This window comes from Natronomonas pharaonis DSM 2160 (assembly GCF_000026045.1).
Classification (GTDB): Archaea; Halobacteriota; Halobacteria; order Halobacteriales; family Haloarculaceae; genus Natronomonas; species Natronomonas pharaonis.
Window position 1 is genome coordinate 444,950 of record NC_007426.1, and the last position, 108,463, is coordinate 553,412.

Genomic DNA, 108,463 nt, shown 5'->3' on the forward strand with positions numbered 1-108,463 from the left:
GTCGATGAGCGCCCCATGGTCACAGTTACCGTTCTCGGCAGCGGTGGTAACTTCCCGCTTCCGACCCCGACCTGTGAGTGCCGACTCTGTGTCGAGGCCAGAAGCGAGGGGATTCCATACGCTCGACACGGCAACAACCTCTACATTGAGGACCTGTCGGCGGTCGTGGATGCCCCCGAGTTCGTCTTCGAGAACCTCAACCGGGCTGGCGTCGACGAGTTCTCGTATCTGTTCTTGACGCACTGGCACCCAGACCACACTGCCGGCCTCCGGGTCGTTCAGTCCCGCCCTGACGCCAGCTTGTTCGATGACTCCGACCGCGGCATCATCGATACCGCGCGGTCGGACGTGCCGACGCTCGTGACCACCGAGCGCGTCTTCGAGCGGACCTGCGAACTCTACGACGGCCTGCGACACTTCTCGGAGATGGGGTACGTCGAGACGCACTTCTTGGACGACGACCCTCTCGTTGTCGATGGGATTCGTGTCGAGGCCATTCCGTACTCACTGTCCGGGAACAGCGATATGGACGCGACGGCGTTCGTCCTCTTTGACGGGGACACGACGGTTGTTTTAGCTCCCGACGACGCTCGATATCTCGACGAGGCCGCACTGCCGGACGATATCGACCTCGCGGTCTTCGAGTGTGGCTACTTCGAGCAAACGCCCGATGGAACGCCCATCTTAGCCGACGCTGACGCTGCTGTCTTCGACGACGAACTCACTCATGGGGAAGTACTCGCCCGCATCGACCGGCTCGCTCCGGAGCGAACGCTGCTGACTGAAATCGAGCACATCTACGCTCGGAGCCACGACCAGCTGCAGGCGCTCGCCAACGGCTACGACGGCATCGAGTTCGCCTACGACGGGGCGACTGTCGACGCCAGCGACGGGTTTTAACCGGCCACGGCTCGACCCCGTTTGGTATGCCAACTGCCGTCATCGTCGGTGCCTCGTCGGGCATCGGACGGGCGCTGGCCGAAGAGCTGGCCGACGACTACGAACTCGGACTTGCCGCCCGACGCCTCGACGAACTCAGGGCGGTTGGGGAATCAATCGGCGGTGCACATGTCGCGGCTATCGATGTCACCGAACCGAACGCCCGCGAGCGCTTCGATGCGCTGGCCGACTCGCTGGATGGGGTCGATGTCGTCGTCATCTCGGCCGGTATCGCACGGTATAACGATGCGCTTGAGTGGGACCCCGAGCGGGAGACAGTTGCGGTCAACGCTGCGGGCTTTACCGCCATCGCGACGGCCGCAATCGACCATTTCGAAGCGACTGGCGGGGGCCAACTCGTCGGCATCTCTTCGGTCGCTGCCGAGGTCGGCAGTCCGACACTACCCGCCTACAGCGCTTCTAAGGCCTACGTCTCGCGGTATCTGGAGGGGCTCCGATACCGGGCCGGCGAGGACATCGCCGTCACCGATGTCCGACCGGGGTTTGTCGATACTGACATGTCGCCGGATGCCGACCGCTTCTGGGAGTGCTCGCCGGAGACGGCCGCCGCCGGCATCGCCCGCGCCATCGAACGCGAGCCAGCGGTCGCGTACGTCCCCCGCCGCTGGTGGCTCGTCTCGAAGCTTCTCGGTGTCCTCCCCGACCGGCTGCGTGCCGAGGCGATGTAGCTCGGTTCGGCGTCCCGAAACGCTCCGGGGGTATTTCCCTGCTGCATCCCTTTCGGTGGGTATGCGCCGCCGGACGTTCCTGTCGACTGTCGCCGCCGGGACCATCGCCGCCAGCGCCGGCTGTTCGAGTGAGGAACTCGGTCTCGGACTCGATTTGGACAGCCCCACAGGTGTCATCGAGGCGTTTCTCGACGCTGTTGACGACGAGGAGGAGCCGGCCGACCAGTACGTCCACCCCGACACAGACTTCGAGGTTGACGACAGCCGAGCCGCCGATGCCGTCGCCGACACTGCTGTCACTGAGACCATCGAACCGGTCGAACAGGACGACGACGTCTCCGTCGTGGCCGTCGAGTTCCTCGGTGACCACCACGAGGACGTACAGTTCGAACTGCGCCGGGACGGCAACGCGTGGCGGCTGTGGGACGAGACGACGGTTGAGTAGGTCTATGTCAGCTTCTTCTGTAGCTTAATGCTCGGAACATATGGGTCCTCAGGCGCTCCGGCGTCGATTTTGTGTTCTCTCTCAAATCCGAGCGCCTCGTAGAACCCGACGGCGTTCAGTGATGCGAGGACGGTGAGCCGTTCTACGCCTTCTCTTCGGGCGATGCCTTCGAGCTTCTCAACGAGTGCCCGACCGATCCCCCTTCCAGTATTATCAGGGTCGACAAACGTTGCTGCCAGTGTTTTTCACTGACATGAACACTCCCCCAACCAACGACAGCCCCGTCTTCTTCAGCAACAATGGGGTGGCATGCATTGTCGGTGAACTCAGCATCGGGAATTATATCAGCCCCAGGGTCCGGCGGAGCCAAGCAGTTGAGCTGTTCTTCGGTGTACACATCGCGCCCATTCTGCCGAAGCGATGTCGACTGGATGCGAGCCATCTCGGCAGCGTCCGCAGCTGACGCCTCCCGAAGTGTCACCATTGCAGGCATCTAACACCCGCTGTCAAAATCAAATTTCGGGCGTATATTTTCTGCTGCGACGTCGCTGACGGCCACCGCAGGTGTTACGACGAAACGAATCGTCGGTATGGTTGACTGACGCGGCCAGCACCCTCAACCGTCGCCCCAGACATCCGACAGCGGGTGGTCGTCCATCCCGTTTTCACCCGTTGACTGGCCCGTCTGCGACCGGCGCGTCCGCGACCGGCTGTCGGCATCGCCGAGCGCCGCTTCAGGGTCGAACGACGGCAGGTCGGGCTTCGACATCCGGTCGACCTGCTCGGCAAACCACGACGGCATCGCGCCGCGCGCACGCTCGAAAAGGTCCAAAAGCGACGTGTCGGCCAGATACGTCGCGCCGTAATCGTCCGGCGACCGGACGACTCGACCGCAGGCCTGAATCACCGTTCGGAGCGCGGTTCGGTAGTACCAGTTCCACTGGCCGTCTTCGAGCCGCCGTGCGACCCGTGAATCGTTGGTGTTCGGGTAGGGTGCCTTACAGAGCACCTGCCAGCGACAGTAGTCGCCGTTGAGGTCCAGCGCCTCCTCCATCTTCACCGAGATGAACACGTCCGGGTCGTCGCTTCGCTTCCAGCCCGCGAGCGCCGCATCCCGGTTGTCCCGGTCGTGGCCGCGGACTCGCCCGCCGACGCCGAACTCGGAGAGCAGTTCGCGAAGCTGGTCGGCGATGGCATACGAGTGGGCGTGAATCAGTCCCTTCTCGTCGCCGTGGGCTGCCATCAGTCGGACGACGGTCCGGGCGAGCTTCGGGAGCGTCTCCTCGCGGTGCTCGTAGGTCATTTTCCCCTGTGTCACATCGTAGAGCGGCCGGTTTTCGACCGGGAAGGTGTGCGGCACGTCGACGAGCGCGACAGTGTCGGGATTGAGGCCGGCTCCTCGGCAGAACGCCTCCTTGTCCAGTATCGTCGCCGAAAGCAGCGCAAACCGGTTGCCGCGGTCCCAGACCGTGTGATGGAGGTATCGCGCAGGGTCGAGCGGCTTGACCGTGACGGCCCCGCCTCGCGGGTCCTTGCGGGTCCCGCGGTCCGACTGGTCTGCGACCCAGACGGTCGGGCTATCGTCGTCCTTGCGGTCGTCGAGAAACCACTGGAGGTCCCGACGGAGCTCGGCCAGTCGGTCCCGTTCGGCCGCTTCGTCCGGCGTCAGTTCAGCCCGCCCGCGAAGCTCCGTTTGCCGCCGTGAGCAGACATCCAGCAGTCGCTCGGCGTAGCCATCGACGTCCGCGATACCGTCGACATCGGGTGGCCGGCAGGCGTCCCAGACCGGCACCGTCGACGGCGACAGCTCGATTGTCGCGTACATCTCCGCCCATTCGGCGAGCCCGTGGGCCTCGTCGACGACGACGACATCGCGCTCGCCGAACACCTCGCTGCCGGCTGTCTGCATGAAATACGCCAGTGTCATCGCGGCGATCGGGTTCTCAGAGGCGGTTGCCCGGTCGGCGAAGTACGGACACCGGTGTCTGACCGGACAGTCGAAGCCGCGCTCGCGGGCACACGGGGCCTGATTTACCGGCGTCGTTGTCTCTCCCGGGAGGATACAGGAGTAGTTTGGCTTCCCGCGAATGACACTCAGGTCGTCGAGTAGGTCGTCGCCGGCCACGTCATCGAGCTGTGACACCTGCGGCGTGGTGTAGTACGCCCCCGTCGCCAGCCCCGGCGGCCCCTCGCCGTCCTGTCGAGCACAGCCGGCGATAGCCCGCGCTAGCAGTGACTTGCCGCTGCCGGTCGGCGCACGAACCAAGACGACATCGTTGCCGGCCTCGAAGGCCGCCCGGATGTCGGCAAGCGCCTGCTGTTGTGCCCCCCGAAACGAGGGGGCTGGAAACTCCGCGACGATTCGCGATGGGTCCACGGCGAACCGAACGGCGGCGACCGGCTAAAGCCCTCGCCTTCGGGGCCGCGCCGGGAGAAAAGCAGCGGGCTACGTCTCGTTGCCGCGTGCCAGCGCCGCTAACAGCGCCTCAAGCTGAAGCTGCTCGCTTGCGCCGGCGGTGATGCGGTAGTCGGCCTCACCGATGCGCTCCATCAACTGTACTGCTTCCCGCTCCTCGAGGTCGAACTCCCACACCGAGCGGTGGAGTTGGTCGATAATGTCGCCGCCGGCGATGCCGACATCGGTCAGAAGCGTCTCCAGTTGCGAGCGGGCGGCGGTGAAATCGCCGTCCATCGCTTCGGTGACCATCTCGCGTATCTCTTCTGGCCGGGCCGTCGAGGTGATTGTGTAGACGGCCTCCTCGTCGACCGTACCGCCCATGACCGCCGCGGCCTGCAGGCCGTTGATCGCCTTCCGCATGTCGCCGTCGGCCGCGTAAACGAGCGCGTCGACGCCGTCGTCGGTCAGTTCGATGCCCTCCGTGTCGGCGATGATGCGAATCTGCTCGTCGACGGCCGCGTCGCCGAGTGGCGAAAAGCGAAACACCGCACACCGCGACTGAATCGGGTCGATAATCTGGCTGGAGTAGTTACACGAGAGAATAAACCGGGTGTTGTCGGAGAACTGTTCCATCGTCCGGCGGAGCGCCGACTGAGCGTCGCTGGTGAGGGCGTCGGCCTCGTCAAGGAAGATAATCCGGTGGTCGTAGCCGCCGAAGGACGCTCGTGCAAAGCTCTTGATGCGGTCCCTGACGACATCGATACCGCGCTGGTCGGAGGCGTTTAGCTCAAGAAAGTTTTCCCGCCAGTCGTCGCCGTAGACTTCCTTTGCGATGGCTGTCGCCGCCGTCGTCTTGCCGACGCCGGCCGGTCCCGCAAACAGCAGGTGGGGCAGGTCGTTTTGTGCGATATACTGTTTGAGCCGTTCGGTGATGCTTTCGTGGCCGACGATGTCGTCGAGCGTCTGCGGTCGGTACTTCTCTATCCATATCTCCCGGCCGCCGCCGTCGGCGTCGCCCTCGCTCATGTTCGGAGGGTGGCCCGCGTCGGGCATAAACCCCCCGAGACGGACGCTTCGCTCCGGCTGCGAACGGCACGCTGAAGCCGTCCGAGGACGTAGCTGTTGTATGCGCGTCACTTGCGACATCGTCGGCGAGGACACTCGCGAACTCGATGTCGACGAAGCGGCCACGTACGGCGACCTGCTTGAGGCCGTCGGCCTTTCCAGCCACGAAGCGTCCGTGCTCGTCGACGGGAGCCCGGTTCCCGAAGACCGCACGGTTGACAGCGACTCGGTCCGCATTCTCCGACTTATCAAAGGCGGATGACGACTGTCCGTTCGGCGACGCCGGGCGAGTATCCGGCTGTTCGGTCGATACTCAACGCAGCGATGCTTACGGTCCCGTCCGGACTGCTCGCCCGTGGGTCGGTGCTTGTCGCCTGCGACGACGACCGGATACTCGGCGGGCTCGTTCTCGTCGGCGACAGCATCGAGGCGGTTGCGGTCCGCCCCGGCCGGCGTGGTCAGGGACTTGGCACCGCCCTCATCGAGCGCGCTGCCGCTCGACGGCCGCGTCTCCGGGCCGGGTTCGACCCGTCGGTACGACCGTTCTACGACTCGCTTGGGTTCGATATCACCTGCGACGACGGCCGGTGTGAGGGCGTTCTGGACGCCGGTTGACCCTCACGCCGCGTCAATGCCGTCCAGCCGGACTGTTTCGCCGGCACTGACGCCGAAGGCGTCGTCACCGCGGCCGCGATTGACCGCTAGCTCGACGTTGCCGTGGCTGCCGACGGTTACGACCGCCGTCCCGGTCGCTGCATGGTCGTACGAGTCGACGACCGGCCGCTCCTCACCGTCGACGACGACGCGGTCGCTGTCACCGAGAACTGTGCCCGGAACGTTCGTGATGACGTTGCCGAAGTCGTCGACAGCGAGCACTGCAGCGGTCACAGCGTCGCCGTCGAACTCGGGTGATGGGAGCGTGAGGTCGACGACCGACGAGGCAGGCGAAAGGCAGTCGAGTTCGGGAAGCCGGTCGATGCCCGTCTCGTGGACTGCGGCCGCCCCCGGCGCGAAGACATCGCGGCCGTGGAACGTCGAACTGCGGGGGTCGCCCATGTCGAGTTGGTAGGCATCGATGTCGGCGCTGTAATCGTCGTCGCCGCCGGCGAGCGCCCGTGCTGGGGGGAAAAGCACGCCGTTGTCCGGTCCGACGAGCACGTGGTCGCCGGCTCGGACCACAAGCGCGTCGCGGCCGGTGCCGACGCCAGGGTCGACAACGATGAGATGGACCGCTGGCGGAAACTCCGGAAGCGTCTGGGTCAGCCAGAAGGCTGTCGACCGGACATCCTGTCGCGGAAAGTCGTGGGCAACGTCGACCAGACGGGCGTCACACTGCTTGAGGATGACACCTTTCATCGCCGCGGGGTAGGGGGTCCCGAAATCAGACGAGAGCGTAATCATCAGTTGTCGCCGTTCGCGTCGGTCGCAGTTATCTGCCGGATACGGTCGACGCCGTCGATCTCGTCGATGACGCTGACGACGGCGTCCGGAACGAGGGCCTCCCAGTCGCCGCCGGTCGCCATCCGTTCGCGGACCTCGGTCCCGGAGAACTCCTCGCGCTGGTACATCGGTGACTGCCGGACCTCGATGCCGGCCTCCTTGAACAGCCGGACAACGAGCGGATTGTTCGAGTAGGCGACATCGAACCGCGGGCTCATCGACTGGACGTGGCTGACCCACACGGAGTTGCGGTTGAGGTCCTCGATAGGTACCGCGTAGGTGGTCGTCTCGAATTTGTCCAGTGCCTTCGTTATCATCATGATACGCTCGCCGGCGGTAAACGGGTTTCTGACGGTGTGTGACTGGTCGGCGCTGCCGATGCCGACGACGAGCTCGTCGACCTCCTCGCGTATCCGGTCGACCATCGCGTGGTGGCCTTCGTGAAACGGCTGGAACCGTCCGATGTAGAACCCCCGCGTCATACCTGGGTGGTTACGGTGACCGTTGATAAACCCGACGAGTCTCTCCCGTGCGCTCGGCCCTCGGCCTGAAACGGCCGCTGTCTGCCGGTTTCACAAAAAACGAGGGTTGTCTCGGGGAGAAAGTATATCAATTGACGACCCTTCAATACGGGTAGCAGCGACACGTTTCTATGAGCAACGAAAAGGATGCGGACGAAACGACCGACGCCGACGAGCGTCGGACACCACGCGAGGAGCCGGCGTCGTCCGGGGAGCCGGCCCCCGAAGACCGTCCCGAACAGCCTGACGGGGCTGTCGAGGAGCCGCGTGCGTCCGACGACTCGGTGACCGACGCCCCCCGTGACCCGGGACAGCGCGGGGCGGACGAACGCCTCGATGAGGACGAGGACCTCCTCGACGGCTCCGACCTCGGCAGCGATGTCGAAGTCGAGGGCGACATCGAGATCGACGAGGAAAACGAAGACTCCCTCCTCGGCGGGCTGCAGATAGACTCCAGCGACGATATCGAGGTGCCTGACCGTCTCGTCGATCAAGTCATCGGACAGGACCACGCCAGAGATATCGTCCTCAAGGCGGCCAAGCAGCGCCGCCACGTGATGATGATCGGCTCGCCCGGGACGGGTAAGTCGATGCTCGCCAAGGCGATGAGCCAGCTGCTCCCCAAAGAGGAGCTGCAAGACGTACTCGTCTACCACAACCCTGACGACGGCAACGAGCCGAAGGTCCGGACGGTTCCGGCCGGCAAGGGCGACCAAATCGTCGATGCCCACAAGGAAGAGGCTCGCAAGCGCGACCAGATGCGGTCGTTCCTGATGTGGATCATCATCGCCGTCGTCTTCGGCTACGCTATCCTCATCGCCCAGCAACTCCTGCTCGGAATCATCGCCGCGGGTATCATCTACCTCGCGTTCAAATACATGAGCCGCGGTTCCGACGCGATGGTGCCGAACCTCATTGTCGGCAACGCTGACCAGCAGGTCGCGCCGTTCGAGGACGCCACCGGCGCCCACGCCGGCGCACTGCTCGGCGACGTCCGCCACGACCCCTTCCAGTCCGGCGGCATGGAGACACCGAGCCACGACCGTGTTGAGCCCGGCGCTATCCACAAGGCCAACAAGGGTGTGCTCTTTGTCGACGAGATCAACACCCTCGACATCCGGTCCCAGCAGAAGCTGATGACCGCCATCCAGGAGGGCGAGTTCTCGATTACCGGCCAAAGCGAGCGCTCCTCGGGGGCGATGGTCCAGACAGAGCCGGTGCCGACCGACTTCGTCATGGTCGCCGCCGGGAACATGGACGCGATGGAGAACATGCACCCGGCGCTGCGCTCCCGCATCAAAGGGTACGGCTACGAGGTGTACATGGACGACACCATCGAGGATTCCCCCGAGATGCGCCGCAAGTACGCCCGTTTCGTGGCCCAGGAGGTCACAAACGATGGCCGCCTGCCCCCGTTCACCGACGAGGCTATCGAAGAGGTCATCCTTGAGGCACGGCGTCGCGCCGGTCGAAAAGGCCACCTGTCTCTGGAGTTCCGGGACCTCGGTGGTCTCGTCCGCGTCGCAGGCGACATCGCCCGTGCGGAGAACCGCGAATACACACAGCGGGAGGATGTCCTGCAGGCGAAGGCGCGCTCCCGGTCCATCGAACAGCAGCTCGCCGACGAATACATCGAGCGCCGCAAGGACTACGAACTGACAGTCAACGAGGGCGATGTCGTCGGTCGCGTCAACGGCCTCGCGGTCATGGGCGAAGACTCCGGTATCGTACTGCCGGTCATGGCCGAGGTGACGCCGTCGCAGGGTCCCGGTGAAGTCATCGCGACCGGCCAGCTCAAGGAGATGGCCCAAGAAGCCGTTCAGAACGTCTCGGCTATCATCAAGAAGTTCTCCGATGAGGACATCTCCCAGAAGGACGTCCACATCCAGTTCGTCCAAGCCGGCGAAGGCGGCGTTGACGGCGACTCGGCGTCGATTACGGTTGCCGCTGCGGTCATCTCGGCGCTGGAAGGCGTCCCGGTCAGACAGGATATGGCGATGACCGGCTCGCTTTCGGTCCGTGGTGACGTGCTGCCGGTCGGCGGTGTCACGCACAAAATCGAAGCCGCCGCCAAATCCGGACTCGACACCGTCATCATCCCGAAGGCCAACGAGCAGGACGTGATGATTGAAGACGAGTACAAGGACGAAATCGAAATCGTCCCCGTCTCCCACATCTCCGAGGTGCTCGACGTGGCGCTGGCCGGCGAACCCGAGAAAGATTCGCTCATCGACCGCCTGAAGTCGATTACCGGCTCCGCTCTCGAACAGCGCGAGGTCGGACAGGCGGGCAGCCCGAGCCCCCAGTAACGCGTGACTCGCTGGGTCGCCTTCGCGGCCCTTACTGCCGCGGTCGTCGGCGTCATGCTCGCCGCCGCCCGGGCCTCGACGCGAGCGCTTTCTACGACTGACACCGCTGACACAGCGGCTGGACTGGAGTCGCTTCCGGACGGAGCCGACCACCTCGATGCGACGACCGCCGAGCGACAGCACCCGTCCTCGACTCCGTCTCCAGACGCGCTCCCGACGCAGGCGCTGCTTTTGAATCTCGCGGTTTCCCACGGCTTCCTCGCTGCCGTGCTGGCGGCCGGCATCTGGCTCGCGAACGTGCCGTTGGCGTCGCTCGGCGTCGGTGCTGGGCCCGTCACCGGCAGCATCGCGGTGGCGGTCGGTCTCGCGGTCGGTGCCGCTATCGCTGTCGTCAATACCCTGCTTTCAGTCGTTGCCAGCCGACTGAACGTCGACCCCAGCGAGCAGCTTCGGTCGCTTCTGGCTCCCGAAACGACGCTGGACTGGGCGCTCCTCTGTTTTGTTGTTTTCCCCATCGTCGCCGGGTTCGAGGAACTCCTCTTCCGTGGTATCCTCGTCGGCGCCTTTGCCGTCGGGTTCGACCTTTCGCCGTGGCTCCTTGCGGTCGTGTCGTCGGCGCTGTTTGCGGCCGGCCACGGCGCACAGGGGCGGCTCGGCGTCGTTGCGACGGGCGTGTTGGGGTTCGTACTCGCGGCCGTCTTCATCTCCACCGGTAGCCTGCTCGTCGTCGCCGTCGCTCACTACGTGGTCAACGTCGTCGAGTTCCTCGTCGCCGAGGGGCTCGGGTGGACGCCCTAACCGTCGCCGTCGGCGGAGACGTCGGCTTCGAGCAGCCCGCAAAACGGCGGCGCGCCGGTCTCGACTTCGGACCGGAACTCGTCCGGAATCGCGTGCGTCTGCCGGTAGAACTCCGATTCGGTCTCCGGTGTCAGGAGCTGCCCGTCGCCCTGCTGTAGCAATGCCGGAGCCGTCGATTCGAGCCCCCACTCCTCCCGCTCGACCCAGTCGGGACCGAACCGGAAGAGGACGCCGAAGGAGAACTGCCCGCTCTTGACGGCGGCGGCCTTCGAGGGGAACCGGTGGGACTCCTCGGCCTCGAACTCGGCGTCGCTCATCCACGCGACGACCGCCCCCTCTTCGAACAGCACGAGATACATGTCCCACTCGCGGCTCGCATCGAAGACTGCCCAGACGCTCCGGGGGCCGACCGTCCCGAAGTCGACGCTGAACGCGTCAACGTCGCGGCCGGTCTCGTCGGCGGGCTCCCAGACGAACCGACCCTCGTGGGCCGGCACCTTGAGCCCGCGGTGGTGGTAGACAAGCCCCTCGATTTCGGTCTCGGAGGTGACTGCGTCCCAGATATCCAACGCCCCCTCCGCGCGCAGCCGGTCGAAAAACTCCGGGAACGAGCGAATCTCTCGCTCGAACTCCCCCTGCGGCGGGCGTTCGAACTCCTCGGCCATCAGCCGCTCACCTCGGTTCGCCGTCGACGCGTGTCGCTCATACCCGTATCTGGGGGTGCCGACGCCGATTAGTGTTTTCCTCGCGGACGCGTAGGCTTTTGCCCGCCGCGAACGTGGGGGGCCGGCATGGAACGCTCCGATGGGGACCACGGCCCGGTTGACGGGGATGCGGCTGCCGACGACCGCCGGCTGGTGGCCGGCTGGCAGGGCCGATACTACGAGGATTTCGCTGTCGGTGATGTCTACAAACACCCGTATGGACGGACGGTGACTGAAACGGACAACGTCTGGCTGACGAACCTGACGATGAACGTCAACCCGATGCATTTCAATGCGGCCTACGCGTCCGCCACCGAGTTCGGCGAACGGCTCGTTGACGGTCTCTACATCATCGCTTTGGCGGTCGGCATGAGCGTCGCCGACGTTTCGGCGAACGCAACGGCGAACCTCGGCTACGACCGGGTTCGCCACCACGCGCCGGTGTTCCACGGCGATACGATATTCGCCGAAAGCGAGGTGCTCGAAAAGCGCGAAAGCGACTCCCGTGCCCACGTCGGCATCGTCACCACGGAGCTACGCGCCTACAACCAGGACGACGAACTGGTGTTGTCGCTGGAACGGACGCCGATGGTGCTGAAACGCGAGGCGGCGGAGCCGTCGGCAGCCCGGCCGACCGGTTGGCCGGATGGGGTGGGTACCCAACCGGAGGATGTCGCTGGCGAGGTCGTTGGCCGCCGTCGGCGGGAGGACCGCTCGTAGCTGCGGGCGACGGACACCACGCGACCTTGAGACCGCCGTCTCGTGGCGGCGCTAGAGCTCTTCCAGCGAGCGGAGCCGTTGTTCGACGGCCGCTGGGGCTGCGCCCGGCCCGTCGGAGACGCGGTGGTCGCCGACGACAAGCGGCGCTGGGTTCTCGGCCAGCGCCGTCCGAACCAGCCGCCTGTCATCGTTTTCCTCGGGGTCGAGTCCCGCCGTCATTTGCGTAAGCGCCTCGACAGTCGTTGTTTCACCGTACGGCACCGACCGGAGTGTCTCCAGCACCGACCGCTGGTCTGTCGGCATGGTCATCGCGACCTCGACATCGGCGAAGTCGTCCGCCTCGCCGTCGAGGTAGACTTCGATTCGGTCCAGTAGCTGGTGGTCGGTCTCGGCGTCTGCATCCGGTGTCTCGGGGAACGAAACCGACAGCACCCGCCCACCGGCGACACCGACCTGTACGTGTCGTTGCAGATACGGTGACTCGCGGGCGTAGATGCCGGCTTCCGGTGTCACGTCCATACCCGACTTCCGCGGGCCAGCGGTTTGAACCTTCCCGGGTTGCCGCCGGTAGACAGCGATGTGTCTTTTATTCCCGGGGCCGTCAGGCTCCAGTATGGACCTGACAGACCGCCCCCGTCGACTCCGGGCTGACGGCGTCCGCGACCTCGTCAGCGAGACGGAACTGCACGCCTCCGACCTCATTGCCCCTATCTTCGTCGACGCGACGACCGACGAGCGGGTCGAAATCGAATCGATGCCCGGCCACGAGCGCGTCCCGGTCGAGGAGGCCGTCCCCCGAACCGAGGAGGTGCTCTCGACCGGTGTCGAGTCGGTCATCGTCTTCGGCGTCCCCGAATCCAAAGACTCTGAGGGAAGCCGCGCGTGGGCCGACGACGGCGTCGTCCAGCGGGCTGTCCGTGCGATAACCGACGAGACGGACGCCTACGTCATCACCGACGTTTGCTTCTGTGAATACACCGACCACGGCCACTGTGGCATCCTCGAATCGGACGCGGCGGAGGACCCACACCTGACGATGGACAACGACGCAACACTGGAACTGTTGCGGCGGACGGCCGTCTCCCACGCCGAGGCCGGCGCGGATATGGTCGCTCCCTCCGGAATGGTTGACGGGATGGTCGGTGCCATACGGAACGCGCTCGATGCCGCCGGCTACGAACAGATACCGGTGATGTCCTACGCGGCAAAATACGAGTCGGCCTTCTACGGCCCGTTTCGGGACGCTGCGGACGGCGCTCCGTCCTTCGGCGACCGACGGCATTACCAGATGGACCCGGCCAACGCCCGCGAGGCGCGCCGCGAAGTACGCCTCGATGTCGAACAGGGTGCAGACGTACTGATGGTGAAACCGGCGCTGCCGTACCTCGACATCGTCTCCGAACTCCGTCGGGAGTTCGACCGGCCTGTCGCCGCCTACAACGTCTCCGGCGAGTACGCGATGCTGCACGCCGCTGCCGACCGTGGCTGGCTCGACCGCCAGTCCGTTGCCCACGAGTCGCTGCTGTCGATCAAGCGGGCCGGCGCAGACCTGATTTTGACGTACTTCGCCGAATCCGTCGCTGAACGTCTCTGAATTCACCGCTCGGCGCGCGCGCCGCTTTTCGGGCGGATAACTACGCAATTACCTCTTAGACGGGTGACCATGCGTCCACAAATACGCCCAATATTCGGCTAGATAGTTGACGTGCAATGGCCTTATACGAATATTATTGTACCTAATTTCTGACGCCTGTCCACATAGGACGTAACGAAGTTTTCAATCTCAACTCCAACATTTATGTAGGGCTGTTCCATGAGGTTCTCCCGTGATGCACGAGACAAACATGGTGCAAATTAGAGTAAGCATGGACGTATACCAACCAATATGCGGATTTGACTCGGGGGTTGAAACATGATTGAGGCAACGCTGTTGCAGGTCGAGGGCGCAGAGGCTGTCGTCAACTCGGTTAACTACTCGTGGATACTGACGGTCACGTTCCTCATCTTCTTCATGCACGCCGGCTTCGCGATGCTCGAAGCCGGGCAGGTGCGGGCGAAGAACGTCGCCAACCAGCTGACAAAGAACATGCTCACCTGGAGTGTGGGTGTCGTCACGTTCTTCCTCATCGGGATGGGTGTTTCAAACCTCACCGGTCAGGTGACCGGTGTCGGCGAGATGGGCTCGCTCTCGATGTTCGGTGCTGGCGGTGAATCAACGCTTGGCTGGATTGACTGGCTCTACAGCGCCGTCTTCGCGATGACGATGGCAACCATCGTCTCCGGAGCGGTCGCCGGCCGTGCGAAGCTCCGCGCGTACGTCGGCTACACGTTCCTCGTCGCTGCCATCATCTACCCCGTTGTCGCCGGTCTTGGCTGGTACGGTGGCTGGCTCGGCGAGACGCTCGGCTTCCACGACTTCGCGGGCGGGATGATAGTCCACGGCGTCGGCGGTATCGCTGGCCTCGTGGCGGCATACGTGCTCGGCTCGCGTATCGGTCGGTTCAACGACGACGGTTCGGCGAACGTCATGCCCGGCCACTCGATGACATTTGCCGTTCTCGGGACGTTGATGCTCTGTTTCGGCTGGTACGGGTTCAACGTCGGAACGGCTGCGACGGCACTGAGCCTCGGGGACAGTGCGTTCCTGCTCGGCGGCGACGGCGGTAGCTGGGTCGCCGGCCGCGTCGCCATGGCGACGACTCTCGGCATGGCGATGGGCGCAATCGGTGCTGGTGCGGTCGCGCTTCTGAAGACCGGCAAAGTCGACACGCTGTACGTCGCAAACGGTATGCTCGCCGGTCTTGTCGGCGTGACCGGTACCGCTGACGTGCTAACACCGATGGGCGGTATCATGCTCGGCCTCATCGCCGGCGCACAGCTGCCCATCGTCTTCGAGTTCGTCGAGAAACGACTCAACATCGACGACGTCTGTGCAGTCTTCCCCGTCCACGGTAGCGCGGGTATCCTCGGCATCGTCCTCTACCCGCTGTGGTCGACCGGCGGCACACCAATCGGCGCCGGTGTCGTCCCCGGCGGAATCCTCTCGATTGAAGCGTCGATGTTCGCACCACAGATTATCGGGACGCTCGTCATTACCGCCTGGACGGTCGCTGCGACTGCGGTTGTCTGGGGCGCGTTTAGACTTGCCGGTCAGGCCCGCGTTTCCAGAGAACACGAACAGGAAGGACTCGACCTCTCCGAGCACGGCACCGACACCTACCCCGAGTTCGGCGGTCGGGACGCGGTCGCGACCGACGGCGGGTACACGGAAGCGGTTCGCTCCAACAGCGACCACGAAATCCGCACTGATGGCGGGCAGCCCAACGATGGCGGCATCAAGATGGTGATGGCGTTCATCCGCCCAGACAAGCTTTCGGATGTCAAGCAGGGTCTCGCCGAGGTCGGCGCACCGTCGCTGACAGTAACGAACGTCTCCGGCCGCGGCTCCCAGCCAGCAAAGAAGGGCCAGTGGCGCGGCGAGGAGTACAGTGTTGACCTCCACCAGAAGGTGAAACTCGAGTGTGTCGTCGCCGACATCCCCGCGGAAGATGTCGCCGAAGCCATCGCCGAGGCCGGTAAGACCGGCGACCCCGGCGACGGAAAGGTGTTCATCCTCCCGGTCGACGAGGCCTACCAGATCCGGACCGGCGAGGTCGGGACGGACGCCGTCTGAACCGATGGGAGAGCGGCTCGACAGGCAACTCGTCGCGGCGCTGTGCCGTGACGCTCGCGCCGATATCACCGACATCGCGGCTCCAACCGACGCGGTCGCGACGACGGTACAGAAACGCCTGCGGGCGCTCGAAGACGACGGCGCAATCGACGGGTATGCCCCCCGGCTCAACTACGAGCGACTCGGCTACGAGACGGTCATCTTCCAGCTTTCGGTGCCGCTGGGGTCCGTTGACGATGTGACCGACCGCCTCAGGGCGACTGAGGCGTTTGTCACCGTCTATCAGACTGACGGTGACCGGACCGTCTTCGCAGTCGGCAAATTCGAAGACGAATCGGCGGTCGCCGCACAGCTCCACAAGCTCCACGACGACCCCGATATCCGGGATGTCGACACCAGCCCGGTCCAGTCGGTCCACGCTGAGGGCGACTGTCCGATTCCGCTGGAGTAGCCGCTCGACGCCGTCTTTCACATCTCGACAATCAGTACCTTCCTTCAAGCCAGCCACCCACGTCCGTCACCGCAGCCGGTGTCGTTCCATGGCCGACATCGTAGCGCTCGAACCGTACCTCCGCCCCACCTTCTCCGAGCAGCTCGGCGGCCCGCTGTGCTCGCTCCGGAGGGATGACCTGGTCACGGTTCCCACAGCCGACGAAAACTGGCGTTCCGTCGGCGTTTTCGACTTCGTCGTGGTGTGCTTCGGCCAGATAGCCGTTTAGTGCGACAATCCATCGGTACGCCTCCGGCCGCTCCAGTAGTGCCGACAGGCTCGTGATTGCTCCTTGGCTGAAGCCAAGGAGGCCGACACGGTCGGCGTCGAGGTCGTAGGCCTCGATGGCGGCATCGACGAAGTCATGGACTAAATCGAGGCTTCGACGGAACCCCTCGGGGTCCGGTTGGCTGGCGTGGAGCCCGCCTGCCGAGAGGTCGAGGTCATACCACGTGTAGCTGTCCGGGCCGTCCATCGGCTGCGGCGCACGGACGCTCAGGACGTGCAGCTCGTCAGGAAGCTGTGCCGCAAGCGGTAGCAAGTCCCGTTCGTTCGTTCCTCGGCCGTGTATCAGGACTATCGCGGGCGCGTTCGAATCGACGGTTCCCGGCCTGCTTACGTGGACGAGCGGCAGTTCTGCCGAAGCATCCGACTGCGGAGTATCCATGCGTTTTCTTGTGGTCCCTTCGTCAAAAGCAGCCGGTAACCCGCGCCCCACGACAGCAGTACCCGTGAGACAAGCTACCACAGGCTTTATTGCCGATGTCATCTAAGAGGGTCGTGTATGGCAGCCACGAACGATATCTTCGACGACTTTCTGGACGACCGGGGCCACGAAACCGAATCTCCGACGTGGGAGGAGGACTATAACAAGAAGCGGTGTCCGGACTGCGGCGGCCTCCACGGCCTCGATGCGTCCGTCTGTTCGGTCTGTGGCTGGCAGCCGACCTGACCCGTTACAACCGCCGTAATCGAGGCTGTTTCCCGCGCTGGGACCGAGCAGTCGTTTTATACTCGTGGACTGCGTTAGACGAATAATGGCTGATTCCACCCACGTAACACGACTCTTCGGTGGACCGGGGAGCGGGAAGACGACCGCTCTGCTCGACCGCGTCGACGAGATGCTCGACGACGGGGTCGATGTCAACGACATTCTGGTTGTCTCGTATACCCGCGCCGCCGCCGCTGAGGTTCGTGAGCGACTGGCCGAGCGGCTTGATTGCACCCCGAAATCACTCCGCGGCAACGTCTGTACGATGCACGCGAAGGCTTACGAACTGCTGAACCTCTCGCGTGGCGACGTTGTCGGCGAGCAACACAAAGAGGAGTTCTGCGAGGAGTACGGCCTTGAATTCGAGGACGAAAACAAGTCCGCCCGCCGTCGGTCCGCGCGGTCGACGACGCTGGGCAACAAGATCATCGCCACCTCCCAATGGCTCCAGCGGACCGAACGCGATGTCGCTGACTGGTACGATGTCCCCTTCCAGTGGGACGACGAGGAGGTCCGGCTACCGCCGGAGATTGACGATGAAGCCCAGACCGGCAACAAGTACACCCCGACGTGGCCGAGCGATGATGACCGCGTCGACATTCCCGAAGCCATCCGCGCATGGCGGACCTACAAGGGTGAACACGACATCGTCGGCTTCGCCGACATGCTCGAACGCGTCCAGCAGCGGTCGCTGCTGCCGAACGTCGACCACCTCGTTATCGACGAGTTTCAGGACATCACGACGCTGCAGTACGGGGTCTACGAGGAATGGAAGCCCCACATGGAGTCGGTGCTCATCGCCGGCGACGACGACCAGGTCGTCTACGCGTGGCAGGGGGCGGACCCGAACCTGCTGCTCGATGAAGACGTCGACGACGATGTTGTCCTCCCGAACAGCTACCGGCTTCCCTCCCGGATTCTCAACATCGTCAACACGCAGATTAGCCACATCGACAAACGACAGGACAAAGACCTCAAGCCCCGCAAGCAGGGCGGCCGCGTTGAGGCCGTCTCCTCGCCGTCGATGCTCGATTTGGTCCGGAACGTCCGGATGACGCTGGAGGAAGACGACGGCAGCGTGATGGTCCTGTTCCGGGCGCGCTACCAGATGTTCCAGTTCATGGACGAGTTCATCGGTGAGGGTATCCCGTTCGTCTCGCTGACCGACCAACGGATGTGGACCGACCGCCTGCAGGGGTATGTCGACGCCATCGAAGCCATCGACGACGGTGAACCGATTGACGGACTGCAGGCCCAGCGGCTCGGCGAGATGCTCGCCGACAGCGCCTTCGGCACCGGCGAGCGAGACGACTACTTCGATGCCCTCGACGCCCGGCAGGAGACCGAAGGGGTCGACGACCTCGCCCAGATGACGCTGCCGTCCGACTTCGTCGACGAACACGCGCCGTTCGCCCCGGGACCGGCCGCGGCGGCTGACATGCTCACGCGGGTGTCGAACTTCCAAGAGCGGTCCGTTGACGCGTACTTCAGCGGCAACTACCGGGGGATGGCGGCCGACCGGGTCCGCGTCGGGACGATTCACTCCGCGAAGGGTCGCGAGGCCGACCACGTGTTCGTCGCGACTGACCTCACCGAGAAGGTCGTCGAGCAGATGGCCGCCTCGGTCGAAGAACCCGAGGCCGTCCCCGGCGCTGAGGAATTCACAAAGCGGTCCGACCCGGTGCCGACGATGACCGACAACGAGCGCCGTGTCTTTTATGTCGGAATGTCGCGCGCCCGAGAACGGCTCGTGCTGCTGGAGAACCTCGTCGATGGTGCGCCGACGCTGCCGATCGACGTGCTGTTGAACGACGAACCGTCGGAGGAGTCGCTTGACGTGATTCTTGAACGTGCACAAAAACGCGGCGCGGAGCTGAAGGCGAACTAGTCGCGCCGCAACCTGCCGCCGATTCGACGCAGTCGTCCGACAGTCCGGTCTGTGAGCCGGAGATAGACGTACTCGCTCACCGCCACGATAGCGACAGCCGCAGCGAGGAAGGCGACGCCGTGGAGGTGATTTCCTTCGATGAGGTTGAACACACCAACCAGCCCGACCGGTCCGGCGACGACGAGCGTCGCCGCAAGCTGTAGCGTCCGAACAATGCCGAGCGTCACGGCTTGTCTCCGCTTTCGTTTCCGTCTCCGTCCTCGACTGCGTCGACGGCACGCGCTGCAAGGGCTGATTTCAGGCTCGGCCTGGCGTAGACGCCGACTGCAACCCCAACGGCGACAGCGAGGAAGCCGGCCCCGGCGACCGGCCGGCCGCCGACGAGAAACTCGATGCCGAGCAGCCCAATGGGGGCTGCGAGGGCGACGACGCCGAAGAGCGTGAGCGTATCAACCAGTCCCATCGCCAGCCAATTGACCGTCGCCGGCCAAAAGCCCGCTGCTTGCCGTTGTCCGCGCTCTCGCCGTGACCGAAGGAGTAACCAGCCTTCGGGCCTAACGCGCTAGCAATGAGTCAACAGGCCGAGCCGCTGAACGTCGAGGCCATCCGGGAAGACTTCCCCATCCTCCAGCGGGAGTTTGACGACACCCAACTCGTCTATCTCGACAACGCGGCGACGACACAGACGCCGGAGCCGGTCGTCGAGACGATTGCCGACTACTACCGGCGATACAACGCCAACGTCCACCGCGGCATCCACCAGTTGAGCCAAGAGGCATCCATCGCCTACGAGGAGGCCCACGACCGCGTCGCGGAGTTCATCGGTGCCTCCGGCGGCCGCGAGGAGGTCATCTTCACGAAAAACACTACCGAGTCGGTGAACCTCGTTGCCTACGCGTGGGGGCTCGAAGAGCTCGGTCCCGGCGACGAAATCGTCCTGACCGAGATGGAACACCACGCTAACCTCGTCACGTGGCAACAGATAGCAAAGCGAACCGGCGCGGAGTGCAAATACATCCCGATTACCGACGAGGGGCGGCTCGATATGGATGCCGCCCGCGAACTCATCACCGACGAGACGGAGATGGTCGCGGCGGTCCACGTTTCGAACACCCTCGGCACCGTCAACCCGGTCTCTGAGTTGGCTGCCATCGCCCACGACCACGACGCCTACATGTTCGTCGATGCGGCCCAGTCCGTGCCGAACCGCTCCGTCGATGTCGAGGCTATCGACGCCGACTTCCTTGCCTTCTCGGGCCACAAGATGTGCGGACCGACTGGCATCGGCGTCCTCTACGGTAAACAGCACATCCTGGAGTCGATGGAGCCGTATCTCTATGGCGGCGAGATGATTCTGAAGGTGACCTTCGAGGACTCGAAGTGGAACGAACTGCCCTGGAAATACGAAGCCGGGACGCCGGTTATCAGCCAGGGTATCGCGCTGGCAGAGGCGTGTGACTACCTCGACGACATCGGGATGGACCGCATCGAGCGCCACGAAGCCCGGCTCGCCGAATACGCCTACGACCGCCTGACGGAACACGACGACGTCGAGGTGTACGGACCTCCGGGCGACGACCGGGGCGGCCTCGTCGCCTTCAACGTCGATAGCGTCCACGCCCACGACCTCTCCAGCATTCTCAACGACAGCGCCGTCGCCATCCGTGCCGGCGACCACTGCACGCAGCCGCTCCACGACGTTCTCGGCGCAACCGCCTCCGCGCGGGCATCTTTCTACATCTACAACACCAAGACAGAAGTCGACAAACTCGTCGAGGCGGTCGACGATGCGCGACAGCTGTTCAGCTGAGTGAGACCGGTCGATTCGGTTTTACTTGCGCTCACCGTACGCCGTATATGGACTCGACCAGACGCCGCATGCTCGGAGCCATCGCCGGCAGCCTATCCGTCGTCGCCGCCGGCTGTCTGGGCGGCGACGATGCCGGTGACGCTCCCGACGGCGTTCCCCAGCGCATCCACGAGTACGTCCACACTACGCAGGGCTACGAGGAATCGATACCCGACCGAACCGGCCAATCGGAGCTTCGGGTGGCTGTCGGTGCTGGGACAGGCGGGCTTGCGTTCGACCCGGTCGTCGCCCGTATCGACGCCGGTACGACCGTCGTCTGGGAGTGGACTGGTCGCGGAAGCACCCACAACGTCGTCTCCGACGACGGCTCTGATTTCAGCTTCGAGAGCGCCCGCCACGCCGAGGCGGGAACGACGTTCGAACAGCCCTTCGACGAGCCCGGTATCGCGCTGTACGTTTGCACCCCGCATCGCGCCCAGTCGATGTTCGGCGCACTCGACGTCGTCTGACCGTCGCGGTTGCCGACCGTTCGGCGCAGTAGCGCCGCGACCGGTGGGCTTTTGCGGCTCGTTACCGTTATAGAAACCAGCAATGGGAATCGGCTCGGACATGTACCGCCAGCAAATCCTCGACCACTACAAGAACCCGCGCAACTACGGGGAACTCGAGGACGCGGACATCGAGCACGTCGGCGAGAACCCGATGTGCGGCGACACCATCAAGATGTTCCTCCAGCTGGCTGACGACGGCGATACGATAGAGCGGGTGAGCTTCATCGGCGACGGCTGTGCCATCAGCCAGGCCTCGGCGAGCATGCTCTCCGAGGAGCTTCGCGGCGAGTCGCTCGAAGCCGTCCGTGAGATGGACCGTGACGATATCATCGACATGCTCGGTGTCGACCTCAGCCCGATGCGCATCAAGTGTGCCGTCCTCGCCGAGAAGGTCGCCCAAGACGGCATTGCGATTCATCAGGGCGACGCCGAAATCGACGAGACGACGACCGAGTAGTCGCTCACATGCGAATCACGATTTTCGGTGCTGGCAGCCTCGGCAGCCTCGTCGGTGGCTTGCTCGCCCGCGAGCACGATGTCGTCCTTGTCGGTCGCGACCCACACGTCAGCCGCAGCCGCGACTCCGGCCTCACCATCGACGGCGAACTAGCAACCACTGTACAGCTGGACGCCCGCCGTGATGTCCCCGACCGGGTCGGACTCGCCGTTATCTGCGTGAAAGCGTTCGATACGACGACTGCCGCCGAGGCGCTGTCCGGGGCCGACATAGACGCCTGCCTCTCCTTGCAGAACGGGCTCGGCAACGAAGCAACGCTTGCCGACCAGCTTGCCGTACCGGTGCTTGCCGGCACCTGCACCTACGGCGCGCTACTGGAATCGCCGGGTACTGTCACCTGTACCGGCCGCGGAACCGTCGTCCTTGGTGCGCGGGACGGCGGCTCCTTGCCGCTTGCCGACCGCGTCGGCGACGCCTTTGCGACAGCCGGTCTCGACGTGACCGTCGCCGAGGACATGCCGCGACGGCTCTGGGAGAAACTGGCGGTCAACGCCGGCATCAATGCCACGACGGCGCTGGCCCGCGTCGACAACGGTGTGCTCTGTTCTGACGACGGCAACGCCGTCGCGACAGCGGCGGCGCGGGAGACGGCAGCCGTCGCTCGTGCTACGGGCATCGACCTGCCGACATCGACAGCCGTGGAGGCGACCGAACGCGTCGCCGCGACGACCGCTGCCAACGTCTCCTCGATGCGGCAGGATGTCCGTGACGGTCGCCGTACCGAGGTCGACGCGATAAACGGCTACGTCGTCGACAAAGGAAACGAGTTCGGTGTCGAGACGCCGACGAACCGAACGCTCTGTCGGCTCCTCCGTGCGTGGGAGCGCGGCCGCGGGCTTCGGCCGTGATTGGTTTTCCAGCGAGCAGAAGCCAACGGCGAGCAAACCACCCAATCCGGCGGGCCGAACGCCGGAGCTAGAGGTCGTATAGTTCTCCGAACTTCGCCTCGGCGTACTCGAGGAAGTAGTCAGCAGTTAGCGGCTCGCCGGTTGCCCGCTCGATTACGTCGCCGGTCGTGTACCGGCGGCCGTGCTGGTGGATGTTTTCGGTGAGCCACTCGTGGAGAGCGTCGAACTCCCCGGCCGCAATCTGTGATTCGAGCCCGTCGATAGCTTCGTCGGCGGCCGCATACAGCTGGGCGGCGAGGACGCTCCCGAGCGAGTATGTCGGGAAATAGCCGAAGGAGCCGTGGCTCCAGTGGATATCCTGCAGACAGCCCTCCGCGTCGGTTTCCGGCCGAACGCCGAGGTACGACTCCATTCGGTCGTTCCACGCGGCGGGGACCTCTTCGACGTCGAGGTCACCGGCGAGCAGTTCGCGCTCGATTTCGAAGCGCAATACGATGTGAAGGTGGTAGGTTAATTCGTCGGCTTCGACCCGAATGAGATTGTCGTCGTACACCCGATTTGCGGCCTCGTAGGCCTGCTGTGGCGTGAGTTCGGTGTCGTGGTGGTCGTTGAACCGGTCGACAAACAGCTCCCAGAAGGGTTTGCTACGGCCGACGTGGTTTTCGAAGAGCCGCGACTGTGATTCGTGGACCGATAGTCCGCGGTGTTCACCGAGCGGTGAGCCGTATGCGTCCCGTGGCAGCCCGAGGGTGTACGTCGCGTGGCCGAACTCGTGGATGGTCGAGGCCAGCGAGTCGAGCGGCTCGGACTCGTCGAACCGCGTTGTCACACGGGCGTCGAACTGTGTCCCCGTCGAGAACGGGTGCGGTGCCGTATCCAGCCGGCCGTGCTCGAAATCATACCCCAGCGTCTCAAGGGCCGCCTCGGTCACTGCGAACTGGTCGTCTTCGGGGAACGTCCCTTCGAGAGCGTATAGCTCCGTATCCGACGCTCCGATTGCGTCGATGAGTGGAACGAGGCCATCCCGCAACTCTTCGAGGACGCGCTCGGCGGTCGAAAGGTCGAGATACGGCTCGTACTCCGCAAACAGCGTCGCGTAGGGGTCGGCGTCGGGGTCGATATGCTCGGCGTAGCGCCGCTTGAGGTCGAGCAACTCCGCAAGCGTCGGCGCGAAGGCATCGAAATCATCGGCTGCTTTCGCCTCGTTCCAGACCGGGTGTGCCTCCGAAGTCGCCGTCGAAATCTCCTCGACGAGTTCGGTCGGTACCCTCGCTTTCCGCTCGTGCTCGCGGCGAATCTCGCGGACGACAGCGGCCTCATCGTCAGTGAGGTCGACACCGTCGAGCGCATCGAGTGCGTCCGCTGTCTCCTCGTCGACGAGCACGTCGTGGGCAACCGCCGACACCGCACCACGCTGTTTCGAGCGGGCCGGCGTGCCGCCCTCGGGCATCATCACTTCCTGGTCCCAGCTTAACACCCCGTTGGCGTCGCTGAGGTATGTCGCCCGGCGGTAGCGTTCCAGAAGGTCGTCGTACGCCGTCGGTGTCGATGCGTCGGCGTCCGAACCGGCGCTATCGGGGTTCGTCATGTGTTCCTGATAGGCCGCGTCGGTCAAGAAGTCACGGTTCAGTGCGGTCTCGGTCGGACGGCGCGGGGGCTGGCGAGGATGCCCGCACGGCGGCTGTCACTCCAGATAGCCGAGGTCCCGCAGCCGTGATTTCGCCGTCTCGTCCATACGCCCCAGCGGGTCCCCCCCGTCGCCCTGTGTGTGTCCGTCCCACCCGACAGCGACTCGGTCTTCAAACCGACAGAGCGCCGCCTCGGTCGCTTCGATAATCGGGTCGTCGGCTGCTGCTTCGGTTGATTCGCCGCTGTCGCTGTCGAGTCGGTAGCCCTCGTCGGAGAGCCGCTCGTTGCGGATGTACTTGCCGTCCGGTCGTCGAGCGGCCCGCATCCGCGAGTAGAACCGCCCGTCCTCGTCGAGCTCGATGCCGGCGGCTGCGGCCTTCCGCTCTAGCTGTTCCAACTCGACGACTGGTCGGTCGTATTCGATGAATCCGTAGTCGCCATCTTCGATGTCACGCCCAGGTCGGCACAGCGACCGCTCCGGCTCGAAGGGCCGTGCGCCGACCGACGATGCCGCTTCGGCCGCGCCGGCAATATCCAACACCGTGTCGTAGAGGTCGAGCAACTCGACTTGCTGCCGGTCACGCCCCGGCTCGATGCCCGGCGCGTCGACGAGAAGCGGGACGTTCACCAGCGGCTCATAGACGGCGAACTCGTGGCCATACCGGCCGAATTCGCCGTGGAGCTCGCCGTGGTCGGCACAGACGACGACGGCGGTGTCGTCCCACCGGCCGCTCGTCCTGAGGAACTCGAAGAGCCGCCCCAGCTCGGCGTCCAGATGGCGGAGCTCGGCGTCGTAGAGCCGGCGAATCGCTTCGAACTCCGCCTCGTCGACCTCGCGTGCGCCGGCGTTGTAGGCTTTCGAGTTCTGACAGACAGCCCCGGGGTCGACATCCGGCGCGAACTGCTGTCGGTACTGTTCGGGTGGGTAGTACGGCAGGTGTGCATCCATCAGGTTCAGGAATGCGAACCACGGGCCGTCGGCCCCCTCGATGAACTGCTGGGTCCGGTCGACGATGGCCGGCGTCCGCGAGGCGGCGCGGCCGCGGGCGGCGAGCCGTTCGTGGACAGCGTTGCCGGCCGCGACGAGTCGGTCCGCCAGTGGCCGCAGCCGGCTGTCGAGCACCCACGACCAGAGGTCGGCCGCCGCCGTCGCGAGAACCGACCCCGGAAGCGCTTCGAAGAAGCTGTCCTGTTCGTCGAACCCGGCGGTAAGCCGCGTGTAGGGCGTAATCCACGCGTTCGAAGAAAAACAGGTCGTCGTGTATCCGGATGCCGAAACCGCCTCGGCCAGCGTCGCCGTCTCTGCGGACAGATACGGCGACTCCTGTGTCGCGCCGTGGACGCTCGGATACTGACCGGTGAACAGCGAGGCGTGGGCCGGCAGCGTCCACGGTGCCTGCGAGACCGCCTCTTCGTAGACGCGTGCCTCGTCGGCAAACGACGCGAGCGCCGGCGTCGTCGGCCGGTCGTAGCCGTACGGCGTCAGGTGGTCTTTCCGAACCGTATCGAGCACGACGACGAGCACGTTCGGGTCGGCGGCCATTCTCGGCTTGAACCTGCGACGCTTCCGACTATAAGCCTGTGGAGCAGCCCCCGGTTCGGTAGCGGCCCGGCGTCACCGACAGCTCTGTTTCCGGCTCAGACCGTTGGACGGGCACGACGACACCGTGGTCTACAGGCTATGCGGAACGTCAAAAGACGAGAGGAAAACGCTGTGGCCGACACTCAGAACGGCGCGTCCGGCCCTTCGTCGCTGTCGTCGTCGCTTGTGGTCTCGCCAGGGAAGGACGGCGACACCTGCCCGCCGGCCATTCCTTCGCTGCCGCCGTCGGAGCCGGTGTCGGCGTAGACGGTGTCGATTTCGGGAATCTCTTCGGTCATGCGGCTCTTGATGGCCTGAATCGTCATCGGCGAGATGCCACAGCCGGAACAGGCGCCGCCAAGCATGATGGTGACCTCCCCGTTCTCGCGGTCGAGGTCCTGAATCGCGGCGCTGCCGCCGTGCATCTGAATCTGTGGGAAGTTGCGGCGGAGGAAGTTGCTGATGCGTTCGCGGAGTTCCTCGTCGCCGTCGGCGGTTTCAGTGCTCATGTTCCCGCGTATGCGGTGCAGCCGTATGAAGATTTGGCTCCCGGACGCGGGCCGGAGATTCACCGGCTCGACGGCTCGCTGCCGAGAATTCGCCTCTGTCTGACGAGCGTCTGACGGGTGTTTATACTACCGCACATCCCCATTCCGTGTATGCCGACACGCCGTCGAGTGCTCGCCGTCGCGGCCGCCGCAACCGCGACCGCGGGCTGTACTGCGCTTGGGGATGGGGAAAACGACGAGACCGGTGACGCCGACAGCGTCCGGCTGGAGGACCTGTCGGTCCAGAACAACCACGACGAGGACCACCAGATTCAGCTGGCCGTCGAGGCCGACGGTGACGTGCTCCACCTCGGAACCTACGAACTCGACGCCGACGGCGGCAGCGAAACCGTCGACGGCGAGTGGAGCGACGACACCGACTCCTACCGGGTTCACGCGCGCCTCGACGACGGAGCGATACAGACGGCCGACGTGACCGAAGGTGTCGGCGAGGGGACCGACTGTGTCCGCGTGCTGGTCCGCGTCGACGGGACCGGCGACCTCGCCGTCTGGAACGGGGCCAACTGCGGCGACGATGCCGACCCGGAGAATCTCTGACGGCGGCTACTCGCCGAACGTCCGTTCCAGCTCGGCTTCCAGCTCACCGATGTAGGTTTCGAGCACGGACTCGAACGTTTCTTCCTCGACCGCCACGCCCGTCAGCCGGTCGTAGGGGTCGTCCGGTAGCTCGACGTAGAACCCCTCCGCGTCGTCATCGTAGAACGGCTCGGACTCGTTGAGGACCTGCTGGTCGATGGCGTGAATCAGCGTCGAGTCGTACTCCTCGTTCAGCCGGTTGAAGACGTTCTTGTAGGCCTGCTGCAACTGCGGAAAGAGGTCGACGTATTTCTGTTCGTCGAAGGTTTCGGCGTCCATGCCCTCCGGTTGGTGGCGGCCCCCCAAAAGCCGGTCGGACCCGACCGGGCGACTGCCGACGGGACGCAACCGCTTTGTGCCGACGGGATGAGGAGACGTTATGTTCCGGAGCGGCAGTTTCGTCGCCGACCGCATCGACCCGACAACAGCGGCACAGCAACAACCCAACGGCGTCGATTTGACGCTTTCGGCGGTCTTCGAACAGGCGTCGCCCGGCCGTATCGACCAAGACGGCAAATCCATCGGCGACCGGCAAGAGCTGTCGGCCGACGACGGCGTCTTTCGCCTCCAGCCCGGCGGCTACATCGTCCAATACGGCGAGACCATCTCGATACCCGAAGAGCACGTCGGCTTCGTCTACCCCCGGTCGTCGCTGTTGCGGAACTCCTGTATGCTCAATACGGCCGTTTGGGACGCCGGCTACGAGGGGAAAGGCGAGGGGCTGTTGGAGGTCCACCACGAAATCGAAATCGAGGCCGGCGCACGCATCGCCCAACTTGTACTCGCCGGGGCCGACCACGAGGGGACCTACGACGGGAGTTACCAGGGCGAACGAATCTGAGCGCGCAAACGCCGCCGTTTAGTCGCTTCCGCACCCACCGTGTGTATGAGCGTTCGAGCCGAGTTCGACGCGTGGGCGGCCGACGGCCGCGACCGCGGGATGGAACAGCGCCACTGGCACACCGCAAAGCACGCGCTGGCGCGCATGCCGGTTGAGGCCGATGAGACGGTCCTCGATTTAGGATGTGGCAGCGGCTACGCGGCCCGCGCGCTCCGGGACGCCAAGGACGCCGGCCGCGCGTACGGCCTTGACGGCTCCCCGGAGATGGTCCGCAACGCCCGCGAGTACACCGACGACCCGCAGGTCAGCTACGTTGTCGGCGATTTCGGTTCGCTGCCCTTCGCGGCCGACAGCATCGACCACGCCTTCTCCATGGAGGCGTTCTATTATGCGGCCGACCCGGTCGGAGCGCTGAACGAACTGCGACGGGTGCTCCGGCCCGGCGGTACGTTCTACTGTGCGGTCGACTACTTCGAGGAGAGCGTCCACACCCACGAGTGGCAAGAGGGAATCGATATCGACATGACACTGTGGGACTACGAGCAGTACCGCGAGGCCTTCCGCGAGGCCGGCTTCTACGTCGCCGAGCAGGACACGATTCCGGACCGCGAGACGGAAATCCCACCCGAAGATGAGTTCCCGACCGACGACTGGGAGCGCCGCGAGGACATGGTCGAGCGGTTCCGGGAGTTCGGAACGCTCCTGACTGTCGGCGTCGCGCCGGCGTGAGTGTCGGGGGCTACTGGTCGTCGCGCTCGCCGGCCGGAACGACGATTTCGAGCCAGTTTTCCTGTGGCGGCAGCGGGCACTCGTAGGCGTCGCTGTAGGCACAGAAAGGGTTGTACGCGAGATTGAAATCCAGCGGCACGGTCGCGCCGTCTTCGAGGTCACCCTCGTAGTGTAGCTCCATGTACCGGCCGGCCGGATAGGTCTGCTGGCCGGTCGTCTTGTCGCGGAAGGGAACGAAAAGCGAGCCGTCGCCGCGCTGGTCGACCCGCTGATAAGCGACGAGCGTGTGCTCGTCCCGATTGTCGCTTGCGTCCGGCACCTCAAAGGTGAGCCGAGCGACGCGCTCGTAGAGCCGTTCGCCCTCGGCTGTCGTCTCCATCGTAATCGTTTCGTCGCTGTCGTCGACCTCGACTGTCGCCGCAACGCGGTAGTCGGGATTCGGCTCGAAGTAGTCGAGCCCGTCGAAGCTCTCCCGCTTTTCGGGCGGCAGCGGCGACGACCGCGCTGTGGCGAACTGCTCGTCTTTTTGCTCCCGATACTCGGTCAGTTCGGCCCGCCAGGCGTCGACGTCGAACTCCATACCGGCTGTGGGGCGTTCGGACGGAAATACTGTCCGGGCCTGTCGCCGGCTTCGGGGTCCGACATGTCTTTAGGCGAAGCCGCATCACCTCCGTTCGTGTCTTCCGCCCCGGACTGGCGGCCGATATTCGGCCACGACGACCCCTACGACGACCAGCGAGACGGTATCGAGACCGCCATCGAGACCGCGGCAGACGACGGCTTTCTGGCGCTGGAGGGGGCCTGCGGGACCGGCAAGACGATGCTGGCGTTGACCGCCGGTATCCATCTGGTCCGGGACCCCGACTCGTCGTTCGAACGCGTCTTCGTACTGACGAGTGTCAAACAACAGCTCCGGCAGTTCGAGGCGGACATCCGCACCATCAACGGGAACCTGCCGGACGACTGGCATCCCGTGTCGGCGCTGACCCTTGTCGGGAAGGCGGATGTCTGTCCGTACAACCTTGCGGGTGCCGGCGGTATCGACGACACTAACGTCTACGAGCGATGTGAGGGGCTCCGCGAGCGGACGCGCGGGCTCACAGACGAGGCGACGACCGCCGGCAGCCTCGCACAGCAAGCCCGGAGCCAGCAGGTCGGCCTTGGCGATTCGGCAGGCGAAGCCTCCTATCTCGAGGCCGCCGGCGAGCCGACCCCATACCCGCCGGAGATGCCCGCGGCCGGCGATGCCGATGTCGAGTTCTGCCCCTTCTATGCCGGCTTTCTCGACGACCTCCCGGAGGATGGCGACCCGATTGAGGCGGTTCCCTTCGACCCGACCGACCGCGGTCTCATCGAAACCGATGACCTCGTGGAACTGTCGGCGAGCCGCGGCAGCTGCCCGCATTCGGTGATGGGTGCGCTGCTCCCAAACGTCGAGATACTCGTCGGCAACTACTACCACGCCTTCGACCCGACGACCGTCGAGGCGTTTACCGGCGGTCTCATCGACGAGGAGACGTTCGTCATCTGTGATGAGGCCCACATGCTCGAACCGCGCGTTCGCGACCTCGTCGGCGACAGCGTCTCCGACCGAGCGCTTGCCGACGCCGCCGGCGAACTCTCGCGGGTCATCGAGACGGTTGCCGCCGTCGAGGAAGCCGGCCAATCGGCCGAACATGGCCCCGAAGCGCGCGCTCGGGCCGAGACCGTCCGGCAGGAGCTAAACGGCACCGACGTAACGCTCGGCGAACTCCGTGATACCCGGCGGCTCTTGGGAGCGCTCGGTGACCGCCTCGACGAGCGCGTCACGGCGTCCCTCGACCGTCGCGACCCGGGCTGGCGGCAGCATCTCCCGGACCTCGATGACGACGAACTCCCGCTTCGGGACCCCGAGACGCCCGAGACGGACGAACTGACCCGCTGGGCCGAGGAGAACGGCTTCGACGAGCGGCTGTGGGTCCGCGCCGAGGCCGTCTGTGCGGCCGCGGCGACGGTGCTCAACACGCTCGACGAGGACGACAAACGCCGGGCGGCACCGGCCGTCGGTCGGACGCTCGCCCGCTGGCGGCGCTGTGACCACACTGACTACTTCCGGGCTATCGACCTCGAACGGACGTGGGACGACACCCGCCCGGCGGAGTCGTGGCGACGGGCCTACACGGCGAGCTACACGCTCCACAACTGCTTGCCAGCCGACGAAATCGGCGAGCGGCTGGCGGCTTTCGGCGGCGGTGTTTTGATGAGTGCGACCCTGGAGCCGCTGGATGTCTTCGCCGAGGTGACCGGCCTCCGACACCTCGAACGCGAGGCCGACCGGCCAGTCGTCGAGCGAACCTACGGGCTGGAGTTTCCCGAGGCCAACCGGGCCTCCTTTGCCGTCGATGCGCCGAAATTCACCTACGAGAACCGCGGTGACCCGGGCGACGAGACGCCGACAAGACAGGCCCACGCTCGCGCCATCCGGCAGGTCGCCGCCGCCCCCGGTAACGTCTTGGTCTGTCTGCCCTCCTACCGGGAGGCCGAATGGGCCGCCTCCGTACTCTCGGCGCTCGACAAGGAGGTACTGGTCGATGAGGCGACAGACGACGTGGCGACAGAGCGGCTGAAGCAGTCGTTCTTCGAGGGCGAGCCGAAAGTACTGGTGACGAGCCTCCGTGGGACGCTAACCGAGGGTGTCGACTACCGCGGCGACCGGCTCTCGGCGGCTATCGTCTGTGGCGTTCCCATCATCAACACTGCGAGCCCGCAGACGAGAGCCGTTCGGACCGCCTACGACCGGGCCTTCGGCGACGGGTTCAAATACGCCCTGTCGGTGCCGGCCGTCAGGAAGGCCCGGCAGGCGGTCGGCCGTGTCATCCGCGGCCCCGACGAGTGTGGGGTCCGCGTGCTGTGTGACGAACGCTACGCCCGGGAGTCGTGGGACAGCGTTCGCGACCTGCTCGGCGAGGCCGAACGCGAGGAGTTCCAGCCTGTCGGCTCCGATATGCTCGATTTCGCCCTCGAGCAGTTCTGGGACGACGCCGCGTAGCTCTTTCGGCGACACAAACGGTTTTGCTCCAGCCCGTCGATTCGCCTGTATGTCATCCCTCCGTCACCGGCGGTACGTTCTCGGTGGTTTGCTGGCGGCAATCGGCGTGCTTGCAGCCGCAGTGCTCTGGAACGTCGTCGGCACGGTCTTCTTTGCGGTTACTGTCGCGTACGTTCTCTACCCCGCTCGCCAACGGCTCGTCAACCGGGGCGTCCCACGTCGGGTTGCAAGCGGGCTGCTCACGGCTGCCGCCTTTTTAACGGTCGTCGTGTTGCTTGCGCCCATCGCGTGGACCATCTTCAGACAGCGTGGGGCAATCCTTGAGTTCCTCAACAATCTTCCCGACGAACTCCCCGTTGAGGCGTTCGGCTTTGTCGTCACCATCGACGTTGCTGACCTCGTCGACACGACCGCGGATACACTACAGTCGATTGCGATTTCGCTGGCCGCCGACGCCATCTTTCTCGCACTGCAGCTTCTCATGTTCGCGCTCGTGCTCTATGGGCTGTTGTTGCGGCCGAACGCCGTCGGGCGGGCGGCGTTTCGCGTGACGCCGAGCCCCTATCACGATATCCTCGTTGCCCTGCATCGGCGTATCGCCGGGACGCTGTATGCGCTGTATGTCATCCAAGCGGCGACGGCCGTGATTACGTTCCCGCTTGCGCTCATCGTTTTTTATCTGCTTGGGTACCCCGACGTGTTCGTGCTGGCGGTGTTGGCGGCGCTCTTGCAGTTCATCCCGATTGTCGGACCCGGGATGTTGGCCGCAGGGCTGGCCGGCCACGACGTGCTCGTCGGGATGCCGCATCGGGCGGTCGGCGTCATCATCCTCGGTCCGCTGTTTGTCGGCCTGCTGCCGGACCTGCTCGTTCGGCCGCGGCTGGCGGCCAGTAAAGCAAAGCTGCCGGCTAGCCTCTATTTCGTCGGGTTCGTCGGCGGCGTGCTCACTGTCGGCGTCATCGGCATCATCGCCGGGCCGCTCGTTGTCGCACTGCTTGTCGAGGCTGTCAATCTACTGAGCGAGCGCAACCAGTCAGCCGCCTAACGCTCCATCTCCCGTTCGAGCTCCCGGAGCTTTTCGATGCGTGTTTCGGTCGGCGGGTGCGTCGATGCCAGCTTGGCGATAAACCCCTTGCTGATGGGAATAATGAAGAAGGCGTTCATCTCGGCCTGCTCGCGGAGGTCTTCCTGTGGGACCTCGTCCATCCGGCCGGAGATTTTCATCAACGCCGTCGCCAGCGCCGACGGCTTGCCGGTGATGGCGGCCGCGCCCCGGTCGGCCGAGTACTCCCGATAGCGGCTGAGCGCGCGGATGAGCAGGAACGAGAGCACCCACACCAAAAGCGAGACGAGTATGGCGACAATGAGCGGTGCCTGATTGCGGCCGCCTCGGCCGCCGCTGAAGAGCCACCCCCACCGGACGATGAGGAAGGCAATTGTCGACAGGAACGAGGCTATCGTCATCACGGCGACGTCGCGGTTCTTGATGTGCGCCAGTTCGTGGGCCAACACGCCCTCAAGTTCCTCGTCGTCGAGTGTCTGGAGCAGCCCCGTGGTCACACAGACCGCCGAGTTCGACGGCGACCGCCCCGTCGCAAAGGCGTTCGGCGTCTGGTTGTCGGCGACGGCGACTGTCGGCTTTGGCAGGTCCGCCTGCTGGGCAAGCCGGCCGACCTTGGCGTGGAGCTCCGGATACTCCTCTTGGTCGACTGTCCGTGCGCCCATCGACCGCAAGGCCAGTTTGTCGCTGAAGAAGAACTGGGCGATAGAGAAGCCGCCGAGCAGTATAGCTGGAACGAGCAGCCCCTCGAAGTACAGCGTCAACACGCCGACAAAGACGAGATAGAGGGCAAAGAGCAAAAACATCGTCAGGCCCATCCGGGCTCTGAGCCCCCAGTCGGTCTCCCATTGCATACCCACCCCTTCGGCTCGAAGAATAAAAACAATCGCGGAGCGGGACGCGGGCCGCGACAGCTTAGCTGATTGCAGGCGCTAAGCCCCCCTTCCTCAACGAGCACCGCAGTCCGCACCAGCGGACAAGGAGCGTTAACGAGAGCGGAGCTCTCGTTTGCACATCAGAACGCTTTGCGTTCTGAGGACGCAGTAGGGAGGGGATACAGCGTTCACGAGAGCAAGCTCTCGTGCAGCCCATCAGAAACGTAGTTTCTGAGGACGTCCCCAGAAATCGGAGATTTCTGGTGTGCGAACGAATCGCTCTGCGATTCGTCCACGCCGTCTTCGTTTCACTTTCACTTTGTGCCGGGTATTCACAGCACTACCAGTCGAAGACTGGAAGTGTGATGGCAACTACTCATCGTCTCGGCTTAGAGTCCGACAAAAAGGACGGTCGAGATGAATCACGCCGTCACCACCGAGTAGGAGTGGGTCACTCCGAATCCACGCCTGTGGAGACTGCGCTCCCTGCGCGGATGGTCGGCGTCAGCCGAGCATCCGTGAAAAAGCGTGTCGCGGAATCAGGAAGCCCCACCCTCAGCGAGCGCATCAGCGCGAGCAGGGTGGGGTAGTTCACGTGCCGTGCTGCCAGCTATCCATGTACTCGGCCTGCTCGGAGGAGAGGTCGTCGATGTCGATGCCTTCGGCGTCGAGTTTTATTTCAGCGACTTCCTTGTCGAGTTCGTCCGGTACCTCGTGGACGCCAGCCCCGTACTCGTCGGTGTTTTCAACCATTTCACGGACTGATACGGCCTGAATACCGAAGCTTTGGTCCATCACTTCGACGGGGTGGCCGAGCGCAACCGGGGCTGCGAGATTGACGAGCCGGCCGTCAGCGAGGACGTTGATGCGGCGGCCGTCATCGAGCTTGAACTCTTCGACGCCATCTCTGACCTCCTCGCGGGAGACGGCGAGGTCATCAAGCGCATCGAGGTCGATTTCGACGTTGAAGTGGCCGGCGTTGGCGAGGACGACGCCGTCGGACATCCGCTCGAAGTGCTCTTTGACGATGACATCGCGGTTCCCCGTCGTCGTCACGAAGATATCGCCCTTCGCTGCGGCCTCGTCCATCGGGCAGACCTCGTAGCCTTCCATGTGGGCCTCCAGCGCCCGGCGGGGCTCGACTTCGGTAACGACGACGTGGGCGTTCTGGCCGGCGGCCTTTTTTGCGACCCCGCGGCCGCAGTAGCCGTACCCGGAGACGACCACGGTCTTGCCGGCAAACGAGAGGTTCGTCGTCATCGCGATGCTGGACAGCGACGCCTCGCCGGTGCCGTGGACGTTGTCGAAAAGCCGCTTCATCGGCGTGTCGTTGACCGCGAACATCGGGTATTTTAGCTCGCCGTCTTCGTCCATCGCCCGGAGCCGGTGGACGCCGGTGGTCGTCTCCTCGCAGCCCCCGACAATGGAGTCGATAAGCTCCGGGTAGTCCTCGTGAATCGCCATCACGAGGTCGCCGCCGTCGTCGACGGTGACGGTCGGCTCGTGGTCCAGCGTCGCCTCGATGGCGGCGTAGTAGGCGTCATCGTCGACGCCGCGTTTTGCATAGGAGGTAATCGCGTCGTTGGCGTCGAGTGCGGCGCTGACATCGTCGTGGGTCGAAAGCGGGTTGCAGCCGGTGATGGCGACCTCCGCGCCCGCCTCCGCCAGTACCTCGGTCAGGACTGCGGTCTTTGCCTCGACGTGCATCGCCATGGCGACGACCTCGCCGTCGAGCGGCTGTTCGGCGTTGAACTCCTCTGCGATGGCGGTCATGATGGGCATGTGCTCTCGTGCCCACTCGATTTTCTTCCGCCCGGACTCGCGAGCCACACGGGGCTCGTCGAGCTGTTCGGTAATCGTCGGCTGACTCATACCGGCACCAAGGGCGACGGCGGGAAAACGCTACCGAAGGCTGCAGACCGGGCGTCGGCCCTCAAAAAGCCGGCCAGTCGGCTGCTGACGTCGCTACCGTCCCGGTCCGCTACCGGAATTCCCCCCGGAGCCGCTGCCGGAACCGCGTTCGGGTGTTGTGGTTTCCTCGTCGTCGTCGCCGTCGGTCGCCTGTCCGGAGCGGTCGCCGTCAGCCGGGCCGCGCCGGTCGTCGGTGCTGTTTTGGTCCGGCGCATCGGTGGCTGGGCCGCCAGCCTGTTCGTGCCGGTCCGTGCTGCCGGGTCCTCGCGGCGCATCCGCGCCCGGTCGTTCAGCGTCACCTCCGGGGCCAGCGTGGCCGGGTCGCTCCGAGTCAGGGCCAGCGTGGGCTGGCGGCCCCCACGGTCCGCCCGTGGAGGCGTTGCCGGGGTTGTGGTCGGTGACGAAGTCGGACACCTGCTGGCCGACGGTCGCGTTCGTCTCGTCACCGTGCAGGAGCTGGTGCACGAAGGCCGACACCTGCTGGCCGAACGCTTCATCGTCGGCCGCAGCGGTCAGCGTCGCTTCGGTCGTTGTGGTCCGGTCGTCGTCGGTCGCCGCAACGGTGACATCGACTGTCGATTCGGGCGGCGAAAGCGAGACGGTTCCGTTCGCGTCGGTCGTGTGCGTCCCCGTCTCGTCGTAGGTCACGTTGCTCGTGTCGGTTTCGTTGTCCTCGGCGATGCTGACGGTCACCGTCGCGTTTTCGACGGCGTCGCCGTCGTCAGTTACCGTAAGTACAACATCGTCGGGTTGCTCAACATCGACTGCGAGGGCATCGGCGTCGTCATCGGCTGCAACGACGCCGGCTCCAGCCACCGTGGCAAGCAGCACGGCTGTGAGCGCAACGACGAGGCCTGTTTGTGCTGTGGTCATCGTGAGTATCGCTTCGGTCGAACGGTAGATAAACCGGGCCGCTCGTTCGACCGGTTCACGGCCGTTTTCCGGAGCGAAACAACGGCTGCTGTTGGCTTGAGAACGTTTATACGCTGCTCTGGGCGTTCAATCGCCCTCGGCACGACTGACGAGCTCTGCCGCGTGCCGTTCGGCCTCCCGCTTGACCGCTCCCGCATCGAGTGTGCGGACCTCGCGGTCCTCGACGATGACCTCGCCGCCAACGACGGTGTGTCTGACATCGCTGCCACGGACCGCGTAGGCCAGATGGCTCACGAGGTCGTGGGACGGGGTGAGATGTGGCGCATCGAGGTCGACGATGGCGAGGTCAGCGAGCGCGCCGGCTTCGACGCGGCCGGCATCGAACCCGAGTGTCTCCGCGCCGCCGGCGGTCGCTGCGTTGACGATGTCAGGTGCAGCGACCGCGGCGGCGTCATCAGCGCCCAACTTGCCGACCATCGCCGCGTCACGCATTTCGTCGACGACGTCGAGGTCGTTGTTCGATGCCGGCCCGTCGGTGCCGATACCGACGGTGACGCCGGCGTCGAGAAACTCCTGTACCGGCGCGATGCCGCTTGCGAGCTTCATATTCGAAGCCGGACAGTGGGCGACGCCGACGCCACGCTCGGCGAGTAGCTCGATTTCGGTTTCATCGACGTGGACGCCGTGGGCGATGAAATCTCCCTCGTCGAGCAGTCCCAGTTCGTCGGCGAACTCCAGCGGGCGAACCCCGCGTTCGTCGACGATGGGGTCGACCTCGTCAGTTGTCTCGTTGGCATGGTAGTGAATCGGGACGCCGGCATCGCGCGCTCTCGGAACGAACTCCGCAATCAGGTCCGGGTCGGCCGTCGTCAGCGAGTGGGGCATCAGCGCCGTCCGGACCCGACCGTCGGCCGCGCCGTCGAGTTCGCGGGCGACGGCGAGCCCCTCTTCGAAGTCGGCGCGGGCGTCGGCTTCGTCCTTGCCGACGGTGACGATACCGTGCCCGAGGCGGGCGCGGATGCCGGCTTCCTCGACTGCGGCGGCGACCTCGGGGACCTCGAAGTACATGTCCCCGACGGCTGTGACGCCGTTTTTGAGTAGCTCGACGAGCCCGAGCCGGGTGCCGGCGCGGATATCTTCGGGCGTTAGCTCCGCCTCGACCGGCCAGATGTCCTCTTGGAGCCACCGGTCGAGCGGCTTGTCGTCGGCGTAGCCACGCAGCAGTGTCATCGCAGCGTGGCAGTGCGTGTTAACGAGACCGGGAACGACGAGACAGCCCTCAGCGTCGAGCGTCCGGTCACCCGCCGCCGTGTCGCCGACGGCGAGTATCTCGCCCGTCTCGCTGTCGGCGAGAACGTCGGCTGTTCGAACCGTAAGCTCCGGCGTAAGAACCTGTCCACCGGTAATCTGGAGTGTGCTCATACCCCCGATTCGTCTGGAGGCCGGTTGAAACTGCCGACCCGTGTCAGCATAAGATAGCGCGGAGCCCCCTTCCTCAACGAGCAGCGCAGTCCGTGTAGCGGACAAGCAGCGCAGTAGGGAGGAGAGGAGCGCGTCATGTCCCTCCACTAACACTGCTCTCTACACTCGGCCAACTCCCCTTCCCCCAACACCTAATAAAAATTTAACTGAATAGAAAACATTGAAAAACGTATGGAAGTGCGTCGGACGCTCCCTGTCAAACTCCTCGTGGCCGACAGCAACAGAGACGCACTTCTCGAAACCATCGACCAGTACAAAGACTGTGCGAACGAAACCAGCGACCACTGCTGGGACGAAAACGACTACAAAAAAACAGCCAAGTACGCTGTCAAAGACGAACTGTACCACGACCTCAAAGCAGAGCACGACTTGACGGCGAATCTCGTCCAGCAAGCCATCTTCCAAGCCGTCGAAGCCGTCAAAGCTGGTGTCGAACGACTCGAAAAGAACGAAGACACTAGCCAACCCGAGTTTACCGCTGACACCGCTCGCTACGACAAACGTGCTGCGACCTTCCACGACGACCATGTTTCCTTGTCGACCGTGGACGGGCGTATCGAGGCTGACTATGTTCTCCCGGTAGACGAGACAAACACACCGTTCGAAGAGTACCTCAACGGCGACGAGTGGGAGTTCCGCACCAGCACACTCCACTACAAGCCCTTCGACGACGAGTTCTGGCTGCACATCGGCTTCAAACGGAACAAGGAAGCCACCGACAGCACCCAACCTGACGCCGCTGTCCCCGAGCACAACACAGTCCTCGGGATCGACCTCGGCGTCGAAAACCTCGCTGTCGCATCAACCGGGACGTTTTGGACGGGCGACGAGCTCGACCACTGGCACCGTGAGTTTCAACAGCGGCGGGGTAACCTCCAACAAGTCGGCTCACAGGAGGCTCACCGCACGCTCCAACGTGTGAGCAAGAAAGAAACGGCCTACTACAAGCAGTATCTCCACGTCGTCGCCAACGAGATTGTCGAGGAGGCGGTCGAACACGACTGTTCGGTAATCGCCTTCGAGGATTTAACTGACATCCGCAAACGAGCACAGGGAGCGACATGGCATCATCGCTGGCGGTTTAACCGCCTGTATGAGTACGTCGAGTACAAAGCGAAGGCTTACGGGATCGACGTTGAGGAGTTAGAACGGAGCCCACAGGCGAAGACGGTGCCAGCCTACTACACATCCCAGCGATGCAGCAGTTGTGGGCTTACCCACGAGGACAACCGCCCCACGCAAGCGCACTTCGAGTGCCAGAAGTGTGGCTACGAGAATCATGCCGACTACAACGCCGCCAAGAACGTGGCAGTACGCTGCTGTCGGCGGCTACTCCGTCGCAACCAGACTGGGGGCGACGGAGGCGCACCCGTAGACGTCGCGCTGAATGGCGGGACGATGACCGTGAACGTGTAAGCTGGGCGAGACCGACGGTCTCGCTAGCGATGCGGGCGGAACGCCCGCAGAGCACTGAAGCCCCTTGGACGGGGAGCCGGGCCTCTCCGTGCCACCGCTCGGTGGCTAGAACGGGAGTCCACGTCAAAGCCCCACCCTCAACGAGCGAGGTTGTCAGACCGAGCGAAGTAGGGTGGGGTAGTTTACACGAGTAGCTGGATGTCGGCCTCTTGCATCTCCTGGAAGGCCGAAGCAGCACCGACGCCGGTCGTCACGCCGTCGTAGAAGTCGTCCTCGTCGTACCCGAGCAGGTCGATGGTCATCTGACAGGCCTGCAGGTCGACGCCGCTGTCGAGGGAGGTTCGGACGAGCTCTTCGACCGTCGCAACGTCGTTGGCCTCGATTTTTCCGCGCATCATTCGCGTCGTCATCCGGTCCATCCCGGGCAGCGCCGCGATAGCGTTCGGGACTGGCATGTTCGGATTCCCGACGGAGCTCAGCTTGAGGTTCTTTGAGTTTTCCTCGTGAACGATGTCGAGTCCCCAGAACGTGTGGAAGACGGTGACGTCGTAGCCGAAGGCGGCGGCTGTGCTCGCAAGGATGAGCGGCGGATACGCCATGTCGAGCGTCCCCTTCGTCGCGATAATCACCATCTTGTCGGAGTCGGCCTCTCTCTCGGCCCGCAGGTCTGCGAGTTCGGTCTCCAGGTCGTCGATTCGCGCTTGGAGTTCGGCGACCGCCTCGGGCGAGACTGCTGTCCCGTCGTTGGGCTCCTCCGACGGCTCGGCGTCGGCTGGCGTCTCCGTGCTCATGGTCACTCGGTCTTCCGGAGGTAATGCTTGTAGACGGCGGCTCCGTCCTCTTCGGCCTCCTCTTGGTCGAGTAGCTCTGCCCCGTCAGTCGAGTCGGCCCAGCCTTCGATATCGCTGAGGCTCCCGGCGTCCGTCGCGACCACTTCCAGTGTGTCGCCGGCGTCGAGGTCGTCGAAGGCGCCTTTGGTTTTGATGACCGGCATCGGGCAGTTCTCTCCTTTCACGTCGAGGGTCTCGGTTGCGTCGGTACTCATAGATGACTCCCTTGTATTGGGGTTACCATACAATATCAAATCTAGCACAATAAACGTATCGGTAACTGAAGTCGGGCTGGCCCCTCGATAACCCAACGAGCCGATAGAATCGTTACATGTGCGGAAATACAGCACCGGGCTTCTCCCTCTGCTCGTGCTGCCTTGTCTATATTGTGTGCTATTTGAAATTCTATGCAAAACCTTAAGTCCCGACAGCCGCTACTAATTCACAACAATGGACCCCGAAGCGATGGATTTCCCGACGCCCGACGCGACGGTCGAGTCGACGACCCCGCGGGAACTCAAAGAACGCATCGACGCCGGCGAGCCGGTGACGCTGCTCGATGCCCGCATGGAAAGCGACTACGAGGAGTGGCGAATCGACGGCGACACCGTCGAAAGCATCAACATCCCGTACTTCGAGTTCCTCGACGAGGACATCGACGACGATGTTCTCGCGTCGGTACCCGACGACGAACACGTGACCGTTCTCTGTGCGAAAGGCGGTGCGAGCGAGTACGTGGCGGGCGCGCTTGCCGACCGTGGCTACGACGTCGACCACCTCGCCGACGGGATGAACGGGTGGGCGTCGATTTATGAGCCCCACGAGGTCACTGGCTACGATGGGGCCGGAACGCTGTTGCAGTACCAGCGCCCGTCGAGCGGCTGTCTGGGCTACTTCCTCTATCACGACGGTGAGGCGGCGGTCATCGACCCGCTGCGTGCCTTTACTGACCGATACCTCGATGACGCCGACGAACTCGGCGTTGAACTGCGGTACGCCTTCGACACCCACGTTCATGCCGACCACGTTTCGGGGCTCCGCGACCTCGCAGCGGAAGGCGTCGAGGCCGTCCTCCCCGGCCCAGCGGCCGACCGCGGCGTCACCTACACCGACGAGGTGACACTGACACAAGACGGCGACACCTTCCCGGTCGGCGAGGCGACAATAGAGACGGTCTTTACCCCCGGCCACACCACCGGGATGACATCGTATCTGGTCGACGAGGGCTTCCTCGCGACCGGCGACGGGCTCTTTATCGAGAGCGTTGCCCGTCCCGACCTCGAAGAGGGTGACGAAGGCGCGCCCGACGCCGCGCGAACGCTGTATCAGTCGCTTCAAGAGCGGGTACGTACACTCCCCGACGAGACGCTCATCGGTGGGGCACACTTTAGCGACGCCGCCGCCCCGGCGTCGGACGGCACCTACACCGCGACGCTCGGGGCCCTCGACTCACGGATGGACGCCCTCTCGATGGATGAAGACGAGTTCGTCGACCTCGTGCTCTCGGATATGCCACCCCGCCCGGCCAACTACGAGGATATCATCGAGACCAACCTCGGGCAGCGGGAAATCGACGACGAGGAAGCGTTCACCCTTGAGCTGGGGCCGAACAACTGTGCTGCCAGTCAAGATGCGCTCACCGGTGACTGACGGGAACGTGTCTCGCCGATGATCGCCGCGTTTCTCGGCTCCGGCGCCGTCGAATCGCTGTTCCCGAACGGCATCTCCAGATACGCCGTGGGCGGCGTTCTCGTCGGGCTCGGGACCGCGCTCATCTACGCCGGCACCGGCATCCCGGCGGGTGCGAGCACGTTTCTCGAATCGACGCTGTCGTACGTCTCCGAACAGTCGCGGTTCCAGCAATACCGACCGTCGCGTGATTGGCGGGTCGTTTTCACCGGTGGCATCGTCGCTGGGGCGGCTATCTACGCTCTGACCTTCCAGTCCGGCTTTGTCACGAGCAGCCTCTATACGCCGGGAACGACCGGTCAGCTCCACGATGTCGGCGGCTTCGCCGCGTGGACGACCGACGTCAGCCCGTGGCGGCTGTTCGTCGGTGGCGTTCTCGTTGGCGTCGGCACTCGCATCGGGAAAGGCTGTACCTCCGGCCACGGCATCTGCGGTGTCGGCTCGGTTTCGCGGACATCGCTCATCGGCGTCGTCACCTTCCTCGTCGTCGCCATTCTGACCGCCAACGCTGTCTCCGCGCTGGGGGTGGGCATCTGATGGCTGACCGACATCCGCTCTTTATACCGCTGGTGCTCGCCGGGGGGCTCGTCTTCGGCTTCGGGCTCGGTTTCAGCCACATGGCTCGGCCCGAAGTCGTTCTCGCGTTTCTGACGTTCGACGACCTCGGACTGTTGTTTGTGATGTTCGGCGGCGCAGCCGTGGCCGGTCTCACCTTCTGGGTGCTGCCGCGGCTGCTGTCTGTAGCCCCGCTGACAGGGATGGCCTACGGCCGACGGCTGAAATCGTTCGACCGGAACGTGCTCTTCGGTGGCGCCATCTTCGGCGTCGGGTGGGGGCTGTCGGGCATCTGCCCGGGCGCAGCCTACGCCAGCCTCGGCGTCGGCAACTGGCCGATTCTCTACGCCGTCGTCGGGATGTTCCTCGGCGCGTACGCACAAGGGGTCTGGCGGAGCCGGCGCGCACCCGATGGGTGAGCTACAGCACATTCTGTCGACGGGTCGAAGCCCTGATTACGTGGGGGTGTCATGTAGGAACGAATGCTGTCGTCCTCGTGGAAACGCGACATCGCGAGCGGGCTCATCGTTCTGGTTCCGCTCCTTGTTACTGCCTACGTCGTCGCGTTCATCTATCAGGCGATTGCCAACCTCCCGCTGTTCGAGGAGGCCCTCGGAGGGCTCCCCGTCGCCGTTCGCGTCGTCGTTACGCTCGTGCTGTTCGTACTGCTTGTCCTCTCTGTCGGCTACTTGATGCGGACGACCGCCGGCGACCTACTGGAGGAAGCGCTCGACAACGTCATGAACCGCCTGCCCGGTCTGCGGGTCGTCTACAATGCGTCGAAAATGGCCGTCGAAACGGCCGTCAGCGGCACCGACGACCTCCAGACGCCCGTCAAACTGGAGACGTGGAACGGGATGCGGATGACCGCGTTCAAGACCGGCCAGCAGACCGAAGACGGCCGCGACATGCTCTTTTTGCCGACCGCGCCGAACATCACGACCGGGTTCGTCATCGAGGTCGAACCCGACCGCTACACTGAACTCGACGAAAGCGTCGAAGAGGCACTCACGCGCGTTCTCAGCGCTGGCTTCGGCGAACGGAACACCCAAAGCATTCAAATCGATGTCACGGAGGGGCCGCCGACAGCCAAGACCGAGAAGCGTCCGTCGTCCGATTCGGAGTAGCGTTGACGCTACGGCTCCTCGGGCGTGGCGAAGCCGACCCCGCCGGCGAGAATCGCAGCCCCGGCGAGTATCGTTGCTCCGAGCACGACGAAGCCGTCATCGGGGTTTAGCCCGCCGATGGACGCCGCTACGTCCACGACGAAGACAGTAACGAACAGGCTCAAAATCACGAACACTAACATGACGAGCGCGGCAAGTATTGCACTCGCAAGCGCGCCGAATGCATTAAGCACTCCTATAGCAAATTTGCTGTCTTTTCGTACCATTAAATAACCTCCCCAGTCCTGGTGGATACCCGTCCCCGCTCGAACCACGCCGCTTTTGACACCACCGGCCGCAGACGGGGGTATGGTAGCCGAAACGGTCGCGATAGCGGTCTGGGCGATGCTACCGGCGTACGTCCCCAACAACGTCGCGGTACTCGCCGGCGGTGGTCGCCCGATAGACGGCGGCCGGACGCTCGACAAACTCACTGACGAAGACGGTGTCCTCTACGACGAAAACCGGATACTCGGCGATGGAAAGACGTGGCGCGGCACCGCCTTCGGGACCGCCGCCGGTGTCGTCCTCGCCTTGCTGCTCAACCAGCTACAGCCGTTCGTTGCCGGTACTGTCGGCGTCCCGCAGTTCCCGATTGCGGCCGCCGTCGCGTTAGCGTTCGGCGCGATGCTCGGCGACATCCTCGCGTCCTTCCTAAAACGCCGGACCGGCCGCCAGCGCGGCGCTGCCTTCCCCGGTGTCGACCAGCTCGATTTCGTCATCGTCTCGCTTGCGCTGACGGCCATCGTCGCCACCGGCTGGTTCCTTGCGACGTTTACACTCCCGGTGCTCGTAGCGATTTTCGTCCTGACGCCGGTGCTCCACGTCTCGACGAACGGCCTCGCCTACGCCTTCGGGCTGAAAGACGAACCGTGGTAGCCGACCAAAAAAGCCCCCACTCCTGCTGTATTCGGGCCTGCCCACGGCACAATTTATAACCGCTCCCGCTCCGACCGGCCGCTATGGACCCCGACAGGCTGGCCGACGAGGTAGACCAGTGGGTCCGGGACGGCATTATCACCGAATCGCAGGCCGAGGCGATTCTCCAGCGATACGACACCGAAGCAACCGGCCGCTCGCGGGTCGTCGTTGCGCTTTCGGTCGTCGGTGCCGCGCTCGTCTTCGTCGGCGTCGCGCTGTTTTTCGCGACCCGTTGGGCTGGTCTGCCAACGCTTCTCCGAGGAGCGGTCCTCGTCGCTGCGCCGTCGCTCGCGTATGCCGGCGGGGTGGTCGGCTATCGCCGCGGGACGCCACGCGTCGGGCTGGCGCTGTGTCTGCTCGGCGCGACACTCGTGGGGCCGTCGCTGTTCCTGCTTGGTGACCTGTTTTCGGTGACGTTTGCGGAGCAGTGGCTGCTGTTCGCGTGGAGTCTCGCCGCGGTTTCGACCGGCCACCTGCTTGTCTCCCGCGTCGGTGTCGGTCTGGGGCTCGCATTGGTGACAGCACTCGTCGCCGTTCTCGCCGACCCGGGCGACCCGCTGCCGCCGGTGGCGTTTTTCGGCATCGCCGTCTTCGGGCTCGCAAGCATCAACGACGGCCGCATCGCCCGGACGTACCGCCTCGTGGGGGTCGTCGTCACGCTCGCTGGATTGCTTGGGCTCACGACGCTTGACGGCCGCTTCGACCGGTTCGATGTCGGCCCGACAGTGTTCCTGTTCGTTACTGCGGCGGCGGCGCTGACAAGCGCCGACTGGCTGCTCCACATCGACGCAACACGGGACTTCGAGTGGGCGACCGGCGCGTTTCTCGCCGTCGTTGCGGCGACGGCGCTGGCCGTTGCGGCACCGGGCTGGATACCATCGATACTCGCTTTCGCCGGCATCCACGCCGCGATGCTCGCGGCCGTCCTCGCGACCGGCTACCTCGGCTATCGAACCGGTTCACGGACGCTCGTCGACATCGCCACCGTCGCCGCGCTGGTACAGACACTTTCGGCTGTCGCGTCGACGGTCGTTGACTCGCTCTCGGGAGCCGTCGCGCTCGTTGCTGCCGGCGTCGTGTTGCTGGCGGCCGGGGTCGCAATCGAGCGCGGTCGCCGGTCGGTGCTGTCACGGCTCGGATAGGCGTGGCGCAACCCTTACCAGCGCTCGCTGCCAAGCGGCGGCCATGACAGACGACGAGCCGAGCGACCACGCGTTTTCGGCGGGCCAGGGCTTTGAGGACCCCTACGAGGGCTTCGACATCGACCCGCCGGAGCTAGATGTCGACCCGGGGATGGTCGACCCGGTCGACTCCCGCGTTGTCGCCGATATGCTCGACCGGCGGCAGATTTCCGACAACGCCGTCGACGCCGAATCCCTCCTCGATGTAGGGCTTGAATACATGCGTATCAACCGGTTCGAGCAGGCGACCGACGCTCTCGAACGTGCCGCCTCGTTCGCCGACGACGAGACCATCGAACAGGAGGCATGGGTGAACAAGGGTGCCGCCCACGCCGAACTTGAAGAGCACCAGCGGGCCATCGATGCCTACCGCGAGGCGCTCCGTATCGACGACGAGTCCGAACACGCCGCCTCCGCGGAGACGAACCTCGCCTACGCGCTGTGGAACGACGGCCGGAGCGAACAGGCGCTTGAACACGCCGAGCGCGCCGTCGAACTCGACCAGCGGTTCGCACAGGGCTGGTACAACCGCGGCTTCTTCCTCCTTGAGCGCGGCCTCGCCGAGGATGCCGTCTCCTGTTTCGACAACGCAATCCGCCTCGGCTACCGCAACGCCGACGTGCTTCAGGAAAAGGCCCGCGCGCTCGAAGAAATCGGCGAAGACGAGAAAGCGACCGAACTCGCCGAAGAGGCCGAAGAACTCCGGCAGGAGGCCGAACGCGAACTCGTCGACCAGCAATGACGCTGCTTCTCTGCGAGCGGTCGACACCCGAGGGCCTGCTCGTCTCCGTCTGTGATGCCGATGTCCTCGGCGAGACGTTCGACAACGGCGATGTTTCACTGACTGTCGAGCCGGAGTTCTACGACGGCGAAACGGCAAGCCACGAGGAGGTAACCGCCAGCCTCGCTGACGCCGCCGTCGCCAATCTCGTCGGCCACGAGGCCGTCGGCCTCGCGGTCGAACACGGCTTCGTCGCCGAGGCCAACGTGCTTGAATTCGAGGAGACGGTCCACGCCCAGTACCTCCGTCTGTAGCTCGCTGTCCGTTCTAATATTTAAATCCGCCAGTCACCCGGCGGCGAACACTCAAGTCGCTCGCGGCGGCCGTAGCCCGTATGCAGATAACGGGTGTCAACCAGTACCACCTCGAACACCGGCTGGAGGAACCGTTCCATCCGACGTGGATACCCGGCTACCCGCAGTCGACCCACGAACTCGAACTGTTCGAAATCGAAACCGACGCCGGAATCACCGGCTACGGCGCGTCGCCGTCCTTCGCCGGCGGCCTCGACTATGAGACCCCGCTGGAACTCTTTTTGACCGGTGAGGACCCGCATAACGTCGACGGTATTCTCGGCAAACTGGAGACGGTCAATCTCGTCGGGCCACGGCCGTGGCACATCGAGATGGCGCTGTGGGACATCATCGGCAAGGACGCCGGTAAGCCGGTCTGTGAGCTGTTCGGCGCCGAACAGCGAGCCATCCCGGCCTACGCTTCCTCCGGCGAAATCCAGCCCGCCGACGAGCGCATCGACTACGTCGAACAGCGTATCGATGAGGGGTTCGATGCCGTCAAGCTCCGCGTGACCGAAACGGACCACATCGAGACGGTGCGGGCGGTTCGTGAGTCGTTTCCCGACCTGACGCTGATGGTCGATGCGAACAAGGGCTGGGCCGTCCGGGTGATGGAGGAGCCGACGGAGTGGTCCTTCTCGGACGCCCTCGAATTCGCCCGCGAACTCGACGCTGTCGGCGGCGTCGAATGGCTGGAAGAACCGCTCCATCGCCACGACTACGACGGGTACGCACGCCTGCGCGATGCCGTCGATGTCAACATCGCTGGCGGCGAGTTCAACAACGGCATCCACCACTTCCGGGAGTTCGTCGACCGCGGGTCGCTGGATATCCTCCAACCTGATGCGGCATTGGCGACTGGCATCCGGCGGGCGGTCGATGTCGCGCGGATGGGCGAGGCCAACGGACTCCAGTTTGTCCCACATACGTGGACCAACGCCGTCGGGTTCGCGGCGAACCTCCACGTGATGACCGCTGTCGGCAGCCCGTGGTGTGAGTATCCGATGGAACCGCCGTGGACGCCCGATGTCTGGTCGTTCATGCTCGAAGACGGCTTCGAGCACGATGACGGCGTCGTTCGCGCTCCGTCGAAGCCGGGCCTCGGCATCGAAATCCCAGACAAGGTACTCGAAGACGCCGGCTGAGCGACACGCTCTGCGGTGGCAGGCGCTGTTATGGCTCGTCGTACGCGTGGGCCTGCAGCGTCTCCAGCGGCACCGTATCGAGTACCGACTCGTTTGTCGCCGCCAGAATAACCGGCGGCACCGTCGTCTCCGGAATGTGCTGGTTCCGGACCGCCTCCAGCGCCTCAACCCAGCGGCCGACACAGAGACACCAGCGGTCGCCGGGGTCGAGGCCCGGAAACTCCAGTTCCGGACGCGGCGTCATCAGGTCGTTGCCCCGGTCGGCGCTGAACGTAAGGAACTCCTCGGTCATCATCGCACACAGTTCGTGGCGGCCGCGGTCCTGCGGATGGCAGCGGCAGTGGCCGTCCCGTTCGAAGCCGGTTTCAGGGTCCGTGCTGCAGGGTTCGAGCGGCTCGCCGAGCACGTTCGTTTCGTCCATACCTTCCCCGTCGGCCGCCGGAGCCAAAAGTCCGGCTCCCACGGGAGCCGTCGACCCGCAGGTTCTTTTCGCTCGGTCCGATAGCGTTCCGTATGCACGTCGGCGTCATCTCCGATACCCACGACAACGTACCCGCGGCGCGTGCGGCGATGGACCGGTTCGAAGAGGAGGGCGTCGATACCGTCGTCCACTGTGGCGATTTCGTCGCCCCGCCGCTGATACCGTTTCTCGACCGGGACGGCATCGCCGTCCACGCTGTCCGTGGCAACAACGACGGCGAACGCGAGGGGCTTGTCGATGCCTTCGATGCCCTCGACGGCGGGACGTTCCATGGCCGCTTTGCCGAACTGACGCTCGGCGGCCGGGAGTTCGCCGTCCTCCACGGCGAGGAACGTCCGGTCATCGATGCCCTCGCTGCCTCCGGCGAGTACGATTACGTCCTTCACGGCCACTGGCACGTTCGCGAGGAACGGACTGTCGGCGAGACGACCGTGCTCAACCCCGGCGCTCACTTTCCGACCGTCGCCGACGAACACCGGACCGTAGCGGTCGTCGACACCGGTGCCGACGAGATAACGTTCCACGCCATCGACGGTGAGCGATGAGCGTCGAAATCCGTGCGGCGACTGACGACGATGTCGAGACTGTCGTCGATGTCGCCGAGGCGTCGTGGTACGCCGCCTACGGTGGCTTCCTTAGCCCCGAAACCATCGCCCGCGGCCTTGAGACGAGCTACGACCCCGACCTCGTGGCGGCCGGTATCGCCCACGACGACATCGCCTTCTTCGTTGCCGAAGCCGACGGCGATGTCGTCGGATTCGCCAGCGCCGAGCAGACGTGGGCCGACGAGGTCGAACTTCATACCCTGTATGTCCATCCGGACTGGTGGGGCGAGGGGGCCGGGCAAGCGCTTCTCGACCGGGTCCGCGAGTGGGCGGACGGCGTCGGTGTCGACCGCATCGCCTGCGCCGTCCTCGCCGAAAACGAGGTCGCTGTCGGCTTCTTCGAGGCGGCCGGGTTCGTCCGCGGCCGCGAGGCGTCGGGCGAAATCGGCGGCGAGCGTCACCCGGAATACGAGTTCGAACTACCGCTGTAGGCACAGGTTGTGTGGAGTGTGAACACGCAAATCGCCGAACCCTTAAAAGTCCACACTCCCAATCGGGTGTATGAAACACGTCACGATTCCTGAGGACCGTATCGGCGTTCTCATCGGCGAGGGAGGTGAGACGATGCGCAAAATCGAGTCCGAGGCGGAGGTCAGACTCGACATCGACTCCGAGACAGGGTCGGTTCGAGTCGAGTCCGTCGGCGACCCGATTCTCGGCCTGAAGGGCCCGGACATCGTCAAGGCCATCGGCCGCGGGTTTGCCCCCGAGGAAGCCCTGCGACTGCTCGAAGACGACATGCAGCTCTTCGAAATCGTCGACATCGACGCTGCCACCCGTAACAAGAAGGACCTCCGGCGCAAGAAGGGCCGGCTTATCGGCGAGAGCGGGCGGACCCGGGAGCTGATGGCCGAACTCAGCGGAGCCGATGTCGTCATCTACGGGTCGACGCTCGGTATCATCGGCGCTCCCGAGCAGGTCGATGCCGTCCGCAGCGCCGCCGAGATGATTCTCGACGGTGCTCCTCACGGAGCCGTCTACTCTTTCCTCGAACGGCGGCACAACGAGATGCAGTCCAACGACATCGAGTACCATCAGTTCCCCGACGGCTCCCGGTCGGCCTGAGCGACGGCTGTACCGACCCGTACCGAGCGCCGAACCGCACGTCGCTATTATATAAAGCTTCGTTGTCACCGTGTAACACGCTCTGCAACCCCCGTCCGGCGGTTTCGCCACGCCGGTTACGCAAAGTTTATATAGAACCGTAGACAATCATTCGGACGACTATGGCACAACAGATGGGCAACCAGCCGATGATTGTCCTCTCCGAGGAGAGTCAGCGCACTTCCGGACAGGACGCACAATCGATGAACATCACCGCCGGCAAGGCGGTCGCCGAATCCGTACGAACCACGCTCGGTCCGAAGGGCATGGACAAAATGCTCGTCGACTCGACGGGCAACGTCGTCGTCACGAACGACGGTGTCACCATCCTCGGCGAGATGGACATCGAGCACCCGGCGGCCAACATGATCGTCGAGGTCGCCGAAACGCAGGAAGAAGAGGTCGGCGACGGCACGACGAGCAGCGTCGTCATCGCCGGTGAGCTCCTCTCGCAGGCCGAGGACCTCCTCGAACAGGACATCCACGCGACGATTCTCGCACAGGGGTACCGACAGGCCGCCGCCGAGGCCAAGGCGGCCCTCGAAGAGATCGCCATCGAAGTCGACGAAGACGACGCCGACATTCTCGAATCCATCGCCGCCACGGCGATGACCGGCAAGGGCGCGGAGGCCTCCAAGGACCTCCTCGCCGAGCTCGTTGTCGACTCCGTCCAGGCGGTCGCTGACGACGGTGACATCGACACCGACAACATCAAAGTCGAGAAGGTCGTCGGCGGTGCCGTCGACGAGTCCGAACTCGTCGAAGGGGTCCTCGTCGGCAAGGAGCGCGTCCACGACAACATGCCGGCCCTCGTCGAGGACGCCGACATCGCGCTTTTGGATACGCCCATCGAAGTCAAGGAAACCGAAATCGACGCCGAGGTCAACGTCACCGACCCCGACCAGCTCGAACAGTTCCTCGAGCAGGAAGAAAAGCAGCTCCGCGAGATGGTCGACCAGCTCGCCGACGCTGGCGCGGACGTCGTCTTCTGCCAGAAGGGCATCGACGACATGGCCCAGCACTACCTCGCACAGGAGGGCATCCTCGCCGTCCGTCGCGCCAAGAAGTCCGACATGAAGGCCCTCGCGCGAGCGACCGGCGGCCGCGTCGTCTCCAACATCGACGACATCACCGCCGACGACCTCGGCTTCGCCGGCTCGGTCTCCCAAAAGCCCATCGCCGGCGACGAGAAGATCTTCGTCGAGGATGTCGACGAGGCCAAGGCCGTCACGCTCATCCTCCGCGGCGGCACCGAACACGTCGTCGACGAAATCGAGCGCGCCATCGAGGACTCGCTGGGCGTCGTCCAGACGACCCTCGAGGACGGACAGGTCCTGCCCGGCGGCGGCGCGCCCGAAATCGCGCTGGCGCTGGCGCTGCGTGACTTCGCCGACTCCGTCGGTGGCCGCGAGCAGCTGGCCGTCGAGGCCTTCGCTGACGCCGTCGATGTCATCCCGCGCACGCTCGCGGAGAACGCTGGTCTCGACCCCATCGACTCCCTTGTCGACCTCCGCAGCCAGCACGCCGAGGGCGACGACGCTGCCGGCCTCGACGCCTACACCGGCGATGTCATCGACATGGAGGAGGAAGGTGTCGTCGAGCCGCTCCGTGTCAAGACCCAGGCCATCGAGTCCGCGACCGAAGCCGCGGTCATGATCCTCCGCATCGACGACGTCATCGCTGCTGGCGACCTCGCCGGCGGCGCCTCCGACGACGACGATGATGAGGACATGCCTGCCGGCGGCGGCGGCATGGGCGGCGGCATGGGCGGCATGGGCGGTATGGGTGGCGGCATGGGCGGCATGATGTAAGCCGGTTTCCGAGCACCCACACCATCCACGTCGGCCCGCTCCGCAACGCTTCCGAACCCTTCACACGCCGTTTCTTTCTTCGGTACGCGATAACGGTTTAGCCACTGCTGCCGTATCGTGCGATATGCGACTGTTCGTTAGCGCGACCGTTGCCCCGCTCTCGGATGCGATTGCTGACATACAGGCTCCACTACGCGGACTGGACGGGCTGCGGCCGACTGACCCACAGCAGGCCCATATCACGATGAAGTTTCTCGGAGCGGGCGACCACGATACAGACGCTCTGGCTGCTGCCATCGAAACCGCTGTTGCCGATGCCGACACCGGCCCGTTTGAGGTCTCACTGGAAGGCGTCGGTGTCTTCCCGTCGCTGGAGTACATCAGCGTCGTCTGGCTTGGGGTCGGCGGGGGAAGTCGCGAGCTGACGCGACTTCACGAGCAGTTGGAGGCCGAGACGACGGCGCTGGGGTACGACGCCGAGTCCCACGAGTTTACTCCACACGTCACGCTTGCTCGGATGGACAACGCGGCCTCGAAAGCCGAAGTACAGGAGTTCGTCCAGACTGCGGACCCGGATGCCGGTCGCGTCCGGCTCGAAGAATTGCGGCTCACCGAGAGTACGCTCACTCCGGACGGGCCGGAATACGAGACGCGACGGCGGTTCGAGCTGTAGCCCCGCCCCAAAGGAACAAGAATTTAAACGCCGCGGCGGAAAGGTCGCCTACTATGGGTAAGAAGTCGAAGGCCAAGAAAAAGCGGCTCTCGAAGCTCGAACGACAGAACAGCCGCGTCCCGGCGTGGGTCATCATGAAGACGGACCGCGACACGATGCGCAACCCCAAGCGCCGCAATTGGCGGCGGAGTGACACGGACGAATGAGCGCTGAATTCGACGAGCGCGTCATGACGGTCCCGCTGCGCGATGTCCTCGCGGAGTCGAAGGGCCAGCGCGCCGACAAGGCGATGAGCCTCGTTCGCTCGCACCTCGCACAGCACTTCAACGTCGAGGAAGACGCCGTTCGACTGGACCCCTCCATCAACGAGGCGGTCTGGGAGCGCGGCCGCTCGAAGCCGCCGAGCGAACTGCGCGTTCGCGCCGCCCGCTTCGAAGAAGAAGGCGAGGCGGTCGTCGAAGCAGAGACAGCATAACGTGCTTCGCGCGGCGCTTTCGGGGTCGTCCTACGTCGGCGTTTTCGCCACCGCGACTGACGAGTACCTTCTCGTCCGTCCGGACATAGAGGAATCACTACAGTCGGAGTTCGAGACCGAACTCGATGTCACGGCGGTCCCGACGACGATTGCCGGCTCCGGCACCGTCGGGTCGCTTGCGGTCGGCAACGAGAACGGGCTCCTCGTCACCGAGCGGGTCACCGACCGCGAGCGGGACCGATTGGAGACCGAGACCGGTCTACCGGTCGTCGAACTGCCCGGCAACATCAACGCCGCCGGGAACGTTGTCCTCGCTAACAACGAGGGCGCGTTCGTTCACCCGGACCTCTCGCGGGACGCCCTCAGCGCCATCGAAGAGGCGCTTTCGGTCCCTGTCGAGCGGGGCCGCATCGCCGACGTACAGACGGTCGGCACCGCCGCCGTCGTCACCGACGATGGTGTGTTGTCGCACCCGAAGACGACCGACGAGAAGCTCGACTTCCTCGAAGAACTGTTCGGAGTCTACGCCGACATCGGGACAATAAATTACGGCGGCCCGCTCGTCGGCTCCGGACTCGTCGCCAACAACACCGGCTACATCGCCGGCGAGGAGACGACCGGGCCGGAGCTGGGTCGCATCGAGGACGCCCTCGGCTTCATCCAGTAACCGCTCGGCTTTCGCTGCCCTTTTTGCCCGCTGTCACCCCCGCCGACGGCGGGTCCGTTTCGCAACTACCAAATAGCCGCTTTCCGAAGCGTCGGATGATATAATTATGGCCAGGCCAGAGGTTCTTGAGCAAATCAAGGAGGCCGAGGGAGAGGCCGACGATATCGTCGCCGAAGCGGAACAAGAGCGCGAAGAGCGCATCGCTGAGGCGCGTGAGGAGGCCGACAGCATCCGCGAGGAGGCCCAAGAGGAGGCCCAACAGCTCAAGCAGGAGCGTCTCGAAGAGGCGCGCGAAGAAATCGAGGCCGAGCGCGAGGACATCCTCGCCGAGGGCGAAAGCGAGCGTGAGGCACTCGAATCGCGCGCCGAGGAGAACCGGGAGGAAGTAATCGAATACACGGTCGAACTCTTCAAGGAGGCGGTGGATGTCCAGTCTCAGACCTAAACGGATGAGCCGGGTCTCGGTAACGGGATCCAAACGCGTGATGGACGAGGCCATCGAGGCCATCCACGGTCTCAATCTCGTCCACGTCACCGACTACGACGGGAGCTGGGAGGGCTTCGAGCCCGGCGACCCGATAGAGGGAGCCGAAGAAGCGGCCCAAAAGCTCGTCACCGTCCGTGCACTCGAAAGCACCCTCGGCGTCACCGAAGAAGACGCCGGACCGACCCGGATCATCGACGACGACGAACTCGAAACCAAGCTCGAGGAGACCCGCACGCGGGTCAACGACCTCGATGACCAGCGTTCGGAGCTCCGAACGGAGCTTCGGGAGATCGAAGAGCAGATCGATGCCGCCCGCCCGTTCGCGGAACTCGGCATCGACCTCGATTTGCTTTCGGGATATGAGTCGCTGACCGTCGCGGTCGGCGAAGGCGACGCCGACGAGCTCGAAGCGGCGCTTTCGGAGGCCGACGAGGTCGACGGCTACGAACTCTACACCCAAGACGACTACGTCGCCCTGTTCGTGTACCCGGACGTACACCTCGATGACGTGCTCGTCGGGGCTGCGTTCACGGAGTATGAGATTCCCGACCTCGGGAACGGCGACGAGGCGACGAGCCCCGAAGCCTACATCGAGGACCTCGGCCACCGGAAGCAGAAAATCGAATCCGAACTCGAAACCATCGAGAACAAACTCGGCGACCTGAAACACGAGGTTGCCGGCTTCCTGCTGGCTGCCGAGGAGAAACTCTCAATCGAGGTCCAGAAACGCGAGGCCCCGCTTACGTTTGCGACGACCGAGAACGCCTTCGTCGCCGAGGGGTGGGTTCCGACCGAACGGGTCGCCGAACTCGAAGCGGTACTGGACGACGCCGCCGGCGACCACGTCGAGGTCGAAGAGCTCGAACAGATGGCCTACGAAGAAGGCCACGCCCACGAGCGAGAGCACATCGAGGACGGTGCCGAAGAGGGCGAGGCGGTCGCTGACGGCGGCCACGCCATGAGCGGCGGCTCACCCCCGGTCGTTCAGGATAACTCCAAATCGGCCAAGCCGTTCGAGATGTTGGTCAGCGTCATCAACCGGCCGAAATACAACGAGCTCGACCCGACGCTCGTGTTGTTCCTGACGTTCCCGGCGTTCTTCGGGTTCATGATCGGTGACGTCGGCTACGGTATCCTCTACATGCTGATGGGCTGGGCACTGATGACGAAGTTCGACAGCCCAGGCTTCCGGAGCCTCGGCGGCGTTGCTATCTGGGCCGGTGTCTTTACGACCATATTCGGCGTGCTGTACGGCGAGTTCTTCGGGCTCCACGAGCTCGGTTACGTCGTCTTCGGCGAGGGCGGCTCGCCGATGACAAAGGGCCTGTCGCCCGCTAACATCGCCTTCGCGTGGGCGTGGCTTATCGTGAGCCTCGTGCTCGGTCTCATCCACCTGTCCATCGGTCACATCTTCGGCTTCTTCGATGACCTGAGCCACGGCATCGTCGACGCCGTCACCGAGAACCTCTCGTGGCTGATGCTCATGCTCGGCGCATGGGTGTGGGTGTTCAGCACCCACCTCCAGGATGTCAAGCCGGAGCTACTGTTCACGACGTTCAACGCCGAGGGTGCGACCGTCGCCGGCGAGGCCGTCGCCGCACAGGAAGTCGCCTACGAACTCGGCTTTGCTGGCTTCCCCGAGCAGGTCGGCATCATCGGCGGTGTCATCGCTCTGGTCGGGCTGGCGCTGCTCATCTACGGTGAGGGCGGCATCGGGCTGCTTGAGAGTCTGAACGTCTTCGTCAACGTCCTCTCGTATACCCGTATCGCCGCGGTCCTGCTCGCCAAGGCCGGGATGGCCTTCGTGGTCAACCTGCTGGTCTTCGGTGCCTACCAGGACCCCGACGGCGGCGTCCACTTCATCTACAACGAGATGGGTAGCATGGAGGCCGCAAACCAGGCTGTCGCCCAGCAGGGTGGCGAAATCATGTTCGGTGGGCTGATTACTGACACCAGCGGCGCGATGTTCGTCTTCGCGCTGCTTGTCGGTGCGCTCATCTTCGTCATCGGTCACATCCTCGTCCTGCTGCTCGGCATCTCGAGCGCCGGTCTACAGGGTGTCCGCCTCGAGTACGTGGAGTTCTTCAACAAGTTCTACGAGGGCGGCGGCAAGCCCTACGAGCCGTTCGGCTACGAGCGGAACTACACGACAGAGGACTGACCACCCCCCCGCCGTGTCTTCCGTTTCGAATCGCGCTAGTTTTGCCGGCCAATAAACATCAGGAACAGCCTGTCTGTTTACCGTTGTCATGCGAAGCGACCGGCGTCTCTCGTCGGCGTTTGGGAAGTTTTATGAACTCACTACGAACATATCCGACTGTTCGGAAAGCAGTCAATCCACACCAACGGAACACAAACCATGTTTGAACTTGCTACTGTCGCGAGCAGTGTTGCACCGGTACTTCAGAACGGCGCGGAAGCTGTCGAGGCCGGCGGTCCGGCCCTCGACGCTAACGCGGTTGCGGCGCTTGCGGTCGGTCTGGCCGCGCTCGGCGCGGGTTATGCAGAGCGGGGCATCGGTGCGGCGGCCGTCGGCGCGATGGCCGAAAACGAGGACCTCTTCGGTAAGGGCCTTGTCCTGACGGCCCTGCCGGAGACACTCGTGATTCTGGCGCTGGTCGTCGTCTTCGTGGTCTAAACCACACCCAACTTTTCCAACAATGAGCCTTGATACGGTCGTAGAGGACATCCGAGACGAAGCCCGCGCGCGTGCAGACGAGATTCGGAGCGAGGGGGAAGAACGCGCCGAGGAGATTATCGACGAGGCCGAGCGGGAGGCTGACGACATCGTCGATGAGGCCGAGCGGGAGGCCGAGCGGAAAATCTCCCAAGAGCGCGACCAGAAGCTCTCCAGCGCGAAGCTCGAGGCCAAGCAGGCCCGCCTCGAAGCGCGCCGGGAGGTACTCGAGGAGGTCCACGACGACGTCGAAGCACAGATCGCCGACATCGACGGCGACGAGCGGGAGGCGCTGACCCGGTCGCTTTTGGACGCCGCAGCCGAGGAGTTCGACGGGGATTCGGTCCGGGTCCACGGCCACGAGGACGACGCTGACCTGCTCGAAGGTATCGTCGCCGACTACGACGGCTTCGAGGTCGGCGAGCCGGTCGACTGCCTCGGCGGCGTCGTCGTCGAGTCGGATGCCTCACGCGTTCGAGTGAACAACACGTTCGACTCCATCCTCGAGGATGTCTGGGAGGAGAACCTGCGCGAGATAAGCGCGCGTCTGTTCGAAGAATGAACGTCGAAACGGGCGGGAGTTCGAACTACGAATACGTCATCGCGAGGGTTCGCTCGCGGCGAGCGAAGCTGTTCGACGAGGACGACTACCGGAAGCTGGTCCGGATGGGGCCGGGCGAAATCGCCCGGTTCATGGAGGAGACCGAGTACGAAACCGAGATGAACGCACTCGGGACCAGACACTCCGGTGTCGACCTCATCGAGTATGCGCTAAACCGGAACCAATCGAAACACTTCGGAGACCTGTTGACGTGGGCGGACGGGTCGCTGTACAACTACATCGCCAACTATCTCCGGAAGTTCGACGCCTGGAACGTCAAGACGGCGATCCGTGGCATCTACACCGGAGCGGACAGCGAGGATATCGAGGACGACCTCATCCGAACGGGGGAGTTCTCCGAACAGACACTCGACCGGCTGCTTGAGGCGACATCGATGGAGGAACTCGTCGAGCAGCTTTCGGGGACTATCTTCGGAGAGCCGCTCGAAGAAGCGCTCGAAGAGTACGAAGACCAAGGCGTGCTCGTGCCGCTTGAGAACGCCGTCGACCGCGCGTTCTTCTCGCATTTGCTCGACGACATCGGGTCTGTCGAGCCGGACTCGCCGAAGGCCCTCTACCGGGAGTTCCTCGAAGCCGAAATCGACTTCCGGAACCTCCGGAACGGGCTGCGCATCGCCAGAAGCGGTGCCGACATCGACCCCTCGGAGTACTTTATCGAGGGTGGACAGCTCTTCGGGCCCGACGAGCTACGGCAGCTGGCAGCAAACACTGACGAGCTCGTCGCTCGCATCCGCGATAGCGCCTACGGCGACGACCTCGCGTCGGCGCTCAACGAGCTGGAGTCGGCTGACAGCCTCATCCAGTTCGAGCACGCCCTCGATGCGGCGCTGCTCGAATACTCCGGAAAGCTGTCGAACCGATATCCGCTTTCGGTGTGTCCGATTCTGGCGTATATCCTCGCCAAGGAGCGCGAGGTCGAGAACATCCGTGCTATCGCTCGCGGCCGCGAAGCCGGACTCTCCGTCGAGGAGATCGAAAACGAGCTGGTGATACAATGAGCCAGGAAATCGCCGTCGTCGGCAGTCCGGACTTCACGACGGGCTTTCGGCTCGCGGGTGTCCGTCGGTTCGAGAACGTCTCGGACGCCGACAAGGACGAACAGCTCGACGACGCCGTCACATCGGTGCTTGAAGACGACGATGTCGGTATCGTCGTCATGCACGACGACGACGTCGAGGTGCTGTCACGCACAGTGCGACAACGAGTCGAAACGAGCGTCGAGCCGGTCGTGGTCACCCTCGGTGGCGGCACCGGCTCGGGCAATCTGCGCGAGCAGATCAAACGCGCCATCGGCATCGACCTGATGGACGAGTAATCATGAGTCAAGCAACTGCAAGCGAAATCACGGACGAGGGCGTAATCGAGAGCGTCAGTGGTCCTGTTGTGACCGCTGTCGACCTCGACGCCCGGATGAACGACGTCGTCTACGTCGGCGAGGAAGGACTGATGGGCGAGGTCATCGAAATCGAAGGCAACCTCACCACCATTCAGGTGTACGAGGAAACCTCCGACGTCGCCCCTGGCGAGCCGGTCGAAAACACCGGCGAGCCGCTGTCGGTCGACCTCGGCCCGGGCATGATGGACAGTATCTACGACGGCGTCCAGCGCCCGCTGGACGTCCTCGAAGAGAAGATGGGGGCTTTCCTCGACCGCGGTGTCGACGCCCCCGGTATCGACCTCGAGAAGACCTGGGAGTTCAATCCCGAGGTCTCCGAGGGAGACGAAGTGTCGCCCGGCGACGTCGTCGGTATCGTTCCCGAAACAGAGAGCATCGACCACAAGGTACTGGTGCCGCCGGACTACGAGGGCGGCGAGGTAACCGCCGTCGAGTCGGGTAACTTCACCGTCGACGAGACGGTCGTTGAACTCGACAGCGGCGAAGAAATCCAGATGCGGCAGGAATGGCCGGTTCGGGAGCCGCGCCCGACGGTCGAAAAGGAGACGCCGACGACGCCGCTGGTCTCCGGCCAGCGCGTCCTTGACGGTCTTTTCCCCATCGCAAAGGGCGGAACGGCCGCCATTCCGGGGCCGTTCGGCTCCGGAAAGACGGTCACCCAGCACCAACTCGCCAAGTGGGCCGACGCTGACATCGTCGTCTACGTCGGCTGTGGCGAGCGTGGCAACGAGATGACGGAGGTCATTGAGGACTTCCCCGAGCTGGAAGACCCCAAGACCGGCAAGCCGCTGATGAGCCGAACGTGTCTCATCGCGAACACGTCGAACATGCCGGTCGCAGCGCGTGAATCCTGTGTCTACACCGGAATCACCATCGCCGAGTACTACCGCGACATGGGGTACGACGTGGCGCTGATGGCCGACTCCACCTCGCGGTGGGCAGAGGCCATGCGTGAAATCTCCTCGCGGCTCGAAGAGATGCCCGGCGAGGAGGGGTACCCGGCGTATCTGGCCGCCCGCCTCTCGGAGTTCTACGAGCGGGCCGGCAAGTTCCAGAACATGAACGGCAGCGAAGGGTCGATTTCGGTTATCGGCGCGGTGTCGCCGCCCGGCGGCGACTTCTCGGAGCCGGTCACCCAGAACACGCTGCGTATTGTCAAATGCTTCTGGGCGCTGGACGCCGACCTCGCGGAGCGTCGGCACTTCCCCTCTATCAACTGGAACGAGTCCTATTCGCTGTACAAAGAACAGCTCGACCCCTGGTGGCGCGAGAACGTCCACGAGGAGTTCCCCGAGGTCCGACAGTGGGCCGTCGACGTGCTCGACGAGGAAGACGAACTACAGGAGATTGTCCAACTCGTCGGGAAGGACGCGCTACCGGAAGACCAGCAGCTCACGCTTGAGGTCGCCCGGTACATCCGTGAGGCGTGGCTCCAGCAGAACGCCTTCCACGATGTCGACACCTACTGCGAACCGGAGAAGACCTACCAGATGCTGACGGCCATCCAGCACTTCAACGACGAAGCCTTCGAAGCGCTGGACGCCGGCGTCCCCGTCGAGGAGATTATCGACGTCGACGCCGTGCCGCAGCTCAACCGGATGAACACCCAAGAGGACTACGAAGAGTACATCGAGGAGCTGAAAGGCGACCTTACCGACCAGCTCCGGGAGCTCTACTGAACCATGCAGAAAGAATACAAGACCATCACGGAAATCAGCGGTCCGCTGGTGTTCGCCGAGGTCGACGAGCCGGTCGGCTACGACGAAATGGTCGAAATCGAGACGCCGAGCGGCGAGACTCGCCGCGGTCAGGTGCTCGAATCGACCTCCGAGTTCGTCGCCATTCAGGTGTTCGAGGGTACCTCGGGCATCGACCGGAACTCGTCGGTTCGTTTCCTCGGCGAGACGCTCCAGATGCCGCTGACGGAGGAACTGCTCGGGCGCGTCCTGTCGGGCTCCGGTGAGCCAATCGACGGCGGCCCCGAAATCGAACCTGACGAGGAACGCGAGATCGTCGGCGCGGCTATCAACCCGACGGCTCGTGAGTATCCCGAAGAGTTCATCCAGACTGGCGTCTCCGCCATTGACGGGATGAACACCCTCATCCGCGGCCAGAAGCTCCCCATCTTCTCGGGGTCGGGGCTGCCGCACAACGAGCTTGCGCTCCAGATTGCGCGACAGGCGAGCGTCCCCGAAGAGGAATCGGGCGACGACGAAGCGGGCTCGGAGTTCGCCGTCATTTTCGGTGCGATGGGTATCACCCAGGAAGAGGCAAACGAGTTCATGGACGACTTCGAGCGTACCGGCGCGCTGGAACGCTCCGTCGTCTTCATGAACCTCGCCGACGACCCGGCAGTCGAGCGGACCGTCACGCCGCGGATGGCGCTGACGACCGCCGAATACCTGGCCTTCGAGGAGGGCTACCACGTACTGGTCATCCTTACGGACATGACCAACTACTGTGAGGCGCTCCGCGAAATCGGTGCCGCCCGTGAGGAGGTCCCGGGCCGCCGTGGCTACCCCGGGTATATGTACACCGACCTCGCACAGCTCTACGAGCGCGCCGGCCGTATCGAAGGCCGTGAGGGCTCTGTCACGCAGATTCCCATCCTCACGATGCCCGGCGACGACGACACACACCCGATTCCGGACCTGACCGGCTACATTACCGAGGGCCAAATCTACATCGACCGGAACCTCAACAGCCAGGGCATCGAGCCCCCGATCAACGTCCTTCCGAGCCTCTCGCGGCTCATGGACGACGGCATCGGTGAAGGGTTCACACGCGAAGACCACCCCGACGTCTCCGACCAGGCGTACGCCGCCTACGCCGAAGGTGAGGACCTGCGCGACCTCGTGAACATTGTCGGCCGCGAAGCGCTCTCCGAGCGTGACAACAAGTATCTCGACTTCGCCGACCGGTTCGAAGAAGAGTTCGTCCAGCAGGGCTACGACACGAACCGCGATGTCGAGGAGACGCTCGACCTTGCGTGGGAACTCCTGAGTGACCTTCCCAAAGAAGAGCTCAACCGTATCGACGAGGAGGCCATCGAGGAGTACTACGTCGAAGACGAGCAGGCCGCACAGACGGCCGACTAGAGGCGACGCGGACGTTCTTTTTTGTTCTTAGCGCATCGGACAGTACAGCGAGCGTAGCGACGCCGCCGCGTCAGCGTGGGATAATTTCGTCATTATCGTCGACGAACGTGTACTCGACGGACCCAACGCCGTCGACGGTCCGAACGCGGCTGACGAACGTCCCGATGGCATCGACCTCACCCTCGGCGACGAAGAGTTCGAGGCACGCCTCGCCGGCGTGGCTGTGAACGTTCGATGTGACAAGCTCGTCGTGTTCGTGCCGGAGCGTCGACAGCGACGACTCCGCGTCGGTGTCGTGGTCGAACATAACCGCAACGATACAGACGGCCGGCGATGTCGGAACCGACTGGTCGTCGAACTCGGTGAGCACCTTTCTGGTACCCTCTCTGACGGCCTCGCTGCGGCCACTGTAGTCGTGTTCGTCGATGAACTCGTCGAGGCGGTCGAGAAGCGACGCCGGCATCGAGACGCTCACCACTGGCATACTCGACATTGTATCTCCCACGGCTTATCTGTTGTTATTATAGAGTTCAGATTTCGTAATAGCTAGCAACTTATTAGTCTCTATTACCAAAAGCACCTCGATGAGCGACACAATACCGGTCACGGTACTTTCCGGAGCGCTTGGTGCCGGGAAGACGACAACGTTGAACCACGTTTTGACCGCTGACCACGGACTTGAGGTAGCCGTACTGGTCAATGACATGGGCGAAGTCAACGTCGATGTCGACCACGTCGACCAGCAGTCACAGCTCTCACAGACCGACGAGGAGGTAATCGAAATGTCGAACGGCTGCATCTGCTGTCGGCTGCGCGGCGATATGCTCGACGCAGTCGGCTCGTTGGCCGCCTCGCGGGAGTTCGACTACCTGCTCGTCGAATCGTCGGGCATTTCCGAGCCGATTCCGGTCGCACAGACGTTCACGCTCGGCTTTGAGGACGCCGACTACGACCCGACCACGGACTATCACCTCGATACGATGGTCTCGGTCGTCGACGCCCACGCGATGTACGAGGGCTTCGATTCCGGAGCCGCTCTCGCCGACGAAACTGCCGGTGGGGGCACTGACCGTGTTCCCGAGGAGGTCCTGATGGACCAAATCGAATTCTGTGATGTCCTCTTGCTCAACAAATGTGACCTCGTCCCGGACGACGAACTCGATGCCATTGAGGCGGTACTGGAGACACTCCAGCCACGGGCCGAAATCCTCCGCACTGAGTTCGGAGCGGTCGACCCGACCGACATTCTCGATACCGGCCGCTTCGACTTCGAGATGGCCCGCGACTCGGCCGGCTGGAAACACGAACTCCAACACGACCACCACCACGACCCGAGCGAGGAGCACGGCGTCGAGTCGTTTGTCTTCCGTGCCAACCGCCCGGTCCACCCCGAGCGATTCGAGTCGCTGCTTTACGACCTGCCGGAGTCCGTCATCCGTGCCAAGGGGTTCTTCTGGTCGGCCGGCCGCGAAGACATCTCGATGGGGCTCGACAAGGCCGGCCAGTCGGTCCGTGCCGGGCCGAACGGCCGCTGGATAGCGACGCTGCCACCGCAAGAACAGCGGCGCTATCTTCAGGCGCTCCCCGGCCTCGAAGACGAGTGGGACGACCAGTGGGGCGACCGTGGTGCCGAACTGGTCTTCATCGGCCGCAACTACGACCCACAGCAGCTCGAAGCGCGGCTCGAAGCCTGCCTGCTGACTGACGACGAGATGGACGACGACTGGAGCCGCTATCCGGACCCGTTCGGAACCGAGCGCCAGCGGGAGTTCGCGCTCGCGGACGACTGAGATGTCCGTCCCCGTCACTATCCTCGCAGGCACGCTCGGAGCCGGCAAAACGACGCTGCTCAACCACGTCCTTGAGGGCGACCACGGTCGCGAGGTAGCCGTCCTCGTCAACGACATGGGCGAGGTCAACGTCGACGCCTCAGCAATCGAACGGTGGGTCGATGACAACGACGTCGTCGAGCTATCGAACGGCTGTATCTGCTGTGGAATGCAGGGCGAGCTCGAACGGGCGGTCGTCGACCTCGCGTTGGGAGAGTCGTTTGAACACCTCCTCGTCGAGCCGTCCGGTATCTCCGAGCCATCGGCGGTTGCCGAACAGTTCGCCCGCGGCCGCGCCGCCGGCTTCTACCAGCTCGCCAGTGTTACGACCGTCGTCGATGCCGAACAGTTCTACGCTGCCTTCGGCGACGGCGACGCTCGTCGCCGCGGCGCGGCTGCGGACGGCACTAGGCCACTTTCGGACCTCATCGTCGATGGTGTCGAGTTCTGTGACCGTCTCGTCGTCAACAAGCGCGACCGGGTAACCGAGGCAGAACTGGAGACCGTCGTCGAGACGATACGCACGCTCCAGCCGGACGCCGAGCTTCGGCGGACGGCGTTCGGGTCTGTCGACCCAGAGTGGCTGCTTGACGACAGTGCGTTCGATGCCGAAGCGGTCGCTGGGTCGGCCCGCTGGAAGCGGGTGCTCGAAGCATACAACGACGGTGCGGCCCAAGTTGACGGACACGCTCATACTGCCGAGGGCCACGACGACGGGAGCCACGACCACCACAGCCACGACCGTGCGGAAACCCACGACCACGAGCACGACCACGAGCACGACCACGACCACACCCACCCTCCGGAACAGTACGGTGTCGAGTCGTTCGTCTATCGCCGCCGCCGGCCGTTCCATCCCGAGCGGCTCTCGGCAGTGTTGACCGCCCTACCGGACGAGGTCGTCCGGGCGAAAGGATGGCTCCATGTCGCCGGTCGGCCGGACCATGCGCTGCACCTATCGTTTGCAGGCTCGCAAACCCACGTCAAGGTCGCCGGCCGCTGGATCGCCTCGCTCGATGAAACAAAGCAGGACCGCTACCGCCGGCGACGGGACCCCGACTGGGACGACCAGTGGGGTGACCGAGAGACGAAGCTCGTCTTCATCGGCCAGTCGTTTGACACCGCTGCGCTTGAAGCACGGCTTGATGACTGTCTCGCCACCGAAGCCGAGCGGGTCGACGGCTGTGATGGTGTCCCGAATCCGTTCCCCGGTGCGGAGACGACGGAGGTGCGACTGTGACCGACAAACGCCGTCCTCCTGCTGACCGACGCGGCACTGACGACGACGGCCACGCGGTCGTCGACCCGCTCTATGTCGCGGTCATAACAGTGTCCTCCTCGCGCGATGTCGACGACGACCCCGGTGGCGATGCGGCCGTCGATTGCGTCGAAGCAGCCGGCGGACGGGTCACGGCCCGCCGAGCAATCAGCGATGATTTCGCTGCTATCCGCGGGCTCGTCTCGCGGCTTGCTGCCCGCGAGGATGTCGACTGCATCGTCACGACCGGCGGCACCGGGATGACGATGGATGACGTGACGCCAACCGCCTGCGAAGGGCTCTTCGAGCGGGAGATTCCCGGATTCGGCGAGCTTTTCAGGCAGCTTTCCTACGACGAAATCGGCCATCGGGCGATGGCCTCACGGGCGATAGCCGGCATCGTCGCCGGCGTCCCGGTCTTTTGTCTCCCCGGTAGCCGCGCCGCGGTCGAGACGGGCCTTACCGAACTCGTACTCCCCGAAGCGCCGCATCTAGCCGGACTGGCGACACGCCATCAGTTCGATTGACAGTCGGGGGCTTTTGCCTAATCTAAAACCCGTGTGAGGTGTCCGACTTATCCTCTGTATCTTGCACACCCCGACTTATCAACTCCAGTAGATGCGCTGTTTTGAATCCTGAAGCAGCAGCGAGCGACATCGGCTGAAAAGGTGGCGCGCACAGCAGCCTGAACGCGTACCATTCCGTTCGTTGCATGACACAGCGACGCTATATCGCTCCCCCGAGCGGGGACCGCTAGTCGGTCGCCGCGGCGTCCGGCACTGGGTCAGATTCGGCCGCCGGCTTCGTCGCACCGGCCGCCGCAACGGCGATGGCTGCGAGGACAAACGCCAGCATCACGAGCGCAACCGGGCCGACGACAGCACCGTAGCCTGCTTCCGGGTCGATGCCGAGGATGGCACCGCCGGCGAAAAGCACTGCCGCCCCTGCTGCTGCCGGTGCGGCGACCTGCTGTCGCAGACGCGGCGGCATCGGACGCCGTCCAGCCACGGCATCGAGGCTAGCATACCGACCCGAAAGCGTCGCGGCGACGAGCGCGCTCGCGAACAGAAGCGGCGCGAGCCGGACGAACCCAAGCCCTATCAGCACGACCAGATATCCGGCTCCGACGGTGCCCGCCAGCCGCGTCCGATAGCCGACGAGCAGGGCCGCTCCGACTGCTGTCTGCACAGCCGCGAAGACGACGACCCAGAACGGAAGCGTCGGCAGCACGACCGTCTCGATGGCCGTCGCGACCGGCCCGACGTGTGCGGGAACGATTGTTTCGGCGAGAAGCTCCGCCTGAGCATCAACCGACGCCCAGCCCGGAAGCCCGTTCACCCCGGCATGGTCGCGTACGAACACTTCATGCAGGAACCGATAGCCGACGAAGGCACGAACCATATCGGCGGCGACAGCGACCGGCTCGCCACCACGATAATACAGCGCGAGGCCGCCGGCAACCAGCCCCAGCATGACGGCTACTTCAAGCCCGACAAGCGCCTGCCGTGTCACCTCACGACCGGGGACCGACAGGAGATAATACACCGAGAGTACGCTGAGGGCGGCGACAGCCCCGGGCAACACGGAACGCGACGGCCGCGGCAGCACCGACAGGGTCGCGATGCGGTCCGATAGCTGCGCGAGTCGTCCGGACCGGGCCGCGATGAGGCCGTCGAGCCCGTAGTGGTGGCCGGCTCGTGTGACGAGCAGGAACGCTATCGGGACGCCAAAGAGCGGCGACGTTCTGATGGTCCCGAAGTGGAACACCGGAACGAAATACAGCAATCCCACGACCGCAGCCGGTCGGTTCCAGAACCCGACGACAAAGGCGAGTCCGACAGCCAGCTGTGCAACGACCGCAACGACGCTCCAAAAGCCGGCGTATGGCAGCACCACACCCTCCAACAGCGCGGCATACCAGCTGTACGTCCCTTCTTCAATTGCGCGTCCTGCGGCGGCGTTCGCCAGCACCTCGCCAGCGTTTTCTCCAACCCATCCCGGGTTCGGCTCAAACGGTGGCCACGCCAACTGTGGCGCACCGAGCTTCCACCAGCCACCGACGGTGAGTTCGTACAACAACAACAGCCCGACAAAGACCCGGACGCTGGCGACCCAGCCCCCGGCCCGTTGCCGGAACGAGCGTTCGTCGTCCGCTACACTGACGGCTTCAGCTATTCGATTTAACATCTAACGCAACAGTGTTGTTGGAAGTTAATAAAATACTCGAACTGTTATTATTGTCGGGTTCCAGGATGACCCGTACCGTCAGGCCAGCCGTGGTAGTTGACGCTGCCAACAAAAGACGATCTGTTGATGAGGTGGTTCAGGGTGTTACGCGAGCGTTTAGTGGGACTGGTGAACGTGCTCGCGCAGTTCGTCCGTCTCGCCGAACGATTCGTTACAGACAGCACAGGTGTCGTGATGGAGCGCAACGTGTTGGGTGACACCGGCTGCCGATTCGAACTCCGAGTCGCAGGCCGAGCAAGCGTAGCTCATTACATTAGCAACTCATGATTCGACACATAAAAAGAGTTGTTAAGAAAACCACTTCGGAACGTGATGTATTTTAATAACATCGCTCCGGGCAGATAGCATCACCTCCGATAAACGACTGAAAAAGAGCGTGTCCGCCGAACGCGTACCGGCCGTCAGAAGACTCCAGTGATGAACCCAAGCCCGACGATGACGAGCACGGCCGCAGTGAGCGTCGGCAGGTACGGGGTGTACTGCTCGATTCGCTCTCGGTGGGTCTGATAGCCCGCAATCAAAAGCAACGTCGGTACGAGAATCGCGACGATGACAGCGACCGAGTAGATGAGCATGAGTTCAAGACAAAACTCCGTGCCGGCACAGATTGCCAGCACCTGAATCGGCTCCTCGTGAGCAAAGCCCAAGACAAGCGCCGTCACGCCGAGCGTTCGGAGCCCGCGTTCGGCGTCGCTCTCGTCGAGGTGTGCGTGTCCGCCGCCGTCCGGGAGGTACGACCGGACTGTGCCGACGATATTGTCAGCACCGTGCTCGTGGTGAACGTCGCTGTGCTCGTGGCTGCCGTGGTCACCACCGTGTCCGTGGTCGTGGTCGTGATGGGCATCCTCGCCGTCGCCGTGCTCGTGGACGTGTCCGCCGCTGACGTACTCGTAGATGCCGAGCAACACGAGCAATCCCCCAGCGAGCGGCTTCATCCATGGCCCCTCTGCAAAGGAGGCAAACGCACTGAACGAGACGTACGCCGCCACGAGCGCGACGCTGCTTATCAGGTGGCCGACGCCGAGTACCAGTGCCGCAACAGTTCCGCTGACCCACTGTCGCGGCTGGTCGAGCGCGTAGACGGCCGCTATCGGCCACCCGTGGTCCGGGAGTACACCGTGTACCATCCCGAGTGCGATGACGCCGGCGACGAGCGGAGCGTCCATACCGAAACCTCCGTATTCGTTCCGTAAACGGGTTTTTACTACCGAATCGTCGATTCCGTAGTAAGCCGAACCGATATCTTCCCGGCGGCCTTAGGCCCGCGTATGCGAACGAGTCTCGCTGTCCCCGAAGAACTCCTGTCGGAATTCGACGCGACGTGGCAAAAAGAGGGCCTCGACTCGCGGTCGCGTGCCATCCGGGAAGCGATGGCGGAGTACGTCGAGCGTCACGAGGCGCTCGAAACCGCCGACGGACCGGTCGCGGGGGTCGTTGTCTTCGACTACGAACACGAGGAGGTTATCGAGAACCTCCATGGCGTCCAGCACACCTACCAGGATGTCATTGTCTCGACGAGCCACGCCCATCGGGGCGAGTGGTGTCTGGAGACGCTCTTTGTCGATGGCGACGCGGCGGCTATCCGGGAGTTGGTGTACCAGCTGAAGGATTTCGACGGCGTCCGCCGCGTTCGGACGATGGTGCTGTAGGCCGACAGCATATTGTTCTACAGAGATATAGGCAGAGTGCCTCGGGGTCGTACGGAAGACTTCGTCTTCCGTGATGACGAGACGCCTTCGGCGTCTCGAACCACTTGCCCCCGAGGTACTTCACAGATACTCCCTTCCGTCGCTACGGACGCCAATCGCGATGGTCGGCGTGCCGCTCAGCGATGGCCGCAGCGGCGGCCGTCGGGAGTCGACCCTCCTCAGTAACGATGCCGTCGACGAGCGACGCCGGGACGCGCTCGAAGGCCGGATTGTACACCGACACGTCGGCGTCACCGTCGTAGACCGCCTCCGGCGGCCCGGTTTCGATGTCGGCCGCCGTCGTCGGCGACATCTTGTCCCGCGAGCAGACGGCGAGACACTCGATGTCGGTGTCGGCGGCCGCAAGCGCCGCGGGATGGGAGCCGACCTTGTTGATGACGCTGCCGTCTGCCAGTACAGTGTCGGCACCGAAAACGACTGTCTCGATGTCAGCCGTCGACAGCGCCGCTGTGACGGCGGCGTCGGCACACACCGTAACGTCAATCCCGGCTTCGGCCAGTCGCTCGGCTGTCCCGACCCCCTCCCGTCCGGGGCGGGACTCGGCGACCACGACCCGGCTGGGTTCTGCCTCCAAAATCGCCGCCTCGACGGTTCCCGACCGCGAGAGCGTTAGCACCCGCTCGCCGAGGCTGTCGGCAGCGCGGCTGGCCGCCTCCGCGCCGGCTTCCAGCGCCGCTTCGCAGGCGTCCATCGCCGCTTGGCAGACCGCCATCGGCGTCCGGCCGGCTGCCGATAGCACTCGGCTAATGCGGTTGCGGACGACGGCCATGCTCGGCCGCGCCGCCAGCAGCGCTCGACCGGTTTCGGCGACGGCGGCGTAGTCGTCGACTTCGGCCGCCCGGTCACGGAGGGCCTCTAGCGCCCGCAACGAGAGTGCCGCCGCGCCGCGGTCGGTGTCCATCCGGACAGTCTCGACTGCCGGGCCGACCGCGCGATAGGCCGCCCAGAGCTTCGGCACCGTTTCACGGTCCCGTATCACCGGGGGCTGGAGCCACTCGACGGCCGCGACTTCCTCGTTCGGCGTCACGTCGCGGTGTTCGACAGCAAAGAGGTACGGATGAACCATCCATCGCCGGCCACATTCGTCGTCGTCGACCGTTACCGGCTCTCCACGGCGGACGAGGGTGGCTGCCGACAGCAGTCCGACTTCCTCGTCTATCTCCCAGCGGGCAGCCTCGTCGGGGTTCCCCTCGGTGTAGCCGGAGACGCCGCCCCACCGGCCGGCGTAGGTGCCGACGGCGTCGCTCCGTTCGACGAAGAGCACCTCAGTGCCGTGTCTGAGAAAGCACGTAACGACGTGCTCGGTCTCCATACCGGAGTGCCGACCCGATAACGTATCAATCCCCGGACCGTCCACCTCTGCATGGAGGTCGCGATTCTCGCCGACACGCACGTCATGTCGCGGGCCGCGGCGATTCCCGACTGGGTTACAGAGACGGTCCAAAGCGCCGACCATGTCATCCATGCTGGCGATTTCGACTCCAGGCCGGCATACGAGGAACTCGACTCGCTGGCCGCGTCGCTGACCGCCGTCGCGGGCAACATGGACCACGGGCTTGATCTGCCCACCGTCGCCACGGTCGACCTCGCCGGCGTCCGGTTTGTCGTCACGCACGGTGACGGCCCCGACGAGGGGTACAAGGAACGCCTCGCCGCCATCACCGACACCCACGCAGCGGGGACGACCGTCGGCGTGGGGGGACACACCCACCGGGTTCTCGATACCGAGGTTGACGGCTACCGGCTCTGCAACCCCGGCAGCGCAACGGCCGCATGGCCGGCCCAAGAGGAGACGATGCTGGTGGCGACCGTTGCCGGTGGCGATGTCGAGCTCGCCCTCCGGCGTGGCGACTGACGCCCCGTGGCGGTAGGTTGTCTCCCCGTGGCCGGAGACTGTCTCCGGTATCTCGGCCCTTTTTGGTCGCTCGTCGCCTCAATCCGGTATGGAGGCGCTCGCCGTAGACGGGTTGCCGGAGATACACGAGGGCGACGACCTCGCCGCCCTGCTTGAGGACCGCGTCGACTTTGCGGACGGCGACGTGCTCTGTGTCGCCAGCACCATCGTTTCGAAGGCGGAGGGACGTGCTTTCGACCGTGAGTCGTTCCCGCCGAGCGACCGTGCCAAGGCCATTGCCGACCGGCTGTCGACGATTACCGGCGAACAAAAAGACCCCCGATTTGCACAGGCAGTGCTCGAAGAAAGCGAGGAGCTGCTGACCGAATCGCCGTTTTTGCTGTCGGTGACCCGGTTCGGACATATCACGGTCAACGCCGGCATCGACCGCTCGAACGTCCCGGGGGCCGACCTGCTCCTGTTGCCCGAGGACCCGACCGCCTCAGCGGAGCGGCTCTCCTCGGCGCTTGGCGTTCCGGTGGTCGTCACCGACACGTCCGGCCGCCCGTTCCGCTACGGCCAGCGCGGCGTCGCCGTCGGCTGGGCCGGACTTCCAGCCGCTCGCGATTGGCGCGGCGAGACCGACCGGGACGGCCGCGAACTCGGCGTCACCGTGCAGGCGGTCGTTGACGAACTTGCCGCGACAGCGAACCTCGTTGCCGGCGAGGGCGACGACGGCACGCCGGCTGTCGTCGTCCGCGAGTGGTCGTTTGGCGACCACGACGGCAGCGACCTGCTGTTCCGCCGCGAGGAAGACGACATCGTCCGCGAGGCGCTCCGCCAGTGGACGTTCGACGGACATCAACAATGATTGGCATCGAACTCACCCCCGAACACCCCGTCAGTCGCATCGCCGAACTGGGCGAACAGGCCGAAGCCGAGGGCTTCGACACCGTGTTCGCCTCCTGTCACTACAACAACCGCGACCCGTTTGTCGCCTTGGACCGCATCGCCCGCCGAACCGACACGGTTCGGCTCGGCCCCGGCGTCGCCAACCCTTACGAGACCCATCCCGTCACACTCGCCTCGCGGGTGGCGACGCTCGATGAGGCCTCCGACGGTCGGGCTGTCCTCGGTGTCGGTGCCGGCGACGCTTCGACGCTGGAGAACCTCGGCTTCGAGCGCGAGCGGCCGCTACGGCGCGTGCTGGAGACGTTCAAGGTCGCTCAGGACCTCTATGCCGGCGAGCGCGTCGACCACGACGGCACGTTCCGAGCGGCCGACGCCGGCCTCAACTACGCCGATACCGTCGGCGAGGTGCCGGCCTACGTCGGCGCACAGGGTCCGCACATGATTCGCATGGCGGCCAAACACGCCGACGGCGTCCTGCTAAACGGTTCGCACCCGCGTGATTTCGAGTGGGCCGCAGACCAGGTCGACGCCGGCCTCGAGGACCGCCCGGACGAGCGCGGTTCCTTCGACTTCGCCGCCTACGCGTCCGTCTCCGTCGCCGACGACGCCGAGGCTGCCCGGGCCGCCGCTCGGCCACCGGTCGCGTTTATTGCCGCCGGCGCGGCTCCGCCGGTGCTTGACCGACACGATATCGACCACGCGGTGGCAGAGCAAATTGGAGACCACATCTCCGCCGGCGCGTTCGACGAGGCGTTCGACGCCGTGACGCCCGCGATGCTGGAGGCGTTCTGCATTGCTGGGACGCCGGAAACGGTCGGAGAACAAATCGATGACGTATTGGAATACGCTGATAGCTTCGTTGCCGGGTCGCCGCTTGGCCCGGACCTCGATGCCGCCGTCAGGCTGGCTGGTTCGGCTCTTCAGAGCCGGATAGACCGCGCTTGATCGATGCGCCGATTGCGCCGAGCGTCAACGCGCCGAACGCCACCACGGCGACGGTGATGATGATAGCGCCGCTGAGAATCATCGAAGCGACGAGCGGGTCGATGCTGGCGATTTCGGCAAACTGCTCGACTGCGCCGACCGTATTCTCCCGGAGGCCGGTCTGTATCTCGACCATACTAGGCGGATAGTCGCCCTCCTACTTGTGTGTGTCCGTCTCCCGTTCGGCGGTCTCGCCGGGCAGTTAAGTGGCTCCAACGTTCACTACTGTCGCATGCGCGAGACCTCGCTTAACGACTTCGCGGACGGTGCGGCCGATGGCTCGTCCGACGACACGGCGTCGGCCACGTACGTTTGGACGCCGTCCGACGCTGCTTGCGACGGCTGTGGTGTCTCCGTCGCCCGGCGCTGGCGTGCCGCCGACGGCCTTGTCTGTGCCGACTGCAAGGACTGGTAACCGCCCGTAGGCTCACTCGTTTTTACGGTGCCCACACCGGCGGCATCGGAACCCCTTCAGACCGCTTGTCGTCTCGACCCAGAAGACCTCGTAGTCGTGCCGACAGAGCTGCTGTTTGACTTTCGTTCGTACTGCTGTCATCAACAGTGTATCGTGTTTTGATGGACTTATGTCTTTTCCATAACGATATTTAATCTTGGATGTTTTCTTTGCTGTTGATTATCTGGCTGCCTGTAGTATATTATCTCGTCCTTTCGAACACAGGTTTTCGCACCTTCGGCGAAACGTTTTGTCACGGGCGGATGAACTGCCACCGATGCGCGCCCTCCAGTTTGCCCTCGCAGTCCTCCTTGCCGCCCCCGCCGGCGGGCTCGCCCTCGTCGGATACCTGTGGTATCGACACGCGCCACGACTGTACGCCCAGTGGCTTTTCCCCGATGGTCGGCTTCACGCCGGGCTCGTTCGTTGCGGCGTGGCGGCGGGCTGTATCGCCTTCGGCGGTGTCCTGCTTGCGCTGGCGCTGGCGCTCGGTACCGGCTCCGTCAGCCACTCCGGTGTGGTGGTGTCGCCGCAGTGTCGCTTCCGGACGGCAGCGACGGGACTCCTCATCACCGCGGTCGCCGCGTTCAGCGCCGCGGGGGTTGGTTACGTTTCCGGCGAGCGGTAGCGTCGCGGGCCACCGCTCCGACAGGACAAAGACGCCCCGCCTGCAAGACGACGGCATGCGAATCGCGGTGCCCAACAAGGGACGTCTCCATGAGCCGGCGCTCGAGCTGCTCGAACGCGCCGGGCTACACGTACAGGACGGCTCCGACCGGAAGCTCTATGCCGATACCGTCGACCCCGAGGTGTCGGTGCTTTTCGCCCGGGCGGCCGATATCCCCGAGTACGTCGCTGACGGCGCGGCGGCGCTCGGCATTACCGGACTCGACCAGGAACGCGAATCCGAGACCGACCTCGTCGACCTGCTCGATTTGGAGTTCGGAAGCTGCCGGCTCGTGCTCGCTTCGCCCGAAGACGGCGGGGTGAGCGCTCCCGAAGAACTCTCAGGCGGGACCGTCGCGACGGAATTTCCGAAGATTACCGAACGCTACTTCGAGGAGCTTGGGGTCCGGCCGGACATCGTCGAGGTCTCCGGTGCAACCGAACTGACACCCCACGTCGATATCGCCGACGCCATCGTCGACATCACCTCGACGGGAACGACGTTGCGGATGAACCGACTGGAAGTCGTCGACGAGGTGCTCGAATCGTCGGTACGGCTCTTTGCGGACCCGGCGGTTGCTGACGACCCGAAGGTAGAACAGGTCACAACGGCGTTTCGGTCGGTGCTCGATGCGGATGGCAAGCGCTATCTGATGATGAACGTCCCGGAGGACTCGCTTGACGCCGTCGAGGCGGAGATTCCCGGGATGGGTGGGCCGACCGTGATGGATGTCGCCGGTCAGGACACCGTCGCCGTACACGTCGTCGTCGACGAACGCGAGGTCTTCGAGGTCATCCCGAAGCTAAAGGCCGCCGGCGCGACGGACATTCTCGTCACCGAAATCGAACGGCTGGTGCCGTAGCCCGGCGGCCGCGCGCTTGCCGAGCGGGGTCGGGCATCGATACGATATCTCGGACGCCGCTATCCGTCGAGCAGGCCGAGCTCTTCGAGCCGCGAGACGATTTTGTCGACGGCCTCGCGGGCGTCGTCCGGCTCTTTGCCGCCGGTGATGACGAGCTTTCCGGAGCCGAAAAGCAGCGCGACAACGTCGGGGTCGTCGAGCCGGTAGACGAGACCGGGGAACTGCTCGGGCTCGTACTCGATGTTCTCGAGGCCCAGTCCGATGGCGATGGCGTTGAGGTTGAGATTCCGTCCGAGGTCCGCAGAGGTGACGATGTTCTGGACGACAATCTCGGGGTCTTCGTCGACCTGAATTTCGAGGTCACGGAGCTTGTCGAAGACGATGCGGAGCGATTCGTGGACGTCGTCTGTCGACTTTGCGCCCGTACAGACGATTTTTCCGGAGCGGAAGATGAGCGCGGCGGACTTGGGCTCCTGTGTGCGGTAGACGAGGCCGGGGAACTGCTCGGGGTCGTAGTCGGCCCCCTCCAGGTCCATCGCGACGCTCTGGAGGTCGAGTTCCTGGCCGATGCCTGTCGAGGCGACGACGTTCTCGATATTGATAGTCTCCTTGGGGTCCTGCATGTCTCGACTTAAAACACGTATTTAAGGTTTATAAATGTACGTGGTCGTTTCCGCGTCGATGCATTCGTCCGGCGACCGCGCCGCTTATTTAATCCGCGACGCCACCTGCGGACGTGTATCTGCTCGAACTGGCGGGCGACGATGCTGACCCGTTCGCGGTCTGTGAGGCGCGAACGCGCTGTTCGGCCGTCGAGCGGCTCGCGCCGGGGCTGGCGACGGCCCGGGGCGTGGATACGGCGACCGTCGGAACGCTCGCCTACACCCGGCGTGTCTGTCGGCTGGTCGGCACCTGTAGCCCCGACATCGCGGCCGCGGCGGCGACGCTCGAGGCGGCCAGCGTCGACCGGACGGGCACTGTCGCCGTCCGCGCTCGCGATGTGCGCGGCCTCGCTGACATCGACACGCAGGCCGCAGAGCGGCGGCTCGGGAGCGTCCTCGTCGACCGCGGGTTCGAGGTCGACCTTGACGCGCCGGACCACACGCTCGTGGCGCTTTTTTCGGCTGATGCCGCCGCAGTCGGTTGGCTATCGACTGAGACCACTCGCGATTTCACCGACCGCCGGCCAACCGATAAGCCGTTCTTCCAGCCCGGGAGCATGGACCCGATGGATGCCCGCGCGGTGGCGAACATCGCCGGTGCGGCCCCCAACGTGCGTATTCTCGACCCCATGTGTGGCACTGGTGGCATTCTCGTCGAAGCCGGGCTTGCCGGGGCGACCCCCGTCGGCGTCGACGCACAGCCCAAGATGGTCAGCGGCGCGCGACAGAACCTCGACCACTATCTCACGGACGGTGCCGTTCTTCGCGGTGATGCGACGCGGTTGCCGTTCGCCGACGATAGCTTCGACGGGGCCGTCTTCGATGCGCCATACGGCAGACAGTCAAAAATCGAAGGCCAGTCTTTAGCGACACTTGTCGGCGAGGCACTCGAAGAAGTCCGACGGGTCGCCGGCCGCACCGTCCTCATCGCCGACCGCCCGTGGAACGAGGCCGCCGACGCCGCGGGTTGGACGGTTGCCGAACGATTCGACCGCCGCGTCCACGGCTCCCTAACTCGATATATTCACGTCCTGCGATAGCTGACGGGCGGCTACCGGCCCAACTCGGCCAGTAGCCGGCTCAAATGTATGCGGTCGGTGTTCCCGGCGGCCATTTCGTGGTCGATTTCGCCGGCCAACTCGTAGACGCCGACGAGTTCGTCGCCGTCATAGCGGGCCCGCGCTGCCGCCAGCAGCTCCTGCAGTACGGCCGCTCCCTCGTAGCCGTCGTCGTAGAGCAGGTCGTCGAGGTCACTGCGTGCGTCCTCGAAGTCCCCGCTGTCGGCGGCCGCCAGTATCTCTTCCATTCGCTCCCGCAGGCCGATGTCGCCGAGCGCGTCGTAGGCGGCCTGCATCGTGACCTCGCCGGCCTCCTCGGCGGCTGTCTGCGCCCCGAGGATGGCCTTCCGGAGGTCCCCGTCACCGTATCCGGCGACGTATTCGAGGCCGTCGGCGTCGTACTCGACCCCTTCTGCCTCGACGATGGATTCGAGCACGGAGACGGTCTCTTCGTGGGACGGCGCCCGGACCGGGACCGGGAAACAGCGCGACTCTATCGGCGCGATGAGCTTTGAGGGCTGCCGGGTCGCGATGACGAACTGTGTGGCCTCGTAGTGCTTTTCCATCACCCGCCGCAGCGCCTGCTGGAAGTCCTCGCGTATCGCTTCGGCGTTATCAAGCAGGATGGTCCGGAACGACCCCGAGACCGGCTGATAGGCGGCCTGTTCTTTCAGCACGTGGCTTATCATGTCTCGCTTGGAGAGTCCTGACCGGCCTTCGAGAAACTGCGAGAATCGGTCGTCGTTTCTGATTTCTTTTTTCGTCCGGTCGAAGAAGTCGGCGACGTTGATGACCACAAAATCGTTGTCGGGGTCCTCGTGGGTCGCCGCCGCCAGCGCACGCACCGCCGCTGTCTTGCCGGCCCCTCGCGGGCCGAAGACGACGAGGTTCATCGGCTCGGCGACGGCGCGGTCGAGATGGTCGCGGACCTCCGGCTGCGGGAGGGCTTCAAGCGCCGGGGCGTGTGTCTCCGTCCACAGCGGCGCGTCCATACAGGTGTCTGTGGCCCGCCCCGGCAAAAGCCCTCCTCTCTGTCGGCAGCGACCCGCGCTGGCCGCCGAACCGGAACGGCAAAGAGACTGCGGACGCAAGTGCCGGATTAATACCGATGCGCTCCAGACGAACCGTGCTCGGGGCCGCCGCTGTCCTTGCGTCCGGCTTCGCCGGCTGTTTTAGTACTGAGGCTCCGGACGACCAAGAGCCCGAACGGACCCCCGACCGCAACAGCGAGCCGGTGTATGTCCTCCGCGCCGCATTCGCTTACCAGTCGGACGACCTTGAGCCGGTGCTTTCGACTGACGACGACGCTGTCGCTGATTTCGAGACGCTCTATTCGCTCATCATCGCTGTGATGGACGAACACGGAACCGTCGCCGAAGAAATAACTGCGGCCGAAGCAGAGCGGTTCAAAGACCTCACCGAAGGGCTCGAATATCACGGCGCTGGAAACCCGCCCGGCTATTATATCGACCACGAGGGGACGCTTATTTCCGTCAGCTATGATGAGCGGTAGCCCCCGCTGTCCCCGCACACATAGCCTGCCGTCCGGCGGAACCGACAAGGTTTAGTAGGCAAACCCGCTTGCTACGAATGCAGTCCCGTGGGGTAGCGGCCAATCCTTCGAGCTTCTGGGGCTCGAGACGGAAGTTCGAATCTTCCCGGGACTACTTCTCTCCGACACAGACTGTACAGCCGCCGGACCGTGGCTCCTATATCCGCCGCCTGCGGACTGTCGGATAATGACTGACAGCCCTGCCTCCCCGTCGTCGACGCGCCGCCGTCTGCTTTCGGCTGCCGGTGTGGCAGTGACGGCGGGGCTTGCGGGCTGTACGGGACTCGGCTACGCCTACCGCCGCGACCAGTCCGCGTTCGACCCGGCGCTGGTGCCCTACAACGAGACCTACCCGGACGACGACGGTGTCACGATGTTCCGGCAGGGGCTCCGGCGACTCGGCTACTACCCCGACGCGACTGTCCCGGATACCGTTTCGGTCGCGTGGGAACGGCCGATAAACGAGGTTGGACACACCGCCGCCAAGGCGAGCCCGCGGCCCACCCCGGACGGCGAAACGGTGCTGATTCCGGCCGACACCGGCGAGCTACACGCCCTGACGCCAGCGGGCGAGGAGCGCTGGAGCGTCCAGACGGATGCGACGAACCTCGGCTTCCACGGAACGCCGCTTGTCGTCGACGGAACCGCCTACATCGGCGGCTACGATGGTGCGATGTACGCCTTCGATGTCGACTCCGGCCAGCGGCGCTGGAAAACCTCCCGTTGGCGGCTACGTGGGGCTATCGCCATCGGGTCGAGTCCGGCTTACTGGGACGGCGTTATCTACGTTGTCGCGGAGTACAACCACCCGTGGCAACAGCCGTCCGGAACGATGTGGGCGCTCGATGCCGAGACGGGTCGGCCGTTGTGGCACGACAGCCGCCTGTGGGGGATGCCACATCCCTCGACGGCCATCGACCCCGCAACCGAGCGCCTCATTACCGGCTCCAACGACGGCGTCTGTTACTGCTGGGAGTTTCCGTCGATGGCGTTCGAGTGGTCCTTTCAGACCGACGGCGAAATCAAGGGCACCATACCCACCTACGACGGCGGCGCGTTCGTCGGTTCGTGGGACGGCCACCTCTATCGGCTCGACCTCGAAGACGGCACCGAAGAGTGGCGCTTCGAGACAGGGCGCGTCGTGATGTCCAACCCGGGCATCGGTCCCGACGAAGGGGTCGTCTATTTCGGCAGCGACGACAACCGCGTGTACGCCCTTGACGCCGACAGCGGCGAGGAGCTATGGTCGACGAACGTCGGCGGCAACGTCATCGGCTCGCTGTCGGTAACGCAGGAGACGGTACTCGTCGGCTCCTACGATGGCCACCTGTATGCCTTGCGACGCGATACCGGCGAACGCCGGTGGCGACATCCCTGTCGCGGCCACGTCACAAGCGAGGCCGTTCCGCACGACGGCCGCATCTTCGTCGCCGAGCGGGGGGTCTTCGAGAATTACTGGGACGACGACGAGCCGACGACGTTCGTCGAGCCCGGCCACGCCTACGCGCTCGTCGGCGAGTAACACCGGCTGACAAATTTTGCGGATACCGAATCGGTGGACTCAGCGGCACGAGCCGTGCGTTTCAAATCGTATGCGAACACACAGGCCCGTATGTCAGCCTCAGAGCTCGCGGCGCAGATCGAAGCGGCCCTTTCGGTCGACCGGGAGGAGTTCGCGTCGCGGGTTGAAGCGGAAAAAGAGGTGTTGCGTGGGGAAATCGAGGACGGGACCTTCGACAACCCGCAGGCTATCGTCGGTCTCGAATACGAGTTCTACGCTGTTGACGCCGAGACGGACGCACTGATGCGGGTGCCGCGCCGGCTGCTGGAGTACATCGGCTTCGAAAAGGAGCTTGGCCTCCACAATGCCGAACTGTCGACGACGCCGCAGCCACTTTCCGAGTACGGCCTCCGGGCACAGGAGGCCGAGGTCCAAGCGAAGCTCGATGCTGCCGAGACAGAGGTCAACCGTGAGGGGATGGCGCTTGTCAGCGACGGCCTGTGGACGGTCCCGCCCGTCGGCGAGACGGCAGCGGCGTATCTCACAGACAGCATCGAGGAAGACGGAATGCGAATGGCCGCGAACATGTCGCGTGCGGTGCGCTATCACGCGATGGCGAACACTGAATACGCCCCCGAACTCCAGCTTGACGCGCCACACGTTTCGCTGTCGTCGGAGACGGTGATGCCCGAAAGCCTCATCACCTCGATACAGCCGCACTACCAGGTCCCACACGCCCACGACCTGCCGACGTACTTCCGGTATGCGCTCCGCGTTGCCGGCCCGCTCTTGGCGGTCGCGGTCAACTCGCCGTTCTTCCCGCCGGACCTGTACGACGCCGACGGCGAAACCGTCCTCGACGACTGCTGGATGGAGAACCGCGTCCCCGTCTTCGAGTCGGTGCTCAACCCCGCCGACGAGCGAAAGGTCTCCTTCCCGAAGGATATCGACAGCGTCGACGAGGCGCTGGACCGCATCGCCGCCGACGAGACGGTCGTCCCCGCGGATGTCGACCCCGAGGGGCGGTTCGACGACGAATTCGCTCACTTCCGGCACAAACACGGCAGCTTCTGGCGGTGGGTCCGGCCGGTCTTCGGTGGGCCGACCCGGACGAGCGCCAACGCCCGCATCGAGTTCCGGCCGCTTCCCGGCCAGCCGACCGTCCGGGATACGATTTCGCTGCTGGCGGTGTTTGCCGGCCTCATGGAGAGCCTGCCGCGCAGGGAACATCCCATCTACCATCAGGACTGGGCGACCGCCGAAGAGAACTTCTACCGCGCCGTCCGGGACGGGCTGGCGGCCGACATTCGGTGGCGGACCGCCGACGGCACGGAGACAACCGACACCGAGGAGCTGTACGCCGAGCTCTTCGAAATCGCCCGGGACGGCCTCGAACTTCGGGGACTCGATGCCGAGGCGTCGAACCGCTATATTCAGCCGCTCCGCGAGCGCGTCGACCGGCGGGTGACGCCCGCCCGCTGGAAGTACGAACACGTCGCCGACGCCGTCGCTGACGGGGAGCCGTTCGCACAGGCCGTCTGGGGGATGCAGGCCGAATATATCGAGAACCAGTCGGAGACGCTCATCGAGGGCGCGTTTGTCGACTGGCTCTACTGACGCGACAGCCTCCCGGTCGCCCGTCAGACCAGCACTTCGACCGCGTAGCCGGCGTCTTCCAGCGCGTCGAGCAGCTCTACGACGTGGTCGTGGCCCCGCGTTTCGAGGTCGAGTTCGACCTCCGCGGCGTTCATGGCAATGTCTTTCGAGGCGCGGTCGTGTTCGATGGCGTAGATGTTTGTCCGGTGGTCGACGAGCAACCCCACAAGCTCCTGTAGCGCACCGGGACGGTCTTTCAGCACGGTCTTGATACGCAGGAACCGGCCGCGTTCGACGAGCCCGCGGGTAATCACTGTCGTTAGCACGTTGAGGTCGATGTTACCGCCACACAGCGCGGGAACGATGGTCTCGTCGTCCGCATAGTCGAAGCGCCGCTCTAGGATTGCTGCCAGCGGTACTGCGCCCGCCCCCTCGACGAGCGTCTTGGACCGCTCTAACAGAGCCGTCAACGCGTGGGCGATTTCGTCATCGGAGACCGTAACGACCTCGTCGACCCGCTCGGCGATGACATCGAAGGTGCGGTCGCCGACCTTCCGGGTCGCGATGCCGTCCGCGATGGTGTCGACCGCGTCCCGCTCGACGACCTCGCCCTTTTCGAGGGAGTCGGCGGCGCTTGCCGCGCCTTCGGCCTGCACGCCGACGACGCGGGCGTCGGTCTGTTCTTTGACCGCTGTCGCTACCCCCGCGATGAGTCCGCCGCCGCCGATAGGGACGACGACGGTCTCGACGTCGGGGCACTGCTCGACGATTTCGAGGCCGATAGTTCCCTGTCCGGCCATCACTGCCGGGTCGTCAAAGGCGTGAACGAACGTCCGACCCTCTTCGCGTTCGATTTCGTGTGCGCGTTCGGCGGCGGCGTCGTAGTCGATGCCGTGGAGCCGCACCTCCGCGCCGTAGGAGCGCGTGGCGTTGATTTTCGATATCGGCGCGTGTTCGGGCATCACGATGACGGCGTCGACGCCCGCCTTCGAGGCCGCCAGCGCGACACCTTGGGCGTGGTTGCCGGCGCTGGCAGCGACGACGCCGGCTTCGCGGTCGGCCGCTTCGAGCAACGCGACCTTGTTCGTCGCGCCGCGAATCTTGAACGACCCGGTCCGCTGGAAGTTCTCCAGTTTCAGCCGCACGTCAGCACCGGTGCGCTTCGAGAACGTCGTCGAGTGTTCCAGCGGCGTCTGTCGGGCCGTCTCCGCCACACGGGGTCGCGCCGCGGTCACGTCGGCGAGTTCGAGCATACCGTCTCTATTCGGGGTAGTACGGTATGCCTTCCGACGTGTGTCGCTGTCGCTTTTGGACTCGTACAGAAAGGGGAAGGAGCGTGTGCATCTACGTCTGCGGCAGCGAGCATGATAAAACCCGCGTATGCGCGGTGAAAGTGAAACTGACAGACGGCAGCGGGGTGAAACTGTTGTCTGACGGTCGTTCGACGAACGGCCGACGCGCAGCGAAAAGAGCGTAACGGCCAGCGGAGCCTACTCGACCGGGATGCTGTGGCCGTCGGTGTCGGCGTCGACCTTCGGCAGCGTGACCGTCAACACGCCGTTCCGATACGTCGCCTCACAGGCCGTCTCATCGACGGCTTCGGGCAGCCGCACCGAACGGCTCACGCTCTGCTGGCTGCGCTCTCGTCGGAGATACCGGCTTCCATCCCCGTCGGTTTCCTCGTCGGCCGCAACGTTGGATTCGGTCTTTGTCGCCGAAATCGTCAGCGTCTCTCCGGCGAGTTCGACGTCGATGTCGCCTTCGTCGAAGCCCGGTACGTCGACCGTCACAACGTAGGCGTCGCCGCGGTCCTCAAGGTCGACCGGGGCCGACCCACCGAGTAGCTCGTCGTCGAGCGGTTCGAGCTGGCTGCTCATCCGGTCGAACATCCGTTCGAGCTCCTCGAATGGGTTCCGTGTCATAGCACGTTCCAGTAGTACGTGGCTGAACTAAAGCGTTACCCGGGAGACAGCCGGGCAGAAACGGGTGGTCGGGCTACAGGTCCGCCGCGTCGAATCGCAGGTAGCCGACCGCCAGCGGGACGGCTATCCAGACGACCATGATGACGAAGCCGAACCAGTCCTGTGCGTAAAACGGGAGTTCGGCCATCGTTTCCTGTGCCTCTTGGCTGTCATCGAGCAGTCGGACAACCCACAGGGTTCCCTGCTGATAGGCGGTCGTCGGGTCGACAATAAACAGGAAGTTCGCGAGGTTCTGAATCCACTCGGGGAACTGCTCGCCACCTTCGGGGAACGAAAACCCGTTGAGTGCGTAGGCGAGCCCCTGTACAAGCACGCCCCAGAGGAACTGGAAGACGACAAAGAGCCCGAATGCGCCGTAGGCGGCCCGGGACGTTGAGGCGGTAAACGCCGAGACGCCAACCGTGATTGCGACAAACACCAGCGCAAACAGCAGGGAGACGGCGACGAAGACGAGATACTCCAGCACGGAGAACGCATCGGCCAGTACGGCGGTGACGACGAGGCCGACCGCAAAGCCGACAAGCAGCGCGACGCCGACAACGGCGCTCCGGCCGACGAACTTTCCGGCGACGATATCGCGGCGGCTGTTCGGCAGCGACAACAGGAGCTTGAGGCTCCCGCTGTCGCGTTCGCCCGCCAACGACCGGTAGGACGCTGCGATGGCGACAATCGGAATAAACACCGCCGTTGCGGAAACGAGCCCCGCAATCAGCAGCCCGGTCGTCACCTCGCCGGTCAGAGCGGCCTGCTGTGGCGGGTCGATTTCACTCACCACGTAGGCAGCCCCGGCCGCAAACACCGCAAACAGTACCGTCAGGACAACAAGCAGCCGGGAGCGTATCGCATCCCGGAAATCCTTCTCGGCGACGGCCATCCAGCTCATCGCTGTCCCTCCGTGTAGGCCGCAAACAGCTCCTCCAGCGAGGCTTCTTCAGTCGAGAAGTCCTCGACGGTCGCTCCTGCCGCTTCGAGTTCGCTGACAACGGCCGTCTTTACCCCGTCCTCGCAGTTGACCCGAAGTGTCGTCCCGTCGATTGCGATATTCCCGACGCCATCGAGGCTGCTGAGCCGGTCCTCGGTGCCGTCCGGGACCGTGTCGACTTCGACGACGAGCGTCGAGCCGTCGCCGACGGCGTCTCGGAGGCCGCTGATGCTGTCGGTGGCGACGACCTCGCCGTTCCGAATAATGCCGACACGGTCACAGACGGCCTCGACCTGTCCGAGAATGTGGCTCGAAAAGAAGACGGTCGCGCCGTTTTCGGCCTCGTCTTCGACGATTTCGCGCAGTTCGCGTGCGCCGTTGGGGTCCAGCCCCGAGGACGGCTCGTCGAGTACGAGCAGGTCCGGGTCGCCAGCCAGCGCCATCGCAAGCGCGAGCCGCTGTCGCATCCCCGTCGAGAAGCCGCCCGCTTTCCGACCGGCATCGTCTTCGAGGCCGACCCGTTCGAGCAACGCTTCGGGGTCGTCGTCGGCGTCCTTCGAATCGACCGCGAAGGCGACGTGCTCCCGCGCCGAGAGCCGGTCGTAGACGCTGAACCCTTCGGGAAGCACGCCGGTTCGTTCCCGCACCGCGACGCTTTCCTCGCCCGCGTCGTACCCGAGGACGCGCACCGACCCGGCGTCGGGGCGGACGAAATCTAACAGGATGTTGATTGTCGTCGACTTTCCGGCCCCGTTAGGGCCGAGAAAGCCGAAGATTTCGCCCTCCTCGACTTCGAGGTCGACGCCGGAAAGCGCCTGTACGTCGCCGTAGGCCTTTTCGACGCCGTCGAGTTCGATGGCGGCCATGTTGGTGTCGGCTTTTTGCCCGACGGAATATAGGCCTTGAGGCTCGCAGCCGGTCTAGACAGTTTCGTCGGGGTCGTGGTTCTCGCGGACGCGCTGTACTTCCTCGGCGTATCGTTGCTGTGTCGCCTCGTCGCGGACCGCATCCAGCTTTTCGGGGTCGACTTCGATGGCGGCTGTGACGTCTTTTTTCCGAAGCAACTGAACACTGAGATGCTTGACCCGACAGCGGCTCCCGTCAGGCGTCGCATACACCAACTCGACGAGCGACTCGTCGCCGTACTCGCGTTCGACGAGCCACAGGCGTTCGGTGTCGGTCATTGTCCGTGCTGGGGCTGCCGGCCGCTTGTACGTGCCGCTTGCGACACGTCACGCTGATTGGCGCTCGACCCCAACCTGATGCTATGGATGCGAGCGCGGTTCGGAAGCGGGCCGCCGAACTACCGGCCGAGCCCGGCGTCTACCAGTTCGAGGCCGGCGAGTCGGTACTGTACGTCGGCAAGGCCGTCGACCTCCGCGAGCGGGTTCGCTCCTACGTTGCCCCCCGGAGCGACCGCATTCGGCGGATGGTTGAGGCGGCTGCGGCCGTCGACTTCGCAGTCACGGATACGGAGACACAGGCGCTGTTGCTGGAGGCAAACCTCATCAAGCGCCACCAGCCGCGATACAACGTCCGGCTGAAGGACGACAAGTCGTATCCGCTCGTCCAGTTGACGGCCCACGAGGCCCCGCGCATCGAGATTACGCGGACGCCCGACGAGGCTGCGACCGTCTTCGGCCCCTACACAGACAAATCACGGGTCGAAACCGTCGTCAAGGCGCTCCGGGAGACCTACGAGCTTCGGGGGTGTTCCGACCACAAGTACGAGGGCCGCGACCGGCCGTGTCTCGATTACGAACTCGGACTGTGTTCTGCTCCCTGTACCGGCGAAATCGACACTGACGCCTACGCCGAGGACGTCGAATCCGCGCGTCGCTTTTTTGACGGTGAGACGGGCGTCCTTGCCGAACCGCTCCGCCGGGAGATGGAGACAGCCGCGGCGTCGCAGGCGTTCGAGCGGGCCGCCTCGCTCCGGGACCGACTGGAGGCCGTCGAGACGTTCCACGAAGGAGGCAGCGAAGCCGTCTCCGGCCGCGGCGGTCGCCGCCTCGATGTCCTCGGGGTTGCCGTCGAAGGCGAGTCGGCGACCGTCGCCCGCCTCCGCAGCGAGGACGGCAAGCTCGTCGAACGGGACCGACATCGGGTGGATGCGCCAGCCGACGCCGAGTCGGTGCCGTCCGTGCTCGCGGCGTTCATCCCGCAGTTCTACGCCGAACGGTCGCTTCCCGATGTGCTGCTGTTGTCCGAGCGATACGACGACGAGGAACTGGACCAGTGGCTCCACGCCGAGGGTGTCGATATCCGTGTTCCCGGTGCGGGCCGGGCGGCAACGCTCGTCGAGTTAGCGCTGAAGAACGCCCGGCGGACGACCGCGGAGGCCGACGGCCCGACGGCACTGGCCCGGCGGCTCGGTATCGACCGCCCGGAACGCATCGAGGGCTTCGACGTGAGCCACGCCGGCGGGAAAGACGCCGTCGGGAGCAACGTCGTCTTCGTCGACGGGAGCCCCGAAACGGCCGACTACCGGCGGCGCTCGCTCGACGATGAGAACGACGACTACGCGAACATGCGGCGGCTGGTCCGGTGGCGGGCGACCCGCGCCGTCGAGGGCCGCGACGACCGTCCGACGCCCGACCTATTGCTTATCGACGGCGGCGACGGCCAGCTCGGGGCGGCACAGGACGCCCTCGCCGAGACGGGCTGGGACGTGCCCGCCATCGCTCTCGCGAAAGCCGACGAACTCGTTGTCACGTCTGACGGCGTTGCTGACTGGGATGACGGGCCTGCCCTGCGGCTGCTCCAACGCGTCCGTGACGAGGCCCACCGCTTTGCGGTCCAGTATCACCAGCAGGTGCGCGATGCGGTGTCGACACCGCTGGATTCGGTGCCCGGCGTCGGCCCCGAACTCCGAGAGCGGCTGCTCAAGCGGTTCGGCACTGTCGACGGCGTCCGGTCAGCGTCTCGCGAGGAACTCGAACGCGTCGACGGCGTCGGCGAGGACACCGCCGCGGCTATCGACGCCGCGCTGTAGCGCTACCGCCGCACCGCGAGCACCGACAGGTCCGAAAAGGCCGTCTCCGCTCGCGTCTCGATGTCGGCCGCAAGCGACGAAAGCGACGTCTTCGTGACGGCCTCGTCCTCGTGGGTCAGCCGCTCGAAGACGAGCGCCTCACAGTCCGGCGCGCCGGCCGCACGCAGCCGATGGGCGATTCGCTCGGGCATCCAGTCGAACGGCCGCGGCAACACGAGCAGGTTGCGGTCGCCCACGTCCCGCTCCAGCCGCCGAAGGTCGGCTTCGATGGGGCCGCTCTTGTGAAGCGTTACGAATGTCGTCTCCTCCATCGGCGTCCGGGCTCGGGAGGCCGCGACCTGTAGCGATGAAATCCCCGGAATGACTTCGACGGGGCTGTCGACGGCCGCTTCGACCTTCCCGACGAACTGGTACCCGGAGTGGTTCGGGTCGCCCATCAGCACCGCCGTCCCGCGGTCGCCGTCCGCGATGCGCTCGCTGAACTGTGCCAGCACCGCCGGCTCGTCGTCGTAGCCGCAGGTCAGCGCGTCGCCGGTGAGCTCCTCGCTGACGAAGTCGACGACCGTCTCGAAGCCGACGACGACATCGGCCTCGCGTATCGCCCGCGCGCCGCGGCGCGTGAGATACTCGGTCGTCCCGGGACCGATACCGACCGCATACACCGGCTCGCCGGCCTCGCTTTCGGGAGTGCTGGCTGCGGCTGCGGCCGGTTCGTCGGGAAACTCGACCGGGTCGGTCACAGCTCCACCTCGCCGTCTCTGGCGTCGCTTGCGACGTGAATCAGCTCGTTTGTCAGCCCCGCTGCCAGTCCGCTGCCGCCGCGTCGGCCGACGTTCGTGACCGTGGGGACGCCGTGTTCGGCACAGACCGCACGGAGCCGCTTGCGACTCTCTGCGGCCTTGACGAAGCCAACCGGCGTTGCGACGACGACGGCCGGTCGGGTGCCCTGCTCGATGCAGTCGGCAAGCGCTAGCGCTGCCGTCGGTGCGTTGCCGATTGTTGCGATGGCGTCGTCGTAAACGCCGTCGCTATCCAGCTCTAGCACCGAGGCCGCTGTCCGTGTCATCCCCGTCTCGGCGGCCAGTTCCGCGCCGTTGCCGATTGCCTTCCGTACCGGGCAGTTGTGGCCCCGTCCGGTGATTCCCTCCTTGACCATCGTGATGTCGGTGACGATGGGCCGCTCGTCAAGCACCGCCCGCGCGCCGTTGCGTACCGGCTCGCTTTCGTCCGTGCCGGTAAACCGCATGAGGTGCTGGAACTCGGGGTCGCCGGTCGCATGGACCGACTTCGCCCGCATCCGGTCGGCGAGCGTCTCCTGTGGGACGAGGTCGTGGACGCGGTCCATGCTCGTCTCGGCGATATCCATCGCTTCCGATGTCGTCGCCCCGAGGTCAGCGTACTCCTCGAACGTCTCGTCAGTCGTCATCGCTTGTCACCTCCTCGCCGCTATCGGCGGTTGCCCTCGCTTCGAGGTCACCGTCGACCTGCAGATTGAGGTCCGTGAGACGCGACTCGATGTCGTCTTCGGCATCCCAGAGGCCGCGTTCGATGGCCTCAAGCAGCGTATCCGTAATCGACTCCAGCGCCCACGGGTTGACATCCCGAAGCCACTCTTGGCGGTCCGCATCGAGGGCGTAGGCCTCGGCGACTTCGCGCCACAGGGTGTCGCTGACGACGCCGGTCGTCGCATCCCAGCCGAGCGTCACGTCGACGGTCTTCGAGAGGTCGCCAGCGCCCTTGTAGCCGTGGTCCTCCATCGAGTCGAGCCACTCAGGATTGAGCACGCGCGCCCGCATCGCCTTCCGGACCTTCTCTTCGTTCGTGTAGACATCGACGTTGTCCGGGTCCGAGGAGTCACCGACGTAGGAGGCCGGCTCCTCGCCGGCCACCTCCGAGACAGCGGTGATAAAGCCGCCGTGGAAAGCATACCAGTCCGAGGAGTCGAACTCGTCTTGTTCCATCGTGTCCTCGATTTTGACCGTCGCCTCGACGCTGCCGAGACGGCGGCGGAAGGCGTCGTGGTCTTCGCTGACGCGGCCGCGGGAGCCGAGCGCGTAGCCCCCCCACTGGACGTACACCTCCGCGAGGTCGGCGCGGTCCTCCCAGTTGCCTTCGTCGACGGCCTTGTTCGTGCCCGCTCCGTAGCCGCCCGGCTTGGTGGTAAAGACCCGCGGCAGGGCGGCCTCACGGGCCGCATCGGGGTCGAGCCCGTCGGCTTCGAGCGATTCGGCCTCCTCCTCGACGTGCTTTTTGACGAAGTTGTCCTCGTGGCTCTCGTCGAGGTCGGCGACGGCTTCAACGGCGTCGTGGATGACGCCCGCGGCCTGTGGGAAGGCGTCTCTGAAAAGCCCGGAGACGCGCGTCGTCGCGTCAACGCGCGGGCGACCGAGCTCGTCGAGCGGTATCGGCTCGACATCGTCGATTCGTCCGGCGTCAGTCCAAACCGGACGGACGCCCATCAGTGCCAGCACCTGTGCGATGGTTTCGCCGCGGGTCCGGACTGTCGGCGTCCCCCACGCGACGACGCCGACCTCCTCCGGGTAGTCGCCGTGCTCGTCGTGGTGTCGCGCGAGGGTTCCGTCGGCGACCTCCTTGCCGACCTCCCAGGCGGATTTCGCGGGGACCTTCCGGGGGTCGAGCGTGTAGAAGTTCCGGCCCGTCGGCAGCAGGTCGACACCACCGCGGGTCGGCGCGCCGGAGCCGCCCGGCGGGACGTATTCGCCGGCGAGCGCGTCGGCCGTCTGTGATATCTCGGCTTCGGCTCCGAACACCCGCGGTGCAGCCTCCTCACAGATGTAGGCCAGCACCTCCCGGAGGTCGTCGTGTGCGCCGCCGGCGACGCGGGCGTCACCGAGCGGCTCGATATCGACGACAAGCAGGTTCATCGTCACCTCGTCGTCGGGGCCGGCATCGGGTTCGGCTTCGGGCACGTCGAACCCGTGGTCCGCAAGCGTCTCGACCAACTCGACGCTGGTCTCGTAAACCGCGTCAGCAGCCTGTGAGTAGGTCATCCCGAGCGTCTCGTCGTACTCGCCGGGGGAGTCGAGCATCCGCTCGTAGTCGACACCTAACACGCCGGCGACGGACGCCCGAAGCGATGGCGCGCCGGGGTTTTCCAGCCGCGTCAGCGCGATGAGGTACTCGACCAGTGTCTCGCCTTCGGGCGGTTCGCCCATCGTGTGGAGCCCCTTCCGAATCTGGGTGGTCTTGACGTCGGTCAGATAGCTGTGGACCCGCTCTACGAGTTCGTCGATGTCGACTTCGTCGCCGTCGACATCGCCTTCGGCGAGCGTCGTCCCGGCTTCAGCCGGCCCGCGAACGTCCGCAGCCTCGTCGATTTCGCCCGCGATGCCGAGTTCGACGGCCAAATCGAGTGCTTCGATTTTCTCCCGCAACAACCGCTCGACGGTCTCGCCGGCTTCGCTGCCGGCCTCCCGGTACTGGTCGGCCAGTTCCTCCAGTTCGGCCAACTCGTCGTAGGTGCCGGCGTTTGCCATCGGCGGCGTCAGGTAGTCGACGACGGTGGCATAGGAGCGGCGCTTTGCCTGTGTCCCCTCGCCGGGATTGTTGATGATGTACGGGTAGACGTTCGGCAGGTCCGCCACGAGGGCGTCCGGCGCGCTCTCGGCGTCGAGGCCGACGGTTTTGCCCGGAAGCCACTCCAGCGACCCGTGGGTGCCGAGGTGGACGACGGCGTCGGCCTCGAAGCTGTTCCGCAGCCACGCATAGAAGGCGTAGTAGTCGTGCGGCGGCTGCAGGTCAGAATCGTGATAGACCTTTTCGGGGTCCATCCCGAACCCGCGCGGCGGCTGGACGGTCACCAGCACGTTTCCGAACTCCGCGCCGGGGATGGCGAACGGTCGTTCCGGCGGCTCGCCCCACTCGTCGACGACGTTGTCGCGGAACGCGGGGTCGGCGTCGGCCCACCAGTCCCCGTACTGCTCGGGCGAGACGACATCGACCGATAGCTCCCGAACGTCGTCCGGAGCGACCCAGCGGTCATCGAGCGTCAACTGCGAGGTCAGCGTCTCGATGAGCGATTGGCCGGAGTCGGGGAGCCGCCCGCCGAGGTCGTACCCACGGTCCCGGAGCGTCTCAAGCAGGTTGACCGTCGAAGCCGGCGAGTCGAGGCCGAATGCCGTTCCGATGCCGTCGTCGCTCGGTGGGTAGTTGTGGAGGACGACGGCGACCCGCTTTGCATCGTTTGGCGTATAGCGAAGCGTCGCCCAGTTGACCGCCAGCGACGCCGCGTGCTCGATACGGTCTTCGATGGGGAAATGCTGTTTCGGCGCGGTGCCGAGCCCCGCGTCGTCGTCGGTGCGTTCCTTACCGGAGATGGGATGGGTGATGACGTTGCCGTCGAACTCCGGGAGCGCAACCGACAGGGCGAGTTCGAAGCCCATCACGCCGGTGTCGCTGGATTGATACCGCGAGCGGGACCGCATCGTCGTCACCGTCTGGATGACGGGGACCCCGAGACGGTCGAGGAAGACTTCCTCGGCGTCTGCACCCTCGTCGTCGGCGTCGCGGCCGCGTTCGGACATCGACAGCGAAAACATGAACGATGAACAGACCGCATCGACCAGCGGCTCGCCGTCCGAATCGGTCAACCAGTTGTCGACGACCCATTCGGCGTCGCCGGCCCGCGCGTCCGGGTCGGTTCCCTCCTCGCTGCTGTCGGTGACCGGGTTACAGAAGACCGGCAGCGCATCGGCCCCTTCGGCCTCGATGGCCCGGACCAGCGCGTCGACGTACCGGGTGTTTTCGTGTGTCCAGTGGGACTCGTAGAACCAGACGGCGACCGTCGGGCGGTCGGGGTCGAGCGTCGCTCGCAGCTCCTCGTAGGACACACCGGGGTGGTCAGGATGGTAGACCCCTTCCGTCGGAAGTTCGACCGGCGGGTCGTAGCTCGGTTCGACAGCGGTAAAGCGGTCTGTGAGATATCGGACAGCGTTGGCGAGGTTGGCGCTGCCGCCCTTCTCCAGATACTCACAGACGGTGTCCCGGACACTGCCCGGAACCGTCGTATCCTCGACGGCGAAGGCGTCGCCGGTCGCCTTCACGATGACGGGGACGCCGGCCTCATAACAGCGGTCGATGGCCCGGTCGTAGCCCGGCATGCTGTCTTCGCCGCCGTGGAGCCAGAGGACGACGACATCGCAGTCGGTCAGTTCGTCGCAGAACGCCTCGACGGCTTCGGGGTCGTCGAGGTCGCTCTCCGAACGGACGACGAGGTCCGTCTCGACCTCGCCGGCGGCGCGAGCGAGCGCGCCCAATTCGTTCTCGGTTGCGGTGTAGAGTCCGACGCGTGGCATAATGTTGATAAACTCCGGTTGTTCTAATACAACCGTGATTGACAACGGGGACGGCAAAAGCGTTTCCACGCCGTTCGGCGCGGTGGTCGGACAGGAGCGGCTCAAGCGGGCGCTGTTGACCGTCGCGACCGACGACGGGCTGGGGGGGCTGTTGGTCGCCGGCGAAAAGGGGACGGCCAAGTCGACGCTCGTCCGCGGACTCGCGGACCTGCTCCCCGACCAGCGTGTCATCGCCGATTGCCCGTACCGCTGTCCGCCGGACGACCCTGACAGCCAATGTGCCGACTGCCGGGAGCGAACGGACCCACCGGTCGAGACCCGGCCGGTACCGCTCGTGACGCTGCCGCTGGGAGCGACCCGCGAGCGGGTCGTCGGGACGCTTTCAGTGTCGGACGCGCTGTCCGGCGAGGCGAACTTCGAGCCGGGACTGCTCGCTCGTGCCAACCGCGGCATCCTCTATGTCGACGAGGTCAACCTTCTCGATGACCACCTCGTCGACGTACTGCTCGATGCGGCCGCGTCCGGCGAAAACCGGGTCGAACGCGACGGCGTTAGTGTCACCCACCCCGCTGCGTTCACCCTTGTCGGGACGATGAACCCCGAGGAGGGCGACCTCCGGCCACAGCTCCGTGACCGCTTTGCCCTCTCGGTCGAGGTTGCCGGCGAGACCGACATCGAAGACCGGGTCGCCATCATCGACGGCGCACTCGGCAAAGCGGAGCCGGACGACGACACCGACAGCTACCGAAAGCGGCTACAGGCGGCCCGCTCGCTGCTTCCGTCGGTCGAGTTGACCGACGAACAAAAGCGGGACATCGCCGACCTCTGTCTCGACGCCGGCGTCGACGGCCACCGTGCCGACATCGCGACCGCCCGCGCCGCCCGCGCGCTTGCGGCCCTTGACGGCCGGCCGACGGTCACTGACGGTGACCTACAGCAGGCCGCGGCGTTTGCGCTTGCCCACCGGATGCGGTCGACCCCGTTCGAGGACGCTCCCGACGCCGACTCCGTCATCGACGACCACTTCGAGGACGGCAACGAGGCCGAATCGGGCGACGAGAAGACGGATGACGGTGAGACAGACGCTGAAGGCGGTGCCGACGCCGACAGCGGCGGCGAGGCGGGTTCGGACGGGGACGGCGATGCTGCGACAGATGAAGACGCCTCCGCCGAGCCGGACTCGGACGGCGAATCGGGCTCCGAAGACGGCCCCGGCAGCGAGGACACTACTGACCCATCGGGCGGCGACGGAGGCGACAGCTCCCGACAGCCGGCCGAGGGCGACGCCGACCCGTCGGATGACGGCGGCCAAGGGGACGCTTCGGACGACCCAAAGCCGTCAGATGACGCCGACGAGGAGGCGACGCCGCTCGTCCCCGGCCAAAACCGGCAGGCACCCGGAGCCGCCGATGCGCCGGACGTCGAATCGCCGGCCGTTGACACGGCAGGCGACACGGGTAGCGGCTCGGCACGGACCCAGCGCGGCGACCGAGGCGCACGCGTCAGAACGGAGCCGGCCGACACAGACGACAGTGCCGTTGATGCCGCGGCATCGGTCCGCGCCGCCGCAAAGCACGGCCGGAACCGGCCGACGGACCGCGACCTCCGACGGTCGGTCCGGGCGGGCGACAGCGAGGCGCTCGTCGTCTTCGCCGTTGATGCCAGCGCCTCGATGCGGCCGGCGATGCGCTCTGCGAAGGGCGTCGTTCTCGAGCTGCTGGAGGGGGCCTACACCGAACGCGACAGCGTCGCAGTCGTCGCGTTTGCCGGCGACGACGCCGAGGTGCTCTTGCCGCCGACGGATTCGGTGACGCTTGCGGCCAGACATCTCAAGGACCTCCCGACCGGCGACCGGACACCGCTCCCCGCAGGGCTCCGGACGGCTGCCGAAGTCGTCGACCGGGCTGACCCCGATGCCGCCGTCGTGGTGGTCGTCTCCGATGGCCGCGCCAACGCGGCCGACTCGCCGACCGCCGACACCGAGGCCGCCGCCGCTGCCCTCGCCGAGACGGACGCGCGGGTCGTCTGTGTTGATGCCGGCGACGAGGACAGCCGGGGGTTGCTCCCGGCGGTGGCCGACCGGACTGCCGGCCGGCTCGTTCCGCTCGCCGAGTTGACGCCGGAGCGGGTCGACGACGAGCTTGGCCGGGTCAGCCGATAGCTGTGGCGGGGGACCGCAACCTTTACAATTTCATTTTCAGTAGAACAATCTGAGTTTATGAGCTCACACGAGACTGTTATCGACCGACTTGAATTGGCCCGCAGCGACCTCTCGCTGGCGCAGGTGGCTGCTGCCCTCGGCTTCGGGGCAGCGATAGCGTTCACGCTCGTCTTCCTCCAAGAGCCGCTGGTGCACGACGCGACGCACAACTTCCGGCACGCCGCCGGTATCGCCTGCCACTGACCGATGATATCCGACTACCTCCAGCGCGGCGTCGCCGCCGGTCTCACCGCCGGCCTCGCCTACGCGCTCTACATGGTCACTGTCGGGAACCCGCTGACCGACTACATCCACGACGCCGGCCACAGCCACGACGACGGCGGTCACGGCCACGACGACGGTGGTCACGGCCACGAACACGCCGCTGAGGCACACGAACACGCCGGCCACGCCGTTTCCGAGACGACGACGGCCATCGTTAGCGCCGGCAGCGGCGTCCTCTGGGGTATCTTCCTCGGTGGCGTCTTCGCTGTCGCGCTGTACGTCTTCGAACCAGCCCTTCCCGGCGTCGGCGATGTCAAGGCCTACGTGCTTGCTGGCGCGGGCTTTTTCAGCGCCTCCGTTATGCCGTGGCTGGTTCTCCCGCCGGCCGCTCCCGGCGCGGAGAACATCTACGGCATCGAGACGCGGCTGGCCATCTACCTCGGCTTGGTCGTCGCCGGTGCTGTCGTCTCCGCGCTCGCAATCGCCGTGTACAACCGCGCTAGCCGCCGTCACGTCGGCCTCGGTGTGCTCGCAGGCGCAGTCCCAGTCGTCGCCGCCGTTGTCGCTATCCCGGTCCTTTCGCCGACCGTGGTGTCTCATCCCGGCCTTGATGCCGAACTCGTCTCGACGTATCAGGCGCTCGCCGCGCTGAGTCAGGCCGCGCTCTGGCTTCTCATCGCCGGTGTCTTCTGTCGACTTGAGGGCCGCTTCGGTGGTGAGCCGGCCCGCCAGCGGGACGACGCCGTGGCAACGTAGACGAATGCAACGACGGACCGACGAACAGACGACGCGGCTCGACGCCTACGTCTTCGTCTGCACCAACGCCCGCGACTCGGAGTACGCCGCCTGCGCCGACGCCGGCCCCGGTGCCGAGGCCACCGTCGAGGCCGTCACCGAGTGGCTCCGTGAACGCGACGTGTACTGGAACGGCGTCGGCGTCTCGACGACTGACTGTCTCGGTCTCTGCAGCGAGGGCGGGACGGCGCTGACGATACAGCCACACGACGAGTGGTTCTCCGATGTCACTCCCGAGGACGTTCCCGAACTACTCGCGGAGGCCTTCGGTCCGGACGCAGCACAACTCGACTGAGGCCTACACGTCTATTTCGACGTCGATACGGTCCCAATCGACGACCGGCCGGTGGCCGCGGCCGCTGCGGTCGAACTCGACGAGGCCGAGTTCGCCGAGCTTCCAGAGATTGTCGTGGACCTGCCGGACATCACGGTCGACGAGCCGCGCCGTCTCGCGGATGCTTGCGGGCTCCTCGTCGGCGACCGTCCGGAGCAACTCGATGCTCGTCGGTCGGCAAAGCCGGTCGACCGACTCGCCGTCGAACTGAAGCGTCTCTTCGTCACCATTGGCCGCCAGCCGGACGACGATATCGTCTGACATATCTTCGCCCCCGACCGTGGCGGATATAATATTGTGGCTTATGACAACATTCGCAGCGAGTATTCGCCGCGTAGCGTCTCATCAACGTGGTAACGGACCGGCTCTTCGACGACAGCCCCGCGCTCGCCGTCGACTGCGGCGGCGGTCACGACACCGTCGGTCGATGCTGCGGCGACCGGCCCATCGGCGACATCGAACAGCGTCCAGCCGTGGACAGTGGGGTCGCAGTCCCGGAAGTGCTGTGCAGTCGGGACGAGCATCCGCTCGCCGTCCGTGCCGACTTCGTGGGCGAACCCGCCGACGGCTGCCTGCCAGCGCCGTTTGCCGTCCGGCGTGTAGCCGAACGCCGTCTGCTCGTTTTCGTGGCGTTCGTCCGTCTCGCGGCCCTCCTGTGGAAACGTGTTGCCGGTCAGGAAGACGGCCCCCGACGCCGTCGCGTGGACGTGGTTCGGATACGTGTAGACGCCGCCGTCCGACTGCGGCCGCCCGAGGTCGACGGCCCACTCGACGCTCCCGTCGGTGAGTCGGTAGCCGCGGTAGTCGGCGTGGCTCGTCACGACGACACTGCCGTCGGCGACGGCGACGTCCCCGACCCGGCGGTCGGCCCCCGGTTTGGGGTCCCACGTCCAGCGCTCGCTGCCGTTGTCGTCGAGCACGACAAGCCCGCTGTCGTGGCCGCCCGGGCAGCGATTGTACGCGACTGCGACGCCGTCCCCTTCGTCGAGCGGCGCGACTCCAATCGGCGAGGCGTCGGCGTCGTACCGCCAGCGGAGCGTCCCGTCGCGTGCGAACGCGTAGACGCTGCTCTCGAAGCCACGGCCGCCGTTACGGCGCTCATAGCGGCGCGCAGCGACGAAACAGGTGCCGTCGCTGCCGACGGCGGCGTCGACGACCATCGGGAGGAAAAACCGGGTGTCCTTCGTCGGCCCACCGACATCGTCGGCGGCGTCGTGCTGCCAGCGCCTTTTGCCATTCCGGGAGCGGCACTGTATTCGACCGCGCTCGGAGCGTTCGCCGACGAGTACGCCGTCGCCGGTCGAAACGAGTGTGACTGCGCTTCCCGTGCCATCGACGGTCCAGCGCTCGGTCCCGTCGTGTGTGAACGCCGCGACGGTCCCGTCGGCGCGGCCGACGACCGGCCCGTCGCCGTCGAGTGTCACCCCCGAGCGACGGCCCGCCTGCCGGGAGCCGCAAGGGTCGATGTCTCCGAGGGCGGCCGTCGCTGACAGTGTCAGGTCGCTACTCATCGACGGGAAACGCCTCGTGAAGGGTGTGGTGGCTCTCGCCGAGGTCATCCAGGAAGGCGTCACCGTGGGACAGCAGCCGTTCGAGGGCGTTTTCGGCGTCGCGGACGGCGACGAGCCGTCCCCGGAGGTAGTCGTAATCCGGGGCCTCGGGGTCGGCCTCGGCGATTTCGGCTTCGAGTTCGACGAGTGCCGTATCCAGATGGCGGCGACACGCGGCGAGGCTTTCGGCGTCGGCAAGCGCCGCGATGTGTGGTTCCGGGTCATCGCCCAGTTCGTCACGGGCATGGCGTCGCGTGGCGTCGTCGCCGATGCCGAGGCTGTTCATCAGTCCGAGTCGGAGCGCTTCGATTTCGTGGCAGCTCATAATGTCTGGTCAACGAGTTCGGAAACGATGCGGTCACGTTCCAGCGACGAAGCGATACGGTCTACGTCTTCGGGGGCGACACCCCCGTACCAGACGTTGTCGGGATAGACGGCGACGTTCGGCCCGTCACCGCAGCGGTCGAGACACGACGACCGGGTGATGCGAGCATCGATACCGCGGTCTCTGACGGCCTGTCGGAGCCGTTCGAGGACCGTCGCCGCGCCGGCGTCGGCGCAGGTACGGTTCGTACAGACGGTGACGTGTTTGTCCGGCGCGTCGTGGACGTGCGGCTCCTCGTCGATGTCGGAGCGGTCGGCGTGGGCCGCCTGATGTGTCATCGCGCGCAACATCGCGCGAGCGCCGCCGGCTTCCCCTTCGAAGCCGTCCAACTCGACCTTGTACTTGCAGGTGTCACACGACATCGAGACGTCACCCGTCCGGGCCTCCTCGAAGCGGTCGGCAAGCACCGTCAGCAACCGGTCGTCGGTCCCGAGCGGGTCCCCGCAGGCGGCCTCGGCGTAGCGGTACTCGTCGTCGAACGTCGCCGTCGTCTCGCGGATACGCTCTGTCAGTACGCCGTCGCCCAGCATGTACGGCAGCACGACGACGGCATCGGGACGGCGTTTGGCAACGGTATGAAGCGCCGGCTCCAGCAGCGGTTCGGTCACGCCGATAAACGCCGCTTCCACGTCCGCGAACGCTCGCCCCTCGTAGAGCAGTCGAGCGAGCTTGTGTACGTCGCCGTTGGAGTCCGGGTCGGACGACCCCCGAGCACACAGCACCACGACGACATCGTCGTCCTCGCGGTCGACATTCAGCTCAGCCTCGACAGCCGCCGCCCGGTCGTCGAGCAGCTCGACGATGGCGGGGTGGACGCCGAGATGCCGTCCGTTGTGGACATTCACATCGGTATGCTCGGTACGGGCCTCGTTGACCACGAGCGGCACGTCGGCCTTGACGTGACTGGCTGCAAACAGCGACAGTGGGATGACGGTGACATCGGAAACCGACGGCGCGACCGACTCGATGGCCTCGGGGATTGACGGCTCGGCGAGTTCGATGAATCCGGCGGTGACGGGAAACCCGAGTCGGCCTTCGAGCCCCGCAGCCAACGTCCGGACCTGTTCGTTGGACTTCTCCCGCCGAGAGCCGTGTCCCGCGAGCACGACGGCTTCCGCATCGAGCATTAGTCCGCCTCCGCCTGCTCGATGCTCCGTCGGAGCTTTCGCCGTCGGCTCGGGGCGAAGCAGCCGTCGTCGTCGCTGCCGTCGTAGAGCCACTCACCGAATGCCGGCACGGCACCGTCGTCGATGCCGAACCAGAAGCCGCCCGAGGAGGTCTCGTCGATGTCGCCGTACGGAGCGTCTACGTCCGCCTCGTCGAGCAGTCCCTGTATCCGCTCCAGCAGCGCCCGGTCGTCGTGAACGAAGGAGACGCCGACGGCTCCGGCGGAGGATTTGAAACACACTGTCCCACAGCCTTCGAGCAGTCCCCGGAGGAGCTGTCGGTCGTGGGTCGTCAGCGTATCCAGTCGGTAGCCGCCGGGGTCGCCCTCGAACGGCAGCCCGAGGGCCGCCGCCGCACGGTCGCCGACCGGGCCGTGTAGCTGGACGGTATAGCGGTCTTCGTTTCTGGTAATCGACGTGTCGTGTGCGTACTCGCGGTCGACCGTTTCGTGGTCGACGGCGTCGGCCCCGGCGATGGCTGCGAGTCGGTCGGCGGCCGTTTCGTCGCTCGTCCGGACGGTGACGCCGCCGGTGGTCACCTCGCCGTCACCGGCGACGCGGCCCCAGAAGTAGGCCGTCTCGGGGTGGGCATCAAGCAGCGTCTTCGGTGCAGTCGCGTGCTCGCTCATGCGTCACTCACCTCGATTGCGTCGGTCGGACAGGCCGCAGCGGCTTGTTCGGCGGCCTCGCGTTGGTCGTCGTCGAACGTCGCCGAGAGGATGCCCTCGGTTCGTTCACCGCCCGGCAGGGTCACGAGACCGTCCTCGGCCTCGGCGAACCGGTCGTCCCGGACCAGGCAGGCGAAGATTCCCTCGCAGGCGTCCATATCGACGGTAATCTCGTATGCCATCGTTCTAGTAGTCGTATTTCGTCTCGTAGCCGCGGGGCGTCACCATCCGGTCGTCCCAGACGTACGTCTCCTCGTTGCCGACGATGATGGTCGTCGTCATGTCGACGATGTCTTCTTCGCCGAGTTCCGGCAGCGTGCCGAGGTCCGTAATCAGCGTCTTTTCGTCGTCGCGCGATGCGCCGTGGACGATGCCGACCGGCGTCTCCGGGTCACGGTGTTCCAGCAGAATCTCACAGCAGGTCTGGAAGTTCTCCCGCCGCTTGCGGCTCCACGGGTTGTAGATGGCGATGGTGAACCCCTCGGGAGCGACCGCGTGCAGGCGGGATTCGATTTCTTCCATCGGCGTCAGGTGGTCGGAAAGCGACACTGAGACGGTGTCGTTGACAAGCGGCGCGCCGAGTCGAGCGCCGCAGGACTGGGCCGCCGGCACGCCGGGAACAACCTCGAAATCGACCGCCGAGGCTGTCCCGCCTTTCGATTCGAGAATCTCAAGCGCCAGCCCCGCCAGCGCGTAGACGTTCGGGTCGCCGGAGCCGATGATGGCGACGTCGTTGCCCGCCAGCGCCCGGTCGATGGCCTCCTCGGTCCGGGAGACCTCCCCGCACATCGGCGTCGAGTGGATGTCGTCGGCCGCCTCGACGATGTCATCGGGCAGCAACTCGACGTAGGTCGTGTAGCCGACGATATGCTCGGCGTCGGCGAGTGCCGCCTTCGCTCGTGCGGTCATCCCCTTTGGCTTGCCGGGGCCGAGGCCGACGGCGACGAGCCGGCCGGGCTCGGCATCGAAGTCGTCGACGGTCGCGCCGACCTCGTCTTCCTCGCTGTCGCTGCCGCCGCACGTCGAGTCGGACTCCGAGCCGCTGTCGGCTCCACACGCGCTTTCTGTCTCGGTGGTGGTGTCCGTTTTCGATGCGCCGCATTTGCTTTCGGATTCGGTGCTTGCCTCCGCCTCGGAGGCCCCACATTTCGATTCCGTCGTCGATGCGTCCGTCGTCTCGGTGGTGTCGTCGGTGCTCATTGGTTCAGAAATCTTCGACCTCGCGGCCGCCGCGTGGCGTCACGAGGTACGTTTCGTAGTCGTTTTCCCATTCGTGGCTCTCGTGGGTTCCCACGAGAATCGAGGTGCCCATGCCGCCGACCTTCTCGTCGTGGTCGGTCGCCGCTCCGAGCGTGGTGATGGTGTGTGTCTCGTCGTCTACGTTCCGGCCGGCCTCGCCGCGGCCGGCGTCGTTGAAAATGGCGACCGGCACGTCGTCGGCCCGCTCTTCGCGGATGACTTCGATGGCGCGTTCGTAATCGCGCCAGCAGTTGTACAGCACGATGACAAAGCCGGCGATTGCCGCCGCGCGGAGCTTTTCTTCGATTTCGTCCCAGCCGCGCCACTTGTCGGACAGCGAGACGGTACAGAAGTCGTTCGAAAGCGGCGCACCGAGGTTCGCCGCCCCGCCCAGCGCCGCCGTCACGCCCGGAACGACCTCAATCGGGATGTCGTCGGCGTCCTCCTCGTCGGCCATCAGGAAGACCAGGTCGCTCTTGCCGTAGACGTTGGGGTCGCCGCCGGAAACGTGGGCGACGTCCTCACCGTTTCGGACGCGCTCGAAGGCCTCCCGAGCGAGTTCGACCTGCCGTCCCATCGACGACCGGACGATTTCCTGTTCGGTGCCGTTCGGCCGGGTAGCCGTCCCGCCGTCGGTTTCAGCTTCAGGGGGTAACGTGCCGTCCCGCCGCAGGAACTCCTGATAGAGGTTCGAGGCGATGACACAGTCCGCAGTCTGGATGACATCCCGCGCCCGCTGTGTCATCGCGTGTGGGAGCCCGGGGCCGATGCCGACGATGTACAGTGTCCCCATCGACTCGCCGTCCGACGCCGTCACGGTTGTCCTCCGCCGGTCCGTGGCGGACCGTTCGCGTAATCGTCCGTCTGTTCCATGTCGTCGGACATAGGCCGCGGCACAATAACAATTGTGCTTGTTGTATCTAAAGTCGATTTGTACTACTTCCCGATGGCGACCGTCACGGCCTCGTCGAACCGCTCTTTCTCCCGGAGCAGTTCGTGGTCGCGGCCGCCCGCTATCGCCGACGCCTCAGCGATGCCGGGCCAGCCGATGAGCTCCTTGGCCCGGGACGGCGACGGCCCCTCGTGGTCTAAGAGCGTCTCCTTGTCGAAGCACACGACGCCGACGCCGATTTCCTCGGCGGCCTCGTAGAGCCCCGCTTCGCCTTCCTTGCGGGTTGCCGTGGCGACGAACTCGACATCCGAGATGTCGTGTTCCGTCTCGCCGAGCGCAGCCTCCCATGCGTCGAGGACCTGCTCTTTTCGGACGCCGTCGACGGTTCCGGTTCCGAGGACGACGCCGTCGTCGCTGTTGCGCTTGAGGACCGTCACATCGTCGCCGACGAGCACCGCCCGCGGGCCGTCGAGCCGCTCGACCGGCCCGAGTTCGTCGTTGAGAACCGCGAGATTCGTCGCCACTGTCGAGTCGCCGTTGACGACGTGTGAGTCGAGCGCCTTCGCCTTCGACTCGACGCCTTGCTTGCCGGCGGCCTCCGAGGCGGTCGTCATCGCCGGAACCGCACCCAGCTTCGAGAGGTCGTGTGCGACCTGGTTTGCGCCGTGGTGGCCGCCGGTCAACGGGATGGCCCACGTCAGCTCCTCGTCGATGACGACGACGGCCGGGTCCTCCCACTTGTCGTCGAGCAGCCCGGCGGTCTTCCGCATCGCGATGCCGGAGGCCATGAGGCCGACAAAGCAGTCGTAGTCGCCCCAGTTGTCGGCGAAGACCTCGCCGTGGTAATCAAGAATGTCGATGCGCTCGTAGTCGTCGCTCAGTTCCGCTCGAATCTCTTCGGCGACGGGTCGTTTTCGCTCGAAGCTGACGATGCCGATCTCCTCGGCGACCTCGCCGTCGGAGTCGGGCGTCGAACAACTGCCGCCGTCGCTGTCGTTGGTATCACTCATTGGTGTCGTCGGTGTCGCTTTCGGTTTCGCCCCGCTTTGCCCACCCGCCGTACAGATACGACCGCTCGTAGCCGGCCCCGGCCGCCGCGTCGCCGATGAGTACCAGCGCCGAGGCGCGGTAGCCGGCCGCCTCGACCTTCTCGCCGATGTCGCCGATGGTTCCTTCGATGATGTCCTCGTCCGGCCACGAGGCGTGATAGACGACCGAGACCGGTGTCTCGGGGTCGGCTCCTTCCTCGACGAGCCGCTCCATCGTCTCGGCGACCGCGTGCGTACCGAGATAGACGCAGGCGGTCACGTCGCCCATTTCGACGAACTCCGCCAGATGGTCGTCTTCCGGGTCGAGTGTCTTTCCCTGCGGCCTGGTGAAGACGACGTGGTTTGCCGTCTCGTTGAGCGTCAACTGCGTTCGCAGCGTCGCGCTGGCCGCGAAGGCCGCGGTCACGCCCGGCACAATGTAGGTGGGGACGCCTTCGTGTTCGAGGGCGTCCATCTGTTCCAGTGCCGCCCCGTAGATGGCGGGGTCGCCGCTGTGGAGCCGGACGACCGACCGCCCGTCCTCGTAGGCATCGCGCATCAGCGGCACCAGCTCTTCGAGGTCCTTGCCGACGCTGTTTACGAGCTCGGCGTCGTCACAGTACGCCTCCAGTAGCTCGCTGTTGACCAGCGAGCCGGCGTGAACGACGAGGTCGGCCGATTCGACGGCTTCCTTGCCCGCGACGGTCAACAGTCGGGGATTGCCCGGCCCGGCACCGATGAAGGGAATCCCCTCTTGGCTGTCGCCAGCGACGTGTTCGTAGACGCGCTCGTCGCGCTCGTGGGCGTGTTTTTTCCGCTCGGCGTCGATGGCTGCCTGCGGGTCGGTCTCAGTCATCCGACACCCCCTCGAAGGCCGCTGTCACCGGCTCTTCGAGCGCCTCCGGTCGTTCGGCGTAGGCGACGGTGTAGTAGTCGCGCTCGGCCAGCGCTGCCGGGTCGTCAGTGATGACACTCTCGTGGCCGTCCATGAAGAGCCGCCGGCCGTACGTGACCTCATACCCTGCCTCCCGGAGCTTCTCGTGTGTCGTGGGCACGTCGGTCACTTTGAACAACACCAGCCGGTCGGGGCCGACCGGTGCCGCGCCGCCGTCGGCCTCCCGGAGCGCGAGCTCGGAGCCGGCGGTGATTTCGACATCGAGCGCCGTCGCAAAGGCCGTCACCGTCGAGACGCCGGGAACGACCTCGACATCGACTGCCGGATGGAAAGCATCGAGGGTCCGGCGCAGATGGCCGAACGTCGAGTAGACGTTCGGGTCCCCGAGCGTGACGAACGCGGCTGTTCCGTCGGTCGCAACTGGTGCGACCGCCTCGGCGGCCGCCTTCCATGCGCGGCGAAGCTTTTCTTCGTCCCGCGTCATCGGGAAGTCGAGGTCGCCCAGCTGACTCTCGTCGACGTATTCCGTAGCGACGTTCCGGGAGAGCCGCCCCGGCGTGTAGACGACATCCGCCGATTCGAGCACCTCCCGCCCGCGGACGGTTATCAGGCCGGCGTTGCCCGGTCCGAGCCCGACGCCGTACAGCGTCATTGTGCGCCTCCAACGATGACGTAGACCGGGTTGTCAGATTCGAAGCTGGTCGCGCCGGCGAGTTCGTAGCCGGTCGAGACCTGCAGTTGGATAACCTCCTCGAAGAGGTCCCGCTCCCGGAACGCCCGGACGGCGTCGCCGGCGACCTCCAGCCGTGACACGTTCATCACGATTCGGTCGATGCCGTTTTCGGCGGCGAAATCGAGCACCGCCCCGTAGTTCCTGGAGCCGCCGAGAAACAGCGCGTCAGCATCCGTGGGTAATCCGTTGGGAGCCTCCGCCTGCCGGAGGTCGACATCCTCGATGCCGTTTGCGTCGAGGTTTTTCGCTGCCGTCTCGATGCGGGTTTCCTTCCGTTCGACCGCGGTCACCGTCCCGGCCTGCCGGGCGGCCTCGATGGTAACCGCGCCGGTACAGGCCCCGACCTCGGCGAAGTGGTCTTCGGGTGTAAGGTTGAGCTTCCCGAGCGTCACCGACCGGACCTCCGGCTTTGTCGGCCCGGCTTTCGCATCGTGCGGAAGCGCCGTGCGTGTCATGGAACAGGCTAACCGTAGCTGCCGACAAAACAATTTTGGTTGTGCTAGGGAAAATCTGATTTATTAAGCTCGCCCGTTCCCGGACAGTCAAAACCGATGTTGGGCTTGCCGAACGCTTATGCCCGCGTCGGCCGAATACAATGGTATGCTTACGCCCCTCCAGATTGGTGAGACGGTCATCCCCGTCGTCGCCCTTCTGTTGCTCGTCGTGGCGGTCGTCGCAGTGTATCAGGCCGTCGAAATCGTCGATGCCTACGAGAAGCGGGCGTTGACGGTTTTCGGCGAGTACCGGCGGCTGCTCGAACCGGGTATCAACTTCGTCCCGCCGTTCGTCTCCCGGACGTACACCTTCGATATGCGAACCCAGACGCTCGATGTCCCGCGGCAGGAAGCGATTACCCGCGACAACTCGCCGGTGACCGCCGACGCCGTCGTCTACATCAAAGTCATGGACGCAAAGAAGGCCTTCCTCGAAGTTGACAACTACAAGAAGGCCGTCTCAAACCTCGCCCAGACGACGCTCCGTGCCGTGCTCGGCGACATGGAACTGGACGATACGCTGAACAAGCGGCAGGAAATCAACGCCAAAATCCGCAAGGAACTCGACGAACCGACCGACGAGTGGGGTATCCGCGTCGAATCCGTCGAGGTCCGCGAGGTCAACCCCTCGAAGGATGTCCAGCAGGCCATGGAGCAGCAGACCTCCGCCGAGCGGAAGCGGCGTGCGATGATTCTCGAAGCGCAGGGTGAACGGCGCTCCGCCATCGAGAAGGCCGAAGGTGACAAGCAGTCCAACATCATCCGCGCACAGGGTGAAAAGCAAAGCCAGATTCTGGAAGCCCAAGGTGACGCCATCGGGACCGTGCTGCGCGCAAAGTCCGCCGAGGCAATGGGCGAACGGGCGGTCATCGAGCGCGGCATGGAGACGCTCGAAGAAATCGGCAAGGGCGAATCGACGACCTTCGTCCTCCCACAGGAGCTTACGTCCCTGCTGTCCCGCTACGGCAAGCACCTCACCGGCAGCGATGCCGCCGACCAGTCCCAACTGCTCGAGGGACTCGAATTCGACGACGAGGCGCGCGAACTGCTCGGCCTTGACAACATCGAGGAAATCCTCGGCCAGATAGACGAGGAAGCCGAGGTGGACCCAAAAGAGATGGAAGCAGAGGCGCAGGCGATAAAGAGCGGTGAGGACCCGGCCAACATCAAAGACCCCGACGAGGTCATCGCCGAGATGGACGAAGAGATGCCCGAAGGCGGTCTCGACGACGCTGACCTCGAACGCGAATCGAACTAACCGCGGTTGCGAAGCTGTTTTATTATCACCTCACTAACTGCGACCAATGACCGATGGGGGTATCGACGAGGGCAAGCGCGCGACGCTCAAGCGCTTTGCCGCCCTCGGCGCGACGACGCCGCTCGTCCGGCTCTCGGCTGACGACGGCGGCGAAAACGAGACCAGAGACGCCATCGTCGGCTATCTGGCGACGACCCCCGGCGCGCACTTTTCGAAGCTCCGTGATGACCTCCAGTTGGGAACCGGTGAGACCCAGCACCATCTCCGGACGCTCGAAGAGGACGGCACCATCGAACACCGGAAGGACGGCGAGTACAAGCGGTACTTCCCGGCGGGCCGCTTCTCGGAGCACGAACAGCGAGCGCTGGGGTATCTCCGCCGTGAGACGCCCCGCCGGATGCTCATCGAACTGCTTTCGGACCCCCAGATTTCCGGTAGCGATATCGCCGACGCTCTCGGTGTCTCACGGTCGACGGTCTCAAAATACGCTGCAGAACTGGAGGCTGCGGGCCTTCTCGACCGCGAGGACGGATACACCGTCCGACAGCCGGAGACGCTCGTCGCGCTGGTCGTCCGATACGCCGACTCCTTCGGGCCGGCAGCGGTCGCCTTCGCCGACACTGTCGACGAGTACGTCAGCTACGACCCGCCATAGACGTCTACCTTCCACGTCGTCCCCGAGGAGTAGCCCCACTTTTCGACGCTAACGTCGACATCGCTTTCCTGGATGGCGGTCATGTTCGCGCCGACTTCCTTTGCGGACATGTCGAGCGCGTCGCCGATGAGCCGCGATTTGAAATACGTCTTCGTCTGGCCCTTCTCTCGGAGGTAGGTGAGGATACGTCGCTGCTTTCGGGTGAGGTCAGCCGTCGCCGCTGCCGCAGTCGCGCTCATAGTAACTCCTTCGACAGCGACCCCAAAAGGGCGTTTGGTACGGTCGGTCAACACACCGCTTGCGTGCGGTTTTACTAACGTTTTTCCACCATTGCTCACAGCTTCCATGCGGTGTTGGTACGGGTTGGAAACGCCCGGCGTTATTCGATGATTTCGCCGACAGCGAAGTTCGATTTCACCTCGGAGACCTCTATCTTGACCCGCTCGCCGACCTCCGCGTCGGGGACGATGATGACGTAGCCGCGTTCGACGCGGGCGATACCGTCGCCCTGCTTGCCAAGGTCCTCGATTTCGACGTATCTGATTTCGCCTTCTTCGACCGGCGGCTGGGGTTCGTCGCTCGGGGCCGCGGACGCCCCGCCCGTTTCTGTCTGGGCGGCTTCCGCACCGCTGATGAGCGCGACGCGATAGGTGTCGCCGGCCTCGATAGCTCCGGTATCGACCTCGCGGCGCGGCACCTCGACAACGTATTTGTCCTCGGTCTCCTCGACCTCGGCGCTGAACAGACACAAGAGTTTCTCGGAGATTTCCATAGACGTTCGGTTACGCTATGTGAGACAAGCCTATAGAAGCTATCGTCTGTCGAGGGGGGTCCCATCGGGTCGCTTCGACCCCTCGGAATCGTGGACGACCGCACCGTCGGCATCCGGGCGCGGCTCGTAGCGCTCCCGGAGTTCGATTGCTTCCTCCAGGTCCCGTATCGACCGCTCTTTGAGCGTCTCAGCCAGCTCCTCAGCGGTTTCCCGGTCGATGTCGCGGCCGAGTCCCTCACACTCGTGGGCGCGGACGAGCCCTTCGCGGTCGACCGCCTCCCCCATCGGCTCGCCGGTGCCACCCAGTGCGAGACTGAACGGGTAGGTCTGACAGACGAGCGGCCGGTCTTCGTGGACTGTACACGCTCCGGTTCCGTCGTCGGCCTCCTCGTAGAAGGTACAGTCGCCGCAGGCGTCGGTCTGCAACGCCCACTCGAAGGTCTCACCGGTCCCGTCCTCGTCGAGTCCGTAGGGCATCGGGCGAGCCACGTCCCGCCAGTCGTAGCTCGTCTCGAAGCGCTCATCAGCGGCCGCCTGCAGTTGTCGGACCTCGTCCGGAAACACGGTGGCGGTGTGAGGCTCGGTCCCTGCTTCGTCGTCGATTGCCGTACAGCAGCCGCCACAACGGGTACACTCGAAGCCGATAGACTCGATGGCGTCGGCCAGTTCGTCGACCGACAGCGACTCGGCGCGGCCGAGGGCGGCTTCGAGGCTCTCCATGTCCACCCGTTCGGTTCAGCGCGGTTAACCGCAGCGGTGCCGGACGGCGGGACGGGCTTTGTCCCCGCCGTGAAAAAGAGGCTGAACGGGT

At 64.9% G+C, this 108,463-nt stretch carries 123 protein-coding genes, 1 tRNA gene and 1 pseudogene; 70 read left to right on the forward strand and 55 right to left on the reverse strand.

Going from position 1 to position 108,463, the window contains the following annotated elements; all coding sequences use genetic code 11:
- Positions 1–15 precede the first annotated feature (15 nt).
- From NP_RS02240 to NP_RS02250, 3 genes are all read left to right on the forward strand, one after another.
- Positions 16–900, forward strand: coding sequence for an MBL fold metallo-hydrolase (locus tag NP_RS02240; RefSeq protein ID WP_011322172.1), 885 nt, complete (start codon positions 16–18; stop codon positions 898–900).
- Positions 901–926: 26 nt separating this feature from the next.
- Positions 927–1,628, forward strand: coding sequence for an SDR family NAD(P)-dependent oxidoreductase (locus tag NP_RS02245; protein WP_011322173.1), 702 nt, complete (start codon positions 927–929; stop codon positions 1,626–1,628).
- A gap of 61 nt (positions 1,629–1,689) precedes the next feature.
- On the forward strand, positions 1,690–2,073 hold the full coding sequence (locus tag NP_RS02250; protein WP_011322174.1) for a hypothetical protein: 384 nt from the start codon (positions 1,690–1,692) through the stop codon (positions 2,071–2,073).
- 2 nt (positions 2,074–2,075) lie between these two features.
- Here the strand turns inward: NP_RS02250 and NP_RS15145 are convergent, their stop codons facing one another.
- From NP_RS15145 to NP_RS02265, 3 genes are all read right to left on the reverse strand, one after another.
- Positions 2,076–2,312, reverse strand: a complete 237-nt coding sequence (locus tag NP_RS15145; RefSeq protein WP_198408105.1) for a GNAT family N-acetyltransferase — start codon at positions 2,310–2,312, stop codon at positions 2,076–2,078.
- Positions 2,313–2,689: 377 nt separating this feature from the next.
- On the reverse strand, positions 2,690–4,450 hold the full coding sequence (locus NP_RS02260; RefSeq protein WP_011322176.1) for a helicase C-terminal domain-containing protein: 1,761 nt from the start codon (positions 4,448–4,450) through the stop codon (positions 2,690–2,692).
- A gap of 69 nt (positions 4,451–4,519) precedes the next feature.
- On the reverse strand, positions 4,520–5,497 hold the full coding sequence (locus tag NP_RS02265; RefSeq protein WP_011322177.1) for a replication factor C small subunit: 978 nt from the start codon (positions 5,495–5,497) through the stop codon (positions 4,520–4,522).
- 100 nt (positions 5,498–5,597) lie between these two features.
- On the opposite strand from NP_RS02265, the gene samp2 reads away from it, so the two are divergent.
- Positions 5,598–5,798, forward strand: coding sequence for a ubiquitin-like small modifier protein SAMP2 (gene samp2 / locus NP_RS02270; protein ID WP_011322178.1), 201 nt, complete (start codon positions 5,598–5,600; stop codon positions 5,796–5,798).
- A complete protein-coding gene (locus tag NP_RS02275; RefSeq protein ID WP_011322179.1) occupies positions 5,795–6,151 on the forward strand; it encodes a GNAT family N-acetyltransferase in 357 nt (118 codons plus the stop codon). Before samp2 ends, NP_RS02275 begins: the two co-directional genes overlap by 4 nt.
- 3 nt (positions 6,152–6,154) lie before the next feature.
- Here NP_RS02275 and NP_RS02280 read toward each other — a convergent pair whose 3' ends face one another.
- Together NP_RS02280 and NP_RS02285 are read right to left on the reverse strand one after the other, a co-directional pair.
- The gene (locus tag NP_RS02280) at positions 6,155–6,937 is read right to left on the reverse strand and encodes an SAM hydrolase/SAM-dependent halogenase family protein (RefSeq protein WP_011322180.1); all 783 of its coding nucleotides are present in this window, start codon (positions 6,935–6,937) and stop codon (positions 6,155–6,157) included.
- The gene (locus tag NP_RS02285; protein WP_011322181.1) at positions 6,937–7,458 is read right to left on the reverse strand and encodes a nicotinamide-nucleotide adenylyltransferase; all 522 of its coding nucleotides are present in this window, start codon (positions 7,456–7,458) and stop codon (positions 6,937–6,939) included. Before NP_RS02285 ends, NP_RS02280 begins: the two co-directional genes overlap by 1 nt.
- A gap of 170 nt (positions 7,459–7,628) precedes the next feature.
- Here NP_RS02285 and lonB point away from each other — a divergent pair, with 170 nt between their 5' ends.
- On the forward strand, positions 7,629–9,806 hold the full coding sequence (lonB, locus tag NP_RS02290) for an ATP-dependent protease LonB (protein WP_011322182.1): 2,178 nt from the start codon (positions 7,629–7,631) through the stop codon (positions 9,804–9,806).
- A gap of 3 nt (positions 9,807–9,809) precedes the next feature.
- Positions 9,810–10,604: a CPBP family intramembrane glutamic endopeptidase gene (locus NP_RS02295; RefSeq protein WP_011322183.1), complete on the forward strand. Its 795-nt coding sequence runs from the start codon at positions 9,810–9,812 to the stop codon at positions 10,602–10,604.
- Here NP_RS02295 and NP_RS02300 read toward each other — a convergent pair.
- Positions 10,601–11,269, reverse strand: coding sequence for a hypothetical protein (locus NP_RS02300; protein ID WP_011322184.1), 669 nt, complete (start codon positions 11,267–11,269; stop codon positions 10,601–10,603). The two genes, NP_RS02295 and NP_RS02300, sit on opposite strands and share 4 nt — an antisense overlap.
- 126 nt (positions 11,270–11,395) lie before the next feature.
- Here NP_RS02300 and NP_RS02305 point away from each other — a divergent pair, with 126 nt between their 5' ends.
- Positions 11,396–12,028 carry a MaoC family dehydratase gene (locus tag NP_RS02305; RefSeq protein ID WP_011322185.1) on the forward strand — a complete coding sequence of 211 codons (633 nt, stop codon included), beginning with the start codon at positions 11,396–11,398 and terminating at the stop codon, positions 12,026–12,028.
- Between the two features lie 51 nt (positions 12,029–12,079).
- On the opposite strand, the gene NP_RS02310 is transcribed toward NP_RS02305, so the two are convergent.
- On the reverse strand, positions 12,080–12,547 hold the full coding sequence (locus tag NP_RS02310; RefSeq protein ID WP_011322186.1) for an MGMT family protein: 468 nt from the start codon (positions 12,545–12,547) through the stop codon (positions 12,080–12,082).
- A 94-nt stretch (positions 12,548–12,641) separates the two neighbouring features.
- Between NP_RS02310 and hemB the strand changes: the two genes are divergently transcribed.
- From hemB to NP_RS02325, 3 genes are all read left to right on the forward strand, one after another.
- Positions 12,642–13,622, forward strand: a complete 981-nt coding sequence (hemB, locus tag NP_RS02315; protein ID WP_011322187.1) for a porphobilinogen synthase — start codon at positions 12,642–12,644, stop codon at positions 13,620–13,622.
- Positions 13,623–13,940: 318 nt separating this feature from the next.
- Positions 13,941–15,701, forward strand: a complete 1,761-nt coding sequence (locus tag NP_RS02320) for an ammonium transporter (RefSeq protein WP_011322188.1) — start codon at positions 13,941–13,943, stop codon at positions 15,699–15,701.
- A gap of 4 nt (positions 15,702–15,705) precedes the next feature.
- A complete protein-coding gene (locus tag NP_RS02325) occupies positions 15,706–16,152 on the forward strand; it encodes an Lrp/AsnC family transcriptional regulator (RefSeq protein WP_011322189.1) in 447 nt (148 codons plus the stop codon).
- 31 nt (positions 16,153–16,183) lie between these two features.
- Here the strand turns inward: NP_RS02325 and NP_RS02330 are convergent, their stop codons facing one another.
- Entirely contained in the window at positions 16,184–16,858 is a 675-nt protein-coding gene (locus NP_RS02330; RefSeq protein WP_011322190.1) for an alpha/beta hydrolase, read from the reverse strand.
- A gap of 117 nt (positions 16,859–16,975) precedes the next feature.
- On the opposite strand from NP_RS02330, the gene NP_RS14715 reads away from it, so the two are divergent.
- Together NP_RS14715 and NP_RS02335 are read left to right on the forward strand one after the other, a co-directional pair.
- Entirely contained in the window at positions 16,976–17,143 is a 168-nt protein-coding gene (locus NP_RS14715; RefSeq protein WP_011322191.1) for an HVO_0416 family zinc finger protein, read from the forward strand.
- Positions 17,144–17,228: 85 nt separating this feature from the next.
- Positions 17,229–19,070: a UvrD-helicase domain-containing protein gene (locus NP_RS02335; RefSeq protein WP_011322192.1), complete on the forward strand. Its 1,842-nt coding sequence runs from the start codon at positions 17,229–17,231 to the stop codon at positions 19,068–19,070.
- On the opposite strand, the gene NP_RS02340 is transcribed toward NP_RS02335, so the two are convergent.
- Together NP_RS02340 and NP_RS02345 are read right to left on the reverse strand one after the other, a co-directional pair.
- Entirely contained in the window at positions 19,067–19,297 is a 231-nt protein-coding gene (locus tag NP_RS02340) for a DUF7533 family protein (protein WP_011322193.1), read from the reverse strand. The two genes, NP_RS02335 and NP_RS02340, sit on opposite strands and share 4 nt — an antisense overlap.
- Entirely contained in the window at positions 19,294–19,533 is a 240-nt protein-coding gene (locus NP_RS02345) for a DUF7533 family protein (protein ID WP_011322194.1), read from the reverse strand. Before NP_RS02345 ends, NP_RS02340 begins: the two co-directional genes overlap by 4 nt.
- Before the next feature lie 105 nt (positions 19,534–19,638).
- Between NP_RS02345 and NP_RS02350 the strand changes: the two genes are divergently transcribed.
- The 4 genes from NP_RS02350 to NP_RS02365 all read left to right on the forward strand — a co-directional run bounded on the left by NP_RS02350 (position 19,639) and on the right by NP_RS02365 (position 22,796).
- Complete coding sequence (locus tag NP_RS02350; protein ID WP_011322195.1) at positions 19,639–20,880, forward strand: aminotransferase class V-fold PLP-dependent enzyme; 1,242 nt, start codon at positions 19,639–19,641, stop codon at positions 20,878–20,880.
- A 47-nt stretch (positions 20,881–20,927) separates the two neighbouring features.
- Positions 20,928–21,389: a halocyanin domain-containing protein gene (locus tag NP_RS02355; RefSeq protein ID WP_011322196.1), complete on the forward strand. Its 462-nt coding sequence runs from the start codon at positions 20,928–20,930 to the stop codon at positions 21,387–21,389.
- Positions 21,390–21,471: 82 nt separating this feature from the next.
- Positions 21,472–21,888 carry a Fe-S cluster assembly sulfur transfer protein SufU gene (sufU, locus tag NP_RS02360; protein ID WP_011322197.1) on the forward strand — a complete coding sequence of 139 codons (417 nt, stop codon included), beginning with the start codon at positions 21,472–21,474 and terminating at the stop codon, positions 21,886–21,888.
- Positions 21,889–21,896: 8 nt separating this feature from the next.
- Positions 21,897–22,796 carry a ketopantoate reductase family protein gene (locus NP_RS02365; RefSeq protein ID WP_011322198.1) on the forward strand — a complete coding sequence of 300 codons (900 nt, stop codon included), beginning with the start codon at positions 21,897–21,899 and terminating at the stop codon, positions 22,794–22,796.
- Between the two features lie 67 nt (positions 22,797–22,863).
- Here NP_RS02365 and NP_RS02370 read toward each other — a convergent pair whose 3' ends face one another.
- From NP_RS02370 to NP_RS02380, 3 genes are all read right to left on the reverse strand, one after another.
- Positions 22,864–24,384, reverse strand: a complete 1,521-nt coding sequence (locus NP_RS02370; protein ID WP_011322199.1) for a carboxypeptidase M32 — start codon at positions 24,382–24,384, stop codon at positions 22,864–22,866.
- Between the two features lie 96 nt (positions 24,385–24,480).
- Positions 24,481–25,968, reverse strand: coding sequence for a sulfatase (locus NP_RS02375; protein ID WP_011322200.1), 1,488 nt, complete (start codon positions 25,966–25,968; stop codon positions 24,481–24,483).
- A gap of 182 nt (positions 25,969–26,150) precedes the next feature.
- Complete coding sequence (locus NP_RS02380) at positions 26,151–26,516, reverse strand: NifU family protein (protein ID WP_011322201.1); 366 nt, start codon at positions 26,514–26,516, stop codon at positions 26,151–26,153.
- A 150-nt stretch (positions 26,517–26,666) separates the two neighbouring features.
- On the opposite strand from NP_RS02380, the gene NP_RS02385 reads away from it, so the two are divergent.
- Complete coding sequence (locus NP_RS02385; protein ID WP_011322202.1) at positions 26,667–27,113, forward strand: hypothetical protein; 447 nt, start codon at positions 26,667–26,669, stop codon at positions 27,111–27,113.
- A 6-nt stretch (positions 27,114–27,119) separates the two neighbouring features.
- Here the strand turns inward: NP_RS02385 and NP_RS02390 are convergent, their stop codons facing one another.
- The gene (locus NP_RS02390; RefSeq protein ID WP_011322203.1) at positions 27,120–27,431 is read right to left on the reverse strand and encodes a DUF5783 family protein; all 312 of its coding nucleotides are present in this window, start codon (positions 27,429–27,431) and stop codon (positions 27,120–27,122) included.
- Positions 27,432–27,531: 100 nt separating this feature from the next.
- Here NP_RS02390 and NP_RS02395 point away from each other — a divergent pair, with 100 nt between their 5' ends.
- Both NP_RS02395 and NP_RS02400 read left to right on the forward strand, forming a co-directional pair.
- Positions 27,532–27,993, forward strand: coding sequence for a deoxyuridine 5'-triphosphate nucleotidohydrolase (locus NP_RS02395; protein WP_011322204.1), 462 nt, complete (start codon positions 27,532–27,534; stop codon positions 27,991–27,993).
- Between the two features lie 45 nt (positions 27,994–28,038).
- Positions 28,039–28,722: a class I SAM-dependent methyltransferase gene (locus tag NP_RS02400; protein ID WP_011322205.1), complete on the forward strand. Its 684-nt coding sequence runs from the start codon at positions 28,039–28,041 to the stop codon at positions 28,720–28,722.
- Between the two features lie 10 nt (positions 28,723–28,732).
- Here NP_RS02400 and NP_RS02405 read toward each other — a convergent pair whose 3' ends face one another.
- Entirely contained in the window at positions 28,733–29,302 is a 570-nt protein-coding gene (locus tag NP_RS02405; protein WP_011322206.1) for a DUF1684 domain-containing protein, read from the reverse strand.
- A 63-nt stretch (positions 29,303–29,365) separates the two neighbouring features.
- On the opposite strand from NP_RS02405, the gene NP_RS02410 reads away from it, so the two are divergent.
- Entirely contained in the window at positions 29,366–31,750 is a 2,385-nt protein-coding gene (locus NP_RS02410) for an ATP-dependent DNA helicase (RefSeq protein WP_011322207.1), read from the forward strand.
- Positions 31,751–31,799: 49 nt separating this feature from the next.
- Positions 31,800–32,795, forward strand: coding sequence for an AI-2E family transporter (locus NP_RS02415; RefSeq protein ID WP_011322208.1), 996 nt, complete (start codon positions 31,800–31,802; stop codon positions 32,793–32,795).
- Here NP_RS02415 and htpX read toward each other — a convergent pair.
- From htpX to NP_RS02435, 4 genes are all read right to left on the reverse strand, one after another.
- On the reverse strand, positions 32,792–33,664 hold the full coding sequence (htpX, locus tag NP_RS02420; RefSeq protein ID WP_011322209.1) for a zinc metalloprotease HtpX: 873 nt from the start codon (positions 33,662–33,664) through the stop codon (positions 32,792–32,794). The genes NP_RS02415 and htpX overlap by 4 nt on opposite strands.
- A 612-nt stretch (positions 33,665–34,276) precedes the next feature.
- The gene (locus NP_RS02425) at positions 34,277–35,557 is read right to left on the reverse strand and encodes an adenosylhomocysteinase (protein WP_011322210.1); all 1,281 of its coding nucleotides are present in this window, start codon (positions 35,555–35,557) and stop codon (positions 34,277–34,279) included.
- A gap of 93 nt (positions 35,558–35,650) precedes the next feature.
- A complete protein-coding gene (locus NP_RS02430; protein ID WP_011322211.1) occupies positions 35,651–36,469 on the reverse strand; it encodes a hypothetical protein in 819 nt (272 codons plus the stop codon).
- A gap of 126 nt (positions 36,470–36,595) precedes the next feature.
- A complete protein-coding gene (locus tag NP_RS02435) occupies positions 36,596–37,891 on the reverse strand; it encodes an amidohydrolase (RefSeq protein WP_011322212.1) in 1,296 nt (431 codons plus the stop codon).
- Between the two features lie 231 nt (positions 37,892–38,122).
- Here NP_RS02435 and NP_RS02440 point away from each other — a divergent pair, with 231 nt between their 5' ends.
- A complete protein-coding gene (locus NP_RS02440; protein WP_011322213.1) occupies positions 38,123–39,367 on the forward strand; it encodes an RNA-guided endonuclease InsQ/TnpB family protein in 1,245 nt (414 codons plus the stop codon).
- Positions 39,368–39,549: 182 nt separating this feature from the next.
- Here the strand turns inward: NP_RS02440 and NP_RS02445 are convergent, their stop codons facing one another.
- On the reverse strand, positions 39,550–40,158 hold the full coding sequence (locus NP_RS02445) for a DsrE/DsrF/DrsH-like family protein (RefSeq protein WP_011322214.1): 609 nt from the start codon (positions 40,156–40,158) through the stop codon (positions 39,550–39,552).
- A gap of 2 nt (positions 40,159–40,160) precedes the next feature.
- Positions 40,161–40,412, reverse strand: a complete 252-nt coding sequence (locus tag NP_RS02450) for a sulfurtransferase TusA family protein (RefSeq protein WP_011322215.1) — start codon at positions 40,410–40,412, stop codon at positions 40,161–40,163.
- A gap of 235 nt (positions 40,413–40,647) precedes the next feature.
- On the opposite strand from NP_RS02450, the gene NP_RS02455 reads away from it, so the two are divergent.
- The 4 genes from NP_RS02455 (at position 40,648) to NP_RS02470 (ending at position 43,568) form a co-directional block, all read left to right on the forward strand.
- Complete coding sequence (locus NP_RS02455) at positions 40,648–41,847, forward strand: MBL fold metallo-hydrolase (RefSeq protein ID WP_011322216.1); 1,200 nt, start codon at positions 40,648–40,650, stop codon at positions 41,845–41,847.
- A gap of 18 nt (positions 41,848–41,865) precedes the next feature.
- Positions 41,866–42,423, forward strand: a complete 558-nt coding sequence (locus NP_RS02460; RefSeq protein WP_011322217.1) for a YeeE/YedE family protein — start codon at positions 41,866–41,868, stop codon at positions 42,421–42,423.
- A complete protein-coding gene (locus NP_RS02465; RefSeq protein WP_011322218.1) occupies positions 42,423–42,860 on the forward strand; it encodes a YeeE/YedE family protein in 438 nt (145 codons plus the stop codon). Before NP_RS02460 ends, NP_RS02465 begins: the two co-directional genes overlap by 1 nt.
- Before the next feature lie 63 nt (positions 42,861–42,923).
- Positions 42,924–43,568 (forward strand): DUF502 domain-containing protein, encoded by a 645-nt coding sequence (locus tag NP_RS02470; RefSeq protein ID WP_011322219.1) that lies wholly within the window; start codon positions 42,924–42,926, stop codon positions 43,566–43,568.
- An 8-nt stretch (positions 43,569–43,576) separates the two neighbouring features.
- Here NP_RS02470 and NP_RS02475 read toward each other — a convergent pair whose 3' ends face one another.
- Entirely contained in the window at positions 43,577–43,834 is a 258-nt protein-coding gene (locus NP_RS02475; RefSeq protein WP_011322220.1) for a hypothetical protein, read from the reverse strand.
- An 82-nt stretch (positions 43,835–43,916) separates the two neighbouring features.
- Between NP_RS02475 and NP_RS02480 the strand changes: the two genes are divergently transcribed.
- From NP_RS02480 to NP_RS02500, 5 genes are all read left to right on the forward strand, one after another.
- On the forward strand, positions 43,917–44,486 hold the full coding sequence (locus tag NP_RS02480; protein ID WP_011322221.1) for a CDP-2,3-bis-(O-geranylgeranyl)-sn-glycerol synthase: 570 nt from the start codon (positions 43,917–43,919) through the stop codon (positions 44,484–44,486).
- An 83-nt stretch (positions 44,487–44,569) separates the two neighbouring features.
- Positions 44,570–45,670: a DUF2157 domain-containing protein gene (locus NP_RS02485; RefSeq protein WP_011322222.1), complete on the forward strand. Its 1,101-nt coding sequence runs from the start codon at positions 44,570–44,572 to the stop codon at positions 45,668–45,670.
- Between the two features lie 43 nt (positions 45,671–45,713).
- On the forward strand, positions 45,714–46,451 hold the full coding sequence (locus tag NP_RS02490; RefSeq protein WP_011322223.1) for a tetratricopeptide repeat protein: 738 nt from the start codon (positions 45,714–45,716) through the stop codon (positions 46,449–46,451).
- Positions 46,448–46,744, forward strand: coding sequence for a DUF424 domain-containing protein (locus NP_RS02495; protein ID WP_011322224.1), 297 nt, complete (start codon positions 46,448–46,450; stop codon positions 46,742–46,744). The genes NP_RS02490 and NP_RS02495 overlap by 4 nt, the downstream gene beginning before the upstream one ends.
- A gap of 80 nt (positions 46,745–46,824) precedes the next feature.
- Positions 46,825–47,928 carry a mandelate racemase/muconate lactonizing enzyme family protein gene (locus NP_RS02500; protein ID WP_011322225.1) on the forward strand — a complete coding sequence of 368 codons (1,104 nt, stop codon included), beginning with the start codon at positions 46,825–46,827 and terminating at the stop codon, positions 47,926–47,928.
- A gap of 28 nt (positions 47,929–47,956) precedes the next feature.
- On the opposite strand, the gene NP_RS02505 is transcribed toward NP_RS02500, so the two are convergent.
- Positions 47,957–48,349 carry a DUF2237 family protein gene (locus tag NP_RS02505; protein WP_011322226.1) on the reverse strand — a complete coding sequence of 131 codons (393 nt, stop codon included), beginning with the start codon at positions 48,347–48,349 and terminating at the stop codon, positions 47,957–47,959.
- Between the two features lie 92 nt (positions 48,350–48,441).
- Here NP_RS02505 and NP_RS02510 point away from each other — a divergent pair, with 92 nt between their 5' ends.
- The 16 genes from NP_RS02510 (at position 48,442) to NP_RS02585 (ending at position 62,024) form a co-directional block, all read left to right on the forward strand.
- Positions 48,442–48,954 (forward strand): metallophosphoesterase, encoded by a 513-nt coding sequence (locus NP_RS02510; protein ID WP_011322227.1) that lies wholly within the window; start codon positions 48,442–48,444, stop codon positions 48,952–48,954.
- Positions 48,951–49,445, forward strand: coding sequence for a GNAT family N-acetyltransferase (locus NP_RS02515; protein WP_011322228.1), 495 nt, complete (start codon positions 48,951–48,953; stop codon positions 49,443–49,445). Before NP_RS02510 ends, NP_RS02515 begins: the two co-directional genes overlap by 4 nt.
- A gap of 70 nt (positions 49,446–49,515) precedes the next feature.
- The gene (locus NP_RS02520; protein WP_011322229.1) at positions 49,516–50,079 is read left to right on the forward strand and encodes a KH domain-containing protein; all 564 of its coding nucleotides are present in this window, start codon (positions 49,516–49,518) and stop codon (positions 50,077–50,079) included.
- A gap of 173 nt (positions 50,080–50,252) precedes the next feature.
- Entirely contained in the window at positions 50,253–51,929 is a 1,677-nt protein-coding gene (thsA, locus tag NP_RS02525) for a thermosome subunit alpha (protein WP_049939796.1), read from the forward strand.
- Between the two features lie 124 nt (positions 51,930–52,053).
- Positions 52,054–52,602: an RNA 2',3'-cyclic phosphodiesterase gene (gene thpR / locus NP_RS02530; protein WP_011322231.1), complete on the forward strand. Its 549-nt coding sequence runs from the start codon at positions 52,054–52,056 to the stop codon at positions 52,600–52,602.
- 53 nt (positions 52,603–52,655) lie between these two features.
- Positions 52,656–52,808 (forward strand): 50S ribosomal protein L39e, encoded by a 153-nt coding sequence (locus NP_RS02535; RefSeq protein WP_011322232.1) that lies wholly within the window; start codon positions 52,656–52,658, stop codon positions 52,806–52,808.
- Positions 52,805–53,077 (forward strand): 50S ribosomal protein L31e, encoded by a 273-nt coding sequence (locus NP_RS02540; RefSeq protein WP_011322233.1) that lies wholly within the window; start codon positions 52,805–52,807, stop codon positions 53,075–53,077. The genes NP_RS02535 and NP_RS02540 overlap by 4 nt, the downstream gene beginning before the upstream one ends.
- Before the next feature lies 1 nt (position 53,078).
- Positions 53,079–53,744, forward strand: a complete 666-nt coding sequence (locus NP_RS02545; RefSeq protein ID WP_011322234.1) for a translation initiation factor IF-6 — start codon at positions 53,079–53,081, stop codon at positions 53,742–53,744.
- Positions 53,745–53,850: 106 nt separating this feature from the next.
- Positions 53,851–54,189, forward strand: a complete 339-nt coding sequence (gene ahaH / locus NP_RS02550; protein WP_011322235.1) for an ATP synthase archaeal subunit H — start codon at positions 53,851–53,853, stop codon at positions 54,187–54,189.
- Entirely contained in the window at positions 54,170–56,392 is a 2,223-nt protein-coding gene (locus tag NP_RS02555) for a V-type ATP synthase subunit I (protein ID WP_011322236.1), read from the forward strand. The genes ahaH and NP_RS02555 overlap by 20 nt, the downstream gene beginning before the upstream one ends.
- 198 nt (positions 56,393–56,590) lie before the next feature.
- Positions 56,591–56,869: a F0F1 ATP synthase subunit C gene (locus tag NP_RS02560; protein ID WP_011322237.1), complete on the forward strand. Its 279-nt coding sequence runs from the start codon at positions 56,591–56,593 to the stop codon at positions 56,867–56,869.
- 22 nt (positions 56,870–56,891) lie between these two features.
- Entirely contained in the window at positions 56,892–57,470 is a 579-nt protein-coding gene (locus tag NP_RS02565; protein ID WP_011322238.1) for a V-type ATP synthase subunit E, read from the forward strand.
- Entirely contained in the window at positions 57,467–58,528 is a 1,062-nt protein-coding gene (locus tag NP_RS02570) for a V-type ATP synthase subunit C (protein ID WP_011322239.1), read from the forward strand. Before NP_RS02565 ends, NP_RS02570 begins: the two co-directional genes overlap by 4 nt.
- Entirely contained in the window at positions 58,525–58,845 is a 321-nt protein-coding gene (locus NP_RS02575) for a V-type ATP synthase subunit F (protein WP_011322240.1), read from the forward strand. The genes NP_RS02570 and NP_RS02575 overlap by 4 nt, the downstream gene beginning before the upstream one ends.
- A gap of 2 nt (positions 58,846–58,847) precedes the next feature.
- Entirely contained in the window at positions 58,848–60,605 is a 1,758-nt protein-coding gene (locus NP_RS02580; protein WP_011322241.1) for an ATP synthase subunit A, read from the forward strand.
- A gap of 3 nt (positions 60,606–60,608) precedes the next feature.
- Positions 60,609–62,024: an ATP synthase subunit B gene (locus tag NP_RS02585; RefSeq protein ID WP_011322242.1), complete on the forward strand. Its 1,416-nt coding sequence runs from the start codon at positions 60,609–60,611 to the stop codon at positions 62,022–62,024.
- A 70-nt stretch (positions 62,025–62,094) separates the two neighbouring features.
- Here NP_RS02585 and NP_RS02590 read toward each other — a convergent pair whose 3' ends face one another.
- The gene (locus NP_RS02590; RefSeq protein ID WP_011322243.1) at positions 62,095–62,508 is read right to left on the reverse strand and encodes a CopG family ribbon-helix-helix protein; all 414 of its coding nucleotides are present in this window, start codon (positions 62,506–62,508) and stop codon (positions 62,095–62,097) included.
- A 100-nt stretch (positions 62,509–62,608) separates the two neighbouring features.
- On the opposite strand from NP_RS02590, the gene NP_RS02595 reads away from it, so the two are divergent.
- Genes NP_RS02595 through NP_RS02605 form a run of 3 tightly spaced genes read left to right on the forward strand, consistent with a single transcriptional unit; the run spans position 62,609 to position 65,638 of the window.
- Positions 62,609–63,814 (forward strand): GTP-binding protein, encoded by a 1,206-nt coding sequence (locus NP_RS02595; protein WP_011322244.1) that lies wholly within the window; start codon positions 62,609–62,611, stop codon positions 63,812–63,814.
- Position 63,815: 1 nt separating this feature from the next.
- Positions 63,816–65,093: a CobW family GTP-binding protein gene (locus tag NP_RS02600; RefSeq protein WP_011322245.1), complete on the forward strand. Its 1,278-nt coding sequence runs from the start codon at positions 63,816–63,818 to the stop codon at positions 65,091–65,093.
- A complete protein-coding gene (locus tag NP_RS02605; RefSeq protein WP_011322246.1) occupies positions 65,090–65,638 on the forward strand; it encodes a MogA/MoaB family molybdenum cofactor biosynthesis protein in 549 nt (182 codons plus the stop codon). Before NP_RS02600 ends, NP_RS02605 begins: the two co-directional genes overlap by 4 nt.
- A 226-nt stretch (positions 65,639–65,864) precedes the next feature.
- On the opposite strand, the gene NP_RS02610 is transcribed toward NP_RS02605, so the two are convergent.
- The 3 genes from NP_RS02610 to NP_RS02615 all read right to left on the reverse strand — a co-directional run bounded on the left by NP_RS02610 (position 65,865) and on the right by NP_RS02615 (position 68,524).
- Positions 65,865–67,298, reverse strand: a complete 1,434-nt coding sequence (locus tag NP_RS02610; protein ID WP_011322247.1) for a hypothetical protein — start codon at positions 67,296–67,298, stop codon at positions 65,865–65,867.
- Between the two features lie 156 nt (positions 67,299–67,454).
- Positions 67,455–67,607, reverse strand: a complete 153-nt coding sequence (locus NP_RS14720) for a C2H2-type zinc finger protein (protein WP_011322248.1) — start codon at positions 67,605–67,607, stop codon at positions 67,455–67,457.
- A gap of 152 nt (positions 67,608–67,759) precedes the next feature.
- Complete coding sequence (locus NP_RS02615; RefSeq protein WP_011322249.1) at positions 67,760–68,524, reverse strand: hypothetical protein; 765 nt, start codon at positions 68,522–68,524, stop codon at positions 67,760–67,762.
- A gap of 102 nt (positions 68,525–68,626) precedes the next feature.
- Between NP_RS02615 and NP_RS02620 the strand changes: the two genes are divergently transcribed.
- Positions 68,627–69,007 carry a CopG family ribbon-helix-helix protein gene (locus tag NP_RS02620; RefSeq protein WP_011322250.1) on the forward strand — a complete coding sequence of 127 codons (381 nt, stop codon included), beginning with the start codon at positions 68,627–68,629 and terminating at the stop codon, positions 69,005–69,007.
- Positions 69,008–69,149: 142 nt separating this feature from the next.
- Here NP_RS02620 and NP_RS02625 read toward each other — a convergent pair whose 3' ends face one another.
- Positions 69,150–70,379, reverse strand: coding sequence for an NUDIX domain-containing protein (locus tag NP_RS02625; RefSeq protein WP_011322251.1), 1,230 nt, complete (start codon positions 70,377–70,379; stop codon positions 69,150–69,152).
- A 51-nt stretch (positions 70,380–70,430) separates the two neighbouring features.
- Between NP_RS02625 and NP_RS02630 the strand changes: the two genes are divergently transcribed.
- From NP_RS02630 to NP_RS02640, 3 genes are all read left to right on the forward strand, one after another.
- Positions 70,431–70,922: a metallophosphoesterase family protein gene (locus NP_RS02630; protein ID WP_011322252.1), complete on the forward strand. Its 492-nt coding sequence runs from the start codon at positions 70,431–70,433 to the stop codon at positions 70,920–70,922.
- An 88-nt stretch (positions 70,923–71,010) separates the two neighbouring features.
- Positions 71,011–71,772: a coenzyme F420-0:L-glutamate ligase gene (locus NP_RS02635; RefSeq protein WP_011322253.1), complete on the forward strand. Its 762-nt coding sequence runs from the start codon at positions 71,011–71,013 to the stop codon at positions 71,770–71,772.
- Positions 71,769–72,758 carry a 5,10-methylenetetrahydromethanopterin reductase gene (locus NP_RS02640; RefSeq protein WP_011322254.1) on the forward strand — a complete coding sequence of 330 codons (990 nt, stop codon included), beginning with the start codon at positions 71,769–71,771 and terminating at the stop codon, positions 72,756–72,758. The genes NP_RS02635 and NP_RS02640 overlap by 4 nt, the downstream gene beginning before the upstream one ends.
- Here NP_RS02640 and NP_RS02645 read toward each other — a convergent pair.
- Positions 72,712–72,933: a hypothetical protein gene (locus tag NP_RS02645; protein WP_011322255.1), complete on the reverse strand. Its 222-nt coding sequence runs from the start codon at positions 72,931–72,933 to the stop codon at positions 72,712–72,714. The genes NP_RS02640 and NP_RS02645 overlap by 47 nt on opposite strands.
- Positions 72,934–73,029: 96 nt before the next feature.
- Between NP_RS02645 and NP_RS02650 the strand changes: the two genes are divergently transcribed.
- Complete coding sequence (locus NP_RS02650) at positions 73,030–73,212, forward strand: DUF7573 domain-containing protein (protein ID WP_011322256.1); 183 nt, start codon at positions 73,030–73,032, stop codon at positions 73,210–73,212.
- 12 nt (positions 73,213–73,224) lie between these two features.
- Here NP_RS02650 and NP_RS15055 read toward each other — a convergent pair whose 3' ends face one another.
- Entirely contained in the window at positions 73,225–73,353 is a 129-nt protein-coding gene (locus tag NP_RS15055; protein WP_269764016.1) for a hypothetical protein, read from the reverse strand.
- 175 nt (positions 73,354–73,528) lie between these two features.
- Here NP_RS15055 and NP_RS02655 point away from each other — a divergent pair, with 175 nt between their 5' ends.
- Positions 73,529–73,879 carry a hypothetical protein gene (locus NP_RS02655; RefSeq protein WP_011322257.1) on the forward strand — a complete coding sequence of 117 codons (351 nt, stop codon included), beginning with the start codon at positions 73,529–73,531 and terminating at the stop codon, positions 73,877–73,879.
- Between the two features lie 55 nt (positions 73,880–73,934).
- Positions 73,935–74,780, forward strand: coding sequence for an ATP phosphoribosyltransferase (hisG, locus tag NP_RS02660; protein ID WP_011322258.1), 846 nt, complete (start codon positions 73,935–73,937; stop codon positions 74,778–74,780).
- A 59-nt stretch (positions 74,781–74,839) separates the two neighbouring features.
- On the opposite strand, the gene NP_RS02665 is transcribed toward hisG, so the two are convergent.
- Complete coding sequence (locus tag NP_RS02665) at positions 74,840–75,403, reverse strand: TATA-box-binding protein (RefSeq protein ID WP_011322259.1); 564 nt, start codon at positions 75,401–75,403, stop codon at positions 74,840–74,842.
- A gap of 113 nt (positions 75,404–75,516) precedes the next feature.
- On the opposite strand from NP_RS02665, the gene NP_RS02670 reads away from it, so the two are divergent.
- Entirely contained in the window at positions 75,517–76,482 is a 966-nt protein-coding gene (locus NP_RS02670) for a methyltransferase domain-containing protein (protein ID WP_011322260.1), read from the forward strand.
- 11 nt (positions 76,483–76,493) lie between these two features.
- Here NP_RS02670 and NP_RS02675 read toward each other — a convergent pair whose 3' ends face one another.
- A complete protein-coding gene (locus tag NP_RS02675; protein ID WP_011322261.1) occupies positions 76,494–77,492 on the reverse strand; it encodes an AAA family ATPase in 999 nt (332 codons plus the stop codon).
- Positions 77,493–77,608: 116 nt separating this feature from the next.
- Here NP_RS02675 and NP_RS02680 point away from each other — a divergent pair, with 116 nt between their 5' ends.
- From NP_RS02680 to NP_RS02695, 4 genes are all read left to right on the forward strand, one after another.
- Positions 77,609–78,013 carry a hypothetical protein gene (locus NP_RS02680; protein ID WP_011322262.1) on the forward strand — a complete coding sequence of 135 codons (405 nt, stop codon included), beginning with the start codon at positions 77,609–77,611 and terminating at the stop codon, positions 78,011–78,013.
- An 81-nt stretch (positions 78,014–78,094) separates the two neighbouring features.
- Positions 78,095–78,167, forward strand: a tRNA-Gln gene (locus NP_RS02685).
- Between the two features lie 72 nt (positions 78,168–78,239).
- The gene (locus tag NP_RS02690; protein ID WP_011322263.1) at positions 78,240–79,574 is read left to right on the forward strand and encodes an outer membrane protein assembly factor BamB family protein; all 1,335 of its coding nucleotides are present in this window, start codon (positions 78,240–78,242) and stop codon (positions 79,572–79,574) included.
- 90 nt (positions 79,575–79,664) lie between these two features.
- On the forward strand, positions 79,665–81,170 hold the full coding sequence (locus NP_RS02695; protein WP_011322264.1) for a hypothetical protein: 1,506 nt from the start codon (positions 79,665–79,667) through the stop codon (positions 81,168–81,170).
- A 23-nt stretch (positions 81,171–81,193) separates the two neighbouring features.
- Here NP_RS02695 and ilvA read toward each other — a convergent pair whose 3' ends face one another.
- The 5 genes from ilvA to NP_RS02720 form a co-directional block, all read right to left on the reverse strand.
- Positions 81,194–82,402: a threonine ammonia-lyase gene (gene ilvA, locus NP_RS02700; RefSeq protein WP_011322265.1), complete on the reverse strand. Its 1,209-nt coding sequence runs from the start codon at positions 82,400–82,402 to the stop codon at positions 81,194–81,196.
- A gap of 237 nt (positions 82,403–82,639) precedes the next feature.
- Entirely contained in the window at positions 82,640–83,071 is a 432-nt protein-coding gene (locus tag NP_RS02705) for an Hsp20/alpha crystallin family protein (RefSeq protein WP_011322266.1), read from the reverse strand.
- Between the two features lie 73 nt (positions 83,072–83,144).
- Positions 83,145–84,014 carry an ABC transporter permease gene (locus NP_RS02710; protein ID WP_011322267.1) on the reverse strand — a complete coding sequence of 290 codons (870 nt, stop codon included), beginning with the start codon at positions 84,012–84,014 and terminating at the stop codon, positions 83,145–83,147.
- On the reverse strand, positions 84,011–84,919 hold the full coding sequence (locus NP_RS02715; protein ID WP_011322268.1) for an ABC transporter ATP-binding protein: 909 nt from the start codon (positions 84,917–84,919) through the stop codon (positions 84,011–84,013). Before NP_RS02715 ends, NP_RS02710 begins: the two co-directional genes overlap by 4 nt.
- Positions 84,920–84,973: 54 nt before the next feature.
- Positions 84,974–85,237, reverse strand: a complete 264-nt coding sequence (locus tag NP_RS02720; RefSeq protein WP_011322269.1) for a hypothetical protein — start codon at positions 85,235–85,237, stop codon at positions 84,974–84,976.
- Between the two features lie 83 nt (positions 85,238–85,320).
- Here NP_RS02720 and NP_RS02725 point away from each other — a divergent pair, with 83 nt between their 5' ends.
- Entirely contained in the window at positions 85,321–87,048 is a 1,728-nt protein-coding gene (locus NP_RS02725) for an excinuclease ABC subunit C (RefSeq protein WP_011322270.1), read from the forward strand.
- Positions 87,049–87,050: 2 nt separating this feature from the next.
- On the opposite strand, the gene NP_RS02730 is transcribed toward NP_RS02725, so the two are convergent.
- From NP_RS02730 to cobN, 3 genes are read right to left on the reverse strand one after another with little or no spacing between them, the layout of a single operon-like run.
- Positions 87,051–87,788 (reverse strand): cobalt-precorrin-7 (C(5))-methyltransferase, encoded by a 738-nt coding sequence (locus NP_RS02730; protein ID WP_011322271.1) that lies wholly within the window; start codon positions 87,786–87,788, stop codon positions 87,051–87,053.
- Entirely contained in the window at positions 87,785–88,474 is a 690-nt protein-coding gene (locus NP_RS02735; protein ID WP_011322272.1) for a precorrin-8X methylmutase, read from the reverse strand. Before NP_RS02735 ends, NP_RS02730 begins: the two co-directional genes overlap by 4 nt.
- The gene (gene cobN / locus NP_RS02740; RefSeq protein WP_011322273.1) at positions 88,464–92,363 is read right to left on the reverse strand and encodes a cobaltochelatase subunit CobN; all 3,900 of its coding nucleotides are present in this window, start codon (positions 92,361–92,363) and stop codon (positions 88,464–88,466) included. Before cobN ends, NP_RS02735 begins: the two co-directional genes overlap by 11 nt.
- Before the next feature lie 34 nt (positions 92,364–92,397).
- Between cobN and NP_RS02745 the strand changes: the two genes are divergently transcribed.
- From NP_RS02745 to NP_RS02760, 4 genes are read left to right on the forward strand one after another with little or no spacing between them, the layout of a single operon-like run.
- Positions 92,398–94,524, forward strand: coding sequence for a VWA domain-containing protein (locus tag NP_RS02745; protein WP_011322274.1), 2,127 nt, complete (start codon positions 92,398–92,400; stop codon positions 94,522–94,524).
- Positions 94,525–94,581: 57 nt separating this feature from the next.
- On the forward strand, positions 94,582–94,767 hold the full coding sequence (locus NP_RS02750) for a CbtB domain-containing protein (RefSeq protein ID WP_011322275.1): 186 nt from the start codon (positions 94,582–94,584) through the stop codon (positions 94,765–94,767).
- Between the two features lie 3 nt (positions 94,768–94,770).
- Positions 94,771–95,544 carry a CbtA family protein gene (locus tag NP_RS02755; RefSeq protein WP_011322276.1) on the forward strand — a complete coding sequence of 258 codons (774 nt, stop codon included), beginning with the start codon at positions 94,771–94,773 and terminating at the stop codon, positions 95,542–95,544.
- A gap of 4 nt (positions 95,545–95,548) precedes the next feature.
- Positions 95,549–95,878 carry a (2Fe-2S) ferredoxin domain-containing protein gene (locus tag NP_RS02760; protein ID WP_011322277.1) on the forward strand — a complete coding sequence of 110 codons (330 nt, stop codon included), beginning with the start codon at positions 95,549–95,551 and terminating at the stop codon, positions 95,876–95,878.
- Positions 95,879–95,881: 3 nt separating this feature from the next.
- Here NP_RS02760 and NP_RS02765 read toward each other — a convergent pair whose 3' ends face one another.
- From NP_RS02765 to cbiT, 12 genes and pseudogenes are all read right to left on the reverse strand, one after another.
- The gene (locus tag NP_RS02765) at positions 95,882–96,181 is read right to left on the reverse strand and encodes an HVO_A0114 family putative DNA-binding protein (RefSeq protein WP_011322278.1); all 300 of its coding nucleotides are present in this window, start codon (positions 96,179–96,181) and stop codon (positions 95,882–95,884) included.
- Positions 96,182–96,219: 38 nt separating this feature from the next.
- Entirely contained in the window at positions 96,220–97,428 is a 1,209-nt protein-coding gene (locus NP_RS02770; protein WP_011322279.1) for an outer membrane protein assembly factor BamB family protein, read from the reverse strand.
- Positions 97,421–97,792, reverse strand: coding sequence for a DUF3209 family protein (locus tag NP_RS02775; RefSeq protein WP_011322280.1), 372 nt, complete (start codon positions 97,790–97,792; stop codon positions 97,421–97,423). The genes NP_RS02770 and NP_RS02775 overlap by 8 nt, the downstream gene beginning before the upstream one ends.
- Entirely contained in the window at positions 97,789–99,042 is a 1,254-nt protein-coding gene (locus NP_RS02780) for a CbiX/SirB N-terminal domain-containing protein (protein ID WP_394296336.1), read from the reverse strand. The genes NP_RS02775 and NP_RS02780 overlap by 4 nt, the downstream gene beginning before the upstream one ends.
- Positions 98,979–99,647, reverse strand: coding sequence for a hypothetical protein (locus NP_RS02785; protein ID WP_011322282.1), 669 nt, complete (start codon positions 99,645–99,647; stop codon positions 98,979–98,981). The genes NP_RS02780 and NP_RS02785 overlap by 64 nt, the downstream gene beginning before the upstream one ends.
- On the reverse strand, positions 99,644–99,868 hold the full coding sequence (locus NP_RS02790) for a ferredoxin (RefSeq protein ID WP_011322283.1): 225 nt from the start codon (positions 99,866–99,868) through the stop codon (positions 99,644–99,646). The genes NP_RS02785 and NP_RS02790 overlap by 4 nt, the downstream gene beginning before the upstream one ends.
- 4 nt (positions 99,869–99,872) lie before the next feature.
- A complete protein-coding gene (cobJ, locus tag NP_RS02795; RefSeq protein ID WP_011322284.1) occupies positions 99,873–100,886 on the reverse strand; it encodes a precorrin-3B C(17)-methyltransferase in 1,014 nt (337 codons plus the stop codon).
- A gap of 4 nt (positions 100,887–100,890) precedes the next feature.
- Complete coding sequence (locus NP_RS02800; protein WP_049939445.1) at positions 100,891–101,718, reverse strand: precorrin-3B C(17)-methyltransferase; 828 nt, start codon at positions 101,716–101,718, stop codon at positions 100,891–100,893.
- Positions 101,719–101,861: 143 nt separating this feature from the next.
- The gene (gene cbiG / locus NP_RS02805) at positions 101,862–102,827 is read right to left on the reverse strand and encodes a cobalt-precorrin 5A hydrolase (protein WP_011322286.1); all 966 of its coding nucleotides are present in this window, start codon (positions 102,825–102,827) and stop codon (positions 101,862–101,864) included.
- The gene (locus NP_RS02810) at positions 102,820–103,701 is read right to left on the reverse strand and encodes a cobalt-precorrin-4/precorrin-4 C(11)-methyltransferase (RefSeq protein WP_011322287.1); all 882 of its coding nucleotides are present in this window, start codon (positions 103,699–103,701) and stop codon (positions 102,820–102,822) included. The genes cbiG and NP_RS02810 overlap by 8 nt, the downstream gene beginning before the upstream one ends.
- Positions 103,697–104,392: pseudogene (locus tag NP_RS02815) on the reverse strand (cobalt-factor II C(20)-methyltransferase); the annotation flags it as partial. The gene NP_RS02810 and the pseudogene NP_RS02815, both read right to left, overlap by 5 nt.
- Positions 104,389–104,928 (reverse strand): precorrin-6Y C5,15-methyltransferase (decarboxylating) subunit CbiT, encoded by a 540-nt coding sequence (gene cbiT / locus NP_RS02820; RefSeq protein WP_011322289.1) that lies wholly within the window; start codon positions 104,926–104,928, stop codon positions 104,389–104,391. The pseudogene NP_RS02815 and the gene cbiT, both read right to left, overlap by 4 nt.
- Before the next feature lie 145 nt (positions 104,929–105,073).
- Between cbiT and NP_RS02825 the strand changes: the two genes are divergently transcribed.
- Both NP_RS02825 and NP_RS02830 read left to right on the forward strand, forming a co-directional pair.
- Positions 105,074–106,225, forward strand: coding sequence for an SPFH domain-containing protein (locus NP_RS02825; RefSeq protein ID WP_049939447.1), 1,152 nt, complete (start codon positions 105,074–105,076; stop codon positions 106,223–106,225).
- A gap of 46 nt (positions 106,226–106,271) precedes the next feature.
- Complete coding sequence (locus NP_RS02830) at positions 106,272–106,880, forward strand: winged helix-turn-helix transcriptional regulator (RefSeq protein WP_011322291.1); 609 nt, start codon at positions 106,272–106,274, stop codon at positions 106,878–106,880.
- Here the strand turns inward: NP_RS02830 and NP_RS02835 are convergent.
- The 3 genes from NP_RS02835 to NP_RS02845 form a co-directional block, all read right to left on the reverse strand.
- Positions 106,865–107,119 (reverse strand): DUF7123 family protein, encoded by a 255-nt coding sequence (locus tag NP_RS02835; protein WP_011322292.1) that lies wholly within the window; start codon positions 107,117–107,119, stop codon positions 106,865–106,867. The genes NP_RS02830 and NP_RS02835 overlap by 16 nt on opposite strands.
- A 140-nt stretch (positions 107,120–107,259) precedes the next feature.
- A complete protein-coding gene (locus tag NP_RS02840; RefSeq protein WP_011322293.1) occupies positions 107,260–107,652 on the reverse strand; it encodes a TRAM domain-containing protein in 393 nt (130 codons plus the stop codon).
- Between the two features lie 39 nt (positions 107,653–107,691).
- The gene (locus NP_RS02845) at positions 107,692–108,372 is read right to left on the reverse strand and encodes a YkgJ family cysteine cluster protein (protein WP_011322294.1); all 681 of its coding nucleotides are present in this window, start codon (positions 108,370–108,372) and stop codon (positions 107,692–107,694) included.
- Positions 108,373–108,463: the final 91 nt, after the last annotated feature.

Excerpts from the sequence above, each read along its gene's own strand:
- NP_RS02240 (WP_011322172.1), top strand. The coding sequence starts at position 16 with ATGGTCACAGTTACCGTTCTCGGCAGCGGTGGTAACTTCCCGCTTCCG.
- NP_RS02245 (WP_011322173.1), top strand. The coding sequence starts at position 927 with ATGCCAACTGCCGTCATCGTCGGTGCCTCGTCGGGCATCGGACGGGCG.
- NP_RS02250 (WP_011322174.1), top strand. The coding sequence starts at position 1,690 with ATGCGCCGCCGGACGTTCCTGTCGACTGTCGCCGCCGGGACCATCGCC.
- NP_RS02265 (WP_011322177.1), bottom strand. The coding sequence starts at position 5,497 with ATGAGCGAGGGCGACGCCGACGGCGGCGGCCGGGAGATATGGATAGAG.
- samp2 (WP_011322178.1), top strand. The coding sequence starts at position 5,598 with ATGCGCGTCACTTGCGACATCGTCGGCGAGGACACTCGCGAACTCGAT.
- NP_RS02275 (WP_011322179.1), top strand. The coding sequence starts at position 5,795 with ATGACGACTGTCCGTTCGGCGACGCCGGGCGAGTATCCGGCTGTTCGG.
- NP_RS02280 (WP_011322180.1), bottom strand. The coding sequence starts at position 6,937 with ATGATTACGCTCTCGTCTGATTTCGGGACCCCCTACCCCGCGGCGATG.
- NP_RS02285 (WP_011322181.1), bottom strand. The coding sequence starts at position 7,458 with ATGACGCGGGGGTTCTACATCGGACGGTTCCAGCCGTTTCACGAAGGC.
- lonB (WP_011322182.1), top strand. The coding sequence starts at position 7,629 with ATGAGCAACGAAAAGGATGCGGACGAAACGACCGACGCCGACGAGCGT.
- NP_RS02300 (WP_011322184.1), bottom strand. The coding sequence starts at position 11,269 with ATGGCCGAGGAGTTCGAACGCCCGCCGCAGGGGGAGTTCGAGCGAGAG.
- NP_RS02305 (WP_011322185.1), top strand. The coding sequence starts at position 11,396 with ATGGAACGCTCCGATGGGGACCACGGCCCGGTTGACGGGGATGCGGCT.
- NP_RS02310 (WP_011322186.1), bottom strand. The coding sequence starts at position 12,547 with ATGGACGTGACACCGGAAGCCGGCATCTACGCCCGCGAGTCACCGTAT.
- hemB (WP_011322187.1), top strand. The coding sequence starts at position 12,642 with ATGGACCTGACAGACCGCCCCCGTCGACTCCGGGCTGACGGCGTCCGC.
- NP_RS02320 (WP_011322188.1), top strand. The coding sequence starts at position 13,941 with ATGATTGAGGCAACGCTGTTGCAGGTCGAGGGCGCAGAGGCTGTCGTC.
- NP_RS02325 (WP_011322189.1), top strand. The coding sequence starts at position 15,706 with ATGGGAGAGCGGCTCGACAGGCAACTCGTCGCGGCGCTGTGCCGTGAC.
- NP_RS02330 (WP_011322190.1), bottom strand. The coding sequence starts at position 16,858 with ATGGATACTCCGCAGTCGGATGCTTCGGCAGAACTGCCGCTCGTCCAC.
- NP_RS14715 (WP_011322191.1), top strand. The coding sequence starts at position 16,976 with ATGGCAGCCACGAACGATATCTTCGACGACTTTCTGGACGACCGGGGC.
- NP_RS02335 (WP_011322192.1), top strand. The coding sequence starts at position 17,229 with ATGGCTGATTCCACCCACGTAACACGACTCTTCGGTGGACCGGGGAGC.
- NP_RS02345 (WP_011322194.1), bottom strand. The coding sequence starts at position 19,533 with ATGGGACTGGTTGATACGCTCACGCTCTTCGGCGTCGTCGCCCTCGCA.
- NP_RS02350 (WP_011322195.1), top strand. The coding sequence starts at position 19,639 with ATGAGTCAACAGGCCGAGCCGCTGAACGTCGAGGCCATCCGGGAAGAC.
- NP_RS02355 (WP_011322196.1), top strand. The coding sequence starts at position 20,928 with ATGGACTCGACCAGACGCCGCATGCTCGGAGCCATCGCCGGCAGCCTA.
- sufU (WP_011322197.1), top strand. The coding sequence starts at position 21,472 with ATGGGAATCGGCTCGGACATGTACCGCCAGCAAATCCTCGACCACTAC.
- NP_RS02365 (WP_011322198.1), top strand. The coding sequence starts at position 21,897 with ATGCGAATCACGATTTTCGGTGCTGGCAGCCTCGGCAGCCTCGTCGGT.
- NP_RS02370 (WP_011322199.1), bottom strand. The coding sequence starts at position 24,384 with ATGACGAACCCCGATAGCGCCGGTTCGGACGCCGACGCATCGACACCG.
- NP_RS02375 (WP_011322200.1), bottom strand. The coding sequence starts at position 25,968 with ATGGCCGCCGACCCGAACGTGCTCGTCGTCGTGCTCGATACGGTTCGG.
- NP_RS02380 (WP_011322201.1), bottom strand. The coding sequence starts at position 26,516 with ATGAGCACTGAAACCGCCGACGGCGACGAGGAACTCCGCGAACGCATC.
- NP_RS02385 (WP_011322202.1), top strand. The coding sequence starts at position 26,667 with ATGCCGACACGCCGTCGAGTGCTCGCCGTCGCGGCCGCCGCAACCGCG.
- NP_RS02390 (WP_011322203.1), bottom strand. The coding sequence starts at position 27,431 with ATGGACGCCGAAACCTTCGACGAACAGAAATACGTCGACCTCTTTCCG.
- NP_RS02395 (WP_011322204.1), top strand. The coding sequence starts at position 27,532 with ATGTTCCGGAGCGGCAGTTTCGTCGCCGACCGCATCGACCCGACAACA.
- NP_RS02400 (WP_011322205.1), top strand. The coding sequence starts at position 28,039 with ATGAGCGTTCGAGCCGAGTTCGACGCGTGGGCGGCCGACGGCCGCGAC.
- NP_RS02405 (WP_011322206.1), bottom strand. The coding sequence starts at position 29,302 with ATGGAGTTCGACGTCGACGCCTGGCGGGCCGAACTGACCGAGTATCGG.
- NP_RS02410 (WP_011322207.1), top strand. The coding sequence starts at position 29,366 with ATGTCTTTAGGCGAAGCCGCATCACCTCCGTTCGTGTCTTCCGCCCCG.
- NP_RS02415 (WP_011322208.1), top strand. The coding sequence starts at position 31,800 with ATGTCATCCCTCCGTCACCGGCGGTACGTTCTCGGTGGTTTGCTGGCG.
- htpX (WP_011322209.1), bottom strand. The coding sequence starts at position 33,664 with ATGCAATGGGAGACCGACTGGGGGCTCAGAGCCCGGATGGGCCTGACG.
- NP_RS02425 (WP_011322210.1), bottom strand. The coding sequence starts at position 35,557 with ATGAGTCAGCCGACGATTACCGAACAGCTCGACGAGCCCCGTGTGGCT.
- NP_RS02430 (WP_011322211.1), bottom strand. The coding sequence starts at position 36,469 with ATGACCACAGCACAAACAGGCCTCGTCGTTGCGCTCACAGCCGTGCTG.
- NP_RS02435 (WP_011322212.1), bottom strand. The coding sequence starts at position 37,891 with ATGAGCACACTCCAGATTACCGGTGGACAGGTTCTTACGCCGGAGCTT.
- NP_RS02440 (WP_011322213.1), top strand. The coding sequence starts at position 38,123 with ATGGAAGTGCGTCGGACGCTCCCTGTCAAACTCCTCGTGGCCGACAGC.
- NP_RS02445 (WP_011322214.1), bottom strand. The coding sequence starts at position 40,158 with ATGAGCACGGAGACGCCAGCCGACGCCGAGCCGTCGGAGGAGCCCAAC.
- NP_RS02450 (WP_011322215.1), bottom strand. The coding sequence starts at position 40,412 with ATGAGTACCGACGCAACCGAGACCCTCGACGTGAAAGGAGAGAACTGC.
- NP_RS02455 (WP_011322216.1), top strand. The coding sequence starts at position 40,648 with ATGGACCCCGAAGCGATGGATTTCCCGACGCCCGACGCGACGGTCGAG.
- NP_RS02460 (WP_011322217.1), top strand. The coding sequence starts at position 41,866 with ATGATCGCCGCGTTTCTCGGCTCCGGCGCCGTCGAATCGCTGTTCCCG.
- NP_RS02465 (WP_011322218.1), top strand. The coding sequence starts at position 42,423 with ATGGCTGACCGACATCCGCTCTTTATACCGCTGGTGCTCGCCGGGGGG.
- NP_RS02470 (WP_011322219.1), top strand. The coding sequence starts at position 42,924 with ATGCTGTCGTCCTCGTGGAAACGCGACATCGCGAGCGGGCTCATCGTT.
- NP_RS02475 (WP_011322220.1), bottom strand. The coding sequence starts at position 43,834 with ATGGTACGAAAAGACAGCAAATTTGCTATAGGAGTGCTTAATGCATTC.
- NP_RS02480 (WP_011322221.1), top strand. The coding sequence starts at position 43,917 with ATGGTAGCCGAAACGGTCGCGATAGCGGTCTGGGCGATGCTACCGGCG.
- NP_RS02485 (WP_011322222.1), top strand. The coding sequence starts at position 44,570 with ATGGACCCCGACAGGCTGGCCGACGAGGTAGACCAGTGGGTCCGGGAC.
- NP_RS02490 (WP_011322223.1), top strand. The coding sequence starts at position 45,714 with ATGACAGACGACGAGCCGAGCGACCACGCGTTTTCGGCGGGCCAGGGC.
- NP_RS02495 (WP_011322224.1), top strand. The coding sequence starts at position 46,448 with ATGACGCTGCTTCTCTGCGAGCGGTCGACACCCGAGGGCCTGCTCGTC.
- NP_RS02500 (WP_011322225.1), top strand. The coding sequence starts at position 46,825 with ATGCAGATAACGGGTGTCAACCAGTACCACCTCGAACACCGGCTGGAG.
- NP_RS02505 (WP_011322226.1), bottom strand. The coding sequence starts at position 48,349 with ATGGACGAAACGAACGTGCTCGGCGAGCCGCTCGAACCCTGCAGCACG.
- NP_RS02510 (WP_011322227.1), top strand. The coding sequence starts at position 48,442 with ATGCACGTCGGCGTCATCTCCGATACCCACGACAACGTACCCGCGGCG.
- NP_RS02515 (WP_011322228.1), top strand. The coding sequence starts at position 48,951 with ATGAGCGTCGAAATCCGTGCGGCGACTGACGACGATGTCGAGACTGTC.
- NP_RS02520 (WP_011322229.1), top strand. The coding sequence starts at position 49,516 with ATGAAACACGTCACGATTCCTGAGGACCGTATCGGCGTTCTCATCGGC.
- thsA (WP_049939796.1), top strand. The coding sequence starts at position 50,253 with ATGGGCAACCAGCCGATGATTGTCCTCTCCGAGGAGAGTCAGCGCACT.
- thpR (WP_011322231.1), top strand. The coding sequence starts at position 52,054 with ATGCGACTGTTCGTTAGCGCGACCGTTGCCCCGCTCTCGGATGCGATT.
- NP_RS02535 (WP_011322232.1), top strand. The coding sequence starts at position 52,656 with ATGGGTAAGAAGTCGAAGGCCAAGAAAAAGCGGCTCTCGAAGCTCGAA.
- NP_RS02540 (WP_011322233.1), top strand. The coding sequence starts at position 52,805 with ATGAGCGCTGAATTCGACGAGCGCGTCATGACGGTCCCGCTGCGCGAT.
- ahaH (WP_011322235.1), top strand. The coding sequence starts at position 53,851 with ATGGCCAGGCCAGAGGTTCTTGAGCAAATCAAGGAGGCCGAGGGAGAG.
- NP_RS02555 (WP_011322236.1), top strand. The coding sequence starts at position 54,170 with ATGTCCAGTCTCAGACCTAAACGGATGAGCCGGGTCTCGGTAACGGGA.
- NP_RS02560 (WP_011322237.1), top strand. The coding sequence starts at position 56,591 with ATGTTTGAACTTGCTACTGTCGCGAGCAGTGTTGCACCGGTACTTCAG.
- NP_RS02565 (WP_011322238.1), top strand. The coding sequence starts at position 56,892 with ATGAGCCTTGATACGGTCGTAGAGGACATCCGAGACGAAGCCCGCGCG.
- NP_RS02570 (WP_011322239.1), top strand. The coding sequence starts at position 57,467 with ATGAACGTCGAAACGGGCGGGAGTTCGAACTACGAATACGTCATCGCG.
- NP_RS02575 (WP_011322240.1), top strand. The coding sequence starts at position 58,525 with ATGAGCCAGGAAATCGCCGTCGTCGGCAGTCCGGACTTCACGACGGGC.
- NP_RS02580 (WP_011322241.1), top strand. The coding sequence starts at position 58,848 with ATGAGTCAAGCAACTGCAAGCGAAATCACGGACGAGGGCGTAATCGAG.
- NP_RS02585 (WP_011322242.1), top strand. The coding sequence starts at position 60,609 with ATGCAGAAAGAATACAAGACCATCACGGAAATCAGCGGTCCGCTGGTG.
- NP_RS02590 (WP_011322243.1), bottom strand. The coding sequence starts at position 62,508 with ATGCCAGTGGTGAGCGTCTCGATGCCGGCGTCGCTTCTCGACCGCCTC.
- NP_RS02595 (WP_011322244.1), top strand. The coding sequence starts at position 62,609 with ATGAGCGACACAATACCGGTCACGGTACTTTCCGGAGCGCTTGGTGCC.
- NP_RS02600 (WP_011322245.1), top strand. The coding sequence starts at position 63,816 with ATGTCCGTCCCCGTCACTATCCTCGCAGGCACGCTCGGAGCCGGCAAA.
- NP_RS02610 (WP_011322247.1), bottom strand. The coding sequence starts at position 67,298 with ATGTTAAATCGAATAGCTGAAGCCGTCAGTGTAGCGGACGACGAACGC.
- NP_RS14720 (WP_011322248.1), bottom strand. The coding sequence starts at position 67,607 with ATGAGCTACGCTTGCTCGGCCTGCGACTCGGAGTTCGAATCGGCAGCC.
- NP_RS02615 (WP_011322249.1), bottom strand. The coding sequence starts at position 68,524 with ATGGACGCTCCGCTCGTCGCCGGCGTCATCGCACTCGGGATGGTACAC.
- NP_RS02620 (WP_011322250.1), top strand. The coding sequence starts at position 68,627 with ATGCGAACGAGTCTCGCTGTCCCCGAAGAACTCCTGTCGGAATTCGAC.
- NP_RS02625 (WP_011322251.1), bottom strand. The coding sequence starts at position 70,379 with ATGGAGACCGAGCACGTCGTTACGTGCTTTCTCAGACACGGCACTGAG.
- NP_RS02630 (WP_011322252.1), top strand. The coding sequence starts at position 70,431 with ATGGAGGTCGCGATTCTCGCCGACACGCACGTCATGTCGCGGGCCGCG.
- NP_RS02635 (WP_011322253.1), top strand. The coding sequence starts at position 71,011 with ATGGAGGCGCTCGCCGTAGACGGGTTGCCGGAGATACACGAGGGCGAC.
- NP_RS02640 (WP_011322254.1), top strand. The coding sequence starts at position 71,769 with ATGATTGGCATCGAACTCACCCCCGAACACCCCGTCAGTCGCATCGCC.
- NP_RS02645 (WP_011322255.1), bottom strand. The coding sequence starts at position 72,933 with ATGGTCGAGATACAGACCGGCCTCCGGGAGAATACGGTCGGCGCAGTC.
- NP_RS02650 (WP_011322256.1), top strand. The coding sequence starts at position 73,030 with ATGCGCGAGACCTCGCTTAACGACTTCGCGGACGGTGCGGCCGATGGC.
- NP_RS15055 (WP_269764016.1), bottom strand. The coding sequence starts at position 73,353 with ATGACAGCAGTACGAACGAAAGTCAAACAGCAGCTCTGTCGGCACGAC.
- NP_RS02655 (WP_011322257.1), top strand. The coding sequence starts at position 73,529 with ATGCGCGCCCTCCAGTTTGCCCTCGCAGTCCTCCTTGCCGCCCCCGCC.
- hisG (WP_011322258.1), top strand. The coding sequence starts at position 73,935 with ATGCGAATCGCGGTGCCCAACAAGGGACGTCTCCATGAGCCGGCGCTC.
- NP_RS02665 (WP_011322259.1), bottom strand. The coding sequence starts at position 75,403 with ATGCAGGACCCCAAGGAGACTATCAATATCGAGAACGTCGTCGCCTCG.
- NP_RS02675 (WP_011322261.1), bottom strand. The coding sequence starts at position 77,492 with ATGGACGCGCCGCTGTGGACGGAGACACACGCCCCGGCGCTTGAAGCC.
- NP_RS02680 (WP_011322262.1), top strand. The coding sequence starts at position 77,609 with ATGCGCTCCAGACGAACCGTGCTCGGGGCCGCCGCTGTCCTTGCGTCC.
- NP_RS02690 (WP_011322263.1), top strand. The coding sequence starts at position 78,240 with ATGACTGACAGCCCTGCCTCCCCGTCGTCGACGCGCCGCCGTCTGCTT.
- NP_RS02695 (WP_011322264.1), top strand. The coding sequence starts at position 79,665 with ATGTCAGCCTCAGAGCTCGCGGCGCAGATCGAAGCGGCCCTTTCGGTC.
- ilvA (WP_011322265.1), bottom strand. The coding sequence starts at position 82,402 with ATGCTCGAACTCGCCGACGTGACCGCGGCGCGACCCCGTGTGGCGGAG.
- NP_RS02705 (WP_011322266.1), bottom strand. The coding sequence starts at position 83,071 with ATGACACGGAACCCATTCGAGGAGCTCGAACGGATGTTCGACCGGATG.
- NP_RS02710 (WP_011322267.1), bottom strand. The coding sequence starts at position 84,014 with ATGAGCTGGATGGCCGTCGCCGAGAAGGATTTCCGGGATGCGATACGC.
- NP_RS02715 (WP_011322268.1), bottom strand. The coding sequence starts at position 84,919 with ATGGCCGCCATCGAACTCGACGGCGTCGAAAAGGCCTACGGCGACGTA.
- NP_RS02720 (WP_011322269.1), bottom strand. The coding sequence starts at position 85,237 with ATGACCGACACCGAACGCCTGTGGCTCGTCGAACGCGAGTACGGCGAC.
- NP_RS02725 (WP_011322270.1), top strand. The coding sequence starts at position 85,321 with ATGGATGCGAGCGCGGTTCGGAAGCGGGCCGCCGAACTACCGGCCGAG.
- NP_RS02735 (WP_011322272.1), bottom strand. The coding sequence starts at position 88,474 with ATGACGACTGACGAGACGTTCGAGGAGTACGCTGACCTCGGGGCGACG.
- cobN (WP_011322273.1), bottom strand. The coding sequence starts at position 92,363 with ATGCCACGCGTCGGACTCTACACCGCAACCGAGAACGAATTGGGCGCG.
- NP_RS02750 (WP_011322275.1), top strand. The coding sequence starts at position 94,582 with ATGAGCTCACACGAGACTGTTATCGACCGACTTGAATTGGCCCGCAGC.
- NP_RS02755 (WP_011322276.1), top strand. The coding sequence starts at position 94,771 with ATGATATCCGACTACCTCCAGCGCGGCGTCGCCGCCGGTCTCACCGCC.
- NP_RS02760 (WP_011322277.1), top strand. The coding sequence starts at position 95,549 with ATGCAACGACGGACCGACGAACAGACGACGCGGCTCGACGCCTACGTC.
- NP_RS02765 (WP_011322278.1), bottom strand. The coding sequence starts at position 96,181 with ATGTCAGACGATATCGTCGTCCGGCTGGCGGCCAATGGTGACGAAGAG.
- NP_RS02770 (WP_011322279.1), bottom strand. The coding sequence starts at position 97,428 with ATGAGTAGCGACCTGACACTGTCAGCGACGGCCGCCCTCGGAGACATC.
- NP_RS02775 (WP_011322280.1), bottom strand. The coding sequence starts at position 97,792 with ATGAGCTGCCACGAAATCGAAGCGCTCCGACTCGGACTGATGAACAGC.
- NP_RS02785 (WP_011322282.1), bottom strand. The coding sequence starts at position 99,647 with ATGAGCGAGCACGCGACTGCACCGAAGACGCTGCTTGATGCCCACCCC.
- NP_RS02790 (WP_011322283.1), bottom strand. The coding sequence starts at position 99,868 with ATGGCATACGAGATTACCGTCGATATGGACGCCTGCGAGGGAATCTTC.
- cobJ (WP_011322284.1), bottom strand. The coding sequence starts at position 100,886 with ATGAGCACCGACGACACCACCGAGACGACGGACGCATCGACGACGGAA.
- NP_RS02800 (WP_049939445.1), bottom strand. The coding sequence starts at position 101,718 with ATGGGGACACTGTACATCGTCGGCATCGGCCCCGGGCTCCCACACGCG.
- cbiG (WP_011322286.1), bottom strand. The coding sequence starts at position 102,827 with ATGAGTGATACCAACGACAGCGACGGCGGCAGTTGTTCGACGCCCGAC.
- NP_RS02810 (WP_011322287.1), bottom strand. The coding sequence starts at position 103,701 with ATGACTGAGACCGACCCGCAGGCAGCCATCGACGCCGAGCGGAAAAAA.
- cbiT (WP_011322289.1), bottom strand. The coding sequence starts at position 104,928 with ATGACACGCACGGCGCTTCCGCACGATGCGAAAGCCGGGCCGACAAAG.
- NP_RS02825 (WP_049939447.1), top strand. The coding sequence starts at position 105,074 with ATGCTTACGCCCCTCCAGATTGGTGAGACGGTCATCCCCGTCGTCGCC.
- NP_RS02830 (WP_011322291.1), top strand. The coding sequence starts at position 106,272 with ATGACCGATGGGGGTATCGACGAGGGCAAGCGCGCGACGCTCAAGCGC.
- NP_RS02835 (WP_011322292.1), bottom strand. The coding sequence starts at position 107,119 with ATGAGCGCGACTGCGGCAGCGGCGACGGCTGACCTCACCCGAAAGCAG.
- NP_RS02840 (WP_011322293.1), bottom strand. The coding sequence starts at position 107,652 with ATGGAAATCTCCGAGAAACTCTTGTGTCTGTTCAGCGCCGAGGTCGAG.
- NP_RS02845 (WP_011322294.1), bottom strand. The coding sequence starts at position 108,372 with ATGGAGAGCCTCGAAGCCGCCCTCGGCCGCGCCGAGTCGCTGTCGGTC.